The following is a 115,343-nucleotide window of genomic DNA, read 5'->3' as shown; positions in this document are numbered from 1 at the left end:
CTGAGCAAATAACTTCCTTTCTTGAAATGTAAAATTTTTAGGTTGTTCTGCCTTTTGCCATCGTTCGCGAATCGGCAAATTAGAATCCATCCAGTTTGCGTACAGAGGGTTTCCGGAACAGGTTCCGATGTAGCCTGGAGCTAGCCAAACCGTATATCCTTTTCGTCTCGCGCGTAACCCATAATCGAAGTCTCCCGCATAATGCTTAAAGTCAGGATCTAAGTTTCCGATTGCTTGGAATATCTCTTTAGGAATCAATACACAATTTCCATGCATGGTGTCACATCGTATAGCTTTTTGGCTCGGTTCTAGCCAGCGAAATTTGAAGGGATGCCACCACGTACTTTTCACAACGCCGCCATAAGAAACCGTATTCGTCTCCGGATCGCAAGTCGCCCCGGTTACAATGGCTGCTGCATTTCCTTGCGAGGCTAAAAAATGAGAGGTTGTCAGCAAATTACTTAAAGCTTCTGGGTAAATTAGCGTGTCATCATTCAGCCAGAGATGATAATCATGAGGGTGCTTAATGGCTTCAGAAAATGCCACTCGCATTCCTCCATTCCAGAATAAATTTCCATCTCCCTGGATAATCTTTACTTGAGGATAATGTTGGTTGACGGCTGCTGCTGTACCGTCAGTACTGCCGTCATCTACAAGATAGACCCAAAGATTAACGTTAGTTGGGAGTACCTGGTTGAAAAGTGCCTCTAGACTTGCTAAAGTCTTTTGCTTGCGGTTATAGCAAGTGATAAGAACAGCTATGCTAGTATTTTCCATCAGCGCCTCACATTATTAAAATAAATGTTAGTTGTCATAATAGCTATATTATTCCTGAACTTGGGAATACTAAAATTAGAAGCATGAACAATGTATCAACGTAATTACTTTTTTTGGTCAACCTATATTCTACAATTTAGCAAGCCCTAAGCTTACCTTTTCTAAAATTAAAGAATATTTTCAATATTCTTGATATTGGTTTTTATTAAGCTAGTTTATAGCGGCTTAATTCACTTTCTGAGGTTAACAATATGTCTGAGGCAATGAAATTAAATTTAGGCTCTTTCGACCGCATTTTTTCTGGCTGGATCAATACAGATATTACTCCTCATATCTGGGTTTCAAAAATCCCCTTTTTACCTGATCTCATGTATAAAGTAGGGAAGCTCGATCGAGAACGATATGACGAGCATCAAAAAGGAATTTTTCGTCAGCTTACATATCTGGATCTGACTAAAAAATTTCCCTGGTCTGATAATAGTGTTGATGCAGCATATACATCTCATGTACTTGAGCATTTATACTTGGAAGGCGCTTTAAATTGTATCTCTGAAGTTTATCGAGTTCTGAAGCCAGGTGGAATATTTCGGGTTGCAGTTCCAGACCTCGATCAATTAATAAAGAGCTACAATCCTAGCTGTCCTGAAGTATTTTTGACAGAATTTTTAGAAGCAACGCAGACGTTAGAAAAAAATCGCCACCACTGGCACTATAACGAAAATTCGTTGCGAAAAATTCTCTTGGATACTGGATTTCGGGAAGTGGTTAGAGGCCACTACCGAGACAGTAAAATACCAGGGATTGCAGAACGAGAAGAACGCCCAGAATCCCTATTTATGGAATGTATTAAATAATAGTTGAATTAGTAGGGTGGGCAATGCTCACCCTAAAATTTTATGTTTATGGAACATAAGTGGAGGGGAAAAGAGGGATAAGATGATACAGACCCATATAAGTCTGAAAACCCGTGTTTAAACCTACATAGTATGAAGGAATAATAATATTTACAATGACCAGATAAAATAATATAAAATGCCCCGTAAAGACTTTTTCTTCCCGGATCAGGATAGCAAAAGCGATTAACATTCCAAAAAAACCATAGCCTACATTTCTGCTAGTATCCACAATCAAAAACATTGTAGAAATAGGGAATGCAATTATACTAGCGATCGCACTTACCAAAAGTGTCTCGCCCTGACGCCAAAGTATCCACAAGATATACAGGATAATAATCCACAATAGCTTGTAGGAGAAAAAGAACCCTGCTAACCCCAACATTGGATTTTCAGCTAAGTACTGCAATGCCGTCTTATTCTCCAGTATCAAGTGTGCCTTTACTGGACTATCCAGAGAAAATCCACTGCCAGCAAACCAAATAAAACAATAAATGGGGACTAAGGATAAAGCGGTTAATACTTCTCTTCTGGGAAAACAGAAAATAACAATTGGGATAAAGACAAAAGCACTGGCTTCATGTGTGGCTAAGGCAAAAGCAAGGGTTGCGAGTCTTCCCTGCCGAGTCATAGGGATACAAGCTGGAAGTAATAGCAGGCTAAAAAATAACTGATCGACATAGCCCGGAAATTGACAATTAAAAATTAAATAACTACTGGTTGCAATTGAAAGGTAATATAAACCAAGTTTTTGATAATTTATCGATTTGGATTCAATTTCTTGTTGCCCCTCATCAGTCTCCTTTGAACCGAAGATTTTGGACTCGATAAAGGTTAAAGTCAAGAAGATTAAAAGATAGGTACAAGCCAGAGAAAAAATGTAATATAGGAATGGTCCACTCATATGGATAAAGTTAGCGATCGCTAGCATAAACAAGCGTCGATAATACCAGTCAGCATTTTGACTAAAAGGCTCTAAACTCCTAATGGCATACTCTAAACCCATCACCCCTGGACCTAAAGGATAGCGAAAAGGGACGATGAGTAAAGATATAATTGCAAAGATGGTTAGAGACGCGATCGCTCTTCTTTTAAACCCAAACTGAAATAGTGAATGGCGCGGCTTAATAACCGATATTAAAATTGGGTATGCAATAACTAAAGTTGCGATAAAAAAGAGAAATCCTTTGATAGGGATTATGCCGTAATTAGTAGTAATCTCAGCTAGTTGCTGCGGAGCAGTTTTGGCTAGGATTTCTGGAGAAATTACCCCTTGGCTGAAACGACTTTCGATTGCTTGAACAGTTGTAGAAACCCAATCTTGAGGCAGGCGATTGAAAATTGCTTGAAACGCCATGATTATCCTATTCTTCGGCGCATTCGCTACTGCATACAAAGTAGCTACAGCTATCCAGAAAAAGGCTGGAGGAATAACATTCTTTTCTTTGAGCGTATCAAAGAGTACGTAATGTAAGTATTTCTCTGAGCGTTTCAACATCTAAAAAATCCCTAGATAAAATTTTGTTGGTTATACAACACTGCGTACTATCTCTAAAAAACGCCTACCGTATCCTTTGATTTGTTCAACATTATCCTGTTTAGCTAAACTTTCTTTTTCTACATCTGGTCCTGGTGTTAATGTAGTGAAACTTTTATCAATCAGTGCTGCTAGTTGTTCCGCATTACTACGCTCAAAAAAGTAAGAATCAGGAGGATTCTGCTCCAGGTGAACAGGAAAGTCAGAAAGTAACATGGGTTTACCAAGAGAACGTGCGTCCTCTACAACCGTACTCCAACCTTCAAATAAAGAAGGCTGAATTACAGCTAAAGACCTCCTCATGAGCTGAATTTGGTCTACACGAGGAATTAATCCTAAAAGACGTACTTGTTCGCTAATTCCTAATTCCTCAATTCTTGTTAAGAGGTAATTGTAATAATCAGGATTACGATAATCAGTAGCACTTCCAGTACAAACAACGGTAGGTGTAAGCCCCTGTTGTTTCAGTAGCCCCAAAGCTTCAATTACCACAGCATGATCTTTATGTTTCCAAAATTGATTGCTGATCAGGAAAAATTTATCTGGAAGTTGATAACTTTCTTGCGTTAGTTTGGGATCTAACTCAAACCATTCAGGTGCGGGACAGCTTACAAAATTCATTACAACACTTCGAGAAGCTGCTTCCGGATAAAGATGTTTAAAGTCTTCTTGTGCCATATTGCTACTGAGGACAATAATAGGAGCAGCGTGAGCAATTTGTTGCTGATCTCGATTACGTTGAGCGATTTCTTCCGGAGAGAAAAGGTTGGGTAAGTGATAGTGTTGAAAGTCAGGAATCCAACCTCCCCACTGATAAGGTGAGCGGGTTCCTGCTATCGCCGGGTAAAGAAAATTTATTTTTTGAGGATTTAGTAGTTCCAGAGGAATGAAAGAGATACGCTCAGCTAAAAAATTACACATTTTTAGATAGGCACGCTGCCACTTGGAAGTAGCATAAATTTGGTTAACGTAACCCCGGGCTGGTTCTATTAAATTTATATCTTTATCGTGAACAGCGATTGTTAGCTTGATATTCGCTTTTTCTGTTTCTGGTAAAGTAGCGATCGCACGAGCTAAATTCTGAATATATAGCACGCCCCCTAGCCAGCCAGAGCCACCCACCATGTTGAGGCAAATATGTAGATTTTTTACCATCCTAAAATCTCAGCTCGACACCATTGAACATAGACGTTTACACCCCTTTCTATCGTTACTTCAGGGGTAAATCCAATTTGGGAAAGTTTGCTCATATCGGCTTGCCAGTTTATCGGAGTTCCGACAGGAGTACTATTATCAAATTCAACCGGAATATCTTCTCCTAGTTTAGCTAACACTAATGCTGCTAATTCTTTGATTGTTGTTTCGACACCATTTGCAAGGTTATAAACCTCGGCTTCAAAATTAGCTTTTTCAGCAAGAATCTGAAGTGCCCTTGCTACGTCTCTACCATGAATAAAATCGCGGCTTTCGTTGCCAGTACCTCGTAACTTTAGTGCGGGGTTTATCAAAGCTTTTTGACACATATCCCAAAGAACTTGTCGCCTCAGTCCTGGCCCATAACCCGAAAAAATGCGTACTATAGCAGTGGGTAAGTTATAAACTTGGAAAAACTCAGCGCAAAGTTGCTCAGACATCAGCTTATGAAAGCCGTAGGGAGAAATTGGCTTCAAGCTTTGGTTTTCCTGAATGGGTAAGGTTTCTGGATTTCCATAGACAGCAGCACTAGAAAGATAGATTAAACGACATTTTGGAACATAAAGACGTAATGTATCTAAAAGGTTGAAAGTGACAGCAACACTGTTGCTAAAATCTGCTGATGGATCGCTAATTGAAAGCTCTACTGAAGCTCTTCCAGCGCAGTGAATACAAACTTCCGGTTGCAACTCTTGAACAATTTTTGCTAGATCCGCAGAAGGCAAATTTAATTGTTCATAGCGAAACAAATCTTGTCTAGGTGCATTCTCTGGAGGGCGATTTCCCAGCCCAATAACACTCCAGCCAGTTTCTGTAAACTGACGAGCAACATATCGCCCGATAAACCCTGTAACACCTGTAATTAAAACAGTTTTCATGGAAATATTTTTTATTTATTCGTAAAATTATCTATTTTCTTCCTACTTTGTTAGTCTAAATCCCCGAAGAACTTGCTAACAGCGATTGTTGGCATTCTAGTAGCGGGAAAATTTTTTTTTAATATTGCTAAATATTCATCTTCACCAGGAAGATATCGATCGCCATCTTCAGAATAATCTTTAGCCCTTACCCACTCTTGCAATCGCATATCAAATCTTTTAACGATTCGACATGGATTTCCTACCACCACGCTGAATGGGGGAATATTGCAATTTACTACGGTGGAAGCTCCAATGATTGAGCCGTATCCTACTTGGACGCCTTTCAAAATAGTCACGTCTACACCCAGCCAGCAATTTGTGCCGATGTCTATTACTCCATCAGTAGTTGTTAAAGCAGTGTGATACGGAATAAACGGAGAAGTGTATTCGTGCCCACTTCCTAACAGTTTACAGTCATTACCAATTAAACTGTAGTCACCGACTTTTATTAAAGCTCCAGCACTATAAAAGTTTCTGCGACCGATAAAACAGTTATCACCAACAATGACAGAAATTTTTTCTTTTTCTCGTTTGTTAATGACAATTACTGTTTCCGAACCGATAACTGAATTTTGACCAATTTTTACATTACCCCACCCCAGTACATGAACCGATGGATCGATATAAGAGTTTTTACCTACATTTTGCCTTTTACTAAAATGGGCTTTTAAGTTACCTCCTAGCCATTTAATCCTGTCTATTTGAGCGTCTGTTAGTTTAGATACTATAAAGCGCTTCATTGCTTTTTACCCGCGATCGCTTACTACTTCTTTGCTATTTAAAATCTTCCGTTCACCTTCAGGAACTTTGCCAATAATCTGGGCTGGATTCCCCGCAACAATCGTCCAAGCAGGGACATCTTTTGTAACGACTGAGCCAGCACCGATAATTGAGCATTTTCCAATCGTCACCCCTCTTAAAATAATTGAGTTACAAGCAATCCAAACATCCTCTTCAATAATGACTGGTTTTCCATTTAGGTTTAAGTCTTTAGGAAAGCCTTTTTGGATAATGTGAACGAATTGTTGATGACGCGCTACCGGATCGAGTGGATGAGTTTGATTGTCGAATATATTTACATTATGAGCAATGATTGTTCTATCTTTTATTTCAATTAAAGTGTCTGACCAAATTTTAGAGCCTTGGGCTAAATAACAGAAATTGCCTATTTTTATTTTTCCTCCAGGAAAAGTCATTAATTGACCTTCGATGTGAGTGTTTTCACCAAGAATAATACTATTTTTATCGCGATCGTGGCTTATCAGTGAATTGTGGTCTAAAACGCTTGAACTATTGCCAATTACACACTTTTTTTTGGTTAAATTAGCATTAATTTTAAACTTAATTTTGGAGAAGGGGTTCATCTCGTAATTACTCCTTAAGCAAAACTTTTTTGAAGTTTATTTTTAACTTTAGTAAATAGGCTTCTATTGTCAAAAAAGTTTTTTTGAAATAAGGTATCTGCTTCTACATCTCGAATCATAAAAGGAGGATGCTTCAAAGGAAAGCTAATTTCTTGCGTCTCCATTTTACCTAAGGGATTTTCAGTAGAAAAAGTGTGAGTTGCATTAGCTCCGAAACCAATATTCGTAATCAAATTAACTTCAGGCACTATTTTTAATCCATGTTGAAGCCAACAAGCTAGCAACCATTGATAATCCCAACAGGATCTGTTTTTATTTTGGTAGGCATCTTGAAATATTTTTTGCCAAAATAAATAATGTTTTGGTACCCTTAAGTAATTTTCTAGGAACCGACTCTCGAAAATTTCAGGCCATTGCTTAATGTCATAATCAAAATATTTCCAAGCTCTACGCCAGGATGCCCAACCCCAATTTCCACCAAAGTAGGAAAAATAATAACTTTGCCCGGGTAATTTCCGTTCGCCTAAAAGATTGGTTCCCGCAATACTCATTACTCTTTCATCATCGCGATATTTTTCTAATAACTCCTCGCAAAACTGAAAGAAAGTTGGATGAGGTAAACAATCATCCTCGAAAAGGATGGCTTCTTCTACTTGTTCAAATACCCAATTAATACCTGTAGCTGGACGTAAACCGCAGCCTAAATTTACATCTGAATAATTTTTTAGAACTTCGCAATCCCAATCTACAGTGTCAATAATTGCACGAGCAGCAGCGCACTTTTCTGCTTCACCTAGTTGATCGCTACGAGGGCCATCAGCAACTACTAAAAGCTTCGGCGGTTTTGCCTGACGAATTACCTCAAAAACCTTGGATGTAGTCTCAGGTCGTTTAAAGATTAACAAAGCAACGGGAGTTTTCATGGTCACTTATCAGCAGTCATATTCTGTTTATATTCGGAGTAATGTAGGAGCATACTGGAAGCGATCGCTCCTATTTCATCTAAAGGAGTCTGAAGCGAAACATAGCGATATCGAAAAGCAGCCAATCGAGGCTCTGTCTCTTGATAGAGGATATCTTGCGCCACGTTTCCCCACCGATCCTCTGGCATCAGATCGAGAGTCATGCCAGCATGACCAGAAGGTAACAGCATATTAGAACCATGTACACCAATGACCAAGCGGCTTTGGGAATAAACTTGGCACATTTGCCTCTCAGTGTCTGAATTAAACTTGTTTACCCGCAAATCTTCAATCCAGTCGGGAAACTGAGTTTTCCTCCCCAAACCAGCGATCGTAAACTTTGCTAAAGGAACTTTAGAGCGAATCTTTAAAAATAGTTTTTGCACCCTTTCATTCTGAAGCTTGAGGGCAATATCAACCATCTTTAATTTCCTCAAGGTTTTGAAGAGAAGCGGATTACACCAAATCCGATCGTCGCGCCAAATAAAGGTTATTTGGTTTGAATCTTTATCAAAGCTATGAGTGGGAACCCGCGTAAATTTACTAATATCAAACTGACTCGGATGAGAATATGCCTTACTTACGTAAATTTTATCAAAACGCTTGGATTCCTCAGAGATAAATTGGTCAAACTTCGGATAGTAGCATTGCCCTTGCTGTAAAGAGATATTTACCGTCCAAATTTCTGTAACGCCCTCTGGAACCATCCATCTCAAAAACTTTGGGACGATGACAATTAAGCCGCAATCTGGGTAATTATTTAGATATCTTTGGACATTAAGCAGCTTTAACAAACTATGCCCATAAAGATAATCAATACAGTTTAAGATAATGACACGTTGATGCTGCTTAAAAACCTCCTTAGATATCGCAATCTCTTCAGATTGGGGATTTTGCAGAGAGTAAAGAAGTTTTTGACCTAACCAATATTTACAAGATTCATTTCCAAAAACGTCACCTTTTGCTAAATCAATTTGATAAGGAAAAGTGACAGCATGACCAACTTCTAAATCTTCAATAATTTCTATATTACAGGAGTCGCACTTAGATTTTACGCAAATATGCATTCCCTGCCAAAGAATACCTTGAGGCTTCAGCAGTGTACCGCTGTGGGGACAGGTGGATTTGTGCTGAATGCTTGGTTTTATTTCAATCATTGCACGATTCCTTTAATTCTTGTAGCAGCCTTATATAAATTGCAAGAACGTAAAATAAACTTACTGATTGGCTTTAAATCGGGAATTATAAAGTTGAGAACTACAGTTACGATGAAATAAGTAATCAAGGTTGCTATGGTGGCTCCAACCGCCCCATACTTAGGAATTAGATGTAAATTTAAAACTATATTTATGACTGCCCCTATAAAGGTTAAAAGTAATTCATTTTTGGCTTTTCCTTCAATCATAATAAACGCATTTCTCGCAAGACCAAAACCGCTACCAAACTGTGACCAAACATAGATTGATAATATTATTGCTGAAGCTGCATACTTATCTCCGTACAAGAAATGAACAATGTAAGTGGAAAGCAGTGAAACTGGAATTGCGATTATCAACCACAAAATTAAGGTTAAATCAAAGTAAGCCTGAAATTTTTTGAAATATTCAATCTCCCCTTGAGCCTTCGCTTCAGTGAGTTTTGGGAAAAAAGATATTTGCATGATAGAGGGAATAAAATCAAATATCTGCGAGATCTTCACAGCAGCGGCATAAATGCCTAATTCATATTTAGGATCGAATTTAAGTTCTTGAGCAGAGAAGGAACCCAGCATGACCTGATCGATAGTGGAATAAATATAAATGGCGATTCCTGACACAATCAGGGGCCAGCTTTCTTTGATTAAGTTTTTCGCCTGAGGGAGACTGCTACGCCATGCTTTTATATCTTGTCCACTAGTCTGATAAATTATTATCAATCCCACAGCAGCTAAGGCAAGCTCTCCACATCTTGCCCAGGCAAATGCAATGAGAGGAGCTTTAATTTGAATTAAGACAATTCTGACAGCACAGACAAGCAAATAGGCGCAGTTTTTAACAACAACTGTATACTTAGATTTAACTTGTGAGCGGAACCAGAGATCGATCGTCTCGAAAGCTTGAAAAATGGTTCCAGCAGCGATAATTCCTACCAGCCAATGAGTTAAAGAGTCCTGGGGCTGTAGTAAGGAAATTGCGCCAACCGCTAACAAAGTTGTTACAGCACCGCCAATAAGTTTTAGTACGAGGGAAGTCCCAAGTGTTTCATTCTTGGTAAACGGATCGCGCACAATGTCGCGTACTACGATGCTATCAAGCCCCAGGTTGGCAATTGGCCCCAACAGCGCTACAAATGCGATCGCATAATTAAATAAGCCAAACTGTTCCGGCCCTAGATAGCGAGCCACCCATATCCCTACAATTAGGCTTAAGCCCATTTGGAGGATTTTGTCAGCGAACAGCCACGCGATGTTGCTGAACACCTTGCGTAGACCAGGGCTAAGCTTTTGATTGACCAGACTCAGCTTGTCTAACATTAGAATTGGGCAATTTATGAAGGAATAAAGATAGGGTTTGAGAACTGGGTCGTCCTACAAAACCCTATTTGTTGTTGCGGTGAACAGAACGGAATCGATTATTTACCTTTAGCACCTTGCAAGACTTTTCTCACAAATTTTGCGGTTCGCATTAGTTTCGGTTGCTCCCACAAATACTGCAATAAATCTGTTTTCAGTTTCGCTGCCGCTGAATAATTTTTGTACATTGCAGGAATCAAACGATACTTCATTCCTTTGTACGTGGCATAATCTACAGCAGTCGGAGATTCTGCATTGCGGCTACCGAATTCATATATTGCTGGTAAATAATGAGCCGTGAGAGATTTGCGAGAATATTGGGGATTGAGTGTTTCCAAGGAACCGTGAATCGTTCTAGAGTTCCAGAATAAGACGTCCCCTTTTTTCAAGGCAGGAGCTTGAATATTACTCTTGTGAACATTGATATACTCCTTCAACTTTTCCAAGTAAAACCGATTAGATAGTTTTTCATCATCTGTTAACTCAAAGTCAACCAGATGAGATGTTGGTAAAACATAGAATCGACCCGCTTCTTCGTGGATATCCTCCAGAGCAAACCATCCAGCCAGCAAATGACCATTGGGCATGGAATCTAAATAGTACCAATCTTGATGGGCAGGGGTAGCTGTGTTCATATCAAAGAACATAGTTTGCATGAGGTTATGCTCCTTACTACCCGTCAGTTCAGTCAGTGCTTCCCTAACCTGCTGCAAACAGAAAACTTCTTTAGCTGCCTCAGTAAATCCTGGATAATCTGGGTAATCGTGAACATCTCTAAAAGATTCTTCAGAATATCCATTGGGAGTAATTGTATTGGTTTCCCATTTATTCGTTGATTGTCTAAAGAAAGGAGAGTTAGATGAAAGGATATTGGAGTTATACTCTTTTAAAATATTATTAATTAAATTTTCAGGAATGAGATTTCTAAAGACATAGTATCCGTTAGTTTCGTAATAATCTTTAGGGGTGTCCATAAATTAAATCCTTTAGGAACTGATTGTTTTAGTTCACTTTTAAACGTATATTATTAGATATCGAGAAAATTTTCCTACGTAAATATCCGGAAATTAGATAGCGAGAAAGTTTTCCTAGGTAAATATCCCGAAAAAGTGTTGAATGTTATTGCAACACGGCTTAACATATTTGGCTGAAACTCATCCTTAATTAAAGCGATCGCTTACCGAGCCTCTAACCCTTCTAGCGATCGCCTGCTTGGTTAGGCACCCCTCAAGACCGGCAAACCAGTTCTTAAGCGCTGGAATTCTCTTGAGAACTGTTTCCTGTAGCGTCCAGGCATAATCGAACTGTTGCTATAACATAAAACAGCCAAGCATAGGTAATTGATATCAATCCAGTTTCAGTAATATTTGTCAGAACTGCCCAGGTAATCAGTAGCAGGGGCATGACTAATTCAGGTTCTTGGGTACGCTTCATATACTGAACTGCTAAAGCAATATTCGTTAAGAAAGAAAGGCAAAAGAACCCTAATCCTACGAATCCCAAGTCTACAGCTAGGTCTAAAAAACCATTATGAGAATGCTCTGGCTTAAATTGGGTTTTTACCACGATGATGTCAGCCGCTGGATCGGCTGCTCCTCGCCAAGACTGCCAAAATCCTTGGTATCCATAGCCCAGCAGTGGATGTTGTTTAATGTGGTTGATTACTAAAGGCCAGAAGTCTGTGCGTCCGGTTAATGTCAAATCTTTATTCAGTGTATCTACAATAATAAATTCGGCATTTTGGGTAATTACAATACACAAACACATGGCGATAGCCATAAAAAAGATTATGCAGGCAAAAGCTAATCGTGGAGGCAAGTTTTTGATAAAGCGGATAACGATTAACACGCTTATCAGTAGAACCAACAGAACTTTCCCCATTCCGCTATTTGAGCGTTGTAAAGAAAAAATAGATAAAGCAGCAAAACCCAGAGATTGCCATTTAGTTTTTGGTTTGCGAACTGACTGTATATAACACATAACAGCTGTTAGACCCATCAAGAATCCAAAAGCATTTCCGTGGGGTAAAATTCCTTGCCAGCCCTTAGACGTTACTCCAATTGACGGTCTGAACAAAGCATAAAATACACTCAGTAAAAGTATGATTTTGTTGATAGTAAGCAATAAATCAAATAGTTCTTTCCATTTATACTGCTTACCAACGTAAACACAAAAAGCAGTTGTGCCTAAAAAAACTATACTAGCTTTGAGTGTATAAGTTGGAGTTCCTGACCAAGCCGCAGATAGAATTAATAAAAAGAGTAATCCGCAAAAATAAACATTATTAATGAGAAGCCTAGAAATAACAAAAACTGAGTCTTTAATATTTTGCAAGAATCGCGAATAAATAATGAATATAAAGGTGGCGTAAATGCCGATTTGAAAAATCGTCGAATAAAGCTTTTTTCCCTGTAGATATAAAGCTCTAGGATGGATTTTATCAAATCCGCTTAAAGTAACTCCTGCGATCGCAAAGATTATTAAACCAATAAAAACTTTTTCTAATGTTTTAGAGGTCGCTTGACTTCTACCAGCAAAGTTAAACAATAATAAGATATAAATAATCGCACTGGTGGCAGCGATTATTAACAATAGAGGGTTTGAAGCGAGAGTACTCATGTTTAATATTCTTAGACAAGAAATAACGCGAAGCTGACCCTATATGAGTATAGCGACTGATTAAACCAGAGAAGAATAATGAATTTCCGTATATTTACGAGTATTTAATTCTTTTAAAGATACAAACTAAAAACTAGTAACTTCAAAAAGCTTACTATAAATAGGTTTAAGAGATTTACCTATAAAATGAGGATAAATAAATACTATTTAGAGTGGCAGGTTTCTACTCACACAGCTTAAATTTAAAAATATAAAACAAGTAGGTTATGTATGGTCGATCTAGGTTTTTATAGACAACTCACTCGAACTTCTGCCGGGATAACCTTAGTGGCAACATTTGCCTTTGCTTGCCCCAATCCTACGCAGGGGACTGTACCGCGTTTTCAAAAACCTACAATTCTTGCACAAGCGAATACTAATCCTGCTCGACCAGATATAGCCTATACATTGGGTGGAGGCGATCGCATCCGCCTTGATATCTTCGAGGTTCCCCAATATAGCGGCGAGTACCAAGTTCTCGCAGATGGCTCCTTATCCCTACCCTTGATTGGAACCCTATCGGTTCAGGGGCTAACCGTGCCACAAGCGACGAATGCCATTTCATCTGCATACTTTCGCTTCCTCAAACGACCCATCATCACCATTAGCGTTCTGTCTCCTCGCCCTATCAATGTTCGGGTGGGAGGAGAGGTGACTCGCCCAGGGGGCTTCACAATTCCTCTGATAGCTGGAGTCGGGAGCGTGCCTGGGTTCCAATATCCCACCGTAACCCAGGCAATTGAGCTGGCACAGGGAATTACGCTGACGGCTGATATTCGTAAGGTTCAGGTGCGTCGCAAGCTAGCATCCGGTTCCGAGCAAGTAATCAATCTGAATCTTTGGGATCTGATACAAACCGGCGACAGCAGGCAAGATTTAAATTTGCGGGATGGAGACACTGTCTTTATTCCCACAACCAGCACCATTAACTTAGACGAAGTACGCCAAATTGCCACGACTCGTTTTTCACCTCCTTTAGAGGAACCCCGCAGTGTTGCAGTCGTAGGAGAAGTCAACCGTCCTGGTACTTATGTTGTGATTGGAGGAAAGACAACACTAGAGCAAAGAACCCTGGGGCTGCCAACTGTAACGCGGGCAATCGATTTGGCTGGGGGGATTAAGCCCTTGGCAGATATTCGCCGTATCCAGCTGCGGCGACTCACCAAAGCAGGGACAGAACAAATCATCGATCTGAATCTTTGGCAACTCTTGCAGGCTGGGGATTTCAGTCAAGATACGCTTTTGCAAGATGGAGATACCATTTTCATTCCCACTGCATCAGCAGTTAACCCGGCAGAAATTTCTGAATTAGCGACCACTAGCTTTTCTCCCGGTACTATTAAGGTAAGTGTGGTCGGAGAAGTGAAAAGTCCAGGAGTGGTGCAGGTTGCGCCAAACACAACCTTGAATCAAGCATTGCTGACTGCGGGAGGATTCAATGATGCTAGAGCGAATCGAAAGGCGGTTGATTTAATTCGCCTCAACCCTGACGGTACAGTGTCAAAAAGTAAAGTCAATATTGATTTAACCCAAGGAATCAATGAGACAAATAATCCACTCGTCCGCAATAACGACATTATTGTCGTCAGCCGTTCTGGAAGCGCCAAAACTTCTGACAGTGTGCGAACATTCTTAGAACCGATCGAAAAGGTTTTCACATTCTTCAACATTTTTAATTTATTTGGAATCTTGGGAGACGATGACTAGGTAAGCATATATTCAGGGTGTATCTATAAACGTTTTCTTAAACCGTAGTTAGCTTTTTTTGTTCTATCTACTTCTATCTAATAGGTAAATGGATACCGAACACAATTCACAGCCGTTCTTTAATAAGCGCACTAGTAATAGCAAGTTGACTCAGTCCTTGCCAGGGCACCTGACTCGACCCTCTGACGACAGTGAGGAACAGAAGCTGGACTTGGCATGGCTATTAGGGGTTGTGCGCCGCCGACTCCCAGTTATGGCAGGGGTAACAATTATATTAACTGTCATGTCAGGAAGCATGATTGTCTTTACCTCAAAGCAGATTGCTCCAGAATACGAAGGAGCTTTTCGGCTTTTGGTGGAACCCGTGACTGCTGAAGATAGATTGGCGAAGCAATTTTTATCGTCTCAAACGAACAATGCAGATATCCAAAAAATCGAAGTAGAAAAATCTAGTTTATTGGATTATGAGACGCAAATTCGAGTTTTGCAAAGTACGAAATTAATGTTGCCAGTCATCAAGGAATTGCAAAAAAAATATCCGGAGATAACATATAACTCCTTAATGACGAAACTCTTAATTTTTCGAGTCAATTATGAAAAAGATGGAGTTCAATACGGCACCAAAATTTTAGAAGTTAGTTACCGGGATGAAGACCAGCAAAAAATTCAGTTTGTATTGGATAGTCTTTATAAAAATTATCTGAATTACAGCCGCCAAGAGCGCCTGTCAAGCCTTAAACAAGGAATTGAGTTTATCAATCAGCAGCTACCTCAGCTACAAGGGCAAGTTGATACGCTGCAAGCACAACTCCAAAAACTGCGGCAGCAGTATAATGTCAGCGATCCGGAACAAGCAGATTCCTTGCTATACGAGCAGGCTTTGACGCTTGAAAGACAAAGATCGGATACCCAAGCGGAACTCGCTGACGCGCAAGCGCAATATGCCAGTATGCAAAAACAGTTGCAAGAAGGGAACTCTACCGCAATTTTGTCTACTGATGCAAAAACCTACGAAACCTTGCTAGCGCAGATTCAAACTCTAGATAGTACTATTGCGGCACAATCCCCCCAATTTCGGGACGATAGCCCACCGATTCTGGTTCTTAAGGAAAAGCGGGAAAATTTGCAACGGTTGCTGAGCGAACAAGCCCAAGGGCTTCTCAAAAAATTGGAGGGAAGAATCCAAGGAATACAGGAGCGCTACCAAACAATTCTGAAAACTGAAAGGAAAATCAAAGCACAACTGCAAGAATTACCTGCGGTAGCCCGCCAGCACGCCGATATACAGCGAAAATTATTAGTTGCAACCGATAACCTCAAGCAATTTTTAGGCAAACGAGAAGCCTTGAACTTAGATGCTGCCCAGCAGGAAGTGCCTTGGGAACTGATTGAAGAGCCTCAGCTACGGCGCGATGAAGATGGCAACCTGATATCAGTAGCAACGAAACAAACGAAAAAACAGTTAGCGATCGCAATTGTTTTAAGTGCGCTATTGGGTATCGGGTTGGGTTTTCTCATCGAGGCTCTCAATACAGTCTTCCATACCCCCGAAGATGTCAAAGGGGAAACGAAACTGCCGATTTTGGGAGTGATTCCTTTTGCCAAGGAACTCAAGAAACCGCCCAAGAAACCCAGCAAACTCTCTACCGCAGCGGATGTTGCCGGTTTAAATCAACTTTTGGGTGACAATAAAGCAAATGGCAATGGTCGCAAGAAGCTAAATGTATACACCGATTCGCCATTTTTGGAAGCCTTCCGTTCTCTCTATACAAATATTCGCTTGCTCAGTTCCGGGACGCCGATTACTTCTTTGGCAATCAGTTCCGCAACACCGGGAGATGGAAAATCAACGGTTGCCATTCACTTGGCGAAAGCCGCAGCGGCAATTGGTCAGCGGGTATTATTGATAGACGCCGATTTGCGGCGTCCGAGTCTGCATACTCGCTTAAGCTTACCGAACGTGCGCGGACTCAGCGATATCATCGCCACGGATTTGAGTCTGAATGATGCCATTCAGCGATCGCCAGAAGACAACAACCTGTTTGTCTTAACATCGGGTCACAACTCTTCAGACCCGATCAAACTGCTTTCGTCAGATAAAATGCAGTATCTGATCGAGCAATTTCAAGCCCGTTTCGACTTAGTGATCTACGACTCACCACCCCTAGTTGGTTTAGCAGACAGCAACATCTTGGCAGCGAATACAGATGGCACTATTTTAGTTGTGGGGATCGATCAAACAGACCGTTCCATGCTGATGAAAGCATTAGATGGACTAAAAATCTCCGGTGGCACAGTCTTGGGTATCGTCGCCAATGGCATTAAAGGGTATACTTCTCCCGCGTATCCTTCCTATAGCCGCACCTATAGTCGCAATTAAGCGAGCTTCGGGGCAGGGGCGTATTCTTATGTTCGCTGAGTCCATGCTTGGCTTTGCTGTGCTAACAGCACTGACTATCCAGTTTCTATAAAAGTGATCGCACAAGTGCAGAGCTTTTGAAGAATGGGAACAACCACAATCGAATTGCTTCTACATTACGGCGCTGCTGCACTCAAACGGGGTGAATGGAAATGATGAAGTTAAAGCTGGACTGGTTTCCGGACAAGGGTTTCCGAAAGTCGCTTTCAAGAACGCAAACGCCGCCATTTTCAGAAACGGCAAGGCAGATCGGACGGACGCGCTTACTTGCTCAAAGCTTATTATGGGGCGTTACGCTAACTTCTTTAAGCAACGCGATCGCACTTTTGTCAATTGGGGCACCCGTCTTAGCAGCAGAACGGGTAACGCTGCGCTTGGGACCGTTTCAGCAATCGGTCGCGATCGAAGATTTAGAGGATTTTGCCAAAACGGGGGAAGTTCCTGCAAGTCTCAAGCCTTACAAGGCATTGCTCAGCTCAGAATTTCGAGACATCCTCAACCGTCGCTTGCACCTAGATCCGAATTTGGGAGACAAAGTGGTGAAAGACGTGTTGCGATCGCCCGTTGGAGAAGAATTAATCAAGAAGCTGGGATTGGCGCTCCCGAATAGTACGGTAGAACAACTGCAAGCAGGTCTAACTCTAGCCTTGCGGCAAGCCAACGGCTTAAGCGTTATCAGCTTTTTGCAGTCCTATCCAGCCGACACCATTACCATAGACGCCTCTTCAGCGATCGCGATCGCCCTAGAATTCAACGCCCCCTACTGGCAAAGCGGAGCTTTAGGCCCTCTACTGGAGCGGGAACTGACCGTCACCAAAGGAAAATTTCGTCCCGCGTTTAACCCCGCCCAAGCGGGTTCCGAAACAGTACAGCAGCAGACCCTGACCTTTCACGACTGGCGACGCCAAGAGCCGGTTCTGGGGACATACACCAGCGATCGCAAGATCGTCGTCGATCTTTACTGGGCAAACACAAACGAGAAGCCCCCTTACCAAAATTCTCAGAATCCCCTCGTCGTCCTCTCCCACGGCTTTGGAGCCGATCGCTCCTTCCTGGCTTATGTAGCCCGTCACCTAGCGTCTCATGGCATCACCGTCGCCGCCATCGAGCATCCGGGCAGCAATGCCAACCAAATCTTTGGCGGGCATTTTGGCAGCAACTCTGTGGGAGTACCCGGTTTAGTACCTTTGTTACCGGCGTCCGAATTTGTCGCCATGCCCAAAGATATTAGCTTTTTGCTTGATGAGCTAGCTCGGCTAAACCAGCTACCAGGTTCCCTTCAGGGGAAGCTGAATACCGAGAAAGTGAGCGTGATTGGTCATTCCTTGGGCGGCTACACGGCTTTAGCGTTGGCGGGAGGCGAACTGAATCTAGATGAGTTACGACAATTCTGCAAAAATCGCAATCCTCTAGGAAAATCGGGGGGCGATTGGTTGCAGTGTGCAGCAGCGGATCTGCCCGACCAACGTTTGAGCTTGCGGGATCGGCGCGTGGCGCAAGCGATCGCGCTGAACCCCGTCGTGGGAGACTTATTTGGCAAAAAAGGTCTTGGCAAAGTTAGCACTCCTACCTTAATCTTGACTGGCACCAGCGATCCCCTCACTCCATCGCTGAACCATCAACTACGACCTTTTACCCAACTACCCAGCCCGAAATATCTCCTCACAGCAATTGGCGGAACTCACTTAAGCATTAGCGATTTTGCTCCTGGTAGCCAAGGCGAACAGCTCACTCAAACAACCCTCGTCAACGAACGCACTGGTGAAGTAGCGGCTCCCCTGCGTCAGTTGCTTAAAGGCGTCACCTTGGCATTTGTCAAACAGCTGACTCCAGCCGCCTCAACTTACGAACCCTTTTTAACACCCGCCTACGCCCAATCTCTCTCTACCCCAGAACTGGCGCTGCGCCTGAATACGCAACTACCCCCAAGCGTTACTTCGTGGCTGGCTTTGCCACCACTGCCCTAGAAAGGCGGGCATCCCAATGAAATGTTTCTCAAAACTAAGGCAAGGCTCCGAGTTTTGGATAAAAATCCTGATTTAATCAAAGTCAAGCTGTGACTAATTAAAAGTTAGCATTAAGCTAATCGCTACTTTTGACAGTAGCCTCTTCAGGAGAGAGCGCATTATGGACCCCATCACGATTCTTGCCCCCCTCGTTTTGGTGATCGTTGGCTACACAGTGGGTTCTGTGAAAATTATCAACGAAGGAAATCAAGCTTTAGTAGAGCGCTTGGGTCAGTACAATCGAAGACTCGCGCCCGGTCTCAACTTTATCGTTCCCTTTGTTGACTCAATTGTGGTGGAGGAAACCAGCCGCGAGAAGTTTTTGAATATTGACCCTCAGCAGGCAATTACCAAAGACAACGTTTCGCTGAAAGTTGATGCAGTGGTGTACTGGCAGATTCTGGATTTGGAAAAAGCCTACTACGCCGTTGAAGATATTGAGCAAGCAATCGAAAACTTAGTTTTAACGACGCTACGCTCTGCGATTGGTCAAATGGAACTGGAGCAAACGTATTCTTCCAGAACCGAAATTAATCAGACTTTGTTACAGCAGCTGGATGAAGCGACGGCTGCGTGGGGAGTTAAGGTGACTCGCGTCGAGGTACGAGACATTACGCCCGCAAGAACTGTTTTGGAGTCTCTGGAGCTGGAACGAGCAGCGGAAAGTAAGAAACGCGCTTCTATCTTGGAAGCGGAGGGAACTGTGAAGTCAATAGAAATTCTTAGTCAAGCTTTGCAGTCACAGCCTTTAAGTAGAGAAGTATTACAGTTTCTCGTTGCTCAAAGATATGTCGATGCCAATCAGAAATTGAGTGCGAGTCCTAACTCCAAAGTGGTATTTATGGACCCGAAAGCTTTATCAGAAGCCATGACTGATTTAATGTCTACTCCTGAACCTCCTAATGGCTCTAATGGCAATGGATCGGGAACTTAGAAGGTAAAAGGTAAAAAACAAAAATGAAAAGAGTTTTAAGAGTCGAGCTGATTTGAAATTAAAAACATCACTTTTTAAGGCATTTCAAGACAGCGATCGCTCTTAGCTTTTCTATTTTTGTTTTCTGAAAATGGCATCCGCGACGCGACAAACGTCGTGCATAGGTTGGACATCGTGAATTCGGAGGATATCAGCACCTCCCGCGATCGCTCCGCAACAAGCCGCCGCCGTTCCCCACACTCTGCCTTTGGGATCGGGTTGATTTAAAATCCGCCCGATAAAACTTTTCCGGGATGGTCCCACTAACAAAGGAACGCCCAAAGAATGCAACATCGGCAGGCGTTGCAGAATTTCCAAGCTTTGCTCGTAAGTTTTGGCAAAGCCAATGCCGGGATCGATGATAATTTTTGAGCGATCGATGCCAGATGCGATCGCTTGCTCAATTTGACTTGACAAAAACTCGGAGATTTCCCCCATCAAGTCCTGATAATTCGTCATCTGCTGCATGGTAGCTGGCGTCCCTCGGATGTGCATCAACACAATGGGGACTCCCAACTCTGCCACCACAGCAAACATCTCCGGGTCGAAAGTACCGCCGGAAATATCATTGACGATATCAGCCCCCGCCCCAATCGCTGCCCGTGCCACAGATGCCCGTGTTGTATCCACGGAAATCGGAACCTCAGAAGGATGAGGGATGTATCCCGGAGGGTTGGATAAGGGATTGCCGTGTTGAGCAGATTCGATGACCCCCACCGCAGAATCGGAGTCAGCCTCGATCCTTCCTTCTGCTCCCTTTCGGAGCGCCTGCACCACTGGTAGCACCCGATCCAATTCCTCTTCCAGAGAGATTTGGGCGGCTCCGGGGCGGGTTGATTGTCCCCCCACATCGAGGATATTGGCTCCGGCTGCCACAAGATGCTTAGCCTGAGCCAAGGCGTCTCCTAGCGTGTTAAAGTCTCCGCCGTCACTAAAACTATCAGGCGTCACATTCAACACACCCATTAAATAAGTGCGCTGTCCCCAGTCAAAAGTTTGACCCCGCAGGGCCAAGCTATTTTGGATTTTGGATTGATTCATCCGTCATCCGGCGAAGAAAGCGCCGCTTCGCTAACATCCTTATCCTTTTTGAAAGTTGACAATTCGGGCAAAACTGGCAGCCTCCAGACTGGCTCCCCCGACCAAAGCCCCATCGATTTCTGGCTGCGCCATGATTTCATCAATATTATTGGGCTTGACCGAGCCACCGTACTGAATCGAGACATTTGGATTTGTCAATTGAGTGCGAATCAAGCCAATCACCCGATTTGCTTCTTTTGACTCGCAGGTGTCGCCAGTACCAATTGCCCAAATAGGTTCGTAGGCAATAACCAGGTTTTCCTGGTCAACGTCAACCAAGCCTTTTTTCAGTTGGGTAGAAATCAGGGATTCTGTTTCACCTGCATCGCGTTGTTGCTTGGTTTCGCCGACGCAGAGAATGGGCGTTAAACCGTAGCGTTGCGCTGCTTTCAGCCGTAGGTTCACAGTTTCATCGGTTTCGCCAAAGTATTGACGCCGTTCGCTATGACCCACAATTACGAAACGCACCCCAATTTCTGTCAGCATGGGTCCGGCAATTTCACCTGTGTAGGCTCCCATTTCTTCCCAGTGGATGTTTTGGGCACCCAGCTGCACGCGGCTACCGTGCAGATTTTTAGACATGATGCTTAAAGCAGTGAAAGGAGCCGCTAGGACTACTTCCCGCTCGTCTGGGGTTTCTTCTAGGTGAGACATGAATCCTTGCAAAAACTCCAGACTCTCGGTCTGAGTTTTGTACATTTTCCAATTACCGGCAATAACTATTTTCCGCACAGCTAACTCAGTCAAGTTCAGAATGCTAAAAACTGTAACCTCCAGTTTAGTACGGCGGGGGAACCCCTGCTTTAAAGGCGATCGCATTTACACTTTCTGGTCGCTAAAAGCGCAAATGTCAAGCGACGCGATAATTTCACCCCGCAATCCTTGCACGCCAACACTCGATCCGCAGGAGCGATCGCTCTGGGGATGCTGCTCTTAGCCGCTACTCACTTCAAAAATCTTTTTATTACTTTAGGTGGGTATTTACCCGAAAGATTCCCCCCTATCGTAGGATGTTTCTCAAAAAAACATAGGTTTAAAATTATACCAGAACGTAAATAAAAAACTTAAATTATTGGAGTAAATATGAAACTAAAATTTTTAGCAGCCGCAGCGATTCTGCTTCCCTTAGGCTTAGTTGCTCCCGTCCGAGCCGAAAATCCCGCTCATGTCAGACGATTAATCGAAACTAAGCAATGTCAGAACTGCGACTTGAAAGGAGCCAATCTTGTAAGTGCCCATCTCACTGGGGCTGATTTGAGAGGGGCAAACTTGCAGGGAGCTAACCTAGCGAATGCCAACTTAGAAGGTGCCGATCTAACGCAGGCTAATCTGGAAAAAGCTAATTTAACGGGTGTATTTGCAAATAGCGCCGATCTCCAGAAAGCAGACTTAAGTAGTGCCAATTTGAGAGAGGCTAACTTGATAAATGCTAACTTGAAGGATGCGGCTCTCGACAACGCGATTTTGCCGAATAACGTTAAATGGGATTAGTGGTTTTTTCACAACTAAATATTTGACAAAAATACAAAACTCGGTCAGAAACTGACCGAGTTTTGTTTTGAGCGATCGCTCAAAGCACAAATGCAGCAGTGCTAGGCTCTATCGTGCAGTCTTTGCCGAGAGCCGAGAAGCTTCTTCCTTCAGAATCCATGACGAAGACAAATCTTCTACAAAACTCTTCTGGCTTAAACTTGCAGCTTCAACTACTCTGACAATAAGTGTTGGTAAGTATGTGCTATTAACCATCTGATAGCCATAGCCAAAAACCTTGCCTGAGCGTCCGGTTTTCTTATGTAGTACGCTATCTCCGATATTCAGCATGATTTCAACTCTCCTAATTTTGTGATTTGCCGTTTTCTTACTACTTGAATTGCTCTCAAATGATTGGATGGATATCCCGCTTTTACCGACAATCCATCGATTTGGAATAAATTTGTTTAGGGTTGGGGAATAGAGTTCTTGCAAAAATATTGAGAACCTGTCCTAACTTTCGGAAACGAAGAGGGAGTCTCATTTCCTCCTTGCAAGGAACAAAGAAGATTGATTGTTTTTATTGCAAGAAACGCTTATACACTGAAAGCTCACAACGTTGGATGGAAACTCTTTTCTAGTGCCTTTTCTTGCTCGCTATCGGGATTAAAATCCCATCCCAAAGGACTCAGCACTTTTCAGGGGAAAAAATCTCAAGCGACTAGCTGCGGTTTGCTCGTAGATTCAACAGCAGCTTGGCACAGTAATTTGGTGTACAGATGGCTGAGTCGTAATGCCACGCTATTCCAGCTAAAGGCAATTTCTACCCGTTGGCGACCCATTTGGCCTAATTGGTCTCGCCAATCGGGATCGGCTAGGATGCGGTCAATCGCCTGTCCAAAGGCGACTTCATCTTTGGGAGGTACCAGTAAACCCGTTACCTCTGGCACTACGGTAAACTGCAAGCCGCCTACATTACTTGCAATTACCGGCGTCCGGGTAGCCATTGCTTCAATGGCAACTAAACCGAAGGGTTCGTAATGACTGGGGACAACACACACATCGGCAGCTGAGTAGTAGAGAGGCAAATCGTTATCTTCCACACGACCGGGGAAGCAAGTGAGATCGCCAATGCCTTCTTCAGCTACGATTTTCTCAATGCGATCGCGTTCAATGCCGTCACTCTGTCCCGGACGGCTTCCGCCTGCGATGAGGAGCTTTAGGTCGCAAGACTTGCGTAAGCTTGATTTTGCTACGGCTCTGACTAGCGTTTCAATTCCCTTGCGCCGATCGAAACGACCCACATACAGCACTACTTTGGCGTCGCTGGCAATTCCTAGCTGTTGGCGTGCTTCTTGGCGCTGAGTGGAACCAAATTTAACGATATCTGTACCGCAGGGAATCATTTCAATCTGTCCCTGAGTGGAAACAAGCGATCGCATTTGATCTTCTTCTTGCGGACTGGTAGCAATCACTCGATCCACTGTTTCCAAACACGCTTTTTCAACTGCTAGCCGTGTGGAAGCGATCGCTGGAATCTCGGAAACTGTACGATACTTCACTGCACCCAGAGAGTGATATGTATGTACCTGCTTCAAAGGTTGGTGCTTTTTCAGTTCCATTCCCACCCAAGATGACAACCAATAATTGGTATGCACCAGGGTATATTGCAAACCTTCACGCTGCTGGAATGCCTGGAATTGTTCAACAAACTCTGGTAAATAGCCGAAAAGCCGATCCCGACTCATGAATTGGGCTGGCCCAGCGGCTAATCGGATTGTCTGGCAGTTCGGCGTATGCTGAACGACATCCAGTTGATCCGGAGTGCTGCGGCGAGTGAACATATCCACCTGCCAACCTTGCTCAGCGAGTGCTAATCCTACTTGACGCACATAGACATTTTGACCTCCAGCTTCTTCTTGCCCAATTTCTACCGCTGGATCGCCATCTACCGAAATTAAGGCGATACGATTTTTGTCAGTCAGTAACATCGGTTGATTTTCTCCTCATAGCTAGCGCACCTGCTTTCCTACGCCAGCAGTTGAAGCACGGCATGTGCCTCTACTCATAGTCGAGGGCAGGTACAACGAAGCGAACAGATACCAGCCAAGGACACTGATGAGATCGCGCAAATTCTACAAAATTGCTGACTCTTCAGTCTCCTCTCAATGCCGACGGAGTTAGCTGACGGGCGAGGACTGAGAGATGTCCCTCTCTGAGAAATTAAGAATGCAAAATTAAAAATTAGGATTACTATTTTTAATTTTTAATCTCTCATCGATAAGCCCCAAAATTTGGTTCCTCCGCTCCAGCTTCACCTTAATTAGATAAGGTACGTTTTTTAAAGTGAGATACTGGATTAGGCTGACTTATGTAGACTGACTGCAACCTTAACACTACAATTTAAAAATCGTCAACCTACCTTAAGATAGATGTTTTTTAATATACGATAATGATATCTATACTTACCCTCCAATCGTCAGACTTACGAGTCAAGCATTTGATGTGGGCGGATGGGGTCGATAGAGTACATTGGGCTAAGTAAAAAAACCATCAGCTAACTTTTGTTAGCGAACGTTCGCGCACGGCATTAACCTACACGACAAGAAATGCAACTCGTTATTAATAAAAGCTTTCTACATCTTTAACCTTCAGTCATTCGTTCAATATCAACCAACTCATAACTAAGAGTTAAAGACTACTAGAAACAACTCTTTACTGTTGCTATGATTCATCTAATTATAGTTTTTATAGCTCGGTGCTAAATCATTTTCAAACGCGAGATATTCGACTTATCGAAGAAGTCAGGAATCTGAACTCCTAGCTTGCAACTCAAATAGGATTGCTATAGCTACGGGATAATTAGATTAGATTTAATAACCGAATGGAATAGTAGTTGTTGAGGAAAAAAGCTCGGTTCAGCGATTAGCGGTTAGCAATTTCAATTCCTAATTGCTAACCGCTAATCGCTAATCGCTAAGTGCTTTTTTTTAACGACTTGCTGCCGCTTCACGAGCAGCTGCCGCTTCATCTGGGTGAATCCCCAAGCGCGTCAGATTAATCCGACCTTTGCTATCAATTTCCCGTACCTTGACAATGACTTCATCCCCGACAGCCACTTCATCTTCGACGCGACCGACTCGGTAATCAGCAAGTTGAGAAATGTGGATCATCCCTTCTTTTCCGGGAAGCACTTCCACAAACGCCCCAATTGGAATAATCCGGGTTACGCGACCAGCGTATACATCACCCTCATTCAGCCTCCGCGTCATCCCTTGGATGATGTTGCGGGCTTTCTTCGCCTTCTCGCCATCTACTGCTGAAATCGTGATCGTGCCATCATCCTCAATGTCGATTTTGGCACCCGTTTCTTCAGTGATGCTCTTAATCATCTTGCCTCCAGGCCCGATGACCATGCCAATGAGTTCTGGCTCAATCTTGAGCGTTAGCAAGCGAGGTGCATAAGGTGACATCTCGGTGCGGGGCTGGTCAATGGTTGCCAGCATTTTCTCTAAAATGTGCAGCCTAGCGCCCTTTGCTTGCTCGACGGCTTTGGCAATGATATCCAGAGGCAGTCCGCTGATCTTCATGTCCATTTGCAAGGCAGTGATACCAGTATCAGTACCTGCCACCTTAAAGTCCATGTCACCTAAGAAATCTTCAATGCCCTGAATATCAGTCAGAATGCGAACTTCCTCGCCTTCTTTAATCAGTCCCATTGCTGCGCCACTCACCGGCTTCGCAATGGGTACGCCAGCATCCATCAAAGCCAGGGTGGAACCACACACCGAACCCATCGATGTGGAACCATTAGAAGAAAGAACTTCAGACACCACCCGAATCACGTAGGGGAACTCTTCCTTCGGTGGTAACACTGGCACTATTGCCCGTGCGGCTAGTGCCCCGTGACCAATTTCCCGACGACCGGGTGCCCGCATCGGCTTGGTTTCCCCAACAGAAAAGGGTGGAAAATTATAGTGATGTAAATAGCGCTTTTCATCTTCTGGATGCAGGTCATCTGCAAGATCCTGGGCATCGCCTGGGGTGCCAAGAGTACAAACAGATAACACCTGGGTCAGTCCGCGGTTAAACAAACCGCTGCCATGAACCCGATTGGGCAACAGACCAACGCGACAAGAGACAGGGCGTACTTCATCAAGCTTGCGACCATCTACCCGGACGCTGTCTTCGACAATCTGACGGCGCATCAGCTTCTTGGTAATGTCTTTAAAGACGTTACTCACTGCTTTAGAGTTAGCCGCAGAAGCCACTCGGATGGGGTCGTCTTCGGCTAATTCTGCGATCGCTGCCAGGATTTGTGTCTCTTTGATCTGATCTAAAAGAGCATCGCGGCTATTTTTGTCCAGTTCAAATTTGGAGAGGACTTCTTTGATTTGGGCAGTCGCGCGATCGCGAATAAAATTCTCTAGGGTCGAATCGACTTCCGGCTGGATTTCTTGAACCAATTCAATCCCCAGTGCTGCCATGAGTTCTCGCTGCGCCTCAATCAAGTCGCGCACCGCCTCATAGCCGAAATCAATCGCCTCAATGACATCCTGTTCTGGCAGCTGATTCGCTCCAGCTTCGACCATAATCACGCCATCTGGAGAGCCTGCCACCACCAGATCCAAATCCCCCGCCTCAATCTCGGCGTAGGTAGGATTGATAATAAAATCATCCCCCACCAAACCAACCCGCACCGCTGCCATCGGTCCTTGGAAGGGAATCTGTGCTAAAAGCACCGCAATTGAAGCACCTGTTACCGCCAGAACATCCGGCGGTACCTGCTCATCCATCGACAGCGTGGTTGCTACTACCTGAATGTCATCTCTCAGCCAGGAAGGAAATAATGGACGCAGGGGACGGTCAATCAAACGACCCGTGAGCGTTACTTTTTCGGGGGGACGCCCTTCTCGTCGCAAGAAACCACCGGGAATCCGACCGGCTGCATAAAGCCTTTCTTCGTAATCTACCATTAACGGCAGGAAATCAATGCCTTCTCGGCCTCCGGAGCGAGTCGCCGTGACTAAAACTGCGGTGTCTCCTGACTGAATTAAAACTGAACCCCCAGCTTGAGGGGCAAGCAAACCCACCTTCAGTCGAATATCCCGTCCATCAAAGGATATTGACTTGTCTAGCTCTACCATGCGGTACTTTGTCCTTCTATCATTTTTCTTTATCTTTCGCAATCGTAGCACTTAGGTACTGGTGGTGCCTTTAGTGTAGATGACGGCATTCCGGAGACGAGGACGGACAGAGGAGTAAGGGCGCAGAGGATCGACGATAACAACTGACGGCTGATAAATTAGCGCAAAGAGAGGTACATCTTTAGGACGTCTCCTACTCGTCCCTGAGATAGTCCATCAAATAAATGTGCAGCGATCAGAATCCGCCCGATTCTCTCAAATATTAAAGATTGTCACAATCGGATAGAAGGCGTGTTAATTGCCAAGACAAAATTGAACATCATCGCCGTGTAACCCTTAACGGCAGCTATTTCTAGCATTGCTCTCGATCAACCTACTCATGCTTTGACCCCGCTCAAGCAGGTTGTACAATAAATCCAGCATTGCAGATGTCGCTGCACCGTCCGGGAAAGTTGGGCTTGAGTATAGTAAAGCTCCCAAGATTTTCATCGGCGTTGGTGGATTTAGTGTGGTTATCGGTGGCAACAAAAGCATCGTGGGTCATCCAATAGGCAGCAAATTCTACTTTGGATAGAGGTTTACTTTTGCGATAAGTTTGACCCTCAATAATAATCAGATTCAGTAATTCTCTGACTGCATCTTGCTCAGAAGGAAACATCTGGTCGAGTTCGGCTTTAATCCCATTTGGCAAGAAGGTCGTTAAAAAAGTAAATAAATTTTAATTTTTAAGTAAAACTTGTAAAAAGTGATGCCTTTAATTTAGCTAAGGAAAAAGCATCGAATTATCTAATTGCTAATTTCTGCTCTAATAAACGTTAATAAATTGAGTTAATTCTCACAAAAAAAGCTTTTAAATATGGCAGTTTTACACGGTAGTTGGCTCGTTCAACCTCAGGGTGGTTATCTATTTGTTTGGGGAGAAATTTGGCGACCCATGACGCCTGCGATGTCTTCTCAACCCGATACAGTGGCATCCCATCCGATGGCGATGACGCAGGTGGAATTAATCGCTTTTTTGCGATCGCGTAGTCTCCTTGGAGAATCGCGCAGCCATTCGAGAAGTCAGGCTAACGAGAAATGGCACAAGAAAGCGATCGCTCTGCCTAGCCAAACCTCAGAGACAGGCGAGCCAATTTATCCGGTGCTGTCTACCAAAATGCTTTCAGAAGGTGCGGATGCTTCAACCTTATCCTTACACCCCTGGCAAGTTGAAGGGCTATGTCTCGATCCTCTGGAAGCCATACAATTTTTGCAAGCGTTGCCCCTTGGCTCTTTTCAAGCATCTGATACTTATGTCGGGGGAGATTTACGCTTTTGGGCACAGGTTAGCCGCTGGATTTTGGATCTTCTGGTGCGATCTAAATTTTTACCAACCCTGCATCGGCAGTCAAATGGTACTGTTGTCGCCGCTTGGCAACCTCTACTCGATAGTGGGTTAGATCAAGCGCGTTTAGAAAAGTTTACCCAGCTCATGCCCTCTGCCTGCCGCACTTATCAACATTTAGAGGTTAGTAGTAAAGATAAACCTAACGAACAACTGGAACCGGACGAACCCAAGGAATTACTCTTAGGATTCTTAGGCAGTGCAATCGACGCGCAAGTGCGTTCGGGTGTTGGGAATTCTCCCTTACCCGCAGTAGAACCGATCTTGCAGGAGTGGTTGCAAGCCCTTTCTACCACATCCAATACCCTCAAAGCAGAACCGGCGGCAATTGGACGCTTGGAAGCAGCCTTTCAGACTTGGACATCGCCAGTACGAGATCATTTAGTCGCCCCGGTGTTCGCTAGCGGCGATTTGAGAACCCGCCAATACCAACAAAACCGATTTCGCACCTGTTTCCTTCTCCAACCACCTGTATCAGGTGATGAGAATTGGAGTTTAGAATACTTTCTTCAAGCAACGGGCGACCCAGAATTTTTGGTGGATGCAGAAACTATCTGGAACCATCCCTTAGAGCGTTTGGTCTTCAAAGGTCGCACGATTGAGCATCATCAGGAGACTTTTCTAAGTGGCTTAGGTCTGGGTGCGCGACTTTATCCGCCCATTGAAGCCAGCTTGCATGACCGTCGCCCGCAGTCTTGTCGCTTGACACCCGTGCAGGTGTACGAATTTATTAAGGCGGGTGCGTGGCGACTCAAGGACAGTGGATTGGGAGTCGTGATGCCGTCCAGTCTGATGCCTGCGGAGGGAGAAAATAGGCATTTGGGGCTGAAAATTCGCTCTAGCACTACACCGGGCAAAGGTCAGTCGGGATTGCAAAGCTGGTTGTCTTTCGAGTGGGAATTAGCAATTGGCGATCGCACGATTTCTAAACAAGAATTTGACCGTCTAATCGCTCTGCAAAGTCCGCTAGTGCAAGTGAATGGGGAGTGGATAGCCCTGCAACCCTCCGATGTGAAAGCCGCTCAGTTGCTGCTGGCAACGCCCAAAGACCAAATGGCGCTTTCCTTAGAAGATGCTCTGCGGCTGAGTACCGGCGATACCAAGGTAATCGAAAAACTTCCGGTAGTTAGCTTTGAGGCAGCAGGGCCGCTTCAGCAGTTGCTAACAACTTTAACCAATAATCAGGCGGTGGAAGCGATCGCGCCGCCTGCCAATTTCCAGGGGCAGTTGCGACCTTATCAAGCGCGGGGCGTTGGCTGGCTCTCCTTCCTCGAACGCTGGGGTTTGGGAGCTTGCCTCGCAGACGATATGGGATTGGGAAAAACAATTCAATGCATCGCCTTTCTGCTGAATTTACAAGAAGGAGAGAAATTAGAAGCACCAACGCTATTAGTTTGCCCGACTTCAGTTTTGGGAAACTGGGAACGAGAAGTTAAGAAATTTGGCCCCACGCTGAAAGTCGTCGTCCATCACGGGGATAAACGATCGAAAGGGAAAGCGTTGGCGAAAGCCTTTAAGGGCAAAGATTTGGTAATTACCAGTTATTCACTGGCGTTTCGAGATGCCAAAGACCTTCAGAGTGTTTCTTGGCGGGGTGTGGTGCTGGATGAAGCTCAAAATATTAAGAATCCACAGGCGAAGCAATCGCAAGCAGTACGTCAGTTACAAGCAGGTTTTCGGATTGCGTTAACCGGAACTCCGGTGGAGAATCGCTTGGCAGAACTTTGGTCAATTTTAGATTTCCTGAATCCGGGGTATTTGGGAACGCGGGATTTCTTTCAACGCCGGTTTGCCTTGCCGATTGAAAAATATGGAGATATGGCTTCGTTGCAGACATTGCGATCGCTGGTGAGTCCTTTTATTCTGCGTCGCCTGAAAAGCGATCGCAATATCATTCAAGATTTGCCAGATAAGCAGGAAATGACCGTATTCTGCGGACTTTCTGCCGAACAAGCCGCACTCTATCAAAAATTGGTGGAAGAATCGCTAGTTGAAATTGAAGCCAGCGAAGGTGTGCAACGCAAGGGAATCATTTTAGCTTTGTTGATAAAGTTAAAGCAAATCTGCAACCATCCCGCCCAATTTTTAAAGGAAAAAGAACTGGTAGCACAGCGTCGCTCTGGCAAACTTCAGCGTTTAGAAGAGATGTTGGAGGAAGCTTTATTAGAAGGCGATCGCGCCTTGATTTTTACTCAATTTGCCGAGTGGGGAAAACTTCTCCAACCCTATTTAGAGAAACATCTAGGTGGGGAAACTCTATTTTTATATGGAGGCACCCGCAAACAACAACGGGAGGAAATGATTGACCGATTCCAAAATGACCCAGAAGGCCCCCGAATTTTTATTCTTTCTTTAAAAGCTGGTGGAACGGGTCTCAATTTAACACGTGCGAATCATGTCTTTCATTTCGACCGTTGGTGGAACCCAGCAGTTGAAAATCAGGCAACGGATCGGGTATTTCGGATTGGTCAAACCCGGAATGTACAGGTACATAAATTCACCTGTACCGGCACCCTCGAAGAAAGAATTAATGAAATGATTGAAAGTAAAAAAGCATTGGCAGAGCAAGTGGTGGGTGCCGGTGAACAGTGGATTACGGAACTGAATACTGACCAACTCCGCAATTTATTGCTGCTAGATCGTACTGCTGTGATTGATGATGAATAAGCAAATCCTGAGTCATCAGTCGTTATTAGACTTTTTGGATAAATGACGAATAAAAAATAAGCAATAATATGAACAATTACGAAATTCAAAGCCGCGAATGGTGGGTTCAAGAATGGATCGATCTATTAGAGAAGTCCCGCTTCAAAAAGCGATTAGAAAGGGCACGAAATTATGCAATGCAGGGAAATGTTCTCAGCATTGAGTTTAAAGGCCCAAAGGTGCTAGCAAAAGTGCAAGGGACGGCACCGGAACCTTATCAAGTTTCCCTATCCCTAGACCCTTTTACGGATGAACAGTGGGATTATGTGATTGAAACGATGTCTCAACGGGCGATTTTTTCTGCCCAACTATTGGCGGGAGAAATGCCGCCCAACATTCAAGAAGTGTTTACCGCCAATGGTTTAAGCATATTTCCCTTTACTCTGTCCGATATCCATGCACGGTGTAGTTGCCCAGATAAGGAAATTCCCTGCAAACACATTGGTGCAGTTTATTATCAGTTAGGCGATCGCTTTAGTGAAGATCCTTTTGTAATCTTCCAGTTGCGGGGACGCCCCAAAGAACAAATCCTCGATACCTTACGCAAGCTAAGACGCGGTACCGCTGAAACTTCTGAGGCTGAAATTACCACAGAGGAGACATCCCAGCCATCAGACGAGGGTACTTCATCCCTAGCAGCAACCCCGCTAAAAATTGAGCAATTCTGGCAATACGACGAACCGCTAGATTCTTCACTGGTCGTAATTGCACCGACTGGTGACACTGTATTAAATGTACTCGGATCGATTCCCCTCGCATCCGGTTCTAGTCAGCCGGTGATGCAATATTTAGACACCGTTTATCAAACAGTGAGTCAGCAAGCTTTTCTAGCAGCGATGAATTTAGAAGAGAGTTGAAGACTACGATCGCATACTTCTTAGTTAACTTCTCCCTTACCCCAGAAAGAGCTATAAATTTCCCATTTTCTAGTTCGGAAATGACCCATGAGGATGAGGTTTGTATGCTCCAAGAAGTATGGCAGCGCGATCGCTCACTGCCCAAATTCTAGCCGCGCCTGCTCCACTAACTCACCCGTGACAACTTCCAAACCCCCTGCACGAGCGATTTGCTCAATTCGCTGACGCGCTTGGGAACGGACAAAAAAAGGAATATTTTTCAGCTTTGCCTTTGCTTCCGGCGTCCACTGTAAAACATCTGTAAAATCAGAATCGCGCATGGCACATCAGCCCTTAGCTATCAGCCGTTTGACTTTTAACTGGTAAACTTAATCGCATTTTATCAAGTTGCGATCGCTCTCGCTTATATCCCTCTTAATGGCTCCTCGCACGAGAGCGATTTCTTGATCCCGATCCATCTTGGTTCGGAAGAAAACCGGGATTATCCCTTGAGTTAAAGTTGCTTCAGCTTCTTGTGTGCCGATTGCAGCAATTGTTGGGATTCTTTATAAGCAGTTGTCCCAGGCTTGACAGTTTGCAGTTGATTGATAATCCCCTGCATCTGGCTAACTATCTGGTTGCGATTTACCTGTGAGGAATCACTGGGAATCGAAGCAATCAAGCTTTGGATTTCCTGTTTAGCTTCTGTGAGGGCTTCTCTTGAATCGCGTTCGGCTTTCAGTCGAGTTTGCACAATTCCTAAGTTAGTTTGGTACGATGCCAGTAACTTTTGGGCTTCTAAATAGCCAGAATCCTCCACTCGAATAGTTTGCAGTTGGTTAATTGCTTTTTCCCACAGATTGTCAATTTGTTGCCACTGTTCTGCTGTATGAGGTGGATTCTGCCCAGCTTTGGCAGCGGCAAAGGCAAATTGTTTTGCTCCCTCAATTAACGTGCCACTACGGGCACTATCGACCGCACTACCGACAGATTGCCGTTTGGTTTGCACCATTCCTAGATTGGTTTGATAGGATGCCAGTAACTTTTGGGCCTCCAAATAGCCAGGATCTTGTAATGGTACTTCTTTGAGTCGGTCAATTGCTTCTTCCCACAATTTTTCAACTTGTTGCCATTGTGCGGCGGTTTGCGGTGGTTGTTGGGCAGCTTTCTCCGCCGAGAGAGCAAATTCCTGGGCTGCTGCGATTAAGGTGCCGGTACGAGCATTCCGGTCAGCAGTACTAGCTACCTTTTCAAAGTCACGCTTGTAGGCTTGGAGTTTAGTTTGTGCGGCTTTTCCTGCGAGGGTTTCCTGTGGAAGTTGATCCATCTGGTCGAGAAATGTCTGCCAAGATGCGATCGCTTTCTCTCTATCTGTTGTAGTCTGCGCTTGTTGATACTGCTGTTTAGCTGTATTCAGCGATTCTTCACCTTGAGTTAGTAGCGTCTGAGCTTGGTTTTCTTGAAACAACTGGGCTTCCATTCGCCCCACAGTTGCACGCGCGGATTTAAACTCATCGAGAGTAAACTGCCAACCGAACCAAAATGTATACTGAGGCCAATAGCCCAAAAACCATACTGGCAGAGCATCAAGATGTTTTTGTGCTTGTTTGACTTTCTCGGCACCTAACTCAAAATCTGCTGGAGAGGTGGCTTTATTAACCAATTGGTCAGCTTGCTCAACTTGAGCGATCGCCTGACGGTAGTGATGATCCATACTCATATAGCTCGGCAGCAGCAAAATTGGTGCTGTTTTGGCAATAGGCCACCGAATCATTGGATAAGGCAAATTCACTACCCAAAGCGCCCCAGCCGAACCAGTCAGGAGTATAGCCGTCCATTTGATTTTGCTAAAAACACCGGGCGGACGGTTCGCTCTGGCAGCTTCCTTGAGTGCCTTCTGGCTAAACTGTGGAAACATGTCTATAACTGCCTCGCGCATTTCATCCAAAGACGCTGGCGAGCCTTTTTGCAACCGAAGTCTTTCTAATCGTCTTAGGACAATCTCTTGCTCAGTCTGACTTAAAGGATCGTTAGCGGAACAGTTCTTTACTTCCGCACGAAGGATTTGAAAGGCGCGATTGTTGAGACGGGACATACTCTATATACAGCAACTCCTGTTAGTGTTCCCGTATCTGACTGGAAAATCCCACAAATCAGGTTGCAGTGGCTCCCCAGAATACTTGCTCAGATGGCAATAACATCTGTTAGCGCAGACGGTGCAGCTCCTCTTCTAAAGCATCTACCACTTTGAATAACGACCCTAAATGATTCGTGAAGATACGATAAATCTGTAGGGGCATGGCATTGTCCCTAACCTTGGTCGCGGTAACGTCAGAACCGCGATATATTCCACCCAACAGAGAAACGCTATAAAACACGCTTACATGAATCTTGTTAGCTGCACGCGGTAACGTTCTTTTTTAGTAACAGCAATTTCCCCAACCTCTAACCGTCCTTTGCCGCGAATCGCGATTAAGTCTCCAGACTTCAGAAGATGACTTGGCTGGGTGACTTCTTTCCAATTCAATCGCACATCACCGCCGTCAATAAAATCAACCATTTTGCTGCGAGACATCCCAAAGCCAGCGGAAGCGATCGCATCCAGCCTCAAAGAAGCCTCAACCGTTGTCAATTCTTTCTTTTTCGGTTCCCGAATCTTTAACTCGCTCAACTCAATTTGCCGAGTTTTTACTGGGACGGAACGCACCTGATTAAGATGCATTCCCAAAAACTCCACCATCTCTGGAACAACAATCGCCTGCGCTCCTTGCTCTCCCAGCACAATCACGTCGCCAGTTTTTTCGCGGACAATTCCACACCCCAACATTGCGCCGAGGAAGTCTCGGTGGGTGGCTTGGTCAAACAAGAAATTACCGGCAATATCGATAGCAGCAATCGAAACTTGTGAGGCATCGAGGGGCAATTCTGCACGCGCGATCGCAATTCGCTGTCGTTCAGCTTGCGGATAACCTCCCCAAGCAAGCAGTTGGACTTCTGTTAACCGATTAAACGCTTGCTGGATTTCAGCTAGTTCTGGAGGAGACAGAAAATCCGTAAAGACTACTTCCCACGTTTTAATCGCTTGATCCGCTAGATCGATAACACGAGCTACAGTCTCTCGATTTTCGACTCCTTTGAGGAGTTCTTCCCTTGGCAACATACAGCAGACGCTTTTGGAGGTGAAACTTTCTTGATTCTATCGTTGGGAGCGGAACCTGACGGACAATGCGATGAGTGCGATCGCTTTCGCGGATGCTGCTTTTAGCGGCTCCTCGCGCTTGGTTAAACTGAATCATTCCCCTTTACCCAAACCGATTCCCGACCTCCTTCCACGACCACCCATCGTTTCTCACTAAGGCGAGGAGCAAACGCCGTCGTCTCGTCAAGTTGCTGACTTCTAATGCAAAGGCTTCATCGCTAACCGTGGGAATCCCGTTAGCACGTAACTCATCGAGAACTGCCAGGGGTGGCACGTCTGAGGCTGGCTTAATGTAAGCAGAAGTCAGGGTTTCTAGAAAGACTGACAGGGTTTGCCGCACTGGGTATAGCGCCACCGCATCGGGTCGATGTTCCGGCTTAATTCCAGATTCGAGCAAGGTCAGCGCCTCGTCCAAGACAGCTATGTTAACTTCCGCCGCTGTCTCCCGCTTGGTGCTATGAAAGTAATGAAGTACCGGATAAGCGAAATGACTTTGCCCGTATAAGGCTAGCATGGGCGCGATCGCTACCAAGTGCTGAGATAGCATCCCAAAATCTTTACCGTTCCATGCTTTGGTGACGATTTCGGTGGGAGTATTACCAAGACAGGAAATGTAGGTTGCTAGCTGTCGTTTCTGGGTTCCGGCTGACACTACAGAAAGCAGATAAGTAATCGATAGAGTAATGAGGAAAAACCCGTTTGCTGCTGCTGTCGCAGTTGCCAGTTGCCAAATTTTTCCTTGGGGTTGGTAGTCTCCAAGACCGAGGGTAACTAAGGTATAACCTGTAAAGTAAATTTTTTCCCAGATATCAGTAGGCTGCTTTGTATCCGCAGAAATCAACGAGCGATCGCTGGCGCTAAAAATTAAGACCCATCCTGCCCAAGTAGCCAAAATCCACAGCAGCGTAGAAATGCCAATGGTGCTGTAGCCTGCAACGGAAAGCATCTGATGAGAGGGAGAGGAGCGATGTCGATGGAGAAGCAATCTCCACAAGCAATTGGACAATCTAGATGTAATCGGCCCCCCACCGCCGCCGACGGCGATCGTTGTCCAAAGCACATCAACTACGATCGAGCCGACGAGCGCAACTCCCAAACAAGTTGGCAATATTTGCATCTAAACCCCCTTCCAGTGACTTGCGCTCAGGCTGGTAGTTAAAGTAACAATGTTGTGTTTGTTACTTCCTCTGCCCGTGGATGGAAGACCCAGCCAGCTCGAAAGGTTGGAAGGTGCTTATTTTCTAGACTCCCTCTGAGTCAACGTAGCCTTGGATATTTTCGGGTTCAAACTGACGGAGAATCCGAGTCGCTTGGCGGATGATCGTTTCGGAAGCTTTGACGACAATCAGATACTTACCGGCATTGAGGCGGTTGCGGTAAGGCAAGGCATCACCACTTCCCAGCGCCAAGCCTACTCCTCCCCCCACAAACACGCTACCCATCGCACCGGAGGCGGCACCTAAAAGTCCAGCAATCAGGTAATTGCCGATTGGACCCGCCCAGGCAAAGGTGTCTAAACCCGTGGTGATATTGAAAGCTATTCCAGCGAAAAATCCAAAGGGGATGAGCCAATAAGCCATCAGCTTTGATTGCTTTTTAGCTTGCTCGTTGGGGTCAATTAAGCCAAATTCATCCGCGCTTTTGTATCCTCTGCCCAAAATACTAACTTTATTCATCGGTAAGCCTTCTTTCTCTAAAGCGGAATAGGCGGCTTCTGCCTGGATGCGGTCTGCCAGTACGGCAACGAGATAATTCATGGTGATTCGTAAAATGCTGAGATAGCCTTAGTTAAAGCCTAGCAGTGCAAGGGACAGCAAATCTTCTACCGTAATTAGGATGCACTTGCGCGAGAAGTCGCTAGGAGCGGTATATGCGAAAGCGATCGCATTTGTGCGATGGGTAGCTGATATCTTTGGCTGTGTTTTGTTTCCTTCCGCCATCGGCAAGAAGCACTTCGCCCACGCGAATGAAAGTTAAAAACTTTCAGCCAACCAGCCGTACAAAGACACCTGATACAGTTAAAATGACCTTCTGCCTGTATTGTTCGTGGTGGAGAGTGATTAGACGCGATGTCTAAGCCAGCTCCCATCAGGCAAGCTTGCTCCCAAGGTTTTACCGGCACGCGATCGCGTAACGCAAGGGAGCTATCCTGGCGAAGTGGATGCAACGCAACGCGCGACTTGCGGTTTTGACCTTTTAGGGGTCGTGCGTGCGTGTCGTAATGGAATTTTTATTTAGACTCACCTGCCCATCATGTCCAAGGTTCTTGTTTCCGATCCCATAGACCAAGTTGGAATAGATATCCTCTCCCAAGTTGCCCAAGTTGACATTAAAACAGGTCTTTCTCCAGAAGAACTGGTGCGAATTATGCCAGAGTATGACGCTCTGATGATTCGTTCTGGAACCCATGTCACCAAAGAAATTATCGAAGCGGGCACCCAGCTAAAAATTATTGGTCGTGCTGGAGTTGGCGTCGATAATGTCGATGTTCCAGCCGCCACCCGACAAGGAATTGTCGTCGTCAATTCCCCCGAAGGTAACACCATTGCAGCAGCAGAACACGCTTTGGCAATGATGCTATCGCTCTCCCGTTATATCCCCGAAGCCAATCAGTCGGTGAAAAGCAGTCAGTGGGATCGCAAGAGTTTTATCGGGGCTGAAGTTTACAAGAAAACGCTGGGTGTTGTCGGTTTGGGGAAAATTGGTTCTCATGTCGCCAGCGTTGCGAAAGCGATGGGGATGAAACTGCTAGCTTACGATCCCTTCATCTCGGTAGAACGGGCAGATGAACTGGGTTGTCGTCTAGTCGATCTGGATATGCTGTTTCAGGAATCCGATTACATTACCCTGCACATCCCTAAAACTCCAGAAACGACTCATCTGATTAACGCCGAGGCGATCGCTAAAATGAAACCCACGACTCGGATTATCAATTGTGCCCGTGGTGGCATTATTGATGAGGCAGCCTTGGCGGAGGCGTTAAAAGCTGGCAAAATTGCTGGGGCGGCGTTGGACGTTTTTGAGACAGAACCGCTTGGCGAGTCGGAGTTGCGATCGCTGGGGAAAAATCTCATCCTGACTCCCCATCTGGGAGCCTCTACAGCAGAAGCTCAGGTAAATGTTGCTATCGATGTTGCCGAGCAGATTCGGGACGTTCTGCTGGGCCTACCAGCGCGTTCAGCCGTGAATATTCCTGGATTGCGGCCTGACGTATTGGAAAAACTCAGACCTTATCTCCTCTTGGCGGAAACTCTGGGTCATTTGGTCGGGCAACTGGCTGGAGGACGGATTGAGTTGTTGAATATCAGCTTGCAGGGAGAATTGGCAACTAATCAAAGTCAGCCTCTCATCGTAGCAGCACTGAAAGGGCTGCTCTCTCAAGCGTTGAGAGAGCGAGTGAACTACGTGAATGCCAGTATTGAGGCAAAGGAGCGGGGAATTCGCGTGATTGAAACGCGGGATGCCTCGATTCGAGATTATTCGGGTTCGCTGCAACTGTCGGCAAAGGGTTCCCTAGGAGAACACTCGGTCACTGGTGCTTTATTGGGCGATAACGAAATTCGGATCACTAGCATTGATGATTTTCCCATCAACGTCCCCCCCACTTCTAATATGCTGTTTACGCTGCACCGCGATATGCCAGGAATTATCGGGAATATTGGTTCCCTATTGGGCAGCTTTAATGTCAATATTGCCAGTATGCAGGTGGGTCGTAAAATCGTGCGCGGCGATGCAGTAATGGTGTTAAGCCTGGACGATCCCCTACCAGAGGGAATTTTGGCAGAAATTCTCAAGATTCCCGGCATTCGAGATGCCTATACGGTAACTTTATAAGTGCTGATGGCTGAGGATGTAGGACTGAGGATGTAGGACTGAGGATGTAGGACTGAGGACTGAGGATGAAGAAAAGAGGTACACAAAGAGTAAATTCTTTTTAGTTTCTCTTTACTCTATATTGCTAAGTTCTAGGTTCTAACCTTCCTCAGTCCTCAGCTAGTGCTTCGCACCATTGGGCTAACAGTCCTCAGCCCTCAGTCCTCAGCCCTCAGTCCTCAGCCCTCATACCTCAGTCCTTAGTCCTCAGCCCTCAGCCCTGATGTATGGCAAACACCTGGTGGGAAATTCAAGTTCTCTGCGACCCAGCCTTAGAAGATTTAATTTTCTGGCGGCTGGAAAAATTTGGCTGTCGCGGCACATCCATTGAGGTTAAAGGACACTCGCGCCTAGTGTGTGGTTATTTATCCGCACTCCAAGCGCAGTTATTAGATTTGGCGGCGCTGTCTCTGTGGCTGCGTCAAGATGCGCTGAATGTGGGAATGCCGATGCCGGTGATGGATTGGCATTTAATTGATGAGGAAGATTGGGCAAGTAGCTGGAAGCAATACTGGCAACCGCAAGAAGTTGGCGATCGCTTATTAATCTACCCCGCTTGGTTGCCCCCTCCAGAGCAGACGGAACGGCTTACCCTGCGCCTCGATCCCGGAGCCGCTTTTGGCACCGGCACCCATCAAACGACTCAGCTGTGTCTGGAAGCGTTGGAGATGCGATTGGGTTTGGGCACTCCCGATATCGTTGTGGCAGATATTGGTTGTGGATCTGGCATTCTCTCGATTGCCGCAATGCTTTTAGGTGCCGAAAAGGTTTATGCCGCAGATCTTGACCCGATGGCGGTGCGAGCCACCCACAGCAACCGAGAACTCAACAAAATTAGCCCCGATCGGTTGATTGTGGAGCAAGGCAGTATCGATCGCTTAATGCAATTGTTACATGAGCCGGTCGATGGCATTCTTTGCAATATTCTGGCGGAGGTGATTATCGACTTGATCCCGCAGATGACAGAGATGGCTAAACCCAGCACTTGGGGAATTATTAGCGGCGTTTTGCTAGAACAAGCGAAGCCCATTGCCGATACTTTAGAGCAACATGATTGGATTGTTGCCACGCTCTGGCGGCGTCAAGAGTGGTGCTGCTTTAATATTCGACGCTCATAAATTAGGACTGAGTGCTGAGGACTGAGGACTGAGAGAGGAGAGAGGACTGAGGTTTGAGGACTGTTAGCAAAGTAGTGCGAAGCACAAGCTGAGTAAGGTATGAAAGGTCTTAAATCAGACGTACCAATTAACTACCGATCGCTTTTTATAGCTTTTTACTGAGATTTTAGCCCTCAGTTCTCAGTCCTCAGTCCTCAGCCCTCAGTCTTCAGTCCTCAATCCTCAGCCCTCAATCTTCAAGCTGAGTGGACGACATCCTGACAGAATTTGGTGCATATTCACGACAGCACCAATAATGGCGATCGCGGGTGCCCCAAATCCAGTCGCCTCGACTTGCGCCACAATCGTCTCCAAAGTGCCAATGAGTTCTTCTTGTTCCGGTCGGGTTCCCCAGCGCACCAACGCTACTGGCGTCTCTGGGCTTAAGCCTGCTGTCTGAAGTTGTTCCGTAATGTAAGGTAAGTTGTGAACGCCCATGTAGATGACAATGGTTTCAGAACCGTGGGCGATCGCTTGCCAGTTCACGGCGGGTCGATACTTTCCGGCGGATTCGTGTCCGGTAACAAATGTCACCGAGGAGCTATAAGCGCGGTGAGTTAAAGGAATTCCCGCATAAGCGGGTGCGGCAATCCCAGATGTCACTCCCGGTACTACTTCCACCGGCACTCCCGCATTTACCAAGTCTTCCATCTCTTCGCCGCCCCGACCAAACACAAAGGGATCGCCGCCTTTGAGGCGCACCACGATTGCCGCAGTTTGTGCTTTTTCAATTAATAGTTGAGTCGTTTCTTCCTGTAACAGGGAATGACGCCCCATCCGCTTTCCAGCGTCAATTTTTTCGGCTTGGGGATTAATCATTGCCAAAATTTGGGGACTCACCAGAGCGTCGTAAACTACGACATCGGCACACTCCAACAGCCCTTTTCCTTTGAGGGTTAATAAACCAGGATCTCCTGGCCCTGCACCCACTAGATATACTTTACCCAAACACGTTCTCCTGTTTACCTGTGTGTTCTCTGACAGTGTGAGGTTCATTGACTTCTCAAATCCCAAATTAAATCCGCTAATTCTGCGCTAGCGCCGATTGGTTCAGCCATCTGGAGTTTTGCCGATGGAAACTGCTGGGATAATCGCTCAACTGTTTGAGCGATCGCATCCGTAATTCCCCCAGCAAATAGAAAATAAGGCAGGATGGCGATTTTTTCCTTCCCCGCCTCAACCAACGCTTTCACCCTGTCCTCTAGGCTGGGTGGCACTGACCAGTAAGCAGGCACCGCGTCCAAAGTCCGTGCAATGGTTTCTACTGATTGATTTCCCCCAGCACGGCGGCTTCCGTGAGCTAGGAGAATCCGAGCGTCTGCTGTTATCGAAGCGAATTGACTGGCTAACAGACGACTCAAGCCAAGGTGAGTGCCTAAGTGAGGACGAATGTCAAGTTTCAATTTAGAGCCAAACGCTACTTGAGCGATCGCAACTTCCTCTGGGATATCCTCCATGACGTGAACTCCCGGCAGTAGAAACAGCGGCAACACCTGAATGCAGGGGTTCTCAGAATGGTACTCAGATGCAACAGCGCGATTCTGCTTTATAGACGCCACGCGATTCTGCTTCGCAGACGCTACGCGAACGCCAAATTGCCGAATTTGCTCGTGCAACGGCTGGGTTGCCAATTCTAGCACTGCTGTACCCACCAGTGGTTCTTGTAAAGACGTAAAATTTCGCGTCTCTAGCATGGGCGATGCAGCCAAGCGGCGAACGGGTTGAAATGCCTGCACCCAGGCATTCTCTGACCTTTGTGCCTTCTCGTAGATCAGGGTTGCCAGCTGTTCTACAGCCGCTTGGGGGCGCGGGTCGCGGCTTCCGTGAGAGACCAGTAGATAGGCAGATGACTTGGGCAAGTGTGTAACTACAGGCTTTTGAGCAGTTTCTTTATTCAATTTGATATCGTTTCCAGCAACAATTTCTGTATCAATCGTTTCCAATTGACAATTTATCCCAGTGGTTTACCAATTTGGGTACCGCTGATGGTTAGAGGATTTCTAATATTATTAATAACTTATTCATAAAAATAGAGCCACTGGGCTACACCTCCCCGTGACTCTATCTTTTTTAATTGAGTTCTACTGCTGACGATTTACTGTTTAACTTCAGCAGATGGATCGGCGACATACTGGAAATCCGGTTCCGAGTTCCAAGGCCCGCGCTCATCTTTACCATTCGTAGACAAGTTGAAGTAAAGATTGACCGTTTCATCCGGCTGGATATTGCCAAAGAAAGGATCTGTTAATTTGCCCAACGAAGAAAGTGCATTCATGAACATCTTCGTATGAGAAATTTCGCGAGTCAACAAATGTACCAAGGTGTCTTTTGTACCTTGATCCGGAGCCATTTTGATCAGCTCCTCATAGGTTTGACGTGCCCCAGCCTCAGCGGCGATGTCTGCCCGCAGATCGCGCACAACATCCCCACCTTCATTGATATAGTTCGCTGTCCAAGCGCTTCCTTGGCTATCTAAAAAGTGTGGTCCCATGCCGCGTACAGCAAAGAGCGTACTCCGGTACGCTTCTGTTTGATCTACATTCTTGGTATGTGATTCAATCAGTTTGCCAACCATTTCTAAGTGGCTAAACTCTTCGATTGCAATATCTTGGAGCATATCCCGAATACCAGGATTTTCGCAATGAAATGACTGCACCCAATACTGTAAAGCGGCTGTTAATTCACCCGTTGCTCCCCCAAACTGCTCTAGCAGTAGCTGGGCATAACGTGGATTCGGCTCTGTGATATTAACAGTATGAATGGGTTCTTTTTTATGGAAAAACATGAATGGATTCCTTTCCTCTATTTGCCGGATCGTTGAGCGCTTGCCAATATTTTTTGTAAAGGAATTCAAAAAAAACGATTCTTTTTCCTTCACAAATCAAGGTATATACCCATACTTTAGATCGGCTGTCAAAGGTATTCCTGCCTCATCGGGTAGACTTAGCTCATGGATTTTTCTATAACCAGAGGAGGACACAAAAAACAAGATTGAAATCTCAGTTGAGGCAATTTTTTAGCTAAAACCGTTACAATCGCTCAACCGAGGATGAAAATCGCTGATAAGGCACCAAAAGCTAAGCAATACTGCACTGTTCTAGTTTTCCAGCCATTGCACTGGCGTGACGCCACCATTCATAACCACCCGCCCACCGCCGCGATGGTAGATGTCCAATAGGTGCCTTATCGCTAAATTTCAAACCAGAGTCAGGAATATACGGGTTGTGGGTAGGCCAGCCAACGCGATCGCAAAAATTGCTATATTCTCCCCCAACCTCCAGAAAAATTTGCTTTTGCACGCTGAAACCAAAGCGCCCCTGGCTGTACTTTACCCATAACTGGTCAATCGTCCATAAATCCTCGCAAGGAAACTTTTGAATATCGCTGTTGAATAGATAGTTATTGCTTGACTTGCCGACTACCAGACACATCACTGCCCAGGTTTCCCGATCGGCTTCTTTCCATTTCTTTTTAGCGAGTAAATCCCGCAATTTTGTATAGTCAACTCCAACCTCGGAATTCAAGGCACTACCACCCGGTCGTTGAGATTGAGTTGGAACCGGAGATGTAGGTCTGGGGTTTAAATTTTGCTGTACCGCTTGCAAGGCAGAGGCAGCGTCTGGGTAACGATCTTTAATGTTATTTTGTAGCAGCCGATCCAAAATTTGACCCAGGCGATCGCTAACTTTTCTCTCCTTGGGTAAAAAATTGCGCCACGCCCACCCGTTATTCATAATGTCATACATATTCAGGGGCGAAACGCCTGTGAGCAAGTAGATACAAGTGACGCCCAAACTGTAGAGGTCGCTGGAGGGCAGGGCTTTGCCTCGCGTTTGTTCGGGTGCCATATAATCCGGGCTACCAACGATCGTGCCAGTGTTGAACACAGCAGTGTCTGTGAATAGCTTGGCAATCCCAAAATCAATCAAAATTAACTCACCTTCCCTTTCTCCTGGGGAAGAGGAGGTTGAGGGGGTGCGGCGGATAATATTCGCTGGCTTAATATCTCGGTGAATCACCCGATGTTCGTGGATATATTGCAAAACTGGCAACAAATCCTGCAAAAATTCCCAAATCTGCGTTTCGTTATAAATGTCCCGTTGCTGCAATTCCTCCGCTAGAGTTTGCCCGGAAATCAACTCCTGCACTAAATACAGCTGCTGCTGCTGTTCAAAGTGGGCAAAGAGAGAGGGAATTTGCGGATGTTTCCCTAGTTCATTCAGGTGTATCGCTTCCTGACGAAATAAGGAAACGACCTTTCTAAAACTGGTTGAATCTTGCTGTGGGAAGCACAGTTGCTTAATGACACACTTGGGTTTAGAGGGAATATGCTCATCCACCGCCAAAAAAGTTCTTCCCATGCCACCTTTACCAATAGGTTTGACTGGGCGATAGCGGTCTTTCAGCAATAACGCTTGCCCACAACACAGGCAAAATCTTTGGTCAGAAGGATTTTGGGGTCTTTGACATCCAGCGCTAACACAATAGATCATGGCAGCCGCGATCGCACTCCCTGTTGATATTCATCTCCAAGATATCCTCAATTGGAGAGATGACCATTGGGTGTATCTGTTATAAGGCTGAGTGTAGTTAATTGGCGGCGTTACCCGTTTCTCAGCACTTTAAGAAGCGATCGCGCAGCTTGAAGCAATAATTCTTTGCTAACAAGATTATTGCTTCTCTGCTTGATAAATATAGACATTGTCGAAAGCTCCTACCGACTCAAAATGATAAGAAGGCAGGAACGAACTAACCGACAAATCGGTGCGATAAATGCTAAAAAAGATAAAATTTTGCCGCTCTGTCGTTTCAGCAATCAGCCGCTTCACCTGCGGGCTGCCCGTCTCAACTAATAACATACATTGACGCTTCAAAAAATTCTCAAAGTTTTCTGGAGCCTTTTCACAAACATTGTCTTTTATGTACACCGTTAGTTGCTGTAAGGCAAATTCTTCGTACTCCTCCTGAGTGGGATTCGTCAGCGCCATCGCTACACCCAGCCCAGCCAAGGCGACTCCCGCAATCGTTGTAATAACCTGTAAACCCTTCATGGGATGTTAAAACCATTCTTTTGTAGCCTTTGACTACGGCGATCGCCGTCTGAGTTCCAGGTTAACTGACGAAAGACTGGATCAACTGGCAAGCACAATGCTATATTAAAAATCTGAAATGGCGAGCGTAGCCAAGTGGTTAAGGCAGTGGATTGTGGTTCCACCACTCGGGGGTTCAAGTCCCCTCGTTCGCCCTGGCTCTTGTATAGACGTAGATCATCCGTCTCTCAAAAGTCATTACTTTTGGGTGCGACTACTACAAACAAAGACCCCTCTCCAGAAGCCTGCGGAATATGGCTGCAACACTGGGAGGGGTTATTAATATTATTGTTGTGACGCACACTACTTGAGGGGAACAGCCTTTACATCAACCGTGTCTGAATTGGAAGTTGATCCCACACCTGCAACATCCGCTTCAGAGACCGCTTGCTCGTCACGAGACTTGAGGCGCTGAGATAGCATTTGGGAAACTTCAGCAACCAGGAGCGTCAGAATCACACCATCGTCAATCCATCCGATGATGGGTATGAAATCCGGGGCAATATCAATCGGGCTGAAAAGATAAAGTAATGACCCTAGAATCACCCACCAGCGATATTTGGGATTGCGGATCGCGTTGCGATACCAGTTGTAAATTGATTGGATTGAAAAATTATTCATTATTGAATCCTCTAGTTATTTTTAATATTGACAAATCTACCAGCATTATGTAGGTGTGGATATCCACCCGAAGTTTGACTAGAAGATTCGACACTCACGGGAGAACCTCGTCCTTTAGTTCAGTCTGAATGACAATGCTTGTCTAAAATTGGAATGGCTTCAAGTTGTTAAAGAAAATTAAAAGCTTGGGGAGTGTAGGAGGAAAGAATCGACCGTGACTTTTCAAGAACTAATCGAGAAAGGTGGGCCAGTGATGTGGCCTCTGCTGGCTTTATCGCTGCTGTCTCTAGGCACTATTTTTGAGCGCCTGTGGTTTTGGGCAAGAATCTTGACCAAAGAAAGAGAAACTGTGGATCGGGTGCTAGAAGCAGCAACTCGCAACTGGGGAGTTGCCACTGAGATTGCTCACCAAGCCAGAAAACAGCCGATAGGGCGCTTTCTGTATGCTCCCTTACGACTTTCTCACCCCGATCCAGAATTGTTTAGGCTGGCACTGGAAGCAGCCGCAGACGAGGAATTGGCTTCGATGCGCCAAGGCGACAAAATTCTAGAAGCAGTGATTGCCCTTGGTCCCCTACTAGGATTGTTGGGAACCGTGTTGGGATTGATCAGATCCTTGAGTGGTATTCGCCTCGGCGATCTCGGAACATCTTCAACCGCTGGAGTGACTCTAGGGATTAGCGAATCTCTGATTAGTACGGCGGCTGGGCTGATAGTCGCCATTACTAGCCTTGTTTTCTATCGGCTGTTTCAAGGTTTTTTGTTTAACCAAGCCAAAATTTTCCGGAGAGCGGGAAATGAGCTGGAGTTAATGTACCGCCAGGAATGGCCTAAACTTGGTATCGATCGTCATCCGATGAAGGCGAAAGTAGAAACTTCAGATACGGCTGAACCCTAGAAATCCATTGTCATTGGTCATTAGTCATGGGTTATTAGTGAGTAGCAAAGAATTAGAGACTAAAGACTCATGACTTTTTAACTTCCCCTGTTGTTTGAACTTATGAAGATTAACTTGGATACTCCGGGTGATGACGCCCGAATTGAGATTATTCCCCTGATCGATGTCATCTTTTGTATCCTGACGTTCTTTTTGTTGGCAGCGTTGCAACTTACTCGTCAGCAAGCAATTAGCGTGGATTTGCCCAAGGCTAGTAGCGGCACTCCGCAAATGCGAGAGATGTTGATGGTGAGCTTGGATGATTTTGGTCAAATTTACGTGGAGCAACAGCAGATCAATTCAAAAGATCAGCTAACTCAGTCGTTGCAGAATTACCGCTCGACAAATCCAAATGGGTTGATGGTGCTGTACGCTTCTCGGACTGCAAGTTACAACGATGTCATTCAGGTACTGGATTTGCTGAGAGATGTGGGAGGCGATCGCGTGTCTTTAGCGACTCTACCCGGGTCCGGTGATGCGGCGGCTGGCTCTAATACGCAGGTTCCTACGGCTCCTAGTCCCGGTTTAGCGCCCTATTCCGGCAACGCTCCTATCCAACCTTATAATCCTTATGCGCCACCCAGTCCATCAGCCAATCCATACAATCTGGGTCAGCCGCAATTGCCGGTGGCTCCGGGACAACCAGAGATTAATCCCACGATTCCCGGTACTACGATTCCCGGTACTGTACCCGTGACACCGACGGTTCCGGCTCCCCAAGGGACTGATTCTGCTCCCAAGAGGTAGGGACAATTCTGTCAATTTACAGAGGTCGAGGCGCGATTGTTTGTTTAAGGTAGGGATAATCAAAAGATTTTTTCACGCCTCAACTTCTGGATAGGAGGTTTATAAATATGGATTTAATTGATGTGCTGATTACCTGGTTGGTAACAGCCGCCAGTTTGTTAATTATTAGCAAGCTGCCACTCGGAGTTGAAATTGATAACCCAGGAATTGGTTATATTTCGGCAGCCGTTTTTGGAATTTTAAATGCAGCGATTAGCTTTGTATTTTTTACCTTGCCGAATACGCTAACATTTGGCATCTACGGATTTTTTGCAAAGCTTCTGACTTTGGGTTTATTCTCTTTTGTCCTTAATGTCATTGCACTGACAATAGCCGCGAGATTGATTACAGGCTTTCGTTTGGAAAAAGGGATTTGGAGTGCGGTCATCGGTGCGATCGCTCTCGCCGCTGTCAGCAGCTTTATTACCAGTGTTGTGATTGGTCAGCCAACAGCAATTGCGTAAAGAGTCGATCGAGGGGTAGGCATCAATTAGCGTAAACTAACCAATAACTTTAAAAGCCCGTTTTCTGATAGAAACCGGGCTTTTTGCTGCTCAGTTTTTCGGCTGGAGATCCCTCATCGCTCCCTTGTTCCAGGGGGCGCTGAAAAAGTTGCAAGAACTTTAAGCGGGAACTTGAATTTTTTGGCTGCCGGCAAGTCCAAAAGCGGCGTGGATGGCTTGTAAGGCGGTGACGCCCTGATTTTCTGCTACGACGCAGCTGATTTTTATTTCAGAAGTTGTAATCATCTGAATATTGATTTGGTGTTGGGAAAGCGCTTCAAACATTTGGGCGGCGACACCGGGTTGCCCGACCATACCGGAACCGACGATACTTACTTTAGCGATCGCTGTATCCACTAAAACTTCACCGCAGCCTAAGGATGGTGCGAGTTTTTCGAGTGCTGCTTTCGCTTCTGCTGCATCTGCTTGGGCGACAGTAAAGGCAATATCGCGGGTCCCGATCCCATTCACCACGCGACAGCGTTGGGATTGGATAATCATATCCACGCTGATATTTTTCTCAGCCAAGAGTCCAAAAACTTGAGCTGCCATCCCTGGACGATCGGGGATATGACGAATGGCGAGACGCGCTTGATTGAAATCAAGGGCAACACCGCGCACGGGGGGAGCGGAGTGCTGAGGACTCAGGGCTGAGGACTGAGAAATTTTGCCCTGTTGTTCCACACCACTTTCTACAATTCTGTTTTGGTGGAGTGGGGAATTGTTGACCTCGAAGGTTTGGCACAAAAGAGCGATCGCGCGATCGCAATCATCCGCATCAATGACGCAACTAACTTTCACTTCCGAGGTGGAAATCATCTGAATATTGATCCCAGCACTAGAAAGCGTAGCGAACATCTGCGCTGCTACACCCGGACGCCCAATCATTCCCGCACCCGCGATCGAGACTTTGGCAATTTGCCTGTCTACCATCACCTCGGCTTCTCCGTCTTCTGGGTTGTTTGAGCTGCGGAGGGCGGGTGCGATCGCTGCGGCTACAGCTTCCGCCCGATTGATAACGTTTTTGCTAACTGTAAATGCAATATCGTTGGTATTGCCTTCGTGAATCGACTGGATAATTAAGTCGATATCTAAGGCTTGATGGGCAATTTCACCAAATAGCCGCGCCGCCACGCCTGGACGATCTGGCACCCGCAACAGCGCAATTTTCGCTTGGTCGGTATCAAATTCTACCCCATCGACAGGACGGGCAATTTCTAAATCTTGGAGCGATCGCGGCTTAGGCATTGGAGAAATCACCCTAGTCCCCGGATCGTCCGTCCAGCTAGAACGCACCACCAACTCTACGCCATAATTCCGGGCAATTTCCACAGCGCGAGGATGCAGTACCTTTGCCCCTAAGCTGGCTAACTCAAGCATTTCATCGGAGGTAATCTCCTCCATCAGCTGGGCTTCTGGCACTAACCGGGGATCGGTGGTAAAAATCCCTGGCACATCCGTGTAGATTTCGCAACAGCTGGCTCGTAAAGCTGCCGCTAGTGCTACCGCCGAAGTATCGGAACCGCCGCGCCCCAAGGTGGTAATTTCCAAATCTTCGGTGCTGCTGATGCCTTGGAAACCCGCCACCACAACCACTTTACCCGCGTCTAAGTGACGTTCCATCCGATGTGTCTGGATATGCAGAATCCGGGCGCGGGTGTGTTCGGCTTCGGTAACAATTCCCACCTGTGCCCCGGTCAGAGACACCGCTGACTGTCCAAATTCCTGCAATGCCATACTCAGCAGGGCGATTGAGACTTGCTCGCCAGTCGAGAGCAGCATATCCATTTCTCGACGAGAGGGATTTGTAGAGATTTGGTTGGCTAATTTCACCAATCCATCAGTCGTCTTACCCATTGCCGAAACTACGACAACCAGCGAGTTGCCCATCTGGGCTGTTTTTAACACCCGCTGAGCGACTGCTTGAATGCGTTCCACCGAACCAACTGAAGTGCCACCATATTTCTGGACTATTAGCGCCATAATTCTCTCACCAATCCTGCCTAGGGATATACCCACATTGCCTTAGCCTGAGGCTACACAAACCAAGCCTGCCCAAGCTCGTAAGCACACCAAAGGTGCGACAGGCTGACACGGCAAGGCATCTTAATTTAACCTAATTAAATTATCAGACTTGCTGGGACAAAACAGGCTGACTTTAGATTGTGTCGATTAATTATCGTCAAACATCTATCGCGGGGGGTGTGGAGATAGGGCGAAGCGCTTGGGGATTTTTAAGGATTGCGATCGCTTCCTCCCTGACAAAGGTCAGATCCACACAGTGAATGCCACAGAAAGTCACTACCATACCATGCTGGACGACAACCTGCTGCATAATCTGCCGTCTAGTGCAGAATTGCCAAACTCTGACGATACTTCTGTGGACAATGAACTACAAAATATCATTCCCAATTAACCAGACACCAGTTACTGCTAGTTGTAATACCTATGTAGTACAATAAGATTTTGGCAGTAATTAAAGTAAATTTAATGTGTATTCGCATTGAAAAATTGCCCATACGGGTATCAGAATTGAAAACTTGCTTCTACTGTGGAAATTCGCTACCAGCCACAGCAAAAGAACATATTTTTAATTCATCTTGGGGCGGTTCACACAAAACAGGATACTTGATTTGTAATGAATGTAATATTAGCTTCTCAACAAAAACAGATCCAGCTTTTTCTATTTATGTAGAGGCTGTAATGAATTCTTGGTCGTTTAAAGGTGAACGCCATAAAGATGTACCAAAAATTATCTTAGAAAAAGGTTATTTTTTAGATAAAGGAGGGATACTTAAGCTTAAAAATGCAATCATTGAAGATGAAATTCAGCCTGATGGAACGATGGAGCAATATTTCGTTTTTAACTCTAGGAGTCAAGCCAACCATTGGATAGAAGAAGGAGGTATGGCTACTTGGCTAGGAAGATTACTATCAGCAGACGGACAGAAATATTTCAAGGAATTAATAAAGCAGGCAACTTCAAATGTGCTAGATGCTAAGCCTCAGAAATTTTCTGCTAGGCTGAATCTTCGGGAGCAGTATCGTTCATCTGCTCATACAATCCTCAAGTGCCTAAAATTCTATTTACCAGAGTGGATTTCTAGTGATTTGACTAAACCTGTTCAACAATTTGCGCGATATGACCAAGGTGACTGGAGGTTTTTTGCAGTCGATCTTAAGCAAATTATTTCTATAGCTGAACAGGCGGCAAGCAGATTAGGGTTAGGTGTTCACCATAACTCAGTAGAGGTTTATTGGTGTTCTCATCTGAAGATGATCATTGGTGTGTTGACTATTCTTCATCGAGTCAAGAGGACGGTTGTCATTGCTCAAAACTATTGTGGGCCAGATGCTATCTTATATGTTTCTGAAGATACACATGGTTCTAAAAAGCCTCCTCAAGCACTGTTTGCTGAATTTGACTTAAAGCAATTCTCTCTACCATTATTAGGTGTGCAATATTTCGCATCTCTCCCTAAGATGGAGCAGTTCTTTTGTAATGAGCTTACAGTTCTTATGACACTTTATTATCCAATTGATGATATTACGGCTCGTTTAATTGAAGAAATAAAAGCACTTAACGAGAAAACTCCTCGAATCAATGAAACAGCGATTGAAGAGTATGTGAACTTGTTTCTGGAATTTATCTCGAATTTAAGCAAAATTTTAGGAGTGCCTATAGATCCAGATAGGGCACGTACCAAGCTTTTTGAATATGGCTTTTCAAGTTTAGTAAATCAGTATATAGGTAGGGCTTGTACAGATTTGGATATTACTGATCTGATGGTAAAAGCGCTTGACCATGTTATGAAAGATTGCAACTTAAATACGCCCTAGGAAAGGGCTATCGCAATTTAAAAATAGTTATCCCAATTTTGGAAAATCGAACGGTTCCTTTAGCCCCTACAAGTGATCGCGCTTGTTTGGTGGTTGTCATTGTTTTCTCTTGGCTCCACAACAACTGGACAGCAATTAATATCGATACGATTAAACATTGTAATTACGATAGAAGGTGTCAAGAGGAGCTGCTTTAGGGTAGCAGGACATTTTAGACAGAGCGACAGCTTTTAAAATTCACCAGGCTATTCCCAACTCTCAACTTGTTTTCTTCTTGTGTATGAATCATGACCACCTCCTGACAGACTTGATATGGATGAGTAAGTACCTAAAATCGAGGACAATTAGCGATGTTGAAGGGAGAACGACTAACGCTACGGGGTATACGGCGGGATGATCTGCCGAAACTGTGCGAGTTTAACAATGATTTAGCCGTTGAATTGGCAGGTGGAGGCGATCCGCCGATCCCCCAATCCCTGGAACGGCTACAAGCAGAGTTTGATCAAAATGCCGCTAAAGGTGGACGAGATGGCACCTGGTTTGCGATCGAGGCAGATGGCAAGTTCATTGGGCAGTGCGGCTTGGTTGGTTTTGATATATTTCAGGGGGTAGCGCGTGTCTGTGAATTAGGCATTGCAATTGGGGATAAGGAATATTGGGGACGCGGCTACGGTCGTGAAGCGATCGCATTGCTGCTGAATTATGCGTTTCGATACTGGAATCTACATCGAGTTTGGTTAAGGACAAACTCAAGGAATGAACGAGCGATTCGCTGTTATCAATCCTGTGGATTTGTGGAAGAAGGTCGCCTCCGGGGTCACGAGTGGTATGACGGCAGATACGTTGATACGCTGTGCATGGGAATATTGCGCGAGGAGTGGGAGCAGATTAAGAAACAAGACTGATTACATCTAACGCAACTCCCCATTTGACAATTCTTTGAGAACGCTTGAAGCAAATTGTCCTTGAGTTCCTTGGTGTCTCTATGACGCCACCCATAGATTTACACAAGAGCAACTAACTTTAACAACTCTGCTGACCAGCGATTCCTGATTGCGATCGCACTATCATCTTCTGTATTTTTCGGATTTAATTCTCACTTGCTAATTTTTGTCGTAACTCCCGAATCGCAACGCTGGTATTGCGCTCGGAGGCAATTCGGAAACACTCGGTGATGAATGCTAAAACATTAATATTGGGAAAAAAACGGCTACTGGTTACAACCGTGTAGCGATCGCTCTGCAATTGGTAAATCTTAAGCTGGTTCTTTTTATATAACCAAACTTCCGGCACTCGATACGGCAGGTAGTCGTTTCCATCCGTGTAGCTGGTTACATCTATCTCAATTACTAAATCGGGGGATGGTTCGACGCCCCAATTGATCCGGTCTTTACCTGCAACTGCTGCCCAGTTATCGATATAGAAGCAGTAGTCTGGTTCAATGCCGCTAATCTCTGGAAGTTCCATTGTTATGGGGGTAAATGCCTCGTAGTCCTGCTCTAAATGATCTAGGAGAGCTGTTACCACCATTGCAATAATGTGGGCTTCTCGTCCGTGTTGGGGTAGCGGTGACATTAACAGAATCTCTCCGGGTCGATACTTGATGCGCGGTATTGAGCGATCGCCTAAGTGCTGAGTTAGTGTTTGATAGTCCTGCCAACTACCGGGTAGCCGCACCACTGCGCCTGCGGGTAACTGGATTTTCTCTGGTGTGATAATTGCAAACATGGAACTTACACCTCCACCTCCACTGTAATCCTTGTATTGCGCCTAACCATCCTGTCGCAGCACAAAACAATAAAAATGTTTTGCCTCAAAAAAAGCATTAATTGTCCGATAAAAAGGCTGATTAATCTTTTCCTAAACTCATAAAAATTGATAGGGTAAATTGTTGGAAAACCCTTTGGAAGCAATGAATCGGTAATTTAGGCAATGTGAATATTCGAGTTTAGAGTAACAAGGCAAGTCAAAAGGGCAATCGCGTCTTTTTTCATTCTCATTGCGAACTGATAAGTCAGCGCTTCGCGATCGCGCCATTCCCAAACATCGGCTTAAACGTGTGCTGAATACCTCTTATGGCAGACTTTCCAGGCACAACAATCTACCTGTAGCCGTCGCTACGCCTGTTTTAACCCTGGCACACTAGGCTAATATGAACATCTGTAACGGAAGCCTTGCCAGTTGGTAAAGAAATGTTAGTTCAACCGTAGCCACGGGCAACATAAAACAAAGGATGTCAATTTTATGGTAGTAGCAGTGGAAAATCAGTCTCCTCACCATGTTGTGATTGTCGGTGGCGGCTTTGGCGGACTTTATGCTGCCAAGGCATTGAGCGGCGCACCTGTCCATGTGACACTGGTCGATAAACGTAACTTTCATTTGTTTCAGCCACTCCTTTATCAAGTCGCTACCGGAACGCTATCCCCAGCAGATATTTCATCTCCTCTGCGTGCGGTACTCAGCGAGAGCAAAAATACTAAAGTGCTGATGGGAGAGGTAAAGGATATCGATCCACAACAGCGAAAAGTCATCCTCGCTGGCGAAGAACTGATCTACGACACGTTAATCGTTGCTACAGGTGTGAGCCATTTTTACTTTGGCAATGACCAATGGGCAACTGTAGCGCCAGGATTGAAAACCGTTGAAGATGCGCTGGAAATGCGGCGTCGCATTTTTATGGCGTTTGAAGCGGCAGAAAAAGAAACCGATCCCGAAAAACGACGTGCCTGGTTGACGTTTGCGATCATCGGCGGAGGGCCGACGGGAGTAGAATTAGCGGGAGCGATCGCAGAACTCGCTTACAGCACCCTAAAGCGAGATTTCCGCAACATTGACACTTCTGAAGCCAAAATTTTGTTACTGGAAGGGATGGATCGCATCCTACCTCCCTACACACCAGAGTTATCTGCAAAAGCAGAAGCCTCTCTTCAGCGCTTAGGTGTCACTGTGCAGACAAAGACGCTGGTGACGAATATTGCAGAGAATATTATCACCACAAAACAAGGCGATAAAATCGAACAAATTCCAGCGAGAACAACCTTATGGGCAGCTGGAATCAAAGCTTCACCAATGGGAAAAGTTCTGGCAGAACGCACCGGCGCTGCAATTGACCGGGTGGGGCGGGTTATCGTTGAATCCGACCTGAGTATAGCAGGACATCCTAATATCTTTGTGGTCGGTGACTTGGCAAGTTTTTCTCATCAAAATGAGAAACCACTACCGGGTGTTGCACCCGTGGCAATGCAGGAAGGGGAATATGTTGCTAACCTGATCAGACAGCGGATTGCCGGTTACAGTATGGCACCTTTCCAATATATTGACCGAGGCAGTATGGCTGTTATCGGGCGAAATGCTGCGGTAGTCGATTTGGGTTATGTGAAGTTTTCCGGTTTGCTCGCTTGGCTCACTTGGGTATTTGTTCACATCTACTTCTTAATTGAGTTTGATAATAAACTCATCGTGATGCTTCAGTGGGGTTGGAACTATTGGACTCGCAAACGTGGGGCAAGATTGATTACCGGCGACGAGGTGATTGGAAAGGTAGGAGTTGACGCTAACGGCGATTATTACGTGCCACTGAAGAGTAAAGAAACGGTGGAAGTTTAAACGCAAAGGTACGCGAAGGTTTACGCAAAGGTTCGCCGAGGAAAGATAGCTCTTTGGGAACCTTTGTGTTTAAAAAGACGAAATTAATTTCGTCGGTGAACTTGGGTAGCAGTGGCTTGATCGGTGGGGACTAAAAGTAATTCACTGATATTAACGTGAGCAGGTCTAGTGACACAGAAAAATATTACATCTGCAATATCTTCTGGTGTTAAAGGTGTTAAACCTTGGTAAACTTTTTGAGCGCGATCGCTATCTCCGTGGAATCGCACTTGACTAAATTCCGTTTCAACTAACCCTGGATCGACTGAAGTGACTCGCACGGGCGTTCCTAGGAGGTCTTGCTTCAAACCTTCGGAAATTGATTTTACAGCGGCTTTAGAAGCACAGTAGACGTTACCACCGGGATAGGTTTGATGACCGGCAATGGAGCCAAGATTCACCACATGGCCTTTACCCCGGTTTACCATTCCTGGCACTAAATAGCGGGTGCAATAAAGTAAGCCTTTGATATTAGTATCGATCATTTCTTCCCAGTCTTGAATGCTGCCTTCGTGGAGTTTATTTAACCCCCGGCTAAGACCGGCATTGTTAATTAAGATATCGACCTCCGACCAAGTCTCTGGGAGAGAAGAAAAGGCGGATTCAACAGAAGCGCGATCGCGTACATCTACTGCTAGTAGATGCAACTGGCAAGAAAATTCTTTGCTAAGTTCATCTGCGAGTTCCTGCAACCGCTCTTGGCGTCGAGCCACTAAGATCAGTTTGGCACCCGCTTGGGCAAACATCTTGGCACAAGCAGCACCAATTCCACTACTCGCGCCAGTAATTACAACGATTTTGTCTTTGATAGAAATCATTCGGTTTAACTAAATTTTATGGCAATCTAAGTAAATCTTAAAACCCTCTTTTTTCTTTTATTCACGTTTTTTGCAGTCTTTAAAAATATTCCTTGCAAATCAAACAAAATTGCTATAAATTCTGAAAATTGAGCTTTGAGTTTTTAATTTAATTAAAAACTCAAAACTCAAAACTCAAAACTATTTGGAAGGGCGACCGCCTTCTACAACCCGCAGGCGCTGAGTAACGGTTGTCATGCCTTGTTCGCGGATTACAACCGTTGATACCCAATAATTCCCTTTTGTCAGGGGAGCGCGACCTACCTTAAAAATTCCACCCGATGACAGTAACTCCAGATCCACCGGCGCGGGTTTGGCAAAGCGATCGCCCCGCACGGGTTCTTCCACTGCTGCTCCCAACATCAAATCGTCGCCTAGGGGTTCTTGGACGACTGCATCAAGGCTATAGGATTGACCAATACGAACCTCTTCCGGTAACTTCATGTCCACCGTGGGAGGCTTTACGCCTGCGGTCGTCTGAGTGCGTTCTCCCAGAATCTCCTGCTGGACAATTTTTTGACCTTGAAAGCGCTGACGCGATCGCAAGGCGGACTCAAACTTCATATTTTTGCCATCGATTCGCTGGGTGCCAGTAATCTGAGTCACCGTCTCCGCAACCAGGGCATCGCCTTCCTTGTCCCAAGATTTGAGTTCTGTACGATAATTCAGGTTTGGGTAGCGCTTCCAGAGTTGAGTTAAAGTCTGTTGCAGGCTCTGACGATTTAAGCCATCAGAATGGGTAAAATTCTGGCTATAGAACTGCATCACCGTATTCACATCCTGACGATTGGCAGCTGCATCAATTTGCGTGAGAGAATTTTTTAGCTCGGCGGGTGCTGTTTCTGGACTCGCTGCCCGAACAGTGTTTGGATGAAGCAGGGACGTAAAAATTATAAAGGCAAAAATTTTCGACTTTTGCTTGATGAGAGACTGGAACAAGCTGACAGACGGAGTTATCTGGTTACGCATCACAGACGTGTTTGAATAATTGGATAAAGAAAACCGGGTCGAGCAACAGACGTGCTAAAGAGTAGAAATCCTGGATGCTCTATTGGCTAATTTATAACTGATTTTTAATCTTATCCGAGCCAGGACAGCCAGTAGGAGATAGAAACTTTGGCAAATGAACCGAAACGATTGTTAATTGCAGCGAGTGGTACTGGGGGACATTTATTTCCCGCGATCGCGCTAGCCGAGAAACTGCCAGACTATGAAATTGAGTGGTTGGGTGTCCCGAACCGCCTGGAAACCCAATTAGTTCCGGCTCAATATCCCCTCAACACCATTGAGGTGGAAGGGTTTCAACAAGGGTTTGGACTGGGGACATTGGGCATTCTGCTGCGACTGACGGGTTCCATCCGGCAGGTACGCCAGCTACTTAAAGACAAGAATTTTCAGGGTGTATTCAGCACAGGGGGTTACATTGCTGCACCGGCGATTATTGCCGCGCGGTCCATTGGAATCCCGGTGATTATGCACGAATCCAATGCCCTCCCCGGCAAAGTGACTCGCTGGTTGAGTCCGTGGTGTAATAGCGTGGCGCTGGGGTTTGAATATGGAGCGCATTACCTACCCCGCGCTGGAACCGCCTACACTGGCACCCCGGTTCGCGCCCAGTTTCGTGCCCCCCAAAAGCTGGAGTTACCGATTCCTGAAGACGTGCCCTTAATAGCGGTCGTCGGTGGCTCTCAGGGCGCTGTTGCCGTCAATCAAATCGTCCGCGAGTGCGCCCCAGCGTGGTTGAATGCCGGTGCCTGGATTGTCCATCTGACGGGCGATAATGACCCTGATGCCCAAAGTTTCCAGCATCCTCAGTATCTTTCCATGCCGTTTTATGACAATATGGCGGCACTTTTGCAACGGACGAACCTGGCAATTAGCCGCGCTGGCGCTGGGACATTAACTGAACTTGCGGTTACGCAAACCCCAGCGATTCTCATTCCCTACCCTTTCGCCGCCGAAGATCATCAAGTCTACAATGGGGCAATTTTTAACTCAGCAGGCGCTGGTTTGGTATTCCGGCAGTCAGAACTGACGCCTCAGTTACTAGAAAGTAAGGTATTGAATTTATTGCAGTCGCCCGAACAGCTACAACAAATGGCTCAAAAAGCTGCTACGCTAGCAGTTCCTGACAGTGCCGAACGTTTAGCCGATCTGGTGCGCCGAACGTTGTAGCTAAAAGGCTTTCAGTCACAAAGCCTTTGGATGAGAAATTAGGATTTATCCACAAATTGGAACAGCCAATTTAACGCCAGTAATTGTTAGTTTTGAGGAGGGGCAACTTTAAGAGAAAGTTGCCCGTACAGTTGTTCCTTGCAAACCATGAAACTCAAAATCGCAACAGCTATACTCCTTGCCACTATTGGCTTCGTGGCTCCAGCTAAAGCGCAAGATTCCGAACCACTCAGCCCAACAACGCCCTCATCTCCAGCGCAACCGACTTCAGATCCAGTTTTGGAAGCCTGCGCCCAAGACCAAGCCGATACTTTACCCAATCCTTTCTCAGATGTGCCGTCGAATCACTGGGCATTCAAAGCGGTTCTAAGTATGTATTATTGTGGCGCTTATCGAGGGTCAAGTTCACCTGAGAGGGTTAAACCATTTCTGCAACAACAGATTCCTCAACAAAGCAGCAATCTGCCTAAAACTAGAGTGAAAGTTCCTCAAACTTAGGAGGATTTTGTGTATAAGTAAGGATGCGATCGCTCTCAGAAAAGTGCCGAGAGCGATCGCATCCTTCTGATAGTCAATAGCCTAGTCTATACCCGCGTACCACATAATTTTGCGATGTAAAAGTGAGGTCAGTTGACAATGACTCAAGAACTCACCGACTTAAAAGCTTCCATTCTGGAAGGAAGATACGAAGATGCTTTGTCCCTGGTGGATGATTTGGAAGGGATGAGTAAAAAAGCTATTTTGCAGAATATTGAGAGCTTTCTCAGTAGAATGCTGGTTCACTTGATAAAGAATAAAATTGAGCAGCGTTTAACTAATTCTTGGGCAGTTTCTATTCGAGATTCGCTTCTAAAGATTCAAGCTTTAAATATGAAAGAAAATAAAACTTCCTTCTATATTAACCAGGATGAATGGGAATCTTACCTGGAAAATTCTTTTGAAGATGCTATATTCGCGGCAAGTGTGGAAGTTTTAAATGGGAATTATACCCCATTTCAACTACAAGATATGGTAAGCAGGACGGAGATAATTGTCGCAGCAAATAAACTTCTAAGCTTGACCTATTCCAATTCAGCCAAGGCATTGCGCGACATTATTAGTGAGGAATTGAGTAAATTACCAGGCGCGGAAGAGTGGAAATTAGGAAAATAAAGTAAATTTGTTTCGGCTAGGATGCAGTAATTACACTGCTACTCTTAAGAAACAAGTCTTCCCACTCGTACTAAAATGCGATCGCGCCGCCCTCACTAACCTTTGTTCCTGTTTCTCTTCCTCCGCGTCCTCTGCGTCCTCTGCGGTTCGTTTCCAACTTAAACAGTGAATTCGTGAATTCCCCCCATTCAATCTCTCTCGAAGTTCAAGAAACAGGCAGTCGCATTGACCGCTATCTTTCCCAACAACTACCAGATTTATCCCGTTCGCGCATCCAGAAACTAATTGAAGACGGCAACGTGCTACTGAACGGCACCGTCTGCACGTCCAAGAAAGCAACCATGCAAATGGGCGACCGCCTATCTTTAACGATTCCAGAAGTGCGATCGCTAGACCTGCAACCAGAAGAAATCCCTTTAGATGTTCTTTATGAAGATGATTCCCTAATTATCATCAACAAACCGGCGGGTTTAGTCGTTCATCCAGCCGCAGGACACGAAGCAGGCACTCTCGTCAACGCTCTTTTAGCCCACTGTCCTCTCGCGGAAATTGGCGGGGTGCAACGTCCGGGAATTGTCCATCGTCTTGACAAGGATACGACGGGGGCAATGGTTGTTGCCAAAACCGACCAAGCCCACCAACACCTGCAAGCTCAACTAAAAGCTAAAACCGCACGTCGGGAATATCTGGGCGTCGTCTACGGTTCTCCCCGCGCTGAGGGCGGCACAATTGACCAGCCTATCGGTCGTCATTCGGGCGATCGCAAAAAAATGGCTGTCGTACCGCTAGAGAAGGGGGGACGAGCGGCGATGACTCACTGGCGGGTGCAGGAACGCCTGGGAAACCACACGTTGATGCTTTTTCAACTCGAAACAGGTCGCACCCACCAAATTCGCGTTCACAGCGCCTACATCGGTTATCCAATTGTGGGAGATCCCGTTTACAGTTCCGGTCACTCTGTCGGGGTCAATCTTCCCGGTCAAGCGCTCCATGCTTGGCGGCTTCGATTGCAACATCCAGTAACCGGGGAGTTGATAGAAGCGATCGCACCCCTACCCTCAGCATTTGTAAAGCTTCTCGATGTGCTGCGAAGACGAATTGCTGCCACTAATCCACAATCGATAGACCGATAAGGCTTTATATATTTACATAAAACTACATAATTACATTTAGTTCCAAAAAACCCCTAACCCTTGCCGAGAAACTTTTTAAACAAATATTAAAAAACCATAAAAACAAAAACCTTGGCTTTTTTGAGTATAAATACTTGGAGAATTGTAACGAAGTATGTGGGAAATAAAATCCAAGACCCTTGGAAGGGTAAGGATTTGAGCTTTTATTCATGGCTCTTGAGATTGCTTAATAAATCTTAAAAAACAAAGCTGCGAAGGCGTTGTATAAAAATAACCGGAGGGATCAATAACAGACAAAAGTTAAACAAGACACGGATTTATCAAGGTTGCAAATCTCTCATAAAAGCACGGACTTTTCTCATATTTCTGTGAAAACCAATTTGTTGCAGGTAAAGTAACAGAAGGGATGGGAGAGCGACTTAAAAAGCGTGTTGGACTTATGTCTGGGCTTGACCAATCCAAGAGCTGATTCAATAGATTGAAGTAGCTCTGCTTGACAAATATCGACGTTTTAAAAAACCACACTCATCCAAATCAGTAGTAGGAGATTGAGTTCATGTTAGATGCATTCGCCAAGGTTGTTTCTCAGGCTGATGCCCGCGGTGAATTCTTGAGCACCGAGCAGCTCGATGCCCTGACCAATGTTGTCAAGGATGGCAGCAAGCGTTTGGATACCGTTAACCGCATCACCAGCAATGCTTCCAGCATTGTTGCCAACGCCGCTCGTGCTTTGTTTGAAGAGCAGCCTCAACTGATTCAACCAGGTGGAAACGCATACACCAACCGTCGTATGGCAGCTTGCCTCCGCGACATGGAAATCATCCTGCGCTACGTTACCTATGCCACAATTGCTGGTGATTCTAGCGTGTTGGACGATCGCTGCTTGAACGGTCTACGCGAAACCTACCAAGCTCTAGGCGTTCCTGGTGGTTCTGTTGCTGCTGGCGTCCAAAAGATGAAAGAAGCTGCGGTCAAAATCGCTAATGACCCCAATGGCATCACCAAGGGCGACTGTAGCCAACTGATGTCTGAAGTAGCTAGCTACTTCGATCGTGCCTCATCTGCTGTTGCTTAAGAACAACTAGCAAGCTTGCTGTTGGATAGACGCGAACATTCGCGTTGTTTAGTCGAAAACTTTGCAAACACTTTTAGGGAGATACCTCAACAATGAAGACCCCGATTACTGAAGCCATCGGCGCAGCCGATACCCAAGGTCGTTTCTTAGGCAACACCGAACTGACTGCTGTTAACGGTCGCTTTGAGCGTGCCGCTGCCAGCATGGAAGCTGCCCGTGCATTGACCCAAAAGGCTCAGCAACTGATTGATGGTGCTGCTCAAGCCGTGTACCAAAAGTTCCCATACACCACCCAGATGCAGGGGCCTCAGTATGCTTCTGACTCTCGTGGTAAATCCAAGTGTGCCCGTGACATCGGTCACTATCTGCGGATGGTTACCTACTGTCTAGTTGCTGGTGGTACAGGTCCAATGGACGAGTACCTGATTGCCGGTTTGGATGAAATCAACCGCACATTCGAGCTGTCCAACAGCTGGTACGTAGAAGCCCTCAAGAACATCAAGGCCAATCATGGTCTGACTGGTCAAGCTGCTAACGAAGCCAACACCTACATCGACTACGCCATTAACGCCCTGAGCTAGTATTCAGGTGCGGTGCCCGGAAGAATCAGCGAGTGTTGGCGTGCTTGCTAGCAGTTGCTAATTTTTCCGGGCATTGTTTTTCTCAATTTGAGTATAAAAATCTTAAAAAGTTGTTGCGTTGGGAGAGCAAGAATGGCCGGTTTAGTGGCGTCGAATTTAGCAGCAGCAGGCCGCCTAGGTCTTTCTGCATTTGATGAAACACGGGTGGAACTGCGGCCTGACTGGACAGAGGACGATCTGCAAGCGGTAATCCGCGCGGTTTACCGTCAGGTACTAGGCAACGATTACATCATGAAGTCGGAACGCCTAACCTATGCTGAATCGCAGCTTCGGCAAGGAAATATAACGGTAAGAGATTTTGTCCGCGCGATCGCTAAGTCAGATCTATACAAAAACAAGTTTTTCTTTCGCAATTCCAATACCCGCTTGATCGAACTCAACTACAAGCATTTGCTAGGGCGGGCACCTTACGCAGAGGATGAGATAAACTCCCACCTCAATATCTATGAGGAACAGGGGTACGACGCAGAAATCGATTCCTACATCGACAGCGTTGAGTATGAAGCCAACTTCGGAAACAACGTTGTCCCTTATTATCGTGGATTTATGGTAGAGCCGGGAGTGAGAACGACCGGCTTTACTCGTATGTTCCGCCTGTATCGGGGTTATGCGAATAGCGATCGCTCCCAAGTTGGAGGAAAAACTCCCCGACTGATGGGCGAATTGAGCCGAAATGAGGCTTCTACAATTTTCCAACCCTCTGGCAGTTCTTCGTCCTGGAGATCGGCAGCGATTCCTCAAGACGCAGCCCCCAGAAAAGCCCTCGGCGGTACTAAGGAACAAAGCGGACGGGTTTATCGCATTGAAGTGTCTGGAATTCTCAGCCCAGGCTACCCGAAAGTCCGTCGCAGTAGCAACGCCTTCCTAGTGCCCTACGAGCAGCTGTCCCAAAAACTACAGCAAATTACGAAACAGGGCGGCAAAATTGTCAGCGTTACACCCGCTTAAGGTGAGCAGATTCTAAGTGTCATCGCACTTAGTCTTTTTTGAATGAGTCTTTTTTGACAATGGTGATGACACCAACTATCAAGTTTCATGTCATCATCCCCTCAACTGTTTTCAACCCAATTACAGGAGCTATTTCAACGATGTTTGGACAAACTGCACTTGGGAGCGGTACTTTGGGTGACGCTGCCAATCGGGTATTTCGCTACGAAGTCGAAGGTTTACGTCAGACTTACGAATCTGACAAACTCAGCTATCCCATTCGCCGTAGTGGCAGTTTCTATATCACAGTGCCCTACAGCCGCATGAATGAAGAAATGCAGCGGATTAACCGCATGGGTGGCAGAATCGTCAACATTCAGCCTTTAACTCTGGATGGAGACAGCGAAGCTAAAAGCCAAGCGACAACAGCCCATCAAAATCATGACGCTGAAGGCAAGCGCTAAGCCGATTCAGCTTACCCAGAAAGCCCATTCAGCCATGTTCGTAAAAGCCAAGTCATTGCACTCCTACGATGCGATCGCCTAATCCCGATCGATATTCTGAATCAGACTCACCGTCCGGAAATTCACCGGGTAGCGAACCGCTAACGGTGGAGCAGGCAATTGCCAATCTCCGCCATGAAGATTTAAGTCTCCGCTACTATGCTGCCTGGTGGCTGGGTAAATTCCGCGTGCGCGAGTCTGCTGCTGTAGAAGCTCTGATTACAGCTTTGGAGGATGAATCGGATCGGACAGAGCTAGGTGGATACCCCCTCCGTCGCAATGCCGCACGAGCGCTAGGGAAACTAAGCGATCGCCGAGCCGTTCCAGGGCTGATTCGTTGTTTGCGCTGCTCCGACTTCTATGTTCGAGAAGCCGCAGCTCAGTCTTTGGGAATGCTAGGCGATCGCACCTGCATTCCGGAACTGATGCAACTGCTAGAAGGGGGTGTGGTAGCCGCTCTGCCAGTACCAGGGCGACCTCATCTGACACAACCCTATGAAGCAGTGCTGGAAGCCTTAGGAGCACTTCAAGCGGTGGAAGCAACTGCTCAGATTCAACCGTTTCTGGAGCATCCTGTCGCGCGGGTGCAATATGCAGCAGCGCGGGCAATGTACCAGTTAACGGAAGATTCCGTTTATGGGGAACGCTTGGTTCAAGCATTGGAAGGCAGCGATCTGCAACTGCGCCGCATCGTATTATCAGACTTGGGTGCGATTGGTTATCTGCCAGCAGCGGAAGCGATCGCCAGTGCTGCCACCGAAAATAGCTTCAAACTCATTGCCCTCAAAGGGCTGCTGGAACACGTACAGGCGCGAGCGATCGCGTCTTTACACCCAGATGAACCGAATTCGCTATCTGCTGACGCCATCAGGGTGATGACCCTGATGGATGCTTTGTTATAGTCAATTGTCGTTTTCTAATGGCTAATCGCAAGTAGCAAATGGCAATTAACAACTAGCAATCAGTAAGTAGCTAGACATAACTTAAACAGCACGTAGCCTATAGGTAGGGTGGGCACTGCCCACCCATTGCACGGCACGGGTGGCAGTGCCCACCCTACTGCTTCGTTTATTTATGCTCAGCTACTTAACAAATGGCAATTGACAATTCGCAATTCGCCATTGACCACCGAGCGCCGATGATGGACTAATGACTGATTCGCCCCAAGAACTGATTCGTGCCATTGAACAGGCAGATTCCCCCGGACGTTTGGTGGCGTCAGTCCGAGCCTTAGCTGCCGCCCGTCTAGAAGTTGGGATTCCTACCCTGATCGCCGTCTTAGGTTATAACAACCCAGGAGCGGCAGTAGCAGCAGTAGAAGGGCTGATTCAGTTAGGGGAAATCGCCGTACAACCCTTGCTGGAAAAACTGGACGCCTATGACTACGGTGCCAGGGCTTATGCGATTCGTGCCCTAGCCGGAATCGCCGACCCCCGCGCTTTAGACATCTTAGTAGAGGCAGCAGTCACCGACTTCGCGCCCAGCGTTCGCCGCGCTGCTGCGAAAGGGCTGGGAAACCTCCGGTGGAACACGTTGAATGCCCAACAGATTCAAAGCGCGATCCCTAGGGCATTGGAAACCCTGCTGCTCATTTCTCAAGACCTGGACTGGGCGATTCGCTACGCCGCTGTCGTCGGCTTGCAAGCACTCTCCACTCAGTTGGAAGTCCGCCCGTCCATCCAAAAGCGATTAGCGGAAATGGCTTTAGATAATGACCCAGCAGTTCGTGCCAGAGTTCAGCTGGCTCACCAGTCATTAGTGATGAGTCCTTAGCAAAGGCCCATTCGTCTTTTATTCATGGACTCATCACTAACAGCTAACAACTAACAACTAACAACAAAAAATATGCCAATTCCACTTCTTGAAATTACACCAACCACGCAGAATCAGCGTGTAGAAGGGTACGAAGTACCTGATGAGGACGACGCACAGATTTATCGATTGACAGATGCAACCTCAGACACGGCAATTAATGACTTGATCTGGGCTGCCTACCGGCAAATCATCAGCGAACATTTAATTTTAGAAAGCTACCGCCAACCTTTTCTAGAATCTCAACTGCGGAATCGAGCCATATCCGTGCGCGAGTTTATTCGAGGATTGGGCAAGTCCGATGTTTATCGGCAGTTGGTGGCAGACACGAACTCCAACTACCGCTTAGTTGACATCACTTTCAAGCGGTTTCTGGGACGCGCTACCTATGGCAAAGACGAGCAAATTGCTTGGTCAATTGTAATTGCTTCCAAGGGATTGCATGGCTTTATCGATGCCGTTGTTGATAGCGAAGAATACCGCCAGAACTTCGGCGATGAGATTGTACCTTATCAGCGCCGCCGGTTTAACGAGCGACCCTTTAACTTGGTCAACCCCCGGTACAGTGATTACTGGCGCGGTCGCATGATGGGTCTAGATACTCGGAGTTACTTCCAAGTGGGGGGTCAAAACGCCGCGGGTAAAACCTCGGTTCGTCAAGCAATTCCAAACAACTTCTTGGAAATGGCTCGGAGTATTGCCCCTAGCGAAGTCAACTACCAGCGCACCAGAGATCGGGTACTCTCTCAAATTAAAAACATGGAGATTCCCGACACGAGGAGCAAAGCTGCCAACTTGCAACCTGCTGTAGGTCGCACCGACGTAGCCCTTCCTTACCGCTACCTTTATCCAACGCCCAAAGCCTAAAGGCTAATGGCTAATTGTTCATGGTTCATGGCAATTAGCAATCCAACAAGATAGGAACTAACAATTTACCTATGTCAATCCCTTTGCTTTCATACAAACCCAGTTCGCAGAACCAGCGAGTATCGGGTTACGAAGTGCCGAACGAAGATACTCCCCGGAGTTATCGCCTTGAAAACTGCATTGACAATAGCGACCTTGAAGAATTAATCTGGGCAGCCTACCGTCAGGTTTTCAGCGAACACGAAATCCTCAATTCTTTTCGTCAAGTTGACCTAGAATCTCAAGTGAAGAACCGCGCCATTACTGTGCGCGACTTCATCCGAGGTTTGGCGAAGACTGAGGGATTTTACCGCTTGGTTGTTGAGAAAAACTCCAACTATCGAGTCGTCGAAGTTTGCCTCAAACGGATCTTGGGCAGGGCACCCTACAACAAAGACGAAGAAATCGCCTGGTCAATTAAGATTGCCACTAAGGGACTGAGCGGCTTCATTGATGCCCTAGTCGATAGTGAGGAGTATCAGTCTAACTTTGGCGACAGTACGGTGCCTTATCAGCGTCGTCGCTACAAAGATCGACCCTTTAACTTGGTGACGCCTAGCTACGCCGATTACTGGCGCGATAAGGAAGAAAGTGCACGCTACAAATGGGGCAATGTGCAAAACTTCTTGGATATGGCACGGGCAATCAACCCGAAAGCTGTCACCAATACTGTTACCGTTAACACGGCTAACATCAAAATTCCCGACATGACACGGGATAATACAGCGCAAGAGACACGAGTCTCGATTAACTCGCAAGTAAGTTTTCCTCTCCGGTAGCACGGGGATTCCATCGACCAGAGGATACCCCGATGCTGGAAAATAGGAAGTCTCAACCACTTTATAAGGGAGATTTTTAAATGGCACTGCCATTACTTGAATACAAACCAACCACCCAAAACCAACGAGTTAAGAGCTTTGGAAAAGCGGATCTTAACGAAGATACCCCATACATCTATCGCGTGGAAGATGCCAATTCACCGATAGAAATGGAGCAGCTGATTTGGGCGGCTTATCGCCAAGTCTTCAGCGAGCATGAAATCCTCAGATTCAACCGTCAGATTACCCTAGAATCTCAGCTGAAAAATGCGACGATTACAGTAAGGGAATTTATTGCTGGTCTGGCGAAGTCAGAGGCATTTTACCGTGTGGTTGTCTCGGTCAATAACAACTATCGCCTTGTAAACATTTGTCTCAAGCGTTTTTTAGGTCGGGAGCCTTACAACAAAGCCGAAGAAATCGCTTGGTCGATTAAAATTGCCACTTTGGGCTTCAGCGGTTTTGTTGATGCCTTGGTGAACAGCGAAGAATATACCGACAACTTTGGGGATTTCACCGTACCCTACCAGCGCAAGCGGATGGAACAGCGTCCTTTTAACCTGGTGACGCCTCGCTATGGCGAAGACTTCCGCGAAAGTGCTGGCACAGTCAAGACCGATTGGCGCTTCACTGTGGAGAAGTTCTACAGCCGCAAGAACCAAGAACGGCAACTTCCCGAAGGCGATCCCCGCCGGTTCCGCGAGGTTGCGGCGTCGCTCAGTACCAAGCGCAACTACCCACAACGGGTCTCTGCGTTTGACATTGACTACCTCAGCCGAGTGCCCGTGCGTGGCAACCGCTAAGGGATAAAGTGCTAGTTTCCTAGACTGCTTGCACTTCTGATAAAACTAAACTGTGGCTCTGATTCCTGCTCTCAATACAGCTAGATAATGTCCTATAAAGACATCTAGTCGTTAGAGTGAGCGGTCATCAGAGCCACAAACTTTTTGGGTGCATACGGCATAGGCGATCGCCTACTCACACCTCATCTGGATTAATCCCCATTGAGTGCAATCTCTCTGCTAATTGCTCTGCTCTAGCTTGAGCCGATTCTTTCTGTTATGGCTGGTTGCTAAGGCGTAGTATCTCTCGCACTTCTACTAAAATTTGCCCCAACATATTCTTGCCACTACCATCAGCACCGCAACCCCAATAATAATCACCAGGTGCATTTTCAACAATTAACTCATCGCCGGTAGAAAGTAATTCTTCACGAATGTCGGCATGAGTTTCAAATTTGCGTAGCACGGCTTTTCGCATAATGTCATCTTTTACCTGTTCCCAATCGGGACGCAGGGGACGCGATCGCTCTCGTCCCATTCTCGCCGCATCCTTCGGTGTCTTTACCTGGCGAATTTGGTCAGCGTGAGGCGTTCCAACAAACTTTTGCGCTTGAAAATAATGTTCGCTGGTAGGCCAATAAAACCCATCTAATTCAAAGCCGTGAGGCGAAAAATTAGAGAAACAACTATATTTTTCGCGGGTACTGTAAAAGTAAATAGTCATCGGAAAAAGTGTAAATTTTAGCTGAGTAAAGACTAAATGCTAAGCTGCTACACAAGATAGGAAATTTATGTATCGGATTCTTTGGATCTTTTCCTTAGATGTTTAGCCTTTTTCTGCAATTCCTGAAAATAGTCCGACTCTGTAATTTCAGCTACCTGACGCGCTGCTTTGGCTTCATCAATCTCGATCCGGAGTTCCTGTAACTGTTGTTTCAGGCGTTGTTCGCGGGCGTAAATTTCACGCGCCATGCTCTCGAAAACCCGCCCCATCTGTCCCAATTCATCGGCACGACGGGCAACATCTTTTAAACTTTCTAAATCGAATTCCTCAACTTTATCGGAAGTTGTACCAGCAGTAATTTTTTGAGCCAGCTTAGCCATGAGTTTAACTGGCTGAACAACAGTTCGTTTTAATAAGTAATTAATTATAAGCACGGCAAAAGTAAAAATGCCGAGAAAAATTCCGATAATTAGGAAAAAAGAACGGTTGGCTCTCTCAAAAACTTGCTCGGCGGGGACATAGATGACTTGAGCACCAATAATTTCATTTAATTGCCAACCAAAACCGTTTTTACTGCCATAGGTTTTTATCAAATTCTTCGGCGCTGCGGCTGGAGTCGAATGGCAGCGGAGACAACTCTCTTGTTCAATCGCAATCGGTAAAGCTTTATAAAATACTTGCTTGCCAAATAAAGAGCGAAAACCTGAGATTTCTTTCGTTTCTGGTTCGTTGCGAAAGCGGTTTACAATTTTGTCTTCAAAGTTATCTGTTTTATCTAGCAAATTTGTAGGATTCAGAGTAGCATCTTTGTAGAATAAATCTTTATATTCTCCTTTCTGGCGTAAACCTTCAAAAACTTCTCTTACAGAAAAGCTAGGAATTGTTTCAGGAATAAATTCTGGTTGAGCTTCTGCACTCTGCGCTAAGAGAGGACTAATCTGAGTATTTGTATAGTCTCTCAGTGAGTTCATTGTCTCCATGAGAACTACACCTTTAGAGATAATTTCATTTTCGGCTCTGTGCTGAAGTGCCTTAGACAAAGCAATCCCACTAACAACAATCCCAAAGATAAAAACTAGCGATAGAAGTAAGGTGAATTTGGTACCCAGCTTGAATTTATTCAACATGATTATTTTCCTGTTTTATCACAATGAGCGCCCAGTATCTTTGATTACAGGTGTCATTGAGGGCTAAAATTAAGGGCTTTAAATGACATCAACGCAAGAGTATTGTTTAAAAGTTCTTTACCCAATACGGCAAGAAATTCGTGCTTCGTAATGCGCGATCGCTGACTATTTCTGGTAGCTATAACTTTATCGCTAATAAATATTCACTGACTGGAGCGATCGCTTTTGAAAATGGACCAATGCGATCGCAGCCAAAGCATCTCGACCGAGTGCGCGGTAGGCAGCATCCAGCAGTTTGGCAGCAGCCGCTTCTCGTTCTGGATTCCCGCCGGAAAGCCAGTGCAAGTCCCGACCGAATGCCAGCGCCTCAGCCGGTTGACCCTCGGCACAAGCTTCTAGTGCTGCCGCAATCCAGTCTTGGACAATGGGGGCATCCCCTAAGATAGCCGTTCTGATTACTTCAAGATCGCGCTGAGGGAAAGTTTCGGCGCTGAAGCCGGGAATTGCCACCCCCGCACCATCCTCAGTCGCAATCCTGGCACCCAGCCGCTGTTGTTTGTAGGCTTTCTCGTACAGACTTCCCATTTCAGGGCGTTCCGCGGTTTCAAACGCCATCACCGCATCGCGGAGTGCTGAGAGTCTAACTCGTCGATGCCGAGAATCGTTGTCATAGCGGTCATATTCCAGATGAGAGACCGCTTTTTCGATTTGGAAGCGAACCTGTTGGAGCAATGTTTGACAACCGTCATCACAGACGGGAATGCCATCGTTGTTCCAGTAATACATCACACCCGTGGGCAGTTCTCTGGGGTCATCGTACCAAAGACCAAAATGCAGACCATCGCCGCCCCCGTACAGCAAAGTGAGAAACTCCGGCGGATCGCGGTAATAGCGGTAATGTAAGCGATGGTCAAGTTCTGGTATGGGTTTTCGCTGCAAACCTTCTTCACTGAATAAATCAAACAAACCGCAAGGTGTTGCAATCCAGTGCATTTCTTGCCGCTCAATCGGAGTTAAGCTGAGCCAGAAAGCCCAGAATGCAAAAACATGGTCGGGTAAGGTCAAGCCGTGGGTTTGTTGTACCAGCGATCGCACTCTTTCCACCAACACTTGCGCTTTTTGTCGGGCGTCCAGGCGCATCTGCTCGATCGTGGCAGCATCTGGCAGATTTTCCTGACGCCATGCCATATATTCCGCTTTCCAGGAACGTTCATTTGCCGCTTGCCACAGATGTCGCCAGATATCCGTCCAATGACCTGAATCATCAGGGCATTCTTTAATTTGCTGACGCGCTGCTTTGTAGAATTCTTCGTGCCGATAGGCGTTTGGCGTCCAGCGTTCTGTTTCTGTTTCCCAGCGTTGTTTTGCCCATGAAACGCCATGTTCTGAGATCGCGGTAAAAGATGCTTCAAAAGCATTGAGCAAAGTCTGTCGTTCTACAGCAACTTTCGCTTCAAATTCTTGACGAAATGCTTGGAAAGCAGACCACTCGGCAACTAAATCATCCTCTGGTCGATCCAACTGCTTCAGCCACCAATTATCAAATTCCTCCTGAAGCATCTGGTCGATATCTTTTTCAATCTCGTCCCGGAAACGCGGACGGGGGTCTTCACCCAGTAGCTCGAATTGCTCTTGATTTAGGGTGATTTCTGCTTTGCGACCCAATATTTCGACTTCAACAACAATCTTTTCTCCAGGCTGCAACTTAACTACCACACCCTGAAAGTCACTAAAGGGGCCTGCGGTTATCGCTCCTACGCTTCCTGGTTTGAAATTTTTCATTTCCTCCCTCCTCACAGCATCGCCAAGCGGATGCGGGGTAAGCGCAGCGGTCTTGCAACTAGCACTCCTCGCTTGTCTGAAGTTCTCTTGTCAGGCTCTTAAACCATCTTAATTTTACTCTGATGACTGGCGGCAAATCTAAACTTTTGGGCATCCTTCTGCTAGGCTCGGAATCACTGCTATTGACTTTTTGTTTCCTGTACAGCCACTGACAAGCAATCGAGAATCAGAAATTAAATTTCATTGTTTTATGAGTTTTATAATTGTAATTTTAAGTAAAATCTTCTAAAAATGTTGATAATTAAATCAAATAAAATATAATCATTGGTTTATATAGTTTTAATTTAAAAATAGTTGCATTTGTTATTTTCACTATCCTAAATTAAAAACTTTCTATTAATAAAGCTCAACGGTAAATACTGAAGTGCAAGCATTACTGTAACGCTCCGATCGCATCGTTGAGAGGATTAGCAACTCCAAACTAATTTAAGCGTGACCCATCTCAACAATATTTTCCCACGAGGAAAACATTCGTAGGCAATTTCTACCTTCATGCTTAGCTCTGTAAAGCGCTCGATCTGCTTGATGTAATAAATCTTGAGAATCAACTAAATTAACAGCACTAGCGATCGCACCACCAATACTAATCGTAATGGGTAGCAGCAGATCGTTAGAAATCTTGAAAGGGCATTCAGCGATGCAAGAGCGCAAACTTTCACCATACTCTAAACCATTGTGCAGATTCAGCCCCAGGGTGATGCAGACAAACTCTTCACCGCCATAGCGATACAACAGACTGCTAGGGCGTGCATTGGACTGTAGTCGTCCGGCGATCGCTTGCAGCACACAATCCCCCACTGTGTGACCATACGTATCGTTCACCCGCTTAAAATGATCCACATCAATCAGAAATACACACAAATAACGGTAGCGAGTATTCGCATCGCGGTTGCCGACTTGCCGCAGCATATGAGGCAATGCCTGATCCATTGCCCGCCGATTTAATAAACCTGTTAACTGATCGGTCAGCGACAAAGATTCTAGCAATTCATTACGGGCAGTCAATTGCTGATTCGCTTGTCGCAGTGCCTGATTCGCTTCGCTCAATTCTTGCGTTAACCGCTGCAATCGCAATCCCGCGCCCACCCGCGCCCGTAATTCACTCATATCAATTGGTTTTGGGAGATACTCATCAGCGCCAGTATCTAAACCCTCCACCCGGTCTTTTACATCCCCACGAATCGTCAGCAAAATAAAAAATGCCAAAGATAATTCTGGATCGGATTTAACCTGACGGCACACTTCCAGCCCATTGATGACTGGCATCATCCAATCACAAATAATTAGATGAGGGTGTAGCTGCTTTGCTTTCCTTAATCCCTCTTCACCATTAGCCGCTACTATGACTTCATGACCTAGAAGTTGGAGTGAGTTTTTGACGACTAACCGAACGCTAGGATCGTCATCAATAATTAAAATTTTTGACGTGGAACCAACCTGCGTCCCTCCAGACCGATTGGCGTGAAGAAGGACTGGAGTTTCACCCTCCACCCTCTCCCAGTCAATTATCTCAAACAAAAAAGATTGAATCTTTTGGAAATGATTTTCTATTTGAATTACCAATTGAGTCACTTCCTTAAAGTTTTTTTGTTGGCTCTGAAGTTCTAATCGGTCGGCTAATTTTTTTAATTTGTTGACGCCAACATTCGCACTAGCACCCCGAATTTGATGGGCTTTATGTTCAATCGCTTCAAAATTTTTAGAAAAAGTTGCTGATTTTATCGATGATAAGTTTACTTTTGTATCTTCTAAAAAGGCTTGTAGAATTTCGTTTCGCAATTTCAAATCCCCCAAGGTTATATCGTCTAAGCGATTTAAATCCACCCAGTCATTGATGCTTGACTCGTCCGGGTTGGCACTGGAGTCAACGGGAATAATTTTACTTGTTAAATCTATAGATGAGGAGGCAGATGAGGATGCGATTGCCTGCTTATTTTTAATAATAACTTCAATCCAATTTTCTAATTTAGCTGCCAACTCTTCCTCACGAACCGGCTTAAGTAGATAATCATCCATGCCGACCTTTAGACAGCGATCCCGATTTGCTTTCATGCCGTTGGCAGTCATTGCAATCAAGATTGTCTGTCGCGCATCACCTTCTAATTGACGAATTCTTTGTGCAGTTTCATAACCGTCTAGTATCGGCATCTGGCAATCGAGGAGGATTAGGTCATATTTTCCTTGGGATCTCATCCATAATGCTTCTTGACCATTAGCAGCAACATTTGCTTCATACCCTAACTTCTTTAACTGTTTAAATACAACCGTCTGACTCACAAGGCTATCTTCAACTAATAGAATTTTTAGGTATTCTTGCTTGGTCATAGAAATGATGAATGATTTCACTCTTGCCTAAATGAGCGGAAATTTATTGTCTGTATAATTACTTACATTAGCAGGCAATCTGGAACGTTCCAGCAGTTTCTTGCAATCGGCATTTTTGTGGATGTTAACAGAAAATTTGGGCGATCGCTCTTAGGGAAGCCATAACGAGGCAGGAGATATAGCGATCGCCCTCGATTTGAATAACTTTACAAATATGCATTGCTTTGAATACACCTGTAAAAATTAGAATGCTACCCTTCAAAAACGTAGATGAAAGCACCTTTACCCGAAAACGAACCAGAACGGATTCAAGCGCTACAGCAGTATGAAATCCTTGATACCGCCGCAGAACAGGCATTTGACGATCTGACGCTTTTGGCTGCACACATCTGCGGTACACCAATTGCCCTCGTCAGCTTAGTTGATACGGATCGGCAGTGGTTTAAATCAAAAGTTGGCATCACGGCTCAGGAAACTCCTCGTGACATTGCTTTTTGCGCCCATGCTCTCCTGCAAACCGACCTATTTGTTATCCGCGATGCATCCACTGACGAGCGGTTTGCCAATAATCCCCTCGTGACTTCCGATCCGAATATCCGGTTTTACGCGGGTGCTACTTTGTTAACGCCAGAAGGCTTGGCACTGGGAACTTTGTGTGTAATTGACTCCGTACCGCGAGATTTGAGTCCCCAACAGCGGGTGGCGCTGCAAGCACTCAGCCGGGAGGTGATGACGCAACTGGAGTTGCGACGGAATAATCGTGAATTGGCACAGGCGATAAAACAGCGTGACAAGGCACAAGAAGAACAGCTTCAATTCTTTACCTTGTCTCTAGATATGCTGTGTATTGCCGGGATGGATGGCTATTTTAAACGTCTAAATCCATCATGGTCAAAGACTCTCGGCTTCACCAATGAGGAACTGCAAAGCCAACCGTTTATCGAATTTGTGCATCCAGACGACCGGGAAGCAACGATTGCCCAAGTGCAACAACTTTCTACAGGTATAGATACAATTTCTTTTGAAAATCGCTACCGCTGCAAAGACGGCTCTTATCGATGGCTGTTGTGGAAAGCAACGCCCTTGTCCGAACAGCAAGCGATTTACGCAGTCGCTCATGACATTACCGAGCGCAAGCGTCATGAAGAAGAAATGCGGAATACCCAGACATTTCTGAACTCAATTGTCGAAAATATTCCCCACATTATTTTTGTCAAGGATGCTCAAGCACTTAATTTTGTGCGTTTCAATAAAGCGGGTCAAAAATTAATTGGTCGTAACCCCGAAAAGTTGCTGGGAAAGAATGACTATGACTTGTTTACCAAAGAAGAAGCAGATTTTTTCACCGCCACCGATCGCGAAGTGCTGGCAACCGGAAAAATTTTAGATATCCCAGAAGAGCGCATACAGACAAAAGATAAAGGTTTAAGAATATTACATACTAAAAAATTACCAATTTTAGATGCCCAAGGAAACTCACAGTATTTATTAAGAATTTCCGAAGATATTACCAGTCGCAAGCAGGCACAGGAGGATCTGCGAAAAAGCGAAGAATGCTTCCGCTTAGTCGTAGAAGGGGTAAAAGATTATGCAATTTATATGCTCGACCCCAAGGGATATATTGTGAGCTGGAATGCGGGAGCAGAAAGGATTAAGGGATATCGAGCGGAGGAAATCATCGGTCAACATTTTTCTTGTTTTTATGAGCCAGGAGAAAATCAACAAGCGATCGCGCAAAGCGAACTAGAAATCGCGATCGCTCAAGGGAATAGCGTTGCCGAAGGCTGGCGCGTGCGGAAGGATGGTTCGCGGTTTTGGGCGCACGCTGTCGTAACCGCCTTATATGATGACGCTGGAAACCTGCGCGGATTCTCTAAAGTGACGCGGGACATTACCAACCACAAAAGGACACAAGAAGCATTAGCGCTGCAAGCCCGTCTCGCTCACTTCCGCGCCGAGGTGGATTCTGCCCTCACTCAAAGCGACACCCTGCAAAGCATTTTGCAGCGCTGCACCGAGGCAATGGTGAAGTATTTGGACGCAGCATTTGGGCGGATCTGGACGCTCAACCGGGAGGAGAGGATGCTGGAACTGCAAGCCAGTGCTGGGATGTACGCGCAGGTTGAGGGCTTATATCGCCGCGTTCCGATCGGCACCCTGAAAATCGCCAAAATCGCCCAAACGCGCCAACCCTACCTGACCAATTCTGTCGTAGACGATCCTCAAATTCTGGATAGAGAATGGGCGGTGCGGGAAGGAATGGTCGCCTTCGCTGGATATCCCCTGATTATTGAAGGCTCTGTGATGGGAGTGATGGCAATATTTGCTCGTCAACCCCTCAATGAATCTGTTCTCCAGTCGCTGGAATTTGCAGCGGACAGGATTGCCCTGTGGATCGAGCGTAAGCAGGCACAAGAGGAATTAAAGCGGCAGAACTTGCGATCGCAATTATTTTCCGAAATTACCCTAAAAATTCGCCAGTCCTTACAACTCGAAGAAATTCTTCAAACCACCGTCACCGAAGTCAGAAAATCTCTCGCGTGCGATCGCGTAGTGATTTATCGTCTGGCAGCCGATAAAACGGGTACCATCGTCACCGAAAATGTCGTTTCTGGTCTGCCCGCCTTATTAGGGCAAACTTTCAGTGCGGAAATCTTCCCCGAAGCTTACCATGAGGACTACTGCCACGGAAAGATCAGGATTGTGGCTGACGTAGAAAATGCTGAGATTTCACCGTGTCATCGGGAATTTTTGCAGCATTTGGCAGTCAAGGCAAAATTAGTTATCCCGATCTTGCAGAAAAACGAACTTTGGGGACTGCTGATTGCCCACCAATGCACCTCGCCCCGACAGTGGTCTAGCTTTGAAGTCGAACTGCTGCAACAACTCGCAGACCAAGTCGGCATTGCCCTGGCTCAATCCCAACTCCTAGAAGAAGAAACCCTCCAGCGCCAGGAACTAGAGATCGCCCGTCACCAAGCTGAGTCAGCTTCTCAAGCCAAAAGCGCCTTTTTGGCAAACATGAGCCACGAAATCCGTACCCCCATGAATGCCGTTTTGGGGATGACTGGGCTGCTTTTAGACACCCCCCTGACTACAGAGCAAAAGGATTTTGTTGAAACGATTCGCATTAGTGGAGATGCCCTGCTGTGCCTGATTAACGAGATTTTGGACTTATCCAAACTAGAGGCTGGAGAGATGGATCTGGAAGTTTTAGACTTTGACTTATCTACTTGTGTAGAAGAAGTCTTAGATTTATTAGCTCCCCAAGCTCATGCCAAGGATCTGGAAATTGCTGCCTTGGTCTATCGCAACGTTCCTACCCACCTCCAAGGCGATGTCGGTCGTCTGCGGCAAATTCTTACCAATCTGATTGGCAATGGCATTAAGTTCACCAACGCTGGTGAAATTGTGGTCAGGGCAGAACTACAATCAGACACCTCCCCCAATTCTCTTGGGAAGGGCGAATCAGAGGACGTGGTAACGATTCGCTTCTCTGTCACCGATACGGGCATTGGCATCACCCCAGAAAATATGAGCCAATTGTTTCAACCCTTTTCCCAGGTAGACTCCTCTGCCACGCGCCAGTATAGCGGCACCGGCTTGGGACTGGTCATCTGCAAACAGCTCGTCACCTTAATGGGAGGAGAAATTGGCTTTGAGAGCCAACCAGGGAAGGGAAGCAAGTTTTGGTTTACAGTGCCTTTCAAAAAGCAAGCGGAACGGATAACACCACCCATCCAAACTTCTACCAATCTAGCGGGACGGCGTCTGCTAGTAGTTGATGACAATGCCACGAACCGCAAAGTGGTTCGCTCTCAGGCGGCGCACTGGGGAATGCAAGTAGATGAGGCGGATGGTGCTGCCGCCGCCATGAGAGTTTTGCAAGAAGCTCTGGAGTGGGGAATTCCCTATGATGTGGCGGTGATTGATATGCAAATGCCCAACGTTGATGGCATTACTTTGGGCGAGCAAATCAAAGGAAATCCCATGCTGGCTAATTTACCCTTGATTATGCTCACTTCTGCCGATCAGCGAGGGGAGGCACAACGGGCGACGAAGGCAGGATTTGCTGCCCATTTGATTAAGCCAGTCAAGCCATCTCGCTTATTGGATACCATTGTCTCCATCTTGGGGAAGCAAGAGGAACAGCGGGACAGAGGCAAAGAGGTAGGCAAAGAAGTAGAGGAGAAGAATTTTTCACCCCAACCTTCCCGAATTCCAATTCCCCAAAGCAAATTGCGAATTTTGCTAGCTGAGGACAATCTGATTAATCAAAAAGTTGCCCTCAAGCAGCTAAACACTTTGGGTTATGAAGCCGATGTCGCTGCGAATGGGAAGGAAGTCGTAGAGTTATTGGAAAAAATTCCCTATGACTTAGTTCTGATGGACTGTCAGATGCCGATTCTCGACGGTTATGAAGCAACGCGAGAGATTCGGCGGCGACAAGGAGGAGGTTCGCGCCGTACCACTGTCATTGCTCTAACCGCTAACGCGATGAAAGAAGACCGCAAACGCTGTCTTGATGCTGGGATGGATGACTATTTGAGTAAGCCAGTATCAAGGGAACAGTTAGCATTGCTAATCGACCATTGGACGAAAGTCATTTTTCAGGGTGCAAATGCCAGCAGTGGCGGTATTGCCACACGGGAAGATGTAGAAACGAGATTCTCGTCTTTACAAGATTTAGTGGATTGGGAACATCTGCATCAACTTTCTGAGGGCAGCAGGGAGTTTGAGTTGGAACTGTTGCAAATGTTCTTCACGGAAGTTCAGGCTCATCTAGAATCGGTGAAAAGAGCGATCGCTATCAATGACTTTGATAGTCTTGCAAAAGAAGCTCATCACATCAAAGGTGCGAGTGCCAACGTCGGAGTAGAGGGGATGCGAAGCAATGCCCAAAAGCTGGAGGAACTCGCCTCCCACTACCAACTTGCAGGAACGACTGAGATAGTATCTGCGTTAGAAACAGCGCTCAGCCGCATTCAATCTTGGGTTAAGGAAATTTAAGGAATTGCTAATTGCTAGGAATTCCCCTTTGCTCCTCTGTGGTGATAACGACTTCCTTCGCAAAGGGGTTGTGAAAAAACGATCCGGTTTGAGGTGGCAGCATGGGATCGAGGACAATTTCTGCAAGACTTTTCCCGACACCTGTTAGGGGAATTGCTAGAATCACTCCTAACAATCCCCCCAATTTCGCTCCGAGTAGGAGAGAGACAAAGATAATCACTGGCGATAGACCTGTCAAATTGCCCATAATTCGGGGTGCGACCAAATTATCTTTTATCTGCTGAAGTGCGATCGCTATGGCTAAGACTTGCAGCGCCTGAAACCAATTGATAAACGCTACCACAATCACAACCGTGGCAATTCCTAAAGTTGCTCCGATAAAGGGAATGATTTCCATCAACCCAATAAAAACCGCAAATACTAGGAAGAATGGCACGTGCAATGCCCAAAATGCGAGGGAAAGAGTCGTTGCCATAAACACACCCAATAACACCTGACCCGACACAAATCGCTGCAAATTTCGTTGCAATGATTCTGTCAAACCATCTTTAATTTTGGATGAGAAAATACTCGTCAGTCCCCGCCAAACTCGCTCACCATCAATGAGCATATAAAAAGAAATAACGAGAATTAGAATTAAGTCAAAAAACCAGTTAAAAGTGCCTAATACTAAGCCAAAGCCTCTGGTCGCGATCGCTTGGGCTTGCGCTTGTACTCGTGCCAACAACTCAGAAGCCAAAATTCGCACGTCAAACGGTAAATTGTGTTCGGCACTCCAAGCTTGGAAGGCGGCTAATTGCTGTTGTCCAGACTCTAGGAGCGAAGGTAGATTTGTCACCAATTGCCGCCCCTGATTAAACACTGGCGGTACTACAGTCAGACCAATGAGTACCAGAGTTAAGCCTGCTATTAAATAAACTAGGATTGCTGCCACACTCCGGGGCAAGAAAGTTTGCAAAACGGCAACAGCATAGTTAAGAAAAAAGGCAATCAGTCCGGCTGTGAGCAAAATGCTAATCAACTCACCCACATATCTCAGAGCCAAAATCGTCACCCAACCGCTTGTCAGAACGAGCAGCCAAGTGATTAGAAACTGTTGGAGGGGTGAAAAGGCACGATTCATCTTTGCTCTATCTCAATGGGGGAGGGTGGGTCGTAGGACTCCTGCTAAAGTTATTTAGAAAAAACTTTGCTTTCAAGACAGCAGCCGCTCTTTGGGGGCAAGCTGTGAAAGTCTTTGCAGAGGATCTTAAACAATTTAACATCCATCTGCGAGGCAACGATAGAGAGGACGGGGTTTGCGCGTGAAGCGATATACTATTTTGTTGTTTGTCTGCAACAGATAAACTTCTGCCTCCTTTTTTGTAGCCTTAGCAAAGGGATGCGCTCTTCAAAGCGAAACCGAGATCCCGGACTTCGGAAGAGTTGCCCTAGGATCTCGCTTTCGCTGGCATCTCACAACTCAAATCGGATTGCTATAGCAGTTCTTTTAAGAGCTAACGCTAGTTGTGAGTTTTTATCGGCAATGCGATCGCAAACTCTGTTCCTTGTCCAAACTCCGAAATTACCTCGATTTTCCCCTTGTGCTTTTCAACGATTTGGTAGCAGATGGAGAGTCCTAAGCCAGTGCCTTTACCTACCGGCTTCGTTGTGAAGAAGGGATTAAACAGCTTGTCTCTAATTTCCAAAGGAATTCCAAAACCATTATCTCGAATTCTTACCCGAATATAGTTAGACTTGAACCGTTCCGTGTGAATCAGAATCTGTGATTTTTCGGTTATTATTTTTTTATTTTGGATGGGAAATCCCTTGTTTATTGCTTCCGCTTCTTCCTGTCTCTCATTTTTGCTCTTGGTCTCTTCCAAAGCATCAATTGCATTACTGATAATATTCATAAATACCTGGTTGAGTTGAGCTGGGTAACACTCAACGAGAGGCAAATCTTCATACTCTTTGATTACCTCAATTCCCCGCTTAAGGCGGTGATTAAGAATCAACAACGTGTTTTCTATCCCTTCATGGATATCGACTGGTTTCATCTCAGATTCATCTAGCCGGGAGAAGTTTCGCAAAGACAAAACAATTTGCCGAATACGTTCAGTGCCCATCTTCATAGAAGACAGGATTTTGGTAAAATCTTCCGTAAGGAAGTCCACGTCAATTGCTTCAATCTCGTGTTGAAGAAGAGGGGTAGGGTGAGGGTACTGCTGCCGATACAGATGTACTAAATTAAGCAGTTCTTGCGTATAAACGTTAGCGTGTTCCAGATTACCGTAGATGAAATTGATGGGGTTATTAATTTCATGAGCGATACCTGCAACTAGCTCTCCCAAACTGGACATTTTTTCAGTTTGAATGAGTTGAGATTGGGTTTGTTGGAGTTCTTGAAGCGCTTGTGTCAATTCCTCGGTTCGTTGTTCTACTCGCTCCTCTAGTGTCTGACGAGCTAACTCTAGTTCGTGGGTATATTCTCCTACCCACTGCACTAGGCAATTTAGAGAGGTTGCTAATGACCCCACTTCATCCTCAGTGGTAACTGGACTGCGGAGGTCAAAATTAGATTCTTGAGTGATGGCTCTGGCAACTTGAGTGACTGCTTCGAGGGGACGAGCGATCGCACGAGCCGTAATAATCGCCAACGCCACCGCGATCGCCACTGACAGCAGCATACTCCCAACAATAATTTGCAGCCTTAGTGTCTCAGCTTGCCCAAGCTTGTTTTTTGCTTCTATCTGTTGAGATTCTGCTGTCTCTTTCAGCCTAGTTAAACTCTCTGCTAATCGGTCGAAACTAACAATGATATTAGTCGCTGTTTTGCTTGTGATAGAATTCAAGAACTTTTGCTGCGCTACCGAAATTTCTTCTGTTTTCAAGTTAGCTGGATCAATCTGCCGCCAGAGAAACTTAATTAACTGAGTGTAGGATTCGGTATTGGTTTCATAACCATTCAATAAATTCTTTAAATCTGTAGGCTTTGTTGCTAAATTATCGGGGTAGCTGTCTATAAAAGAGTGGAATTCTGATAATATTGTCTGGCTCCGACTAACACTTGTAAAAAACTTAGCAGTTTCGTAGTCAAACCAAATTGGTTCTCCTAGTACAATAACCAGCCGCTGTGGGTGCGCTCGCAGTTCACCAACAGCATTTTCTAAGTTACTGAGGAGATTTTGCTGCTTCTCGGCAATTATTAGCTGCTTTTGAGCCTTCTTTTCGTAATAGTCTCCGCTAATTAGACCAATCGTTGTTCCTAAAACCGCTATGCCGATAGCCAAGGAATAACCGTAACCAATTTTTTTGGCTATACTCAAGCGCGGAATGAAGCGTCTTACCCAGGTTGTAGAAAATTTCAAGGTGTTCCCTTGGTTATCTAAGTTAGGCTTATCTGCAACCCCATGTCTTTTGAGATCCATTGAGGAAAGTCTAGAGGTTTAAAAAAACAAGAAAAATATCCAAAAATAGTCGAATCAAGCGATTAAAGCTATTGAACAAAACTACCTTGTCCAATAGCTTTATAGACCTCGCGAATCATATTGTAATCAGCATCATTCGCCGGAACTATCTGAGAGCCTTTGTACTTACCTTCCTCGACGGATAAAAGACTTTGAATTAGTTTGTCCTGATTTTTAATTGCGCGATCTCTCATCTCTTTAACGAATTCAGGATCGAGCTTACTACTGGCAACAAATAAGTCCTTGGGGAGAAGCGGCCCTTTCACGATTAGCGGTAACTCACTCTCAGATAAGCCTTCATCTTGGAGGAATTTCTCATACTTAACAGTAGACCCTCCCCAAGCATCAACCTCACCTTTTTTCAAGGCGGGTAGTCCCTGACTTCCTAACATGAGGATTTTTAGGTCAGATTTAGGATCTAATCCAGCATCAATCAAAAACTTGGTGGGACCCAGATAACCGCTGGTTGAGCCTAACTGCCACATGGCAATTTTTTTACCTTTTAACTGTGCTACTGACTCGATCTTGCTGTTAGCAGAGACACAGATAGCTGCATGGTAGTTTGGTCGAGTGATGCCGATGACAGGAACCGCATTTGTCCTAGCACGCATGATTACATATTCCGAGGGGCCTGTGAGAACAAGATCCAGCTGATCTGACTGTAAGGCGGCGGCGGCGGCGATGTATGTTTCAACGGGAACAAACTCAAGTTTCGTTTCCAGTACCTCCTCTAGTGCCGTCCGCAATCCCCCATAATTACGCTGCAACTCTTCAAGGCTCGGAATCTCGGTTACTGTAAATCGGAGCTTTTCAGGGAAATTTCTGGCATTTGAAGGCGAATCTCTATCATTAGGGTTACTTGCTGCGGTACAGCTTGTGATTAATATTAGGGAATACCAAAAAAAATGGCGTCGCCGCATAATTTTTGCCAACAAACAAATAGAAATAATTCTAACTAATTAAAATTAGATTTTGGTTAAGAATAGGTTGTAAGCTATTTAACTCTAATCGTAGAATAAAAAATTAACTTTAAAAGTCTTATAAAAAGGTTTGTCGTTATTAAAGTTGCAGGCATAAGCGGCTGATTTTCTTGCAGAACGCGAGATTAAAGCCGCCCATATTTCTATAAGTATTAACCTTGGCGATAGTGAAGCGCCGACCTGTCGGTTCGCGCTTGTCTTACTGTAGGCGACGATACGACTTTATGGCGAGAGGAATGCGATCGCTTACACGAACCTCGTGTAGCGACTCCATGGCACGTTGTATTCCTTTGCAATTTCTAAAAGCCGATTACCACAACGCTGGCACCGGATCTTCTTCGGGTGGTAGGTCTACCTGCGATGGGGTATAAGGATTGCTGCGGGTTGCAGGTTGTTGTTGTTGTTGCTGTTGCGTTACTGGAGGGGTTGTTGCCGTAGGGGTTACGGTTGGAACTGGGCTAACCGTAGTGGTCGGTGTAGGAGAGGGCGATGGTGTTGTCGTTTGACTACCCGCAGGAACTACTTGCCCCGCACTCTCACTACCGAGGGGGAAGCGCACGCCCACGATACCGCCTAAAAAAATAGCAAGAGCTACTACGAAAATCACGCCTGGGACTATTTGATCGCGCATCGCTCAGCGGTAAAGGCTTACTTTAATTCATCTTAGTCGAGTCAAAAACCCTAAGCTGTTCGCTTAAGGAAATAACTTTGTGTATTTTCACGAATTTTCGGTTAGTGCCACTCACCCCACCGACGGATTTCCAGCCTGCTCCGTGAAAAAGCACTGTAGCGGCGGGGGTTCCCCATCCATGCTCACAGGCTTTGCGAAGAAAGATGGTTATCTAAACAGCATAGACTTTAGTCTGTGACCATCCTAGTAAGGTTAAATCTAGGGTAAATACTTTTGTACCACGCTCCAGCCGGTTAGGGAAACCCACGCTAATCCTACGAATAGCACTAGATTGGTTGCAATATGAACCGAACGCGCCCAAGCTCGGTTGGGATTAATCAGAATTGCACTTCCCGCTGAGAGCAACACTAATACAACCACTGCCCACCCGGCAATCCAGTGCGCCGAGTGAGCGAGGCTGCCATAATGACCTAACGTGCCGACAATCCCAATGGCGAGCAGCAGCAAGACGAGAGCCACGAGAATTGCGCCAGTGGCGTAGTGAAAAAGACGCAACCATCGCGGTTGCGAACTTCTTTGCTGACGAGCCGCAAACATCCAACTGCCAGTAACTCCCAGCAATAGGTAGGCTAATATCGACAAGCCCATCGACCATGCAGCAATTTTCCAGAGCCAGAGAAAAGAAGGTAGATTCACTCGTTACTTATTTACATTCAGCTACAGCAGCATCTACTTTTCATCTTAAGCTGTTCGCTTGGTGCAATAGCAATCCTACTTTTAGCGGAGAGATACCAGCCCTTCAGCTCCCCGACTTCGGAAGAGGTGCCCTAGGATCTCGCTTTTACGAATCATAATAGGACTGCTAGATCGCTGAGAAAAAAGAATTTGTCTATCTACGTATACGAGAATTAACCAGTTAATTTCCCTAAAAGCTAATCGCTAATCGCTAAAAATCCTATAAAAAAGAGCTGTCGCTTATGACAACCCTGAAATTACTGAATTTTTTCAGCAAAACTAGCCAATATAAGCGGTTGTTAAAGATTCTACGGTTTCTAAATTTCTCTTTTTCTGGATTTCAAGCTTTCGGGTATTATCGTTGTTTTCTTGATCGTGTAGGTCGATTGTATTTGACTCAGAATCATTGCCTTCACTGATACACAAGCGATCGCAGGGAATGGTATCTGAGAGGATGGCACTTGCCATCATCCCTGTATGAATTTCCAGATTCGCTTCGGGCATTGCTTCAAACACTAAGCGTTGTCCTGGAAAGACAACACGCTCAAAGTACCAGTTCGGAATGTTAGAGATCCGAGCAATTTGAATGTGGCTTGTAGCATTAACGTAGCAGCACAGAATGCGATCGCTGTTACCAGAAGGAAGGGGATCGAGTATTTGAGCCATAACTGCTGAGGAGCTTTGCGCCACTGCCTAGGATTACCATAACTAAGCTAACATTCGGCGATCCCGGCTTGTTGTAAACACGAATACCAACTGAATATTCTGGTGAGATATCCCCCCAAAGTTAGAGGAAAAAATTCCCGTTTTAGTAATCTTTGCTACTGGCGATTGTAACGGCAATTTTCCGTGCTTAAGCTTGCGACTCGCACTATGACTCCCGGTAAAAATACCTCCCTCACGTCTCATGCCAGCATTGCCAGATGAAAATGCAAGCGAAGCCAAGGTTTTTCCAGGATAAGCAATGAATTGGTGCTGAATTTTGACTTGTTGTTGAGAACCGGCTGCCACTAGAGATCGATTTTGCAGTGTTCGGCTTTCTTTTTTGGCTCCAGAACCAAAATCAGGGCAAGACTGAGGATAGTCAATGTTATCGTAAAGTTATATAAAGACCTTTCAGAATCATTTCATTTATAGATACAGAGGTGCTGCTGTCGCCAGTAAGTCCTGCGGGTCAATGGCGGATTCACATCTAGTCGCTAAAGATACCAAACATGGCTCGAATCCTGAGAGCAAGTCATAGCCAGAATAATTTTTGAGAAAGCGATCGCATTTGTTGCTTTCAGTCTCAGTAGTAGTAAATTTAGATACAAAAAAACACGATGAATAATCGAATTCTCTACGTCCGCCTCCCCTGCAACCCGATTTTCCCTATCGGAGTGGTTTACTTATCCGATCACGTACACAAGCAATTCCCAGAAGTCGAACAGCGGATCTTTGACTTAGGAACCGTGCCGCCTCTAGATTTCACTGGGGCGTTGGATAAATGTGTCGATGAATTTAAACCTACACTCCTAGTATTTTCCTGGCGCGATATTCAGATTTATGCGCCCGTGGGCGGCAGAGGTGGCAACCCACTCCAGCACGCCTTTGAGTTTTACTACGCCAAAAATCCGCTGCTGAAATTGCGCGGGGCACTGGGAGGGTTGCGCGTCACCACGGCATACTACACCGAACTGTGGCGCAACCTGGGATTAATCAAACGGGGACTCAAACGCGCTCAAAAATATCATCCAGAAGCCAAAGCCGTTGTCGGTGGCGGTGCTGTGAGCGTATTTTACGAACAGCTGGGTAAGAGTCTGCCATCCGGGACAGTTGTTTCGGTGGGTGAAGGCGAAGCGTTGCTGGAGAAAATGCTGCGAGGGCAGGATTTTCGGGATGAACGATGCTATGTGGTGGGAGAGACAACGCCACGCGATCGCATGATCCACGAACGTCCCACGAATATCGAAAAAACTGCCTGCAATTACGACTACATCGAAACGATTTGGCCTGAGTTTCAATATTATCTGCAAGACGAAGATTTCTACGTCGGCGTGCAGACAAAGCGGGGTTGTCCCCACAACTGTTGTTACTGCATTTATACAGTGATTGAGGGCAAGCAGGTACGGATTAACCCAGCCGATGAAGTTGTCGCAGAGATGCAACAACTTTATGACCGAGGGATTCGTAACTTCTGGTTTACCGATGCTCAGTTTATCCCAGCTCGGAAATTTATCGATGACGCCGTTGAGCTATTGCAGAAAATCCTCGATGCTGGGATGAAAGATATCCATTGGGCAGCTTATATTCGGGCAGACAATTTAACGCCTGAGTTATGCGACTTGATGGCAAAAACCGGCATGAACTACTTTGAAATCGGCATTACCAGCGGTTCCCAAGAACTTGTGCGGAAGATGCGGATGGGCTATAACCTGCGAACCGTCTTAGAAAATTGCCGCGACTTAAAAGCAGCAGGCTTCAACGACTTAGTTTCCGTCAATTACTCATTTAATGTAATCGACGAAACCCATGAAACGATTCGCCAAACCATTGCCTACCACCGTGAACTAGAGCGGATCTTTGGTGCAGATAAAGTCGAACCGGCAATCTTCTTTATTGGCTTACAACCCCATACTCATTTAGAAGAATATGCCTTCGAGCAGAATGTCCTTAAACCCGGATACAATCCCATGAGCATTATGCCGTGGACAGCCAAAAAATTACTTTGGAATCCAGAACCCCTCGGCTCATTCTTTGGGGAAGTTTGCCTGCAAGCATGGCAACAAAACCCCAACGATTTCGGGCGAGAAGTGATGAAAATCCTAGAGGAAAAACTTGGTTGTGCCGACTTAGAAGAAGCCCTTGCGGCACCGATTCAGCCAAAAGAAAAACACCTAGTTACGGTATCTTAGCTTCATAAATAGCTAAGTAGCGATTGCCCACCCTAGCCTGCATTGCTCTTCTTCCCTTGCTCTTTGCGTCTTTGCGGTTCATTTAATAAAACCAAAATTATGTTAGAAGGCTCCATTCTGCAACAGCTAGAATTTGCCCACAGATCGAGTAAAAGACCAATTCGATTTGGGGTGTACTACAAAAACACCCTCGTTGCCCTGTGCCATGCGCTAGAAGACCACATCTTAACGGAGGACAGTTCTCCCTTGACCATTGCCGCTTTTCAAAGAGGCAAATGGTATCTGCAAGAAGCCGATCGCTATGGAGACATCGCACAGAAAGCAGGTCAGATCGCGATTATGGCGGCGTCAGATTCGGGGTTTACCGAACACCCAACTAGCCAACGCCCAAACGTGGATTTAGTGGGCTTAGATCCCTCCGATCCGGTTGCCCAAGAGTGGCACTTAATCATCTTTTCGCCGACGTACACGGCGATGGTGCTGTGTCAAGAGCTTTCGGAAGAAGATTATGGTGCAGCAGGGCTACCCGCGTCTGACTTGGAGCGCAAATTCTATGGGCTGTGGACGTTTGAGCCAGAGTTAGTGAAAGAAACGGTGGATATAGCGATCGCCCATATTGGTCGCTACAACCCGGAACTAGAGAAAAAACTCATCGCCTGCAAGGAGTCCATGCAGCCCTCCTTAGGAACCCCTCACAATCTCGGTGCAGTGGTGTCTTCCGTAGTGGAGTATCTCCAGCATGGGCAAGAAGATATATCAACCGGCACCAATCTAGACATCCCCGCCGGATCTCGCCAACAAGCGCTGGATCGGAACTTAGTTTCCAACGAAATCCAGGCATTCTTGCGGATGGCGCAACTCATGGATATGGCAGATGTCACTAACCCAATGGCAGCAGCAGAAGTGGTAGCGTTCTCCGAAATGATCGGGCAAATGCTCGATTTACCCGCTTGGCAGATGAAACGCCTGCGCCTTGCCGGGTTGCTGCACCGCATCGATCCGTTGCAGGGGGCGGAAAGTGTATTGGCTGCGGCTAAGTCGAGTCGCTACGACGAGGAGGCACCGAGTTGTGCGCTGACTTGTCCGTTGGTCCCAGGAGCGCAAGTATTGAGAAGAATGTCACAACTGCGGGCAGTTGCCCAAATCGTCACTCACCAAACCGAGTGGTGGAACGGGACGGGTGAGCCAGCCGGGTTAGCGGGTGATGAAATTCCCTTGGAATCGAGAATTTTGGAATTAGTCTCAGACTTTCAGTGGCGACTGGCGCAAGCAAGAAATGCCAATCCCGACAGCGAAGAGAATTTATCCAAAGCTTTAGAAGAGTGTCGGCAACAACAGGGCGATCGCTTCGATCCCAAATTGGTTGAAACGCTCTCACTCCTCGTCATGGGGATGCAACAGGGTTTGACTCTACCTGTCACGCCAAGCAAAGTGACGGCGGGAATGTGGCTCTTGGATGCAAATCTCTATGCCGGTACAGCAGTGCAACCATCCTTAATGGGCAATGGGTAATGAAAGTGATGAGTTATGAGTTTTGAGTGAAAAGAGAGCTTTTTAATGCCATACTCAGACGCGATAACCGCAAGCCTTTTACAACTTAAAACTTTTTTCCTCATTAGCAATCCTTCAATTAGCAATTAGCAATTAGCAAATGGACATTGAAGCAATTCGCTCCGGCAAACTCAAGCAACTGCCAGGTACAGATTTAGAAGACGAAGATTTTTCAGGAGTAGATTTGCGAGGTATCAATCTCGCCGGTGCCAACCTCGTCGGCACAAATTTTAGTGGCTCCAACTTGGAACGCGCCCGTCTTGATGGTGCAAATTTAATCGAAGCGCAACTTGTAGGCGCTGACTTGCGGGCAAACCTGCTGGGCGCTAACTTGATGCAAGCTGACTTATGCGGTGCTGACTTGCGCGGGGCAAATTTGCGAGGCGCTAACTTGATGGGAACCAAGCTTACTCAAGCGTCTTTTGCTGGTGCTTTCTTGAGTGGTGCCAACTTAATGAGTGTCAACTTGCAAGGCGTGGATTTGCGGAGCGCTGACTTGCGGGGTGTAAACTTGAGCGGTGCCAATCTGCAAGGTGCAGACTTAAGCCAAGCGGATTTACGTGGCGCTTTGCTTAGCGAAGCAAATCTAGAAGAAGCAGACTTGCGGGGTGCAAATCTTGCCGGAGCAAATTTGACAGGAGCAAATTTGCTCTGCGCTGAGTTAGATAGTGTTAACTTGACTGGTGTAACTTTGGATCGAGCTTGTTTGACTGGAACCTGTGCGGAGCGCATGGCTTCAAAAGCCTGAGAAAATCTCTGCTGCTAGCGGTTCTCAGTGGACTCAAAAAAACCTAACCCTCAGCCCCTTCCCACCTCTCCCTAACCCTCTCCTACAAGGAGAGGGAAGCCGAATAAATGTTTTCTACGGGGAAGGGGAGCCAGCCCCTCTCCAGCCTAAAAAAATTTAATCTTTGTTCCTGCCTTGTAGGGGAGGATTCGGGAGTGAAGACGATGCCGGGGAGCGAAAAGTTTGAGCCTCGAAAAGCTTTACTTCATCTGTACATTGCGGTGATGATCGACGAAGCGAACCGACTACTGAAACAAGGAATTGAGCAATATCAGACGTATGTAGAAACAAAGGTTATTACATCTCTACAAGAGGCAATGCAGTCTTGGCAACAGGCACTTAGCCTCTGTCGAGGCAGCGAAGCGAGTATCGTTGAGGGAGCGGCTTTAGGCAATTTGGGGGCTGCGTATAAGGCTTTAGGAGATTTACCTCAGGCGATCGCATTCTATCAACAGCACTTGAGTATAGCTCAACGTATCCAAGACAGGCGAGGCACGGCAAATGCGCTGGGGAATCTGGGAAATGCTTACTACATTCTCGGTGAGGATACAAAAGCGATCGAGTATCAGCAACAACGGTTAGCGATTGTGCGGGAACTCCAAGATCGTCCAGGTGAGGTGCAAACGCTCTCGAATTTGGGGGCGGCTTATCATTCTTTGGAAGAACATATAAAAGCAATTCTCTGCTTTCACCAGTCAAAAGCGATCGCCAAAGAATTACAAGACGTTCGAGGGGAAGGACAGGCGCTTAAAAATCTCCGACTTGCTTACACCGCCCTCGGAGACTTGCAGGCAGCTCGTGATTACCAGCAGCAGTATCTAACAATCATACGGGAACTGTTGGCAGCAGCCAAGGCAGATGACTTCATCAGCGGCGCGAAGATGCTGGGCATCAATCCATCTGAGGATTTTGCTGGAGCCGACTTGAGCGGTATTAACCTCCGCAGCGCCAACCTCCGCAATGCTGACCTCAATCATACCAATCTCAGCAGTGCCGATCTCACCTTTGCCGACTTAAGCCGTGGCAACTTAAGCAATGCCAACTTAAGCAATGCCTGCCTTTGTAATGCCAATCTGCGCGATGCCCATCTGTTGCACGCGAACCTTACTCAAGCAGATTTGCGGACTAAAATGCCCCGTGCCAATTTAACTAGTGCCGACCTTAGCGGTGCAAATTTAACCAGTGCATACCTTCCCAATGCCAATTTGACGAATGCCTCCCTGACGGCTGCCAATCTCAGCGATGCTGATTTAAGCGGTGCTAACTTGAGCGGCGCAAATTTCAAAGAGGCTGAGCTTAAGCGTGCCGATCTCAAGGGTGCAAATGTGGAGGATGCTTTGTTTGAAGGAGTTTTGGGGCTTTCTGAGGCAATGAAGCTCGATCTTAAGCAGCGAGGGGCAATTTTTGAGGAGGACTAGCGATCGCTTCGCTACCTCAGCGTCACCACTCCAGCTATAAAATCAGCCACTAACCGCAGCATTTTCAGCCACTGTAAACTCATCAAACTTTCTTGAATCACTGCTTCAGCAACAACGATAAGATTAAACTTTTATCTATCCACCAATCTTTTTCTGCATAAATATTAAAAAATTTCAGTCTTGTTTTTTTATATAAATTGTCCAGATTTAATCATAAATCACTCCGACGATTAAACCGCAAATATTTGGTTGTTATTATAATTCAAAGAAAGCCTTGATTAATTTTCATACTTGTTAAGCGGATGTTTCATTCAATAAATCCAGACAACAATTTTAGGTTGGACGGCGTTTACACTTGTCCAGTTTGTCGGCACGGTGAGATTGCAGCAATGCCGTTAATGGAGGCATGGGCTTGTAACTTTTGCAATCATATTTTCACTGCCGATCCGATTCAACAATCTGTGAAAATGGCAGATAGCGCATCACCAATAACTTGGCGCTGGAATGGTCGAACTTGGCAAGGTGCCCATCGTAAGGGGAATGAGTTGGGTTGGGGTGTTGGGTTGGCAGCAGTTGCCTTAGTCTTATTACCGACTACTCTTGTTGCCTTGTCTACCTACTTTTTCCCCCCAATACCCGGTACTCCCTTATCTTGGGTGCCTACTCTTTGGATTGGGTTAACCTTTTTAGCTCATCTTGCTTTTGTCGTAGATGTTGTTGTTGAGTATTATCAATTTCCAGTCTTTGCTTACGTCAACGCAATCCGACGACATCTGTTAAAAGGAACAAATTTCTAAGTTGCTAGGACTCAACATTGTTCAACTCAACCTCAACAGTTCGTTTTCCCACCGTTACGCGATCGCCGGAAACTAACTGTCGTCCTCGCCTGGTTTCCAGGGTGCCGTTGACTAGAACAAAACCCTGTTGAATCAAAAGCTTAGCTTGCCCACCCGTCTGCACCATCCCTACCCACTTTAAAAACTGATCGAGCTTAATTGTGCTGTCATTTACCGCCATAAGAAGTGTTGCACTCCAACGTAACCGTATTATGCTGAGGGCTAATATAGCAATCCTAATTGATATGGGAATAACAGTTTTTGGGTAAGTGGTAAAAAGTTTTAAGTTGGAAAAGACTTGCAGCGATAGCGTACAGCCCTTTGGGCATGAAAACAGCGAAGCGAGGCGTTAGCCTAGCGCTGACTTGTCAGTTCGCGTCTGAGTTTTGAATGAAAGAACTCTTTTGCTGCCTCAAAACCCAATCGAGCGCTACAGATTTACCACTACCAAAAATTTCAGCAGTTGCGCCAAGCTACATTAACCAACCAGAAAAGGAGGAGTGGATGATCGTTGAGAAGGATGAACTGCTGGAGCGATATGCGGCGGGAGAACGAGATTTTAAAGGTGCAGACTTAATTGGAACCGATCTTAAAGGCGTAAATCTGAGTCTAGCGAACTTCCAGGAGGGATCGCTCAGCGAAACTGACTTGAGTGGAGCTAACCTGAGCCAAACCTCTTTAATGGAGGCAAGTTTAGGCACAGCCAATCTCAGTGGAGCAAATTTGAGCGGGGCGAATCTTAGTGGAGCGAATTTGTTTCGGGCAAATCTCAGGGGTGCCAATTTGAGCGGGGCAAACTTGAAAATGGCAGATTTGACAGAAGCAGACTTGAGCGGGGCAAACTTGGACGGAGCAAACTTTTGGGGGGCTTACCTGACAGGCGCGAAACTAGACGGTACCAACCTGCTAAAAGATACTTATTCCTAAATTTACTGCCGAATCGGAATTTCGATGACGAACTCGGTTCCCTGCTCTGGTGCTGAATTACACTTCAAAACGCCGCCGTGTCTCTCGACAATGATTTGATAGCTGATTGACAAACCCAGCCCCGTGCCTTTACCAGTGGGCTTTGTCGTAAAGAAAGGTTCAAAAATTCTAGTGCGGATTTCTTCGCTCATTCCGGGGCCATTGTCGATAATCCGGATACTTGCTTTTCCGTTGTCGAGGACATCGGTACGAATCCGAATACAAGGCAGGGGAGCCGGGGAAGAGCCGAGCAAGGAAGAATGTAGCATCTCCTGTGCGCTGCCTCTTCGCGCCTCTGTCTCCTCCAGGGCGTCAATCGCATTAGAAATGAGATTCATAAATACTTGGTTGAGGAGTCCGGCGTAACACTCTATGGATGGCAAATCGCCGTATTCTTTGAGAATGGCAATCCCCGTATTGACTCCTCTGGATTTCAAGCGGCTGTGGAGAATTAGTAGCGTGCTGTCAATGCCTTCGTGGATATCAACTGCCTTCATCTTGGCTTCGTCAATCCGCGAGAAGTTTCGCAGGGACTGGACAATTTGCTGAATGCGGTCAGCCCCGATTTGCATGGAGGATAAGGTTTTGGGGAAATCCGAAATTAAAAAATCCAGATCGATTGCCTCAGCTTCCTCTTCAATCTCAGGCACTGGCTGGGGATAATGTTTGCCATAAAGCTGTAGGAGGTTTAGCAAATCTTGGGCATATTGATTCGCATGAACCAGATTGCCGCAAACAAAGTTAACTGGGTTGTTGATTTCGTGGGCAACCCCAGCAACTAACTGCCCTAGACTAGACATCTTTTCACTTTGGATCAGAAGCGTCTGGGTTTGTTGAAGTTCGCACAGGGCTAATTGCAGATGGTTCGCTTGTTGTTTGAATTCTACTGCCGATGCTTTTAAGGCTGCTTCAGCAGATTTTCGTTCGGTGATGTCGGTGACGAAGCCTTCGCAGTAGAGTAAGGCAGCCGCGCGATCGCATAATGTATGACCGAAGCACTGCTCGTCCTTAGTGTATGCCACACTATAGCTGCTTACCGTTTCGTATTGCTTTGCAGATCGCAGCTCTTGGCGTACCGCCCGTGCATTTTCCGAAATCCAGATGATGCTGCCGTCTTTTCGATAAACCTGAGACTCAAACCCACTCACCGAACCGTGTTCTTGCAGTAAATACAGAAATTCGTCACGCCGATTGGGATCTACATACAGCTGGCGCTTGATGTCCGTCAGATGGGCAATTAGTTCCTCTGGTGAAGCGTAGCCGTAAATCCTTGCCAGTGCTGGATTGACGCTAATGTAACGCCCGTCCGGAGTTGTCTGGAATATCCCCTCGACAGCGTTTTCAAAAATACTCCGATACTTTTCCTCTGCTTGCTGCAAAGCCTCTTCCACCTGCCGACGCTCGGTGATTTGCTGCGCTAGTTCTCGATTGGCTTGCTGCAACTGCATCGTTCGCTTGACAAGCTTTCTCTGGACTTTTTTCCACCGCTCCACCCAGCTAGAAGCATCAATTGGCACATTGTCACGGCTTAGGAACATGGGACGTCTCAGAGTTTAGTTAGCCAATACTCGTAGTATGAAACCATCCGAGAAATTACTGGGTGATAGCACTCGTATTTGAAGTGTGATCTTTTATGTGATGATTTGGTGATATAAATCCATTTTATTTGTGATGTAGATCGCTGAAATTACGGAGACAATTGTTGTATCTAGAACGTTATTTCAGTCAATTGCGATGTGGGGAGAAAAATTGATACTGGGATTTCGACTTTCTATGAGTAGATTGAAAACGCTTAGTTTGGTTGGCGCGATCGCGATTATAGGGAGCGGCATGGAGTTAAAAGCGATCGCTGCCCGGTTAACAAATTGGCGATTTGACCCAGCGCTGAATCAGTTAGAAATCGCTCTGGATGAGGGAACGACGCCGCGTTATTTTCTTCTGGCTCAACCGTCTCGGATTGTTCTGGATTTACCCAATACTCAAATGGGAATGGTGGAAACTCAACAAAGTTACTCTGGCCCAATCCGCCAAATTCGAGTCTCCCAGTTCGAGGCTGGCATTACCCGAATAGTGCTGGATCTCGCGCCAGAGGTAGTTTTATCCCCCCAACAAGTGCAATTGCAAAAGATAGAATCTGGGCGCTGGGTATTGCGTCCCCTGATTGCTGGGGTTCTCGCTCCCACTGGGGGCGCGGTTTCTCCGTCCCTACCTCCCGCTATCTTCCCAGGGAACCAAACGCCTGATGTCGTGAGTGTATCGCCTCTGAATCACTCAAGCACGCTACCCAATTTAACGACGCCAACCGTGCCTCCAGCGAGAATTTCGACGAATAATCAGGTATCGGTGAGCGTACCTCCTCTTTCAGGCGCGATCGCTACAGCACCACCAGTAACCGTGAGACAGCCTCAGTCTTCCTCTGCCACCAGAGTGGTTGAATTTGGTCAACCGTTGCCGATGGCGGAAAATCCCCCCCAAGTGCCTGCAAGGAGAACCAGAGTAGCCCCAGTACCTTCTCTAGAAGCGGGTGCGTCTGTGCCCATGTCAATACCTGCCACATCGACAACTGCCGCACCGAGAACCACCGCCTCTCCAATGGTTGTCGTGCCGCCCCTACCTAAGACGGCGACGGTTGTGCCCGATCCTTCCAGCTCCATATCGGCACCGATACAAGCGCCAACGGCATCTCTGAATCCAGACGTTCTGCTGCCTTCTGGCACTCCGCTGAGCCTGCGTTATCCGGGCGACAAGGTTTTAACACTGCGAGATGGTGTTTCGCGCCAGGAAGTGTTGCTGCTAGAGGAAGAAATACGCGATCGCACTGGTAAACTTATCGCCCCAGTTGGTACGCAGGTGATTGGACGCTTTGAGATCGACCGACGCGGCAGTCGCTTCATTACCCAAGCGATTAGCCTGGGTGGACGCAATTTTCCCCTTCTCGCCCAATCAGACTCCCTAGACGGCAACCGCCAACTTTCACAGAACCGAGTTGTCCGGAATTCTGCCATTGGTGCTTTAGCCGTCATGCTATTAGGAGGCTTTTCAGGCGTCGGTTTGTTGGGAGGCGCTGCCGCCGGTGCTGCCACCACCTATCTGACAGCTCCTCAAACCGCTATTATTCAACCGAATCAAATACTGCAAGTTCAGCTCAGCGAAGATTGGCGGTAAAGTGAGTTGCTAATGGCAAACAAAGGCGATCGGTAATTGGTTATTGGAACGAACAAATCCCGATTACCAATCCCGATTACCGATTAGCCATTAGCCATTCCCCTTAGAAATTATTTGTTTCCGGCGGCGGTGCGCCTGCTCCTGGCTGATTCAGGAAGAAATTCTGGGCACCATCATTCTGATAGATGCAGCGGATATCTGGTTGCCCGTCCAAACTGCCGGTATAGCCAAAGGTGTTCATCCGGTTCTTGCAATCCCGCACCTGATCCGCTGTTACCAGCTTTCTTTGTTCCAAAATAGACCAGTTGTTACTACGCAAAACACAACCCGGTCGCATATTGGGCTGCGAAACGTAAACGTTAAAGGGATTTAGGGTTACATAGACGCGAGTATCCATCACCATCGCGCTGGCTCCAAACTGCACGCAAAGCTCAGGATTCGGCGCAGCGCGGTCAATGAAATCACGCGATGCGACGTTTTCTGGGCTAAACGTCGCCGTAGAGCTAAAGCCAATCCCTACCCCGATTCCCAGAACGAAGACGCCGCCGATCAAAGCGATGGAAGTGTAATTGAAAGGGGATGATTTAGAAGCTTTAGGGGCACTATAGGGAGTATCGGCAGGGTATCTAGATTTACGTTTCATCGTCGCTTAGGTAATTTCACGCCTACTGGACAGGGAGTAATCAAACTGCTCTCCTTTCTCCCAGTATGGCTATAGATTGTGCCGCTAGGCGGAAGGGAAGAGAAGGGGAAAGAGGAAGGGAAAGGGGCAAAGAGGCATCGAAGAGTTTGAAACTACAGTTTCCCCAGCTACCAGAAGCGATGCATCGCGTCTCTACAAGATTTCTTGCAACTGTAGCTGCTTTGCCTCCCCAGTGCTTACTCCTCGCTCGCTAAGTTTCTACTTTCATTCAACAATTGGGAGTAGGCATGGGCGACATCTTTGAGATGTTGATATTCTTCTTTCATTCGTTGATACTGCAACTCAAAAGCCAGATGTGAGACGATAAGCCGATCGGGATTGTACTCAGCTACCTTAACTCCAATTAAAGCCTCTCTAATTAAACGAACATATATTTTTTGTAACTGTTCGGCTTTCCTTAACAGCTTTTCAACCTCAAGTAAAGCTTTCTCATAGGTAGCTACTTGGACAGAATACACATCAGAGGTAGAGACTAAATCAGCTAAGTCATTAATTTTACGATATTGCTCCTCAAGTACGGACATTTCTGGCTCTAATTGCCAGTGTTCGTGAATGATGGGAGCTAGTTCTTTGATGGTAGTCAGCTTTGGATCGTTCGTTTTAGAGTTCTGCTCGATCACCTCCACATCATTGAGGGGATGCCAGGAATAAATATATTCAACATCCCCTTCAGGCGTCAGTCTGGGAAAGACAACTTGGACTCTATTCTGACGCCTAACCATCAGCGGAATTCCATAGTTTTTCAGAGGTAAGCTGGGGTACTTCTGTTCTGCACCTTTCACCAAAACAACACTATTATTTTTAATTTGTTTAATCTTGGCTTTCCGTTTTTCATTAACCAGATAGGCAATGACCAAAGGTACAAGTATTACAAGAATGATTAGAAATCTTTGCAGCACAGCGCTCGCCTCCAGCCTCCATCTGTTGCACGGGAAGGTAGTCGTTGATTTATTGTGACTGATTTTGCCTTCGACTGACGAGTGTAGGAGGGGCAGGGGTGCGGCGGTACAGAGGTGCAGGGAGAGGCACAGGGGAGAGGTGCAGGGGAGCGAAATCTCATTGCCTCCTCGCCTCTGCTTGGCTTCTGTCCCAAGCTAGGTGGGGACTGGATTAAATGTAAAGTAAAAATTAAGCAGTTCTCTGTTGTTGGCTTGCATCTGTGAAATCACAAACGTCGCTACATCTGGGCAAAACCTTAAAAAGCTCCCAGTTTCAAACTCTGATTGCCGATAGTCTCACCGTTTTTTGGGGGGATTGGTTAGATTTACGTGTCCGAATTGTGCAGGTGGCGGCGTCTGGGCTAATATCGCCTCTGATTTACATTCTGGCGTTTGGATTGGGGTTGGGTAGCTCTATCAAGCCTGGTGTGGGGATTAGCGGTAATTACAATAACTATCTGGAATTCATTTTGCCGGGGATGGTGGCGCTATCGTCGATGGTGATTAGTTTCACCGGCACGACATTTTCCATCTGTGGCGATCGCTTGTTCTCGAAAACTTTTGAAGAAATGCTGCTGGTACCAGTGCATCCTCTCGCTTTGCACTTAGGAAAAATGCTAGCTGGTGTGGTGCGGGGATTAATGACGGCGGGTTCGGTGATTTTAGTGGCGGTACTCTTTACTGGCAAGGTTTGGAGTTTTTTGAACCCTTTGTTTCTGCTGCTGGTCGTGCTGAATTGCGCGGTGTTTGCTGGGTTGGGTGTGATTGTCGGTTTAAGCGTGCGATCGCTCGAAGCGGTTGGTCTTTACAATAATTTTGTAATCATCCCCATGTCGTTTTTGGGCGCAACTTTCTTCGATCCTGCAACTCTCCCGGCTGCCCTCAAAGTAGTCGTCTATCTGTTGCCTCTGACTTATACCAGTATTGGCTTACGCGCCGCAGCTTACTTGCCAATGTCGCAGTTTCCCTGGTACTCGGTGCCGATTTTAGCGGTGATGGCGATCGCGCTCTCCTTCGTTGGTGCTTATCAATTTGCTCATCAACAAGATTAATTGGTTCAGGAAGGGTGGGCACTGTCCACCTTCCTGAACTAATCAGCTAACGATAATTGCGTCGAAAAGTTTCAGAAGTTTCAAGTCCTCAAAAGCCTGGAAATCGCGGTATTTTTCCAGCTCATGCTTGCTTTTCGGGAAAAAGATACCAAGCCCCGAAAAATTTTCATATTCTGGAATAGGGCGCAATAATGTACCATTTTGTTTTACTTTATAAATGATTGAATTATTTAAAAAATCAACGAATTCATTGTATCTATTTTGATTTGCGCCTGACTGATTGGTGATAGTTTGAAAAAATGAGACAACATCGACAAACCGTTCGCCCATATACTTATAAGTTGTCAGGTTGCTCAAATTTATATTTTTTATATTAGCTGCCAGAACTGCATCGATCAGCGGATTAATTTTTGCAGATAGTTGGGTGATAGCACGATTATTGATAGCGGTATAGCTATGGTACATATCGCTAGATTCAAACTCCATAATCTTTTCCGCTAGCTGTCCTCCACTAATTTCTGGTTGACGCCCCAAAAAATTAAATAATTGCTCGTAATAATAATTGGGAACACCTAGCAGTAATTGGGAAGAAAGAGTATATTTCGCTGTATCTCGAAAAGTATAGTTGGCTTCAATAGTTCCTTTATTGCAATTTTGAAAGAAAACTAACTCCACCCGCTTGCCTACTTGCTGATTAAAATTTGCGATCAGACCGCTTAATTTTTGGATATTCATCCACTGAGTTTTTAAATTCAAGCCTGGTTCAGGGTGTTCATCTGGGCTAATTTCATCTAAACGACCCCCATGTCCTAAGAATACAATTGCCCATTTTTTAGCTTGAAATTGCGACTTAGCCCAATTAAGGTATTCAGAAAAAGCTTCTTCACTGGCGCTGTTTGCTGTATTTAAGCTTTGAGTAGAAATATTTCCTTTAGTAAGGATGTTTCTTGAAATTTTTTTAGCTCCGCTAAAATCAGATTGTATCGCTACAAGAATATTATCGCTATTCACACTTTTGGCAAGCATATCCATAATAGGAGTGCCAAACTTTGAAAGGTCGTTATCATAAGGCATCCAATATAAAAAAATCCATTCGTAGAGTCGCTTATTGCTCATACTTGTAGCAATAACACCTGGCTGATTTTGACTGAGTAAAATCAAGTTTCCTAAAAAGGATGCACTACCTAACGCCGAATACTGAAGCAACTTTCTGCGCTTCATAGAGCTAGTAACTCAGTGATTATGGATGAATGCTTCGATGTTAACCCTTGGCAAAGCAAACTCGCAAGAGCAAGCGACACCCTTTCCTTCGTCGGTGCTTATCAACTTGCTCATCAGCAAGATTAAATTTTGAACTGCCAAAATGCTAAGGACGCTCAGAAGAGGATTTAATTGCGATCGCTCTGTTGACTCAGCCTTTACCTCAACCGAGTCGCTACCTGCACTCGGCTAGTGGAGTGCCATCTTTGGTCTTTCCAGATATCAAAAACATCATTGTTTCGACTATCAACTCGATGACATCCCATCCAATGCTTGTCATCTCTGGCTCGTAAAAATGTTGCAGCCTTGACTCGAATATCATTATGCCATGTCTTATCATCAACTTTCCATACCTGGAAACAATGATGATTTATGCTATCAAGTTTGCAAAATCTCATCCAATGGTTGTCATCTTTACCTTGTAACATTAAGGCTTTCTGAACAACAATTGAACCATTTTCAATTCCAGCTTTAAGAGATTTAATTTCCACAAAAGCCGCCTTAACGGTGTCTTGAGCATTTTTAGATTCTTTGTGAGCATATTCAGCTATTTTTTCGGCTTGTTTTACTGCATTCTCCAAGCGTTCATTGGTAGCCTGAAGTTCTGCTTTTGTCACAAGAGGCTCTGCTTTAATAGCTTGAAGCTCATCTTTCAGAGTTTTAATTTCTGTCTTACAAACTTTTATTTCTGTTTGAGCAGCCTGAAGTTCTTTTTTCAGATTTTCCTGAGACGCCTGAAGCTCTTTTAATATCTGTATTTCTGCATGAAACTGTTCGCGTGTTCGTTCTAGTTCTGCGATCGCTCTTTCGTAGTAACCAAGCGGCGTTTTCCAGTCACCAGCACCAGCTTTATTCATAAAAAACCTCTTTCTTACTTTATGTATCCTCTTTATCTGTCAAGAATCGCTGCGACTTCTCAGGCTTTAGCAAAAGAGGTTCGGTAGAATCATAAGTCTTGATTGTTCCACGCCAAAACTCACAAAGTACGCCATATTTAAGCCAATCTTGAATAGCTATCCTTTTCAACTCTGGAGCTTTTTTGACTAAAGCAGCCATCATCGCTGCATTGTGTTGAAGTTGTCCATAAATCTTCAGTACCTCGTCAATAGAACTTTTCTCATTCAACTTGCTCAATTCATAGCATTCGCTTAGTTCATAAAGCTCAATGTCCGACAGCCTAGCACCAGGCTTCAATCCGATTTTGAGCCTCTGTCTACATTTATCAAAAGGATTCGGCAATGCATGAGCTAAATGTTTCTTTAACTCATTCCGAATCTGTTCAAGCTTTCCATCTATCGCTTCGTCTATTTTATCTACAAGCTGATTAGCATCTTTAAATAGTTTTTCTTCTAGCAAATTAACCTCTACCAACATTGGTGCGATTAACTTGTTATTAATTTCTTCGGGAGTGAATTGACTACCTAACTGCAAGGCTTCCATTACCACTAAAGAAATTTGATTAATTCTATTTTCTAAATAGGTGTCAGTTATTCCGATAGTTTCTCTTACATCTCTAAGCGCTACTTCCCGCACTTGATTAATGTTTTCTAAAGCCTTCTTTACTTGCTCATCAGCCTGGTTAATTAAAGACTCAATATCACCTACCGTCTTAGTTTCTAATTCCTCCATTTCATTTTTTGCTTGGTTGATTCGGTTTTGAGCTATATAATCAAGCTTGTCAGCTAAGGGATATAGTTTTTCATCAAATAATTCACCAATTTGTTTCCCTGCCGATTTCACAAAATCCTGCGAAACGTCTTTAGAAGCACGTTCTAATTTTTTAATAAAACCTCCAAAGATCCATCCCAACATTTCTCACCATCCTTGCATCACTAAGCTGGCAGCAAACTTCATCAAAGTCTATCGCACTAGCTGCTTTTGCGATTTCAGTACAAATACTGAAAAACCCGATTTCTATAAGAAACCGGGTTTTTAGAAACGAGATAAAACGACATTCCTACACAAAATCAGAGAGGGGGCTAAAATGCGTCCAGCCACTTATCGATAATGGAGTTGATAATGCTAACCTACACATTAAACCGGAACAGCATTACATCGCCTTCCTTGACAATATATTCCTTCCCTTCACTGCGGACTAAGCCTTTTTCCTTGGCAGCATTCATGGAGCCAGTTGTTACTAAATCTTGGTAGGCGACTGTCTCCGCCCGAATAAAACCACGTTCAAAATCAGAGTGAATAACTCCTGCTGCTTGGGGTGCTGTCATTCCGGCGTGAATTGTCCAAGCGCGAGTTTCTTTTGGACCAGTTGTAAAGTAGGTACGCAAGCCTAAAAGTTCGTAAGTGGCGCGAATCAGAGATTTTAATCCGCCTTCTTCCACTCCAAGTGAACCCAGAAATTCAGCTTTATCTTCTTCTGGCAATTCGACTAGTTCTGCTTCCACTTGGGCAGAAACAATGACGACTTGGGCATTTTCTTGGATCGCAATTTCCCGCACTTGTTCTACATATTTATTGCCGGTTGCCAAATCATCCTCAGAGACGTTGGCAGCATAAATAATTGGTTTACCTGTGAGCAATCCTAATCCCTTGAGCGCTTCAGCTTCTTCTTCATTTAAATTAGCCCGCCGCGCTGGTTTGCCCTCATTTAATAAAGCGCTCAATTTTTCTAGCGCAGCGAGTTCAATCTGTCCTTCTTTGCTGGTACGGGCAGCTTTGCGAGTGCGCTCAATACGTCGCTCTACTTGAGATAAATCTGCTAAAGCCAGCTCCAAATTAATAATGTCAATATCTCGCGCTGGATCAACAGATCCGGCAACGTGGATAATGTCATCATTCTCGAAACATCGCACTACATGAACAATGGCATCAACTTCTCGAATGTGGGACAAAAATTGATTACCCAGTCCTTCCCCCTGACTAGCACCTTTCACTAAACCAGCAATATCCACAAACTCAACCCGTGTCGGGATAATTTGCGCCGAACTGGAAATATTAGCCAGGGCGTTTAACCGTTCATCTGGCACCGACACGACACCAACATTGGGTTCGATGGTGCAAAAAGGGAAATTGGCAGCTTCAGCCTTGGCATTGGCAACCAAGGCGTTAAATAAGGTAGATTTTCCGACGTTGGGAAGTCCGACAATTCCGGCTCTAAGCATCTTAGTTCAAGAGGTAAAACTGGGTAGAATCAATTAGATAGGTTCAGGAATCGGTTGAGGAATCGGACCTGGAACCGGCTGGGGAATGGGCGCTGGCACTGGCTCTGGCACAGGTGAGGGAATCGGCTGGGGAACGGGGGCTGGCACTGGCTCTGGCACAGGTGAGGGAATGGGTTCTGGTACAGGTCCCGGTACGGGTTCTGGTACTTCTGGCGGCGATCCAGGAATCGGATTCGGCTCCGAGCCGGGGATCGGGCTGGGGATGGTTGGTTGGGGGATAGGATTAGGACTGGGATTAATCATGGCGATCGCATTGAACAATTTAACCCTATCAAAATAGGTAAGAACGCATAACAATGACATCCCCCGGAATAACGACATTCCGTGACACTTACACTTGAAGATTCATCCAACCGCATCCAAACTCATTACTGTAGCAGGTATTGAGAACGCATTAACTCGTCTGCGATCGCTTTTCGATGCAAGTTGAACTGCCCCTACGAAATTGTTGGGCAGAAACGATCTATCCTAAACCGGCAAAGGCAAAAAGCGCTCGGATTTTCTCCCCCGCTTACCTTCCGGATATCACCGATTTTAGAAAAATTTCCAGCATGGATTTTATCCCAGGGTCTCAAACAACTACCCCATTAGTGGACGCCCTTCAAGCGTGCGCCAAGAAGCATCATGCACCCTTTTACACGCCCGGACACAAGCGGGGGCAAGGAATTTCCCAACGGTTAGCCGATTTGCTCGGAAGCGCTGTGTTTCCAGCAGATTTACCAGAATTACCGGAGTTAGATAACTTGTTTGCCCCACAAGGCGTGATCCAAGAAGCCCAGGAACTGGCAGCGGCAGCGTTTGGGGCAGAACGCACTTGGTTTTTGGTCAATGGTTCGACTTGTGGATTAATGGCGGCAATTTTAGCCACTTGTAGCGAGGGAGACAAAATTATTCTGCCTCGGAATATCCATTCCTCGGCAATCCACGGCTTAATCCTTTCGGGTGCGATTCCGATTTTTGTGAATCCAGAATACGACCTAGAGCTAAATATTGCCCACAGTATCACCCCATCGGCGGTAGCAGATGCCCTGCAACAGCATCCGGACACCAAGGCGGTGATGATGGTTTACCCGACTTACTATGGCGTTTGCGGGGATATCAGAGCGATCGCGCAAATTGCTCATCAACACGGTATCCCTTTGCTCGTAGACGAAGCCCACGGTGCCCATTTTGCCTTTCATCCAGATTTGCCCACTTCTGCCCTCGCCGCTGGAGCCGACTTAACGGTACAATCCACCCACAAGGTACTGGGGGCACTCACCCAGGCATCAATGCTGCACGTCCAAGGCAATCGAGTTAATTGCGATCGCTTGAGCAAAGCTTTACAACTGGTACAATCTACCAGCCCCAGCTATTTGTTGCTGGCTTCGCTGGATGCAGCGCGTCAGCAAATGGCATTGCACGGGGAAGCGCTAATGGCGAAAACCTTACAGTTAGCTGAGGAAGCGATTACCCAAATTAGTCAAATTCCCGGTTTATCTGTGTTAAAAACTGCCAAAACACCGGGTTTTGTTGCCCTTGACAAAACGCGGCTGAGTGTTAAGGTTTCTGACTTAGGTTGGACGGGGTTTGAAGCGGATGAAATTCTCCATCAACAGCTAGGCGTTACGGCTGAGTTACCATCGCTGCACAGTTTGACTTTTATCATCAGTTTGGGAAACACTTCATCTGATATTGTGCAGATGGTATCGGCACTCCGAATTTTAGTGCAAGAGCGATCGCCCACCACATCAATAGCCCCATACCTGGATGTCTTCACCCGGTGGAAAGCTGAATTTCTCCAGATTCATCCTTCATCCTTCGTGCTTCATCCTTCCATCTCTCCCCGTCAAGCATTTTTTTCCCAAACCCAAACGTTGCCGCTGGAAAAGACTGTAGAACGCATCAGTGCCGAACTTATTTGTCCCTATCCACCCGGAATTCCCGTGTTGATGCCAGGGGAAGCGATCGCTCCCTCCGCCTTGGATTACCTGCAACAGATTCTCGCCTTGGGTGGAAGTATTACGGGTTGTAGCGATCCGACCCTCAAAACGTTAAAGGTTGTTCGCTAATTGGAGACAGGCTTAAACTCAAAACTTAGACGCGAGCGATCGCGTCTCTAGTACTCAAAACTTCAGACGCGAGCGATCGCGTCTCTACTACTCAAAACTTAAAACTTTCTATGTGGCCCTACGTAACTCCTGGTATCCCAGATGACCTCTTCGAGCGGTTGCCCGGTATTCCCCTCAGCAAGCGCGAGGTGCGGTTGCTGTTGATTTCCTTACTGAGACTCAAACCCGATTCTGTGTTGTGGGATATTGGCGCGGGAACCGGCACGATCCCCGTAGAAACCGGCTTATTATGTCCGAAAGGTCGAATTATTGCCGTAGAACGCGATGAGGAAGTGGCAAGTTTGATTCGTCGTAACTGCGATCGCTTTGGGGTTCGTAATGTCGAAGTCGTTGAAGGAAGCGCCCCAGAGTGCCTAAAAGACTTACCCGTTCCCCCCCATCGGGTTTGCATCGAAGGCGGACAACCCATCAAGGATATTCTCAAGGTCGTTTGGCAATACTTAGAACCGCAAGGTAGGGTGGTTGCAACGGCGGCTAATCTAGAAAGTCTCTATGCCGTTTCCGAAGGCTTCGCCGAATTACAAGCTCGAAATATCGAGGTGGTTCAATCTGCCGTCAATCGTTTGGAAACGCGAGGCACCCATCAGATCTTTGCCGCAGTCAATCCAATTTTTATCTTGAGTGGCGAGAAACTGGATTGAAAATCTTAATCCTAAAGGCTAGAGCAGCATTCTTGACGATTGAGAACACAAAAATTCCCGTTAAGATGCGTACCATCAAGAAATTTATTTTTTGTCGGGATTGACGAACGGTGTCAGGAGAAATGAGCAGGATGCTGAAAAAAAGCGTTGGCTTTATTCTAAATTAACGGCAGCAATTGCCTAAATCTGTTTTAGATCGGTTAAAGTGTGCAAAAGTAATTCTTAATCTTATTAAGACTAGATTAACTTCGTTGTTGCGGTCTCAAGAGCGCATCTTATGCCTTGGTCTCGTATTTTTAGTGGAATCGTCGCGATCGCTGTCGCCCTCCTTATGCTCTTTTTTGGAGGATGGTTCTTTACAGTTGGTCTGTGCATCATCGTCTATCTCGGTCAGTTAGAGTATTTTCAGATGGCGCGAGCCAAGGGCATGGCACCCGCGGGCAAAACTACTCTGGTAGTGAGCCAAGTTCTGTTAATCACAGCGTCTCTGGCACCAGCCTTGACAGATGCCATGTTTCCCCTGGCAGGAACGTTGATTTGTTTCTATCTTCTGTTTCAGCCCAAGCTTGCCACAATTGCCGATATTTCCGCCTCTATATTGGGGTTGTTCTACGGCGGCTATCTGCCCAGCTACTGGGTGCGCCTGCGCGTCGGACTCGCTCCTGCGATCGCGATTGCAGAGCCATTGAATGGCTATTTGCCCGCTTCCTGGCACGAACTTAGCACTTTGCCCCAAGGTTTGACGGCAACGCTTTTGGCCTTCCTCTGTATTTGGGCTGCTGATATCGGTGCTTACATCTTTGGTAAATTCTTTGGTCGCACGCGCCTTTCTGAGATTAGCCCCAAAAAGACTGTCGAAGGAGCTGTATTTGGGGTTCTCGGCAGTGTGGTAGTGGCAATTGCTGGAGCTTGGTATCTGAATTGGCCCAGTTGGCAGTTCAGTGGCTTGGCTTTAGGGCTGCTGGTTGGGATTGCGAGCTTGCTGGGAGACTTAACGGAGTCGATGATGAAGCGAGATGCTGGGGTAAAGGACTCAGGGCAACTGATTCCGGGTCACGGCGGCATTTTAGATCGGGCTGATAGTTACGTGTTTACCGCTCCCCTGGTGTATTATTTCGTCACGCTCTTGTTACCTTTATTACCCCGCTAGAAAAGTCTTTCTACACGATTGGGGCAATTAGTAAGCAAAGCTTAATGGTGAAAATCTCTTTTATCTGCCTCTTTTGTGTACCTCAGTCCTAGCCAACCCTCCGTCCTAACTCCTCAGTCCTCAGCCCTCAGTCCTAACTCCTAAGTCCTATTTTTATTCGGCTGGAATGACATTAATCCGTCCGCGACAAACTAACTGACCCAGAATCACAGTTAATTCCTGAATATCTACTTCTGGGCCTAAATCTATCTTGAATTCATCCAAATTACCTCGGAGCAGTTCCTTGTGCGTCTCGATACAGGGGGACTCTAGAAGCAGTTCGTGAGGGCTAGCTAACTTTAGACCTGTCCGCAGCACTAGAGGTGTGGCTTTACCCGATGGGTCTGTTAAAGTGCCGCTGAGTTTCAAACTTTCCGGATCGATGGTAATCTGTTGCCAACTGATTTGCTGGTCTTTTAAGATGTCATCTGGGTGCGTTGGAACTGCTTGGAGTAGTGTCCCCAGTAAATCAGTTAAAGCAGTGGCGAATAAGGGTGCCTGGAGAGATGCCTTAAGGTCTGTCTCCTCTAGTATTAGCTCACCGGAAACGGGGATGGGTTCGAGAAGGCGTAAAGGTTTACCTCTAAGAACTTGACCCAGGTTGATGCGAATGTTTTCTCCGGTTAACTGAATGCGTGACAGATGCAGTCCTTGATACACTGCATGGTTGGCGGCAATAAAAACTTGAGGGATATAACCTGTAAGGATTTGGCGATCGCCTCCGGAAATTTTAAGCTGGAGGTTTTCAACTTGCGAAACTTGCGATCGCAACCACAGCCGCAACGCTGGTGATAATGTTGTGCTGATAATCCTGCTCCCTTGCTTAGATGTCAATGGCTTTCTTCCTGTAATATTTGTACATAGTCTAATTAGAGGTCAATTTTGGGTTTTAGACTGGCGATTCCTTCAAAATCCTAAATCTAAGATCAAAAATCCCTAATAGTCTAGCCGAGGCACTGCCTCAACAAGCTAAGCCCTAACCCTTTATTCATTCGTCGCTCGATTTCGCCTATGGCCGAAAGGCTACAAAAAATTCTTTCCCAATGGGGTATTGCCTCCCGCCGCCAAGCTGAAAAAATGATTGAAGCAGGGCGCGTGCGGGTCAATGGTACTGTTGTGCATCTGGGGCAAACAGCAAATCCAGAACAAGACCGGATTGAAGTTGATGGCAAACTTGTACTCCCAGCTCATCGTCCTCAAATGCTCTATATCTTGCTTTACAAACCTGCTGGGGTAGTTTCTACGTGCCGCGATCCTCAAAAGCGCCGCACGATTCTTGATTTACTGCCTCCTGCACTCCGAGAAGGTCAGGGATTGCATCCAGTTGGACGCCTAGATGCCGAATCCACCGGCGCGTTATTGGTCACAAATGACGGTGAAATGACGCTACGCTTGACCCATCCTCGATATCATCTTCCTAAAACTTACCAAGTTTGGATTCAGGGTCATCCCCCAGAAGAGGTACTAAAATCCTGGCGTCAGGGTATTCTACTGTCAGGGAAAAAGACATTGCCTGCTCAAGTTCGCGTTTTGGATGTGCGGGGTTCTCAAACCTGCTTGGAAGTGATTCTTACAGAAGGGAGAAACCGACAAATTCGACGCATTGCCGAGCAACTGGGCTATCCCGTCATTCATCTACACCGTGCCGCGATTGGTCCCATTTGTTTAAAACGAACAGGGGAGCCTATGTTCCCTGGTACTTATCGTTTTCTTGAAGATTTTGAAATCAGTTTTCTACAAAACCAAGTCAATCTAACATCAATAGAAGTGCCAGCAGACATCAAGGAGCGCCGTGTATGAAGGAGAATCCACTTCATCTTCAACAGCAACAAATTGAGAAGCTAAAAGAACTGGGGTCTCGCCTCCGCCAGGTGCGTGAGGAACAATCTCTGTCCCTAGAGGAAGTTGGCGACAAAACCAGGATTCAAGTTCGTCTGCTCAAGGCAATTGAGGAAGGTAGGCGCGAAATCTTGCCTGAACCCGTCTATATTCAAGGCTTTATCAAGCGGTATGCTGATGCACTGGGATTAGATGGGGTAGAGTATTCTGACACTTTTCCCAGTGGGCCGATTTTCCAGCTCATTAAGCCGACTTGGCGGTATTATTTGCCATCAGCTCAGCTGCGACCGATTCACCTTTACTTGATCTATGTGTTTCTGGTGATTGGTGCAGTGAACGGTCTGTCTTACGTGGTGAATCGTCCGGCTTTAGAAGTAGGAAAGGGCGGGACTCAAGAGCGATCGCCTAGAGAGTCTCTCGCCAAAGCTAATGCAGCCAATACAGACTTGCAAGAAAAACTAGGGCCGTTTACCCCAGCAGTATTCAGCAGCAATACCAGTCAAACGGGTAAGCCGGTACGGGTTGGCGTAACCGTCAAAACCCCATCATGGATTCGGGTAGTGGTGGATGGCAAGACGCAGTTTGAGGGAACGCTCCCCCAAGGCACTCAGCGCATCTGGGTTGCAGAGGAGACACTGATTGTAAAAGCTGGTAATGCGGGTGGTATCCTAGTCGCTTTTAATGATGAAAAGGCAAAGAAACTGGGTGCCCCCGGTAAAGTTCGAGAAGTAACCTTTGCCGCTAATCCTCCTGGGTCTTAATGAGTGCTGAGAACTGTGAGGGTCGAGACGCGATCGCGTTTTTCTTCAAAGACACGCGATATACACCAGTGACGCAAGCGATCGCCCAAGCCCTCACCCCTCAGTCCTCACCTCTCGACCCCGATCCCTCAGTCCTCAGTCCTCAGTCCTCAGTCCTCAGCCCTCACCCCTCAGTCCTGATTCTTAATTGGGGCGCGACCGAAAGTTTCAGTTAGAGTTTTGAGACGATAGCCGATCTCTTGGTTCACGGCTTCAGGTCGATACCGCCACTCCCAATTTCCCTCTGCTTTACCGGGAAAATTCATTCGGGCATCGCCCCCCAATCCCAAAAGATCCTGAAAAGGAATAATTGCCTGATTTGCCACCGAAGCCATCGCCAGCCGGATCGCATCCCAGTGGATGCCGTCGGAACTGATGCAACCCACATAACGCAGGAGATTCTCCCTTTCATAGTCTGAAAGTTGATAGAACCAGCCTACCGTGGTGTCATTATCATGGGTGCCGGTGTAAACCACACAGTTGCGCGGATAGTTAAAAGGCAAAAAGCCGTTGCCAGAATCCGAACCAAAGGCAAACTGTAAAATCTTCATCCCCGGAAATTCAAACTTATCTCGCAGCGCCTCTACCTCTGGGGTAATCACGCCCAAATCCTCTGCCAGGATAGGAAGCTTGCCTAATTTATCGTTCAGTAGCTTAAAGAAAGCTTCTCCAGGAGCCTCAATCCACTCCCCATTCATAGCAGTCGTTTCGCCCTGCTTAACTGCCCAGTAGGCTTGGAACCCTCGGAAGTGGTCAATCCGAATAATGTCAATGTAATCTAACAAAGATTCAAAGCGCTGTATCCACCACTTAAAGTTTTGCTGCTGCAACTTTTCCCAGTTATAGACTGGATTGCCCCACAACTGGCCTGTGGCGCTGAAGTAGTCCGGTGGAACTCCAGCCATCAGCGCCGGTTCCCCCGTCTGTTCGTCCAAGCAAAAGATATCTGGATGCGACCAGACATCGGCACTATCGTGAGCCACATAAATTGGAATATCGCCAATAATCTCAATACTGCCCAAGTTGGCATAGCTTTTCAGTTGAGTCCATTGCCGGAAAAACTCAAACTGCAAGTATTTGTGGTAATAAATCTCATCATTCAGCCGCTGCCGCCACTGTTCTAAGGCTTCCGGTTGGCGTTTAGCAATTTCCGGTTCCCAGTTATACCAACTAGCGTGTCCCTGAGCTTCCCGGATCGCCATAAATAAGGCATAGTCATCAAGCCAATGAGCCGCCTTGCAAAAACTTGCAAATTCCTTTTGCTGTAAGGTTGATGCCTGGTTTTTAAAGTTTTCGCAGGCTTTAGCGAGCAAAGGCATTTTGGTCTGGATCGCCCGCTCAAAATCCACCCTGTCTAGGGAAAATTCTGGCAATCCAGAAAAATCATCCTCGGTAAGTAACCCCTCGTCGCGCAGCTTCTCAGGACTAATCAGTAAGGGATTTCCCGCCAATGCTGAATAGCACATATAGGGAGAATTGCCATAGCCGGTTGGTCCTAATGGCAAAACCTGCCAAAATTGCTGGGAACTCTCCACCAAAAAATCAATAAAGCGATAAGCTTCTAAACCGAGATCGCCGATGCCAAACCGGCTAGGAAAACAAGTGGGGTGTAGCAAAATGCCACTAGATCTAGGAAACGGCATAAATAACCTGATGGAGAGGATGCAAACGATTTGACATTATCACGGTACGCAGAAGTTTGACACTCACTCCTAGGGCGGGTTGCATTCGGTAATTCAACCGTCATAAATGACAGCGATCGCGGCAGAATAAATTCAGCCTTTTTTCCCTCGATCCCGCTCATTGGGGGGCAATATATTCAGAATGACTTACCGAAACCCTGCTCCGACTGTCGATATCATTATTGAACTGATCGATCGACCGCATCGACCGATTGTATTAATTGAACGCCAAAATCCACCTTATGGTTGGGCAATTCCGGGTGGGTTTATTGATTACGGGGAGAAAGCAGAAGCGGCGGCGCGGCGTGAAGCGCAGGAAGAAATTAGCTTACAGGTGGAGTTAATTGAACAATTCCAGGTATATTCCGATCCCAGCCGCGATCCGCGAAGTCACACGATGAGCGTTGTGTTTATCGCAACGGCAACGGGCGAACCTCAAGCTGCTGATGATGCCAAGGCGGTTGGTATTTTTGAATCTTGGCGAATTCCCACGGATTTATGCTTCGATCACGGCAAAATCCTGCATGATTATTGGCGCTATCGGCATTACGGGATACGCCCTCAATTATCTTGAGGCGGTCTATAGCCAATGGGTAATGGCTTTTTAGCTCAGGTTAAACTTAAATACAAAAGGGAAAAGCCATAAACTGCCGCTACTCGCTATGATGCAACTTCAGAGAAATCGCACGTTTGCCGCTACTCTGCTTCACCGGCGGCAACGACTTGCCGAGTTAATTGATTTTCCAGTTATTCTCTGGTCTGGGCGTAGTAGTTCCCGAAATTATCCAGCCAATACTTTCCCATTTCGCGCCAGCAGTCATTTCCTCTATTTTGCGGGGGTACCTCTGGAAAATACGGCGATCCGACTCGAAGCTGGGAAATTAGAATTGTTTATGGATGATGAGTCTCCTGCCAGTGCCCTCTGGCATGGAGAAATGCCGAAACGTGAGGAAATTGCCCAGGCGATTGGCGCGGATGCGGCATTTTCGATGGCAGAATTGGCGTTACGCTCAGCCGATGCTGCGACTATCTCCGTGCAGGATGCCGCGACTGGACAGCAACAAGCTCAGATAATGCAACGAGCGATCGCATCTGCAAATGCATCTCAGGGAATTGATGGGGAGTTAGCACGAGCCATTATATTTTTGCGACTCAGCCACGATGCAGGTGCTTTGGTAGAATTACGACAAGCTGCATCTGTCACCGTGGAAGCTCACTTAGCGGGAATGGCTGCCACATCCAGTGCCAAGTTGGAGGCAGGTGTGCGTGCGGCAATGGAGAGTGTCATCATCTCACAGAATATGAGCTGCGCTTACCCCAGTATCGTCACGGTTCACGGGGAGGTTCTCCACAATCAGCAGTATTGGCACCCCCTGCAATCGGGAGACTTACTGCTGGCGGATGTGGGCGCTGAAACATCGATGGGCTGGGCAGCAGATGTCACGCGCACTTGGCCTGTATCGGGGAAGTTTTCTTCTACCCAAAGAGACATCTATAATTTGGTTTTGGCGGCTCACGATGCTTGTATTGCCAAAATCCGCCCGGATGTGGAGTATCGGGAGATTCATCTATTGGCAGCGACTGCGATCGCCCAAGGGTTGGTGGATTTAGGCATTCTGCGGGGCAGTGCGGAAGATTTGGTAGAAATGGATGCTCATGCCTTGTTTTTCCCTCACGGAATCGGTCATTTAGTGGGTTTGGATGTCCACGATATGGAAGATTTGGGGGATTTGGCGGGGTATGAAGAGGGGAGAACTCGGAGCGATCGCTTTGGTTTAGCTTACCTGCGGCTCGATCGCCCCTTACGCGCTGGAATGTTAGTCACCATTGAACCAGGATTCTATCAAGTTCCGGCAATTTTAAATGACCCCAATTTCCGAGCAAAATATCAGGATGTGGTGAATTGGGATCGCCTCTCTCACTTTGAAGATGTGCGCGGGATTCGCATAGAAGATGATGTTCTAGTCACCCAATCAGGCAGCGAAGTTCTTACAGCAGCATTGCCAACCGATGCCGATGTAATTGAGTCTTTGGTTAAGAAGGAATCCCGCGTTTTCTTCGGAACCGGGCAACCAATGACTGGAAAAGCACCCGCCGGTATTCCCACTTTTATTAAGCGTTGTCGCGCAATTTTTGAACAAGTTAGTCCCCAATTGATGAAGGATTATCCTGACTGGTTTATCGCGATTGAGGCAGATAGCGGTGAGTATTTTCTGGATGTAGATCACAAGGTTGCCAAACAAAAGGCGCTTGAGAAATACCCGGATGGGTTAATTTCTACTTTACAACTGCTTAAATAAGTTCGTGCCGGTAAGAAATCCTTTAGGGAAAGGGTAAATAAAATTTTACCTTTTCCCCATTTGTTTTTTTCTTAAAAGATTAGACCTCCTGCATGAATCATGAAGGGTGTGCCAGTTCGTAGTTGAGCAAGCCAGCAATTAGGTTTAAACGCAAGCCAAAGCGCTTTCTGCGGTTGCGATACCGTCCTGAAAA

The 115,343-nt window shown here is 46.1% G+C and carries 100 protein-coding genes, 1 tRNA gene, 3 pseudogenes and 1 riboswitch (1 of these 105 running past the window's edge); of the genes and pseudogenes, 48 read left to right on the top strand and 56 right to left on the bottom strand.

All coding sequences use genetic code 11. The features are described from left to right. Window positions 1-777 carry the 5' portion of a glycosyltransferase family 2 protein gene (locus NDI44_RS15600; protein ID WP_190411848.1) on the bottom strand. The gene continues 96 nt to the left of window position 1, outside the view, so the window shows 777 of its 873 coding nt (coding positions 1-777); its start codon is at window positions 775-777; its stop codon lies off the left edge, out of view. Window positions 778-1,040: 263 nt separating this feature from the next. On the opposite strand from NDI44_RS15600, the gene NDI44_RS15595 reads away from it, so the two are divergent. Continuing rightward, complete coding sequence (locus tag NDI44_RS15595; protein WP_190411847.1) at window positions 1,041-1,631, top strand: methyltransferase domain-containing protein; 591 nt, start codon at window positions 1,041-1,043, stop codon at window positions 1,629-1,631. Between the two features lie 46 nt (window positions 1,632-1,677). Here NDI44_RS15595 and NDI44_RS15590 read toward each other — a convergent pair whose 3' ends face one another. The 10 genes from NDI44_RS15590 to NDI44_RS15545 all read right to left on the bottom strand — a co-directional run bounded on the left by NDI44_RS15590 (window position 1,678) and on the right by NDI44_RS15545 (window position 12,817). Next, window positions 1,678-3,168 carry a hypothetical protein gene (locus NDI44_RS15590; RefSeq protein WP_190411846.1) on the bottom strand — a complete coding sequence of 497 codons (1,491 nt, stop codon included), beginning with the start codon at window positions 3,166-3,168 and terminating at the stop codon, window positions 1,678-1,680. A gap of 30 nt (window positions 3,169-3,198) precedes the next feature. Further along, window positions 3,199-4,362, bottom strand: a complete 1,164-nt coding sequence (locus NDI44_RS15585; protein ID WP_190411845.1) for a glycosyltransferase family 1 protein — start codon at window positions 4,360-4,362, stop codon at window positions 3,199-3,201. After that, window positions 4,356-5,279: an NAD-dependent epimerase/dehydratase family protein gene (locus tag NDI44_RS15580; protein ID WP_190411844.1), complete on the bottom strand. Its 924-nt coding sequence runs from the start codon at window positions 5,277-5,279 to the stop codon at window positions 4,356-4,358. The genes NDI44_RS15585 and NDI44_RS15580 overlap by 7 nt, the downstream gene beginning before the upstream one ends. Before the next feature lie 50 nt (window positions 5,280-5,329). Next, window positions 5,330-6,061 carry an acyltransferase gene (locus tag NDI44_RS15575; RefSeq protein WP_190411843.1) on the bottom strand — a complete coding sequence of 244 codons (732 nt, stop codon included), beginning with the start codon at window positions 6,059-6,061 and terminating at the stop codon, window positions 5,330-5,332. A 6-nt stretch (window positions 6,062-6,067) separates the two neighbouring features. Beyond that, window positions 6,068-6,685 (bottom strand): acyltransferase, encoded by a 618-nt coding sequence (locus NDI44_RS15570; protein WP_190411842.1) that lies wholly within the window; start codon window positions 6,683-6,685, stop codon window positions 6,068-6,070. A gap of 14 nt (window positions 6,686-6,699) precedes the next feature. Then, window positions 6,700-7,608, bottom strand: a complete 909-nt coding sequence (locus tag NDI44_RS15565) for a glycosyltransferase family 2 protein (RefSeq protein ID WP_190411841.1) — start codon at window positions 7,606-7,608, stop codon at window positions 6,700-6,702. Window positions 7,609-7,610: 2 nt separating this feature from the next. Continuing rightward, on the bottom strand, window positions 7,611-8,804 hold the full coding sequence (locus NDI44_RS15560; protein WP_190411840.1) for a hypothetical protein: 1,194 nt from the start codon (window positions 8,802-8,804) through the stop codon (window positions 7,611-7,613). Then, a complete protein-coding gene (locus tag NDI44_RS15555; RefSeq protein WP_190411839.1) occupies window positions 8,801-10,159 on the bottom strand; it encodes a flippase in 1,359 nt (452 codons plus the stop codon). Before NDI44_RS15555 ends, NDI44_RS15560 begins: the two co-directional genes overlap by 4 nt. Window positions 10,160-10,257: 98 nt before the next feature. Next, entirely contained in the window at window positions 10,258-11,172 is a 915-nt protein-coding gene (locus NDI44_RS15550; protein WP_190411838.1) for a phytanoyl-CoA dioxygenase family protein, read from the bottom strand. Window positions 11,173-11,446: 274 nt separating this feature from the next. After that, on the bottom strand, window positions 11,447-12,817 hold the full coding sequence (locus NDI44_RS15545; protein WP_190411837.1) for an O-antigen ligase family protein: 1,371 nt from the start codon (window positions 12,815-12,817) through the stop codon (window positions 11,447-11,449). A gap of 270 nt (window positions 12,818-13,087) precedes the next feature. Between NDI44_RS15545 and NDI44_RS15540 the strand changes: the two genes are divergently transcribed. The 4 genes from NDI44_RS15540 to NDI44_RS15525 all read left to right on the top strand — a co-directional run bounded on the left by NDI44_RS15540 (window position 13,088) and on the right by NDI44_RS15525 (window position 19,922). Then, window positions 13,088-14,563 (top strand): SLBB domain-containing protein, encoded by a 1,476-nt coding sequence (locus tag NDI44_RS15540; protein WP_190411836.1) that lies wholly within the window; start codon window positions 13,088-13,090, stop codon window positions 14,561-14,563. An 88-nt stretch (window positions 14,564-14,651) separates the two neighbouring features. Continuing rightward, a complete protein-coding gene (locus NDI44_RS15535) occupies window positions 14,652-16,943 on the top strand; it encodes a polysaccharide biosynthesis tyrosine autokinase (protein ID WP_190411835.1) in 2,292 nt (763 codons plus the stop codon). 191 nt (window positions 16,944-17,134) lie between these two features. Continuing rightward, window positions 17,135-18,949, top strand: a complete 1,815-nt coding sequence (locus NDI44_RS15530; RefSeq protein ID WP_242037020.1) for an alpha/beta hydrolase — start codon at window positions 17,135-17,137, stop codon at window positions 18,947-18,949. Window positions 18,950-19,109: 160 nt separating this feature from the next. Then, the gene (locus NDI44_RS15525; RefSeq protein WP_190411834.1) at window positions 19,110-19,922 is read left to right on the top strand and encodes a stomatin-like protein; all 813 of its coding nucleotides are present in this window, start codon (window positions 19,110-19,112) and stop codon (window positions 19,920-19,922) included. A gap of 111 nt (window positions 19,923-20,033) precedes the next feature. Here the strand turns inward: NDI44_RS15525 and folP are convergent, their stop codons facing one another. Together folP and tpiA are read right to left on the bottom strand one after the other, a co-directional pair. Beyond that, entirely contained in the window at window positions 20,034-21,002 is a 969-nt protein-coding gene (gene folP / locus NDI44_RS15520) for a dihydropteroate synthase (protein ID WP_190411833.1), read from the bottom strand. Window positions 21,003-21,041: 39 nt separating this feature from the next. Further along, a complete protein-coding gene (tpiA, locus tag NDI44_RS15515) occupies window positions 21,042-21,773 on the bottom strand; it encodes a triose-phosphate isomerase (protein WP_190411832.1) in 732 nt (243 codons plus the stop codon). Window positions 21,774-22,124: 351 nt separating this feature from the next. Between tpiA and NDI44_RS15510 the strand changes: the two genes are divergently transcribed. Beyond that, the gene (locus NDI44_RS15510) at window positions 22,125-22,532 is read left to right on the top strand and encodes a pentapeptide repeat-containing protein (RefSeq protein WP_190411830.1); all 408 of its coding nucleotides are present in this window, start codon (window positions 22,125-22,127) and stop codon (window positions 22,530-22,532) included. A gap of 108 nt (window positions 22,533-22,640) precedes the next feature. Here NDI44_RS15510 and NDI44_RS15505 read toward each other — a convergent pair whose 3' ends face one another. From NDI44_RS15505 to NDI44_RS15490, 4 genes are all read right to left on the bottom strand, one after another. Then, window positions 22,641-23,006 carry a hypothetical protein gene (locus NDI44_RS15505; protein WP_242031478.1) on the bottom strand — a complete coding sequence of 122 codons (366 nt, stop codon included), beginning with the start codon at window positions 23,004-23,006 and terminating at the stop codon, window positions 22,641-22,643. A gap of 218 nt (window positions 23,007-23,224) precedes the next feature. Next, entirely contained in the window at window positions 23,225-24,502 is a 1,278-nt protein-coding gene (locus tag NDI44_RS15500) for a glycosyltransferase family 1 protein (RefSeq protein ID WP_190411828.1), read from the bottom strand. 163 nt (window positions 24,503-24,665) lie between these two features. Further along, a riboswitch (cyclic di-AMP (ydaO/yuaA leader) is annotated at window positions 24,666-24,856 on the bottom strand. 645 nt (window positions 24,857-25,501) lie between these two features. Beyond that, entirely contained in the window at window positions 25,502-27,658 is a 2,157-nt protein-coding gene (locus NDI44_RS15495; protein ID WP_190411827.1) for a polyribonucleotide nucleotidyltransferase, read from the bottom strand. Between the two features lie 394 nt (window positions 27,659-28,052). Further along, window positions 28,053-28,349: a hypothetical protein gene (locus NDI44_RS15490; RefSeq protein ID WP_199304788.1), complete on the bottom strand. Its 297-nt coding sequence runs from the start codon at window positions 28,347-28,349 to the stop codon at window positions 28,053-28,055. Window positions 28,350-28,514: 165 nt separating this feature from the next. Here NDI44_RS15490 and NDI44_RS15485 point away from each other — a divergent pair, with 165 nt between their 5' ends. Both NDI44_RS15485 and NDI44_RS15480 read left to right on the top strand, forming a co-directional pair. Then, window positions 28,515-31,709, top strand: a complete 3,195-nt coding sequence (locus tag NDI44_RS15485; protein WP_190411826.1) for a DEAD/DEAH box helicase — start codon at window positions 28,515-28,517, stop codon at window positions 31,707-31,709. Between the two features lie 68 nt (window positions 31,710-31,777). Further along, window positions 31,778-32,605 carry an SWIM zinc finger family protein gene (locus tag NDI44_RS15480; RefSeq protein ID WP_190411825.1) on the top strand — a complete coding sequence of 276 codons (828 nt, stop codon included), beginning with the start codon at window positions 31,778-31,780 and terminating at the stop codon, window positions 32,603-32,605. A gap of 134 nt (window positions 32,606-32,739) precedes the next feature. On the opposite strand, the gene NDI44_RS15475 is transcribed toward NDI44_RS15480, so the two are convergent. The 6 genes from NDI44_RS15475 to NDI44_RS15450 all read right to left on the bottom strand — a co-directional run bounded on the left by NDI44_RS15475 (window position 32,740) and on the right by NDI44_RS15450 (window position 37,950). Next, window positions 32,740-32,925, bottom strand: coding sequence for a PCP reductase family protein (locus tag NDI44_RS15475; RefSeq protein WP_190411824.1), 186 nt, complete (start codon window positions 32,923-32,925; stop codon window positions 32,740-32,742). A gap of 173 nt (window positions 32,926-33,098) precedes the next feature. Next, entirely contained in the window at window positions 33,099-34,679 is a 1,581-nt protein-coding gene (locus NDI44_RS15470) for a hypothetical protein (RefSeq protein ID WP_190411823.1), read from the bottom strand. Window positions 34,680-34,964: 285 nt separating this feature from the next. Then, window positions 34,965-35,744: a photosystem II S4 domain protein gene (locus NDI44_RS15465; protein ID WP_190411822.1), complete on the bottom strand. Its 780-nt coding sequence runs from the start codon at window positions 35,742-35,744 to the stop codon at window positions 34,965-34,967. Between the two features lie 142 nt (window positions 35,745-35,886). Then, window positions 35,887-36,900, bottom strand: coding sequence for a two pore domain potassium channel family protein (locus tag NDI44_RS15460; protein WP_190411821.1), 1,014 nt, complete (start codon window positions 36,898-36,900; stop codon window positions 35,887-35,889). A 124-nt stretch (window positions 36,901-37,024) separates the two neighbouring features. Next, window positions 37,025-37,540, bottom strand: coding sequence for a hypothetical protein (locus NDI44_RS15455; protein ID WP_190411820.1), 516 nt, complete (start codon window positions 37,538-37,540; stop codon window positions 37,025-37,027). A gap of 74 nt (window positions 37,541-37,614) precedes the next feature. Further along, complete coding sequence (locus tag NDI44_RS15450) at window positions 37,615-37,950, bottom strand: hypothetical protein (RefSeq protein ID WP_190427599.1); 336 nt, start codon at window positions 37,948-37,950, stop codon at window positions 37,615-37,617. A gap of 86 nt (window positions 37,951-38,036) precedes the next feature. Here NDI44_RS15450 and serA point away from each other — a divergent pair, with 86 nt between their 5' ends. Together serA and prmA are read left to right on the top strand one after the other, a co-directional pair. After that, window positions 38,037-39,617, top strand: coding sequence for a phosphoglycerate dehydrogenase (gene serA, locus NDI44_RS15445; protein ID WP_190411818.1), 1,581 nt, complete (start codon window positions 38,037-38,039; stop codon window positions 39,615-39,617). Between the two features lie 266 nt (window positions 39,618-39,883). Next, window positions 39,884-40,774 (top strand): 50S ribosomal protein L11 methyltransferase, encoded by an 891-nt coding sequence (gene prmA, locus NDI44_RS15440; protein ID WP_190411817.1) that lies wholly within the window; start codon window positions 39,884-39,886, stop codon window positions 40,772-40,774. Window positions 40,775-40,996: 222 nt separating this feature from the next. Here the strand turns inward: prmA and cobA are convergent, their stop codons facing one another. The 5 genes from cobA to NDI44_RS15415 form a co-directional block, all read right to left on the bottom strand. Continuing rightward, on the bottom strand, window positions 40,997-41,809 hold the full coding sequence (gene cobA / locus NDI44_RS15435; protein ID WP_190411816.1) for a uroporphyrinogen-III C-methyltransferase: 813 nt from the start codon (window positions 41,807-41,809) through the stop codon (window positions 40,997-40,999). After that, on the bottom strand, window positions 41,806-42,672 hold the full coding sequence (locus NDI44_RS15430; RefSeq protein WP_190411942.1) for a sirohydrochlorin chelatase: 867 nt from the start codon (window positions 42,670-42,672) through the stop codon (window positions 41,806-41,808). Before NDI44_RS15430 ends, cobA begins: the two co-directional genes overlap by 4 nt. A 236-nt stretch (window positions 42,673-42,908) precedes the next feature. Beyond that, window positions 42,909-43,598 (bottom strand): manganese catalase family protein, encoded by a 690-nt coding sequence (locus NDI44_RS15425; RefSeq protein ID WP_190411815.1) that lies wholly within the window; start codon window positions 43,596-43,598, stop codon window positions 42,909-42,911. A 292-nt stretch (window positions 43,599-43,890) separates the two neighbouring features. Next, a complete protein-coding gene (locus NDI44_RS15420; protein ID WP_190411814.1) occupies window positions 43,891-45,306 on the bottom strand; it encodes a serine/threonine-protein kinase in 1,416 nt (471 codons plus the stop codon). 177 nt (window positions 45,307-45,483) lie between these two features. Next, a complete protein-coding gene (locus tag NDI44_RS15415; protein WP_190411813.1) occupies window positions 45,484-45,864 on the bottom strand; it encodes a DUF4359 domain-containing protein in 381 nt (126 codons plus the stop codon). 121 nt (window positions 45,865-45,985) lie between these two features. On the opposite strand from NDI44_RS15415, the gene NDI44_RS15410 reads away from it, so the two are divergent. Beyond that, window positions 45,986-46,058, top strand: a tRNA-His gene (locus tag NDI44_RS15410). Window positions 46,059-46,206: 148 nt separating this feature from the next. Here the strand turns inward: NDI44_RS15410 and NDI44_RS15405 are convergent. Next, window positions 46,207-46,524, bottom strand: coding sequence for a YkvA family protein (locus NDI44_RS15405; RefSeq protein ID WP_190411812.1), 318 nt, complete (start codon window positions 46,522-46,524; stop codon window positions 46,207-46,209). Window positions 46,525-46,738: 214 nt separating this feature from the next. On the opposite strand from NDI44_RS15405, the gene NDI44_RS15400 reads away from it, so the two are divergent. The 3 genes from NDI44_RS15400 (at window position 46,739) to NDI44_RS15390 (ending at window position 48,711) form a co-directional block, all read left to right on the top strand. Beyond that, window positions 46,739-47,422 carry a MotA/TolQ/ExbB proton channel family protein gene (locus NDI44_RS15400; RefSeq protein ID WP_190411811.1) on the top strand — a complete coding sequence of 228 codons (684 nt, stop codon included), beginning with the start codon at window positions 46,739-46,741 and terminating at the stop codon, window positions 47,420-47,422. 102 nt (window positions 47,423-47,524) lie between these two features. Then, window positions 47,525-48,208: a biopolymer transporter ExbD gene (locus tag NDI44_RS15395; RefSeq protein ID WP_190411810.1), complete on the top strand. Its 684-nt coding sequence runs from the start codon at window positions 47,525-47,527 to the stop codon at window positions 48,206-48,208. Window positions 48,209-48,315: 107 nt separating this feature from the next. Next, window positions 48,316-48,711 (top strand): phage holin family protein, encoded by a 396-nt coding sequence (locus tag NDI44_RS15390; protein ID WP_190411809.1) that lies wholly within the window; start codon window positions 48,316-48,318, stop codon window positions 48,709-48,711. Between the two features lie 159 nt (window positions 48,712-48,870). Here the strand turns inward: NDI44_RS15390 and NDI44_RS15385 are convergent, their stop codons facing one another. Further along, a complete protein-coding gene (locus NDI44_RS15385) occupies window positions 48,871-50,733 on the bottom strand; it encodes an aspartate kinase (protein ID WP_190411808.1) in 1,863 nt (620 codons plus the stop codon). Window positions 50,734-51,061: 328 nt separating this feature from the next. Here NDI44_RS15385 and NDI44_RS15380 point away from each other — a divergent pair. The 3 genes and pseudogenes from NDI44_RS15380 to NDI44_RS15370 all read left to right on the top strand — a co-directional run. Then, window positions 51,062-51,163 (top strand): annotated as a pseudogene (locus NDI44_RS15380) (Uma2 family endonuclease); the annotation flags it as partial. Between the two features lie 53 nt (window positions 51,164-51,216). Further along, window positions 51,217-52,590: an HNH endonuclease gene (locus NDI44_RS15375; RefSeq protein ID WP_190411807.1), complete on the top strand. Its 1,374-nt coding sequence runs from the start codon at window positions 51,217-51,219 to the stop codon at window positions 52,588-52,590. Between the two features lie 350 nt (window positions 52,591-52,940). Further along, window positions 52,941-53,495, top strand: coding sequence for a GNAT family protein (locus tag NDI44_RS15370; RefSeq protein WP_190411806.1), 555 nt, complete (start codon window positions 52,941-52,943; stop codon window positions 53,493-53,495). Window positions 53,496-53,679: 184 nt separating this feature from the next. Here the strand turns inward: NDI44_RS15370 and NDI44_RS15365 are convergent, their stop codons facing one another. Further along, window positions 53,680-54,318 carry a Uma2 family endonuclease gene (locus tag NDI44_RS15365; protein ID WP_190411805.1) on the bottom strand — a complete coding sequence of 213 codons (639 nt, stop codon included), beginning with the start codon at window positions 54,316-54,318 and terminating at the stop codon, window positions 53,680-53,682. 516 nt (window positions 54,319-54,834) lie between these two features. Here NDI44_RS15365 and NDI44_RS15360 point away from each other — a divergent pair. After that, on the top strand, window positions 54,835-56,196 hold the full coding sequence (locus tag NDI44_RS15360; RefSeq protein WP_190411804.1) for an NAD(P)/FAD-dependent oxidoreductase: 1,362 nt from the start codon (window positions 54,835-54,837) through the stop codon (window positions 56,194-56,196). 83 nt (window positions 56,197-56,279) lie between these two features. On the opposite strand, the gene NDI44_RS15355 is transcribed toward NDI44_RS15360, so the two are convergent. Both NDI44_RS15355 and NDI44_RS15350 read right to left on the bottom strand, forming a co-directional pair. Further along, window positions 56,280-57,053 (bottom strand): SDR family oxidoreductase, encoded by a 774-nt coding sequence (locus NDI44_RS15355; protein ID WP_190411803.1) that lies wholly within the window; start codon window positions 57,051-57,053, stop codon window positions 56,280-56,282. 180 nt (window positions 57,054-57,233) lie between these two features. Then, complete coding sequence (locus tag NDI44_RS15350) at window positions 57,234-58,061, bottom strand: nuclear transport factor 2 family protein (RefSeq protein ID WP_190411941.1); 828 nt, start codon at window positions 58,059-58,061, stop codon at window positions 57,234-57,236. A 147-nt stretch (window positions 58,062-58,208) separates the two neighbouring features. Between NDI44_RS15350 and murG the strand changes: the two genes are divergently transcribed. From murG to NDI44_RS15285, 13 genes are all read left to right on the top strand, one after another. After that, window positions 58,209-59,267 carry an undecaprenyldiphospho-muramoylpentapeptide beta-N-acetylglucosaminyltransferase gene (gene murG, locus NDI44_RS15345; RefSeq protein ID WP_190411802.1) on the top strand — a complete coding sequence of 353 codons (1,059 nt, stop codon included), beginning with the start codon at window positions 58,209-58,211 and terminating at the stop codon, window positions 59,265-59,267. Between the two features lie 147 nt (window positions 59,268-59,414). Beyond that, window positions 59,415-59,765: an S-layer protein gene (locus tag NDI44_RS15340; RefSeq protein ID WP_190411801.1), complete on the top strand. Its 351-nt coding sequence runs from the start codon at window positions 59,415-59,417 to the stop codon at window positions 59,763-59,765. Between the two features lie 138 nt (window positions 59,766-59,903). Further along, a complete protein-coding gene (locus NDI44_RS15335; RefSeq protein ID WP_190411800.1) occupies window positions 59,904-60,419 on the top strand; it encodes a DUF29 family protein in 516 nt (171 codons plus the stop codon). Window positions 60,420-60,592: 173 nt separating this feature from the next. After that, window positions 60,593-61,552 carry an RluA family pseudouridine synthase gene (locus tag NDI44_RS15330; protein WP_190411799.1) on the top strand — a complete coding sequence of 320 codons (960 nt, stop codon included), beginning with the start codon at window positions 60,593-60,595 and terminating at the stop codon, window positions 61,550-61,552. A gap of 556 nt (window positions 61,553-62,108) precedes the next feature. Then, window positions 62,109-62,627, top strand: a complete 519-nt coding sequence (locus NDI44_RS15325) for a phycocyanin subunit beta (RefSeq protein WP_190411798.1) — start codon at window positions 62,109-62,111, stop codon at window positions 62,625-62,627. 92 nt (window positions 62,628-62,719) lie between these two features. Continuing rightward, window positions 62,720-63,208 carry a phycocyanin subunit alpha gene (cpcA, locus tag NDI44_RS15320; RefSeq protein WP_190411797.1) on the top strand — a complete coding sequence of 163 codons (489 nt, stop codon included), beginning with the start codon at window positions 62,720-62,722 and terminating at the stop codon, window positions 63,206-63,208. Between the two features lie 132 nt (window positions 63,209-63,340). Next, on the top strand, window positions 63,341-64,216 hold the full coding sequence (locus tag NDI44_RS15315; RefSeq protein ID WP_190411796.1) for a phycobilisome linker polypeptide: 876 nt from the start codon (window positions 63,341-63,343) through the stop codon (window positions 64,214-64,216). Window positions 64,217-64,281: 65 nt separating this feature from the next. After that, entirely contained in the window at window positions 64,282-64,659 is a 378-nt protein-coding gene (locus tag NDI44_RS15310; RefSeq protein ID WP_242037019.1) for a phycobilisome linker polypeptide, read from the top strand. A gap of 68 nt (window positions 64,660-64,727) precedes the next feature. Next, window positions 64,728-65,600 carry a HEAT repeat domain-containing protein gene (locus tag NDI44_RS15305; RefSeq protein WP_190411795.1) on the top strand — a complete coding sequence of 291 codons (873 nt, stop codon included), beginning with the start codon at window positions 64,728-64,730 and terminating at the stop codon, window positions 65,598-65,600. A gap of 247 nt (window positions 65,601-65,847) precedes the next feature. Next, a complete protein-coding gene (locus tag NDI44_RS15300; protein WP_190411794.1) occupies window positions 65,848-66,471 on the top strand; it encodes a HEAT repeat domain-containing protein in 624 nt (207 codons plus the stop codon). Between the two features lie 72 nt (window positions 66,472-66,543). Next, the gene (locus tag NDI44_RS15295; protein WP_190411793.1) at window positions 66,544-67,377 is read left to right on the top strand and encodes a phycobilisome rod-core linker polypeptide; all 834 of its coding nucleotides are present in this window, start codon (window positions 66,544-66,546) and stop codon (window positions 67,375-67,377) included. Window positions 67,378-67,448: 71 nt separating this feature from the next. Beyond that, on the top strand, window positions 67,449-68,195 hold the full coding sequence (locus NDI44_RS15290) for a phycobilisome rod-core linker polypeptide (protein ID WP_190411792.1): 747 nt from the start codon (window positions 67,449-67,451) through the stop codon (window positions 68,193-68,195). An 80-nt stretch (window positions 68,196-68,275) separates the two neighbouring features. After that, on the top strand, window positions 68,276-69,037 hold the full coding sequence (locus NDI44_RS15285) for a phycobilisome rod-core linker polypeptide (RefSeq protein WP_190411791.1): 762 nt from the start codon (window positions 68,276-68,278) through the stop codon (window positions 69,035-69,037). Window positions 69,038-69,293: 256 nt separating this feature from the next. Here NDI44_RS15285 and NDI44_RS15280 read toward each other — a convergent pair whose 3' ends face one another. The 4 genes from NDI44_RS15280 to NDI44_RS15265 all read right to left on the bottom strand — a co-directional run bounded on the left by NDI44_RS15280 (window position 69,294) and on the right by NDI44_RS15265 (window position 75,034). After that, window positions 69,294-69,740, bottom strand: coding sequence for an NADAR family protein (locus tag NDI44_RS15280; protein ID WP_190411790.1), 447 nt, complete (start codon window positions 69,738-69,740; stop codon window positions 69,294-69,296). Between the two features lie 65 nt (window positions 69,741-69,805). Beyond that, window positions 69,806-70,867, bottom strand: coding sequence for a DUF3365 domain-containing protein (locus tag NDI44_RS15275; protein WP_190411789.1), 1,062 nt, complete (start codon window positions 70,865-70,867; stop codon window positions 69,806-69,808). A 192-nt stretch (window positions 70,868-71,059) separates the two neighbouring features. Next, on the bottom strand, window positions 71,060-72,649 hold the full coding sequence (locus NDI44_RS15270) for an ADP-ribosylation family protein (RefSeq protein WP_190411788.1): 1,590 nt from the start codon (window positions 72,647-72,649) through the stop codon (window positions 71,060-71,062). 486 nt (window positions 72,650-73,135) lie between these two features. Next, a complete protein-coding gene (locus NDI44_RS15265) occupies window positions 73,136-75,034 on the bottom strand; it encodes a response regulator (RefSeq protein WP_190411787.1) in 1,899 nt (632 codons plus the stop codon). 270 nt (window positions 75,035-75,304) lie between these two features. Here NDI44_RS15265 and NDI44_RS15260 point away from each other — a divergent pair, with 270 nt between their 5' ends. Continuing rightward, window positions 75,305-80,044 carry a PAS domain S-box protein gene (locus NDI44_RS15260; protein WP_190411786.1) on the top strand — a complete coding sequence of 1,580 codons (4,740 nt, stop codon included), beginning with the start codon at window positions 75,305-75,307 and terminating at the stop codon, window positions 80,042-80,044. A gap of 7 nt (window positions 80,045-80,051) precedes the next feature. On the opposite strand, the gene NDI44_RS15255 is transcribed toward NDI44_RS15260, so the two are convergent. From NDI44_RS15255 to NDI44_RS15225, 7 genes are all read right to left on the bottom strand, one after another. Next, window positions 80,052-81,167: an AI-2E family transporter gene (locus tag NDI44_RS15255; protein ID WP_190411785.1), complete on the bottom strand. Its 1,116-nt coding sequence runs from the start codon at window positions 81,165-81,167 to the stop codon at window positions 80,052-80,054. A gap of 379 nt (window positions 81,168-81,546) precedes the next feature. Next, on the bottom strand, window positions 81,547-83,454 hold the full coding sequence (locus NDI44_RS15250; protein WP_190411784.1) for an ATP-binding protein: 1,908 nt from the start codon (window positions 83,452-83,454) through the stop codon (window positions 81,547-81,549). Window positions 83,455-83,522: 68 nt separating this feature from the next. Next, window positions 83,523-84,260, bottom strand: coding sequence for a PhnD/SsuA/transferrin family substrate-binding protein (locus NDI44_RS15245; RefSeq protein ID WP_242037018.1), 738 nt, complete (start codon window positions 84,258-84,260; stop codon window positions 83,523-83,525). A gap of 523 nt (window positions 84,261-84,783) precedes the next feature. Further along, entirely contained in the window at window positions 84,784-85,104 is a 321-nt protein-coding gene (locus tag NDI44_RS15240) for a hypothetical protein (RefSeq protein ID WP_190411782.1), read from the bottom strand. Window positions 85,105-85,362: 258 nt separating this feature from the next. Further along, the gene (locus NDI44_RS15235; protein WP_190411781.1) at window positions 85,363-85,800 is read right to left on the bottom strand and encodes a DUF4079 family protein; all 438 of its coding nucleotides are present in this window, start codon (window positions 85,798-85,800) and stop codon (window positions 85,363-85,365) included. Between the two features lie 318 nt (window positions 85,801-86,118). Then, window positions 86,119-86,505: a DUF1830 domain-containing protein gene (locus NDI44_RS15230; protein ID WP_190411780.1), complete on the bottom strand. Its 387-nt coding sequence runs from the start codon at window positions 86,503-86,505 to the stop codon at window positions 86,119-86,121. A 42-nt stretch (window positions 86,506-86,547) separates the two neighbouring features. Beyond that, window positions 86,548-86,850: a hypothetical protein gene (locus tag NDI44_RS15225; RefSeq protein ID WP_190411779.1), complete on the bottom strand. Its 303-nt coding sequence runs from the start codon at window positions 86,848-86,850 to the stop codon at window positions 86,548-86,550. Between the two features lie 311 nt (window positions 86,851-87,161). Here NDI44_RS15225 and NDI44_RS15220 point away from each other — a divergent pair, with 311 nt between their 5' ends. The 5 genes from NDI44_RS15220 (at window position 87,162) to NDI44_RS15200 (ending at window position 93,286) form a co-directional block, all read left to right on the top strand. After that, window positions 87,162-88,733 (top strand): photosystem II high light acclimation radical SAM protein, encoded by a 1,572-nt coding sequence (locus NDI44_RS15220; protein ID WP_190411778.1) that lies wholly within the window; start codon window positions 87,162-87,164, stop codon window positions 88,731-88,733. 99 nt (window positions 88,734-88,832) lie between these two features. Continuing rightward, the gene (locus NDI44_RS15215) at window positions 88,833-90,245 is read left to right on the top strand and encodes a DICT sensory domain-containing protein (protein WP_190411777.1); all 1,413 of its coding nucleotides are present in this window, start codon (window positions 88,833-88,835) and stop codon (window positions 90,243-90,245) included. A 139-nt stretch (window positions 90,246-90,384) separates the two neighbouring features. Further along, window positions 90,385-91,032, top strand: coding sequence for a pentapeptide repeat-containing protein (locus NDI44_RS15210; protein ID WP_190411776.1), 648 nt, complete (start codon window positions 90,385-90,387; stop codon window positions 91,030-91,032). Between the two features lie 203 nt (window positions 91,033-91,235). Further along, on the top strand, window positions 91,236-92,489 hold the full coding sequence (locus NDI44_RS15205; RefSeq protein WP_242037024.1) for a pentapeptide repeat-containing protein: 1,254 nt from the start codon (window positions 91,236-91,238) through the stop codon (window positions 92,487-92,489). Between the two features lie 302 nt (window positions 92,490-92,791). Beyond that, complete coding sequence (locus NDI44_RS15200; RefSeq protein ID WP_190411775.1) at window positions 92,792-93,286, top strand: hypothetical protein; 495 nt, start codon at window positions 92,792-92,794, stop codon at window positions 93,284-93,286. 4 nt (window positions 93,287-93,290) lie between these two features. On the opposite strand, the gene NDI44_RS15195 is transcribed toward NDI44_RS15200, so the two are convergent. Further along, window positions 93,291-93,506 (bottom strand): RNA-binding S4 domain-containing protein, encoded by a 216-nt coding sequence (locus tag NDI44_RS15195; RefSeq protein WP_190411774.1) that lies wholly within the window; start codon window positions 93,504-93,506, stop codon window positions 93,291-93,293. A gap of 323 nt (window positions 93,507-93,829) precedes the next feature. Between NDI44_RS15195 and NDI44_RS15190 the strand changes: the two genes are divergently transcribed. Then, entirely contained in the window at window positions 93,830-94,252 is a 423-nt protein-coding gene (locus tag NDI44_RS15190; protein WP_190411938.1) for a pentapeptide repeat-containing protein, read from the top strand. Window positions 94,253-94,254: 2 nt separating this feature from the next. Here the strand turns inward: NDI44_RS15190 and NDI44_RS15185 are convergent, their stop codons facing one another. Continuing rightward, window positions 94,255-95,829, bottom strand: coding sequence for an ATP-binding protein (locus tag NDI44_RS15185; protein WP_190411773.1), 1,575 nt, complete (start codon window positions 95,827-95,829; stop codon window positions 94,255-94,257). Window positions 95,830-96,064: 235 nt separating this feature from the next. On the opposite strand from NDI44_RS15185, the gene NDI44_RS15180 reads away from it, so the two are divergent. Then, window positions 96,065-97,456: an AMIN domain-containing protein gene (locus tag NDI44_RS15180; protein WP_190411772.1), complete on the top strand. Its 1,392-nt coding sequence runs from the start codon at window positions 96,065-96,067 to the stop codon at window positions 97,454-97,456. A 103-nt stretch (window positions 97,457-97,559) separates the two neighbouring features. Here the strand turns inward: NDI44_RS15180 and NDI44_RS15175 are convergent, their stop codons facing one another. Both NDI44_RS15175 and NDI44_RS15170 read right to left on the bottom strand, forming a co-directional pair. After that, window positions 97,560-98,099: a DUF3172 domain-containing protein gene (locus tag NDI44_RS15175; protein ID WP_190411771.1), complete on the bottom strand. Its 540-nt coding sequence runs from the start codon at window positions 98,097-98,099 to the stop codon at window positions 97,560-97,562. 236 nt (window positions 98,100-98,335) lie between these two features. Then, window positions 98,336-99,058 (bottom strand): hypothetical protein, encoded by a 723-nt coding sequence (locus NDI44_RS15170; RefSeq protein WP_190411770.1) that lies wholly within the window; start codon window positions 99,056-99,058, stop codon window positions 98,336-98,338. 260 nt (window positions 99,059-99,318) lie between these two features. On the opposite strand from NDI44_RS15170, the gene NDI44_RS15165 reads away from it, so the two are divergent. Further along, a complete protein-coding gene (locus NDI44_RS15165; RefSeq protein WP_190411769.1) occupies window positions 99,319-100,149 on the top strand; it encodes an ABC transporter permease in 831 nt (276 codons plus the stop codon). 42 nt (window positions 100,150-100,191) lie between these two features. Here the strand turns inward: NDI44_RS15165 and NDI44_RS15160 are convergent, their stop codons facing one another. From NDI44_RS15160 to NDI44_RS15140, 5 genes are all read right to left on the bottom strand, one after another. Beyond that, window positions 100,192-101,370, bottom strand: a complete 1,179-nt coding sequence (locus tag NDI44_RS15160; protein ID WP_190411768.1) for a clostripain-related cysteine peptidase — start codon at window positions 101,368-101,370, stop codon at window positions 100,192-100,194. A 197-nt stretch (window positions 101,371-101,567) separates the two neighbouring features. After that, a complete protein-coding gene (locus tag NDI44_RS15155; protein ID WP_190411767.1) occupies window positions 101,568-102,266 on the bottom strand; it encodes a hypothetical protein in 699 nt (232 codons plus the stop codon). Between the two features lie 19 nt (window positions 102,267-102,285). Further along, window positions 102,286-103,221: a hypothetical protein gene (locus NDI44_RS15150; protein ID WP_190411766.1), complete on the bottom strand. Its 936-nt coding sequence runs from the start codon at window positions 103,219-103,221 to the stop codon at window positions 102,286-102,288. Between the two features lie 215 nt (window positions 103,222-103,436). Beyond that, the gene (ychF, locus tag NDI44_RS15145) at window positions 103,437-104,528 is read right to left on the bottom strand and encodes a redox-regulated ATPase YchF (RefSeq protein WP_190411765.1); all 1,092 of its coding nucleotides are present in this window, start codon (window positions 104,526-104,528) and stop codon (window positions 103,437-103,439) included. Between the two features lie 33 nt (window positions 104,529-104,561). Continuing rightward, window positions 104,562-104,909 carry a hypothetical protein gene (locus NDI44_RS15140; protein ID WP_242037016.1) on the bottom strand — a complete coding sequence of 116 codons (348 nt, stop codon included), beginning with the start codon at window positions 104,907-104,909 and terminating at the stop codon, window positions 104,562-104,564. Between the two features lie 230 nt (window positions 104,910-105,139). On the opposite strand from NDI44_RS15140, the gene NDI44_RS15135 reads away from it, so the two are divergent. The 3 genes from NDI44_RS15135 (at window position 105,140) to NDI44_RS15125 (ending at window position 108,490) form a co-directional block, all read left to right on the top strand. Further along, window positions 105,140-106,639 carry an aminotransferase class I/II-fold pyridoxal phosphate-dependent enzyme gene (locus NDI44_RS15135; RefSeq protein ID WP_190411936.1) on the top strand — a complete coding sequence of 500 codons (1,500 nt, stop codon included), beginning with the start codon at window positions 105,140-105,142 and terminating at the stop codon, window positions 106,637-106,639. Window positions 106,640-106,749: 110 nt separating this feature from the next. Beyond that, entirely contained in the window at window positions 106,750-107,340 is a 591-nt protein-coding gene (gene cbiT / locus NDI44_RS15130) for a precorrin-6Y C5,15-methyltransferase subunit CbiT (protein ID WP_190411764.1), read from the top strand. Window positions 107,341-107,617: 277 nt separating this feature from the next. Then, complete coding sequence (locus NDI44_RS15125; RefSeq protein ID WP_190411763.1) at window positions 107,618-108,490, top strand: phosphatidate cytidylyltransferase; 873 nt, start codon at window positions 107,618-107,620, stop codon at window positions 108,488-108,490. Between the two features lie 153 nt (window positions 108,491-108,643). On the opposite strand, the gene NDI44_RS15120 is transcribed toward NDI44_RS15125, so the two are convergent. Beyond that, window positions 108,644-109,363 (bottom strand): DUF2993 domain-containing protein, encoded by a 720-nt coding sequence (locus tag NDI44_RS15120; RefSeq protein WP_190411762.1) that lies wholly within the window; start codon window positions 109,361-109,363, stop codon window positions 108,644-108,646. 177 nt (window positions 109,364-109,540) lie between these two features. Between NDI44_RS15120 and NDI44_RS15115 the strand changes: the two genes are divergently transcribed. From NDI44_RS15115 to NDI44_RS15105, 3 genes are read left to right on the top strand one after another with little or no spacing between them, the layout of a single operon-like run. Continuing rightward, the gene (locus tag NDI44_RS15115; protein ID WP_190411761.1) at window positions 109,541-110,329 is read left to right on the top strand and encodes a pseudouridine synthase; all 789 of its coding nucleotides are present in this window, start codon (window positions 109,541-109,543) and stop codon (window positions 110,327-110,329) included. Next, complete coding sequence (locus NDI44_RS15110) at window positions 110,326-111,129, top strand: RodZ domain-containing protein (protein WP_190411760.1); 804 nt, start codon at window positions 110,326-110,328, stop codon at window positions 111,127-111,129. The genes NDI44_RS15115 and NDI44_RS15110 overlap by 4 nt, the downstream gene beginning before the upstream one ends. Then, the gene (locus NDI44_RS15105) at window positions 111,129-111,344 is read left to right on the top strand and encodes a hypothetical protein (protein WP_190411759.1); all 216 of its coding nucleotides are present in this window, start codon (window positions 111,129-111,131) and stop codon (window positions 111,342-111,344) included. Before NDI44_RS15110 ends, NDI44_RS15105 begins: the two co-directional genes overlap by 1 nt. On the opposite strand, the gene malQ is transcribed toward NDI44_RS15105, so the two are convergent. Next, window positions 111,300-112,811: a 4-alpha-glucanotransferase gene (malQ, locus tag NDI44_RS15100; RefSeq protein WP_190411758.1), complete on the bottom strand. Its 1,512-nt coding sequence runs from the start codon at window positions 112,809-112,811 to the stop codon at window positions 111,300-111,302. The genes NDI44_RS15105 and malQ overlap by 45 nt on opposite strands. A gap of 181 nt (window positions 112,812-112,992) precedes the next feature. Between malQ and NDI44_RS15095 the strand changes: the two genes are divergently transcribed. Both NDI44_RS15095 and NDI44_RS15090 read left to right on the top strand, forming a co-directional pair. Then, entirely contained in the window at window positions 112,993-113,424 is a 432-nt protein-coding gene (locus NDI44_RS15095; RefSeq protein ID WP_190411757.1) for an NUDIX hydrolase, read from the top strand. A gap of 88 nt (window positions 113,425-113,512) precedes the next feature. Next, window positions 113,513-114,886, top strand: a pseudogene (locus NDI44_RS15090) (aminopeptidase P family protein); the annotation flags it as partial. A gap of 361 nt (window positions 114,887-115,247) precedes the next feature. On the opposite strand, the pseudogene NDI44_RS15085 reads toward NDI44_RS15090, so the two are convergent. Beyond that, window positions 115,248-115,343: pseudogene (locus NDI44_RS15085) on the bottom strand (IS5/IS1182 family transposase); the annotation flags it as partial.

The sequence above is a fragment of the Trichocoleus sp. DQ-A3 genome, from assembly GCF_039961975.1.
Taxonomy (GTDB): Bacteria; Cyanobacteriota; Cyanobacteriia; order Cyanobacteriales; family FACHB-T130; genus FACHB-T130.
The sequence above is the reverse complement of the archived record's forward strand: the minus strand, read 5'-3'. Positions and strand labels throughout refer to the sequence as shown.

Excerpts from the sequence above, each read along its gene's own strand:
- NDI44_RS15595 (WP_190411847.1), top strand. The coding sequence starts at position 1,041 with ATGAAATTAAATTTAGGCTCTTTCGACCGCATTTTTTCTGGCTGGATC.
- NDI44_RS15590 (WP_190411846.1), bottom strand. The coding sequence starts at position 3,168 with ATGTTGAAACGCTCAGAGAAATACTTACATTACGTACTCTTTGATACG.
- NDI44_RS15585 (WP_190411845.1), bottom strand. The coding sequence starts at position 4,362 with ATGGTAAAAAATCTACATATTTGCCTCAACATGGTGGGTGGCTCTGGC.
- NDI44_RS15580 (WP_190411844.1), bottom strand. The coding sequence starts at position 5,279 with ATGAAAACTGTTTTAATTACAGGTGTTACAGGGTTTATCGGGCGATAT.
- NDI44_RS15575 (WP_190411843.1), bottom strand. The coding sequence starts at position 6,061 with ATGAAGCGCTTTATAGTATCTAAACTAACAGACGCTCAAATAGACAGG.
- NDI44_RS15570 (WP_190411842.1), bottom strand. The coding sequence starts at position 6,685 with ATGAACCCCTTCTCCAAAATTAAGTTTAAAATTAATGCTAATTTAACC.
- NDI44_RS15565 (WP_190411841.1), bottom strand. The coding sequence starts at position 7,608 with ATGAAAACTCCCGTTGCTTTGTTAATCTTTAAACGACCTGAGACTACA.
- NDI44_RS15560 (WP_190411840.1), bottom strand. The coding sequence starts at position 8,804 with ATGATTGAAATAAAACCAAGCATTCAGCACAAATCCACCTGTCCCCAC.
- NDI44_RS15555 (WP_190411839.1), bottom strand. The coding sequence starts at position 10,159 with ATGTTAGACAAGCTGAGTCTGGTCAATCAAAAGCTTAGCCCTGGTCTA.
- NDI44_RS15550 (WP_190411838.1), bottom strand. The coding sequence starts at position 11,172 with ATGGACACCCCTAAAGATTATTACGAAACTAACGGATACTATGTCTTT.
- NDI44_RS15545 (WP_190411837.1), bottom strand. The coding sequence starts at position 12,817 with ATGAGTACTCTCGCTTCAAACCCTCTATTGTTAATAATCGCTGCCACC.
- NDI44_RS15540 (WP_190411836.1), top strand. The coding sequence starts at position 13,088 with ATGGTCGATCTAGGTTTTTATAGACAACTCACTCGAACTTCTGCCGGG.
- NDI44_RS15535 (WP_190411835.1), top strand. The coding sequence starts at position 14,652 with ATGGATACCGAACACAATTCACAGCCGTTCTTTAATAAGCGCACTAGT.
- NDI44_RS15530 (WP_242037020.1), top strand. The coding sequence starts at position 17,135 with ATGATGAAGTTAAAGCTGGACTGGTTTCCGGACAAGGGTTTCCGAAAG.
- NDI44_RS15525 (WP_190411834.1), top strand. The coding sequence starts at position 19,110 with ATGGACCCCATCACGATTCTTGCCCCCCTCGTTTTGGTGATCGTTGGC.
- folP (WP_190411833.1), bottom strand. The coding sequence starts at position 21,002 with ATGAATCAATCCAAAATCCAAAATAGCTTGGCCCTGCGGGGTCAAACT.
- NDI44_RS15510 (WP_190411830.1), top strand. The coding sequence starts at position 22,125 with ATGAAACTAAAATTTTTAGCAGCCGCAGCGATTCTGCTTCCCTTAGGC.
- NDI44_RS15500 (WP_190411828.1), bottom strand. The coding sequence starts at position 24,502 with ATGTTACTGACTGACAAAAATCGTATCGCCTTAATTTCGGTAGATGGC.
- NDI44_RS15495 (WP_190411827.1), bottom strand. The coding sequence starts at position 27,658 with ATGGTAGAGCTAGACAAGTCAATATCCTTTGATGGACGGGATATTCGA.
- NDI44_RS15485 (WP_190411826.1), top strand. The coding sequence starts at position 28,515 with ATGGCAGTTTTACACGGTAGTTGGCTCGTTCAACCTCAGGGTGGTTAT.
- NDI44_RS15480 (WP_190411825.1), top strand. The coding sequence starts at position 31,778 with ATGAACAATTACGAAATTCAAAGCCGCGAATGGTGGGTTCAAGAATGG.
- NDI44_RS15475 (WP_190411824.1), bottom strand. The coding sequence starts at position 32,925 with ATGCGCGATTCTGATTTTACAGATGTTTTACAGTGGACGCCGGAAGCA.
- NDI44_RS15470 (WP_190411823.1), bottom strand. The coding sequence starts at position 34,679 with ATGTCCCGTCTCAACAATCGCGCCTTTCAAATCCTTCGTGCGGAAGTA.
- NDI44_RS15465 (WP_190411822.1), bottom strand. The coding sequence starts at position 35,744 with ATGTTGCCAAGGGAAGAACTCCTCAAAGGAGTCGAAAATCGAGAGACT.
- NDI44_RS15460 (WP_190411821.1), bottom strand. The coding sequence starts at position 36,900 with ATGCAAATATTGCCAACTTGTTTGGGAGTTGCGCTCGTCGGCTCGATC.
- NDI44_RS15455 (WP_190411820.1), bottom strand. The coding sequence starts at position 37,540 with ATGAATTATCTCGTTGCCGTACTGGCAGACCGCATCCAGGCAGAAGCC.
- serA (WP_190411818.1), top strand. The coding sequence starts at position 38,037 with ATGTCCAAGGTTCTTGTTTCCGATCCCATAGACCAAGTTGGAATAGAT.
- prmA (WP_190411817.1), top strand. The coding sequence starts at position 39,884 with ATGGCAAACACCTGGTGGGAAATTCAAGTTCTCTGCGACCCAGCCTTA.
- cobA (WP_190411816.1), bottom strand. The coding sequence starts at position 41,809 with ATGAACCTCACACTGTCAGAGAACACACAGGTAAACAGGAGAACGTGT.
- NDI44_RS15425 (WP_190411815.1), bottom strand. The coding sequence starts at position 43,598 with ATGTTTTTCCATAAAAAAGAACCCATTCATACTGTTAATATCACAGAG.
- NDI44_RS15420 (WP_190411814.1), bottom strand. The coding sequence starts at position 45,306 with ATGATCTATTGTGTTAGCGCTGGATGTCAAAGACCCCAAAATCCTTCT.
- NDI44_RS15415 (WP_190411813.1), bottom strand. The coding sequence starts at position 45,864 with ATGAAGGGTTTACAGGTTATTACAACGATTGCGGGAGTCGCCTTGGCT.
- NDI44_RS15405 (WP_190411812.1), bottom strand. The coding sequence starts at position 46,524 with ATGAATAATTTTTCAATCCAATCAATTTACAACTGGTATCGCAACGCG.
- NDI44_RS15395 (WP_190411810.1), top strand. The coding sequence starts at position 47,525 with ATGAAGATTAACTTGGATACTCCGGGTGATGACGCCCGAATTGAGATT.
- NDI44_RS15390 (WP_190411809.1), top strand. The coding sequence starts at position 48,316 with ATGGATTTAATTGATGTGCTGATTACCTGGTTGGTAACAGCCGCCAGT.
- NDI44_RS15385 (WP_190411808.1), bottom strand. The coding sequence starts at position 50,733 with ATGGCGCTAATAGTCCAGAAATATGGTGGCACTTCAGTTGGTTCGGTG.
- NDI44_RS15370 (WP_190411806.1), top strand. The coding sequence starts at position 52,941 with ATGTTGAAGGGAGAACGACTAACGCTACGGGGTATACGGCGGGATGAT.
- NDI44_RS15365 (WP_190411805.1), bottom strand. The coding sequence starts at position 54,318 with ATGTTTGCAATTATCACACCAGAGAAAATCCAGTTACCCGCAGGCGCA.
- NDI44_RS15360 (WP_190411804.1), top strand. The coding sequence starts at position 54,835 with ATGGTAGTAGCAGTGGAAAATCAGTCTCCTCACCATGTTGTGATTGTC.
- NDI44_RS15355 (WP_190411803.1), bottom strand. The coding sequence starts at position 57,053 with ATGATTTCTATCAAAGACAAAATCGTTGTAATTACTGGCGCGAGTAGT.
- NDI44_RS15350 (WP_190411941.1), bottom strand. The coding sequence starts at position 58,061 with ATGCGTAACCAGATAACTCCGTCTGTCAGCTTGTTCCAGTCTCTCATC.
- NDI44_RS15340 (WP_190411801.1), top strand. The coding sequence starts at position 59,415 with ATGAAACTCAAAATCGCAACAGCTATACTCCTTGCCACTATTGGCTTC.
- NDI44_RS15335 (WP_190411800.1), top strand. The coding sequence starts at position 59,904 with ATGACTCAAGAACTCACCGACTTAAAAGCTTCCATTCTGGAAGGAAGA.
- NDI44_RS15325 (WP_190411798.1), top strand. The coding sequence starts at position 62,109 with ATGTTAGATGCATTCGCCAAGGTTGTTTCTCAGGCTGATGCCCGCGGT.
- cpcA (WP_190411797.1), top strand. The coding sequence starts at position 62,720 with ATGAAGACCCCGATTACTGAAGCCATCGGCGCAGCCGATACCCAAGGT.
- NDI44_RS15315 (WP_190411796.1), top strand. The coding sequence starts at position 63,341 with ATGGCCGGTTTAGTGGCGTCGAATTTAGCAGCAGCAGGCCGCCTAGGT.
- NDI44_RS15310 (WP_242037019.1), top strand. The coding sequence starts at position 64,282 with ATGACACCAACTATCAAGTTTCATGTCATCATCCCCTCAACTGTTTTC.
- NDI44_RS15305 (WP_190411795.1), top strand. The coding sequence starts at position 64,728 with ATGCGATCGCCTAATCCCGATCGATATTCTGAATCAGACTCACCGTCC.
- NDI44_RS15300 (WP_190411794.1), top strand. The coding sequence starts at position 65,848 with ATGACTGATTCGCCCCAAGAACTGATTCGTGCCATTGAACAGGCAGAT.
- NDI44_RS15295 (WP_190411793.1), top strand. The coding sequence starts at position 66,544 with ATGCCAATTCCACTTCTTGAAATTACACCAACCACGCAGAATCAGCGT.
- NDI44_RS15290 (WP_190411792.1), top strand. The coding sequence starts at position 67,449 with ATGTCAATCCCTTTGCTTTCATACAAACCCAGTTCGCAGAACCAGCGA.
- NDI44_RS15285 (WP_190411791.1), top strand. The coding sequence starts at position 68,276 with ATGGCACTGCCATTACTTGAATACAAACCAACCACCCAAAACCAACGA.
- NDI44_RS15280 (WP_190411790.1), bottom strand. The coding sequence starts at position 69,740 with ATGACTATTTACTTTTACAGTACCCGCGAAAAATATAGTTGTTTCTCT.
- NDI44_RS15275 (WP_190411789.1), bottom strand. The coding sequence starts at position 70,867 with ATGTTGAATAAATTCAAGCTGGGTACCAAATTCACCTTACTTCTATCG.
- NDI44_RS15270 (WP_190411788.1), bottom strand. The coding sequence starts at position 72,649 with ATGAAAAATTTCAAACCAGGAAGCGTAGGAGCGATAACCGCAGGCCCC.
- NDI44_RS15265 (WP_190411787.1), bottom strand. The coding sequence starts at position 75,034 with ATGACCAAGCAAGAATACCTAAAAATTCTATTAGTTGAAGATAGCCTT.
- NDI44_RS15260 (WP_190411786.1), top strand. The coding sequence starts at position 75,305 with ATGAAAGCACCTTTACCCGAAAACGAACCAGAACGGATTCAAGCGCTA.
- NDI44_RS15255 (WP_190411785.1), bottom strand. The coding sequence starts at position 81,167 with ATGAATCGTGCCTTTTCACCCCTCCAACAGTTTCTAATCACTTGGCTG.
- NDI44_RS15250 (WP_190411784.1), bottom strand. The coding sequence starts at position 83,454 with ATGGATCTCAAAAGACATGGGGTTGCAGATAAGCCTAACTTAGATAAC.
- NDI44_RS15240 (WP_190411782.1), bottom strand. The coding sequence starts at position 85,104 with ATGCGCGATCAAATAGTCCCAGGCGTGATTTTCGTAGTAGCTCTTGCT.
- NDI44_RS15230 (WP_190411780.1), bottom strand. The coding sequence starts at position 86,505 with ATGGCTCAAATACTCGATCCCCTTCCTTCTGGTAACAGCGATCGCATT.
- NDI44_RS15220 (WP_190411778.1), top strand. The coding sequence starts at position 87,162 with ATGAATAATCGAATTCTCTACGTCCGCCTCCCCTGCAACCCGATTTTC.
- NDI44_RS15215 (WP_190411777.1), top strand. The coding sequence starts at position 88,833 with ATGTTAGAAGGCTCCATTCTGCAACAGCTAGAATTTGCCCACAGATCG.
- NDI44_RS15210 (WP_190411776.1), top strand. The coding sequence starts at position 90,385 with ATGGACATTGAAGCAATTCGCTCCGGCAAACTCAAGCAACTGCCAGGT.
- NDI44_RS15205 (WP_242037024.1), top strand. The coding sequence starts at position 91,236 with ATGCCGGGGAGCGAAAAGTTTGAGCCTCGAAAAGCTTTACTTCATCTG.
- NDI44_RS15200 (WP_190411775.1), top strand. The coding sequence starts at position 92,792 with ATGTTTCATTCAATAAATCCAGACAACAATTTTAGGTTGGACGGCGTT.
- NDI44_RS15195 (WP_190411774.1), bottom strand. The coding sequence starts at position 93,506 with ATGGCGGTAAATGACAGCACAATTAAGCTCGATCAGTTTTTAAAGTGG.
- NDI44_RS15190 (WP_190411938.1), top strand. The coding sequence starts at position 93,830 with ATGATCGTTGAGAAGGATGAACTGCTGGAGCGATATGCGGCGGGAGAA.
- NDI44_RS15185 (WP_190411773.1), bottom strand. The coding sequence starts at position 95,829 with ATGTTCCTAAGCCGTGACAATGTGCCAATTGATGCTTCTAGCTGGGTG.
- NDI44_RS15180 (WP_190411772.1), top strand. The coding sequence starts at position 96,065 with ATGAGTAGATTGAAAACGCTTAGTTTGGTTGGCGCGATCGCGATTATA.
- NDI44_RS15175 (WP_190411771.1), bottom strand. The coding sequence starts at position 98,099 with ATGAAACGTAAATCTAGATACCCTGCCGATACTCCCTATAGTGCCCCT.
- NDI44_RS15160 (WP_190411768.1), bottom strand. The coding sequence starts at position 101,370 with ATGAAGCGCAGAAAGTTGCTTCAGTATTCGGCGTTAGGTAGTGCATCC.
- NDI44_RS15155 (WP_190411767.1), bottom strand. The coding sequence starts at position 102,266 with ATGAATAAAGCTGGTGCTGGTGACTGGAAAACGCCGCTTGGTTACTAC.
- NDI44_RS15150 (WP_190411766.1), bottom strand. The coding sequence starts at position 103,221 with ATGTTGGGATGGATCTTTGGAGGTTTTATTAAAAAATTAGAACGTGCT.
- ychF (WP_190411765.1), bottom strand. The coding sequence starts at position 104,528 with ATGCTTAGAGCCGGAATTGTCGGACTTCCCAACGTCGGAAAATCTACC.
- NDI44_RS15140 (WP_242037016.1), bottom strand. The coding sequence starts at position 104,909 with ATGTCGTTATTCCGGGGGATGTCATTGTTATGCGTTCTTACCTATTTT.
- NDI44_RS15135 (WP_190411936.1), top strand. The coding sequence starts at position 105,140 with ATGGATTTTATCCCAGGGTCTCAAACAACTACCCCATTAGTGGACGCC.
- cbiT (WP_190411764.1), top strand. The coding sequence starts at position 106,750 with ATGTGGCCCTACGTAACTCCTGGTATCCCAGATGACCTCTTCGAGCGG.
- NDI44_RS15125 (WP_190411763.1), top strand. The coding sequence starts at position 107,618 with ATGCCTTGGTCTCGTATTTTTAGTGGAATCGTCGCGATCGCTGTCGCC.
- NDI44_RS15115 (WP_190411761.1), top strand. The coding sequence starts at position 109,541 with ATGGCCGAAAGGCTACAAAAAATTCTTTCCCAATGGGGTATTGCCTCC.
- NDI44_RS15110 (WP_190411760.1), top strand. The coding sequence starts at position 110,326 with ATGAAGGAGAATCCACTTCATCTTCAACAGCAACAAATTGAGAAGCTA.
- NDI44_RS15105 (WP_190411759.1), top strand. The coding sequence starts at position 111,129 with ATGAGTGCTGAGAACTGTGAGGGTCGAGACGCGATCGCGTTTTTCTTC.
- malQ (WP_190411758.1), bottom strand. The coding sequence starts at position 112,811 with ATGCCGTTTCCTAGATCTAGTGGCATTTTGCTACACCCCACTTGTTTT.
- NDI44_RS15095 (WP_190411757.1), top strand. The coding sequence starts at position 112,993 with ATGACTTACCGAAACCCTGCTCCGACTGTCGATATCATTATTGAACTG.